Genomic DNA, 84968 nt, shown 5'->3' on the forward strand with positions numbered 1-84968 from the left:
TTTCGCGGGCGCGAAAATCTATGGTTGCTGGTGAGAGCCAGCGCGACAAGTCACCCTGGCTCTCACCAGCTCGTTTGGAAGCACACTGTTGAGTGTCCAAACGAGCTGCAAGCACTGTTATTTGCTCAGCGCGCAGATGAGGTTCCGAACCGTCCATGATTTTCGCGCGCGAGAAAATGAAGAGGCCTCGATGAAGTAGAAACAGCCCGGAGTTCTGTCACAGCTATCAATTTTTAGCTCCCGTCAGCGGGTTGTAGCCTTGGGCCGCGCATCTGGCTCTCGCCATGATGCTGGCCGTGCATTCCCTTTGCTTCGCTTCTGCCGCAGCTTCCGATTGGCGTTTCGCCGCCGCTAGTCGGCGCTCGGAGTCCTGCTCTGCTCGGCGTGTAGCCTCGACGGCTGCGCTGGCCTGGCGATCAGTGTCACGTTGGCGCTGAATAGAAAGGCGCTGCGCTTTCTGTTGCTCGCGTTCTGCCTGCTGCTCCGCCTGTCGGGCGTCCCGCTCTACCTGACGTGCTTGATTCTGGGCTTCTAACTTTGCCCGTTGCTCCTGGCGTTCTGCGTCTCTCTCCGCTTTACGGATCGCGCTGCTGAGCGTGTCAATGGATGCTGTAGGTGTCGGTTGCTGCGGCTCTGACTGCTGTTCTCGATCGTAATAACCGGAAGTTTGCTCTGTTGCCGCTGCTGGCCCGAGCGCCCCTGCCTTATCGCCGTTCAGTTGCACATCTAGTCGATGAACCAGGGTCTCAGTCTGAGCCTGTAGCTTGAACCCTTCTTGCAACACCGGTAGGGCATTGAGTACGCCATCTGACAAGCGCTGATAGTCGAACCGAGAGGGCTGCTTGACCTCAAGCGCGCTTAGAAATAATTTTCCCTCAACGCTCAGCGGCACCTGTTGCTTCGTAAGATTTTTGAACGGTGATGTCTCGATGAGCTGCTGTGCCTGATCGTATTTTTCCTGTTGTGCCGCTGCTTTCTGAAGGACCTGTTCCGGGCTTGGCGCTTTGATACGCGACAGCTGCGCCTGAAGGTTAGACGTCTGTTCGGTTGCAACTTCTCGCAGCCACTCAGGCTGGTCCGCTATCAAAACTTGCAGGCGAGAAAGTGCTGCCTCAGTGTGTTGCACCGATTGGGCGCTTAGCGCATTGATTGCTTCAAGGCGTTGAACGGCCTCGCCAGCTTTCATTGCGGGATATCGGTAGGCATACACGACTGCAACTAAAAGCAGAGCCAGTGCAAGGAGGGTGGCTGGAGAAGTGGACCCTGGCCAATACCAGCGACCCTCTGTTTCACGCATCACGGGCATACGAATTTCAGTAGTCATCATGCAGTACCCCCCTGTGTTTTCGGATACAACCGGATTACGTCCCGACGTTGAATACGTCCACGATTGATGATTGCTATCGCAGTACCAGGGATGGCGAGCAACGTATCAATCTCATCAGGCTGGATAAGGGGCGATAGCTCTAGCTGTAGCGATGGACGCTGTGGTGCCTGAGTTGAATCATCCGGCACTACCATTCCATTCAGCCAGTTCATGGCCTTGGGAGTCCACTGACGGTGCCAAAGACCGATAGCGTAAGACAGACGTGGCGCGCCAAAGCGACTCTGTCGATTCAGCGTCGTCGATTGCATTGCTTGATCCGTACCGGAGTTAGCGTATAGGCCAAGGTCGCTTGCCGCGTCTGGTAGTCCTTGGAAGCTTTGTGTTGAGGCCTTCCACACATGGCCACCACGCTTGGAAACGTAATTGTTTGAATCGTCTGTACGGGGAGCTAAAGCAATGATGCTGGCCAGGTTACCGAGCATCTGAACCGCACCATCACGCTCCAGGCGTTTGTATAACCCGTCGACGTTTTGCGTTGCAAACATTAGGTACAGGCCCAGGCTGCGTGCTACAGGAACAGTCTCTAAGTCTGCTTTGGTCAATAGGTTCTGAACTTCGTCGGCTGCAAGTAACACGGGCCGGTGGCCTTCCAGATGTTGCCAATTGTCGCCGCGTTTTTTCACCGCGTCGTAGACTCGTCGCATGCATAGGGCCGAGATCGCAACCCCGCCAATACCATATTCCGATTCCGGTAATAGGAGTCCGATTTTCTGGCCGGTCATTACTCCCTCAACCCTGAAGTGGGTATCAGTTGTATTGACCCAAGGCCCCAGCTTTTCTTGAAGCAGGATGTTCCCCAACCAAGTCCTCAGCATGTTGCTGATGCAACCTGCAGTCTTCTCTGGGAAATCGGGATACTCCAACAACCAGTAGTGAGCAGCTGCGAGCAGGCGGCCGCTGTGGTCAATCTCGTTTGATATGGGGTCTAGCCAGTCCGCTCGCTCTTGATGGCTTGCCAGGCAAAACTGCTGGATTTGTGTCAGCGTATAGGGAAGATCGGGATGTGCTTCCACTAGGATTGCCGCCATACGCAGCATCAGGCGGGCAGAGTCCCGCCAGAAGGTATCTCCTTTCCCGTCGTCGCAAACGTCGGGCAAAACATCAGCCAGAGCATCTGGCGTCATCTCGTAGATAGGATTGAATGGGCCGTGGTCCGGGCTGATGAGCGTGTAGCCGTCGATACCATGGAACTCAAGCGGCAGTGCACCCTTACCATCGAGCACCAGAAGACCTCCTAGATCGCCATCGATCCACTGTTTGGTGAGCGGACGAATGACCCCTGAAGTTTTGCCCGTGCCGCTAGCTCCTAGCACACCGACATGAGTAGCCAGATCTGTAACCGACAGGCCAAACGGTATACCCGCTTCTGTAGGTGCTAGCGGGTCACGTCGTTGCGCTAACAAGCCAGTACTGGTTCCGAGTTGAATGAAAGGAGAGCTGTCCGTTTTGGCGTTTTTGATCTGCTCATTCCGTGCTTCCTCCAAGTGCTGGAAATACGCGCGCCCGGCCTTGTCGATTAACAGCTCGGTACCGCTTTCACGCACGGCTTGATCAAGCAGCATTGCGCGAACCGTAAGAGGAGATTTGGCCGTGAAGGTAAGATAGATTGCGAAACCCCACATACCTAAAACGTATAGCCAATTAATCAGCTGAGCATCCAGTCGAACGAATGTGTCCAGATGTTCACGATAGGATGCCGAGAGTCCCACAAAAATCAGGGCTGGAATAATGACTATTTTAAGGACAAGGAGAAATACAGACGGGTCCGTTTCCTTCTGCGCCGGTTGTGCTTTTTCCTGATCACGCGGAATCCAGAAGGCAACACGTTTCCAAACCAAAAGGGCGAAATAATCCAAGACCGCAAGCATGGGCGATGAGATTGCGAGAGCCGGAGTTAGCATTACTAAACCAACCATGAACAGCACCGCCTTCGTGGTCATCCATTCAGAGCGAACAGCGGAAAACTCTAGGTCGGTGGCTAGTACTTGTCCCGTGACAGACTGGCCGTTGGAGTCTGTCACCAAAAGCCGGGCGCGGTCTGCCAAATCGGGCGGAGTTCCTGGCTCCAAATCACGAATAACGCACCGGGAAATAATGCTTTTCACTGAGTCGATTTCATCCTGACGTACAGGTGTTCTTGGCAGGAGTATTTGAGCGATCAGAGGGCCAAATAGTGTTGCAGAACAACACAGCAAAACGCTAAGCCATACAGTGATCGTAAACGCCAGAGGGATGAGAGTGTCATTTGTTGTCGTTCCGGCTTTGTTCACTAAAACATAAGTTAAAAATAATCCGATGAGCATCAGCGCCGGAACAGCCAACCAAGTTCGTTTTGCCCAAATACGTTGCGCGAGGAAAACACCAATTTGAGACAGCGAGAGCCTCTGAGCCATTCTTTCGATATGATCATTTGATAGCCCGTCATGCTCAGTATCCGTTCCACTGATCCAGTAAACTTGTGGATCTAGCACACCCTCATACTTGCGCCTGATGACAGTGCGCATTCGTTCCTGTTCGTGATGTAGAAGCCAGTACTTTGTCTTTGACACAGGGTCATCAAAAAAACTATTTTTTGAAGTGCTCATTATTATCGCCTATACAAGAAGTGATTAAGGTGCGGCTGGTAGCCGCTAATTTTTTCTTGGCCGCTCACGACTCGCGAGGAGTGCGTCTCCCGTTCGCTTCCACTCAGTCCTCACCGCATCGGTGACGGACGTTTCCTCAACCCCAATCAGAGCGCCTAGTAACTCGCCGCGATCAATCAACGGGCTTCCTGTCTTCGTATCGACTAGGCCCGCCAATATGAGTAGTCCCGCTGCTTGATAGAGCTCGCGGTCCCGGGCTTTACGTGCAGACTCTTTCTCTGCATTAACAATACGAGCTACATCGCTTCTGGCCTTCTGTGCCTTGGCTTCTGCCCACTCTGCCTTGATGAGAAAACTGAGCTTTCGCTCTTCGTCATTTGTTCGAGGGATTTTCTCTGAAAGCATCAGGAGTAATCGCTGTTGATCACTTGGTGATTTCAGATTTTTTATATGGAGAATTCTTTCGCTAAGCCATTTATCTTTCATTTCGCTTAATTACGCTAAGTTTGTTTTTAGGGTTTTAATTATAACTATTATATGTTTAATGTGCGCGCGGACTGCTTTATCCTTCCAGTATTGGAAGGCGCGCTTAGTTGTTTCTTCGTTCCTCAGAAACAGCGCGCCCTGCCGGGGGCAGAATCAAAAGCAAAATTTTCGCGGGCGCGAAAAACCAAGCGCACAGCGGAGGCGTATTTTCGCGCCCGCGAAAATTCAGGAGCGCAGAGGCAAAGCAGAAATGGCCATTGGGCGTTTGAGTATGAAGGTGGGAAAAGCCGGTAAGGCGGGCCCGCACGCGGCCTATATCGCCCGAGAAGGTAAGTACGCGGCCAGGCTTGATCAGAACGAAAAGTTGGAGGCTACCGAGTCGGGGAATATGCCGGTTTGGGCGCAGCACTGCCCGCAAGAGTTCTGGAATGCTGCTGACCGCAATGAGCGTAAAAACGGCACAACTTACCGTGAAATGGAAATAGCCCTGCCGCGTGAGTTGTCACCCCAGCAGCGAGCTAACCTAGTGCGTGATTTCGTGCGCAAGGAGGTTGGTGATCGCCATGCTTATCAGTGGGCCATCCACACGCCAAAGGCTGCAGATGGTGGCGAGCAGCCGCACGTGCATTTGATGTTCAGCGAGCGCCAGCGGGATCGTATCGAGCGTGACCCGGAGCAGTATTTCAAACGCTATAACGCAAAGAACCCAGCAGCTGGTGGAGCCCGCAAGGGCTATGGCCCAAGTGCTGGGCTTACCTTAAGTGCGGCAGAGCGCAAAGCTGAATTGCGTCAGCTGCGCGACCGTTGGGAGAAGACCTGCAATTCGCATTTGGAGCAGGCTGGAGCGGTTGAACGGATCGACATGCGTAGCCATGCAGAGCGGAATACTGGGCTAGTGCCAGAGCGTAAACATCTGCCCAGCGAGTGGAGAGATCCAGGGCAGCGCGCCAAGGTGATCGACTTCCGCCAGGCCCGTGCCGAGCTTTCTCAATCCCGTGAAGCTTTGCGGCGTGAAGTGCCGAGTGCAGGAGCTGAAATCATCAGCCTTGAGGCTGAACGTGAGCGGCGCATTGCAGAGCGAGTCAAGACAGGCGGAAGCTCATTTGATACCAGCATAAAAGCCGTCCAAGACAGGAGCCAAAACGACATGGTACAGAACTCAAAACAAGGTAAGGAGAAGGCCGAGCAGGCCAGTAGAGAGGAAGCTGGACGGATCGCCACAGCGCTTTCCCAGCAGAACGAACGTCGAGAAAACCAGATATCCCAGGGCAAGGGCCCGGAGGCAGAGAAAGAAGCACAAGCCTTGCAGGATAAAAAGGAGCGTCTGGAGCAGGAGAAAGCGGCTCAAGTGCAAAGCCGCCGAATGGAGCAAGCGAAACGCGACGAGAGTGATCGGTTGATTAATCAACTTCAACGGCAGAGCGAGCAAGAGTCAACCAAAAAGCCGAGCGCAATGGAGCAGATGAAGGCCAAGGCTGCTCAGCAAGGCCATGTTAAAGACCAAGGGCATGCTCGGGGTCAGAATGTTGTCAGCATCGATCAGATGAGGGCGCGGGCGGCTGAGAAGGGGCATGTGAATGACCAGACGCAGAGGCCTGATAATGAGCGGGCTAATACTCCTTTAACGCTGGAGCAGATGCAGATCGAGTCTGAGTCACGTCGCGTCACGAAAGAGCAGGAGCGTGACGAGCCAGGTCTGGAGCGGTAATCAGTATGAAAGAGGCTACAGCTTTAGCTCTTGCCGTAGTCTGGTGATCAGCCATTCCAGCTCGGGTGGCTGGATCTCCTCAAGAGCTTCTAGCATGGCTATCAGCTTGCGCTGGTGGCGCAGGGTGGCGTCCTCGATGGACTCGCCTGGCAGGGTTATGAATTCGCTTAGTTCTGTGTCGTCGAAAATCCCCCGCCAGACGGCCAGTCCTAGCGGATTTTTGGTCAGGTTGGCGAAGTAGTCCCGCCAGTAGCTGGGGTGTTCGACAGTTACGATGGTCATATCTTCCTGCATTGCTGAACCTCCTTATGCATGCGTTCCAGTTCGCCTGTTGAGCGTCCCTGGAATTGACCGGCCATTAGCTTGCTCAGTTCATCCAGAGGCACACCCATCAGCCTGGCTGCATGATCGAGAGTTATTCCCTTTGCCTCGATGGCCTGGGTCATTGCGGTCACTAACTGGGCTTTAGCCAGCATTGCCTTGGCTGTTGGATGACGAAGGTCGGCGTAGACATTGCCGCTGCTTGTTTCGATCATGCTCATCGAGATCACCGAGCCAGATTAAAATGATTAGAAAGGATTAAGGCATCACACACTTGTTGCGGAGCCCAGTAGCTCCGTGGGATGCAGCGGATTTAGCCTGTGGATAATTTAGCCAACGGTACGGTATTTTCTAGCCAACGGTACGGTAATTCCTAGTCGACAGTACGGTACTGCCTAGCCAACGGTACGGTATCTATTTTCCGTTTGGATCTACTGCCCTTTCTCCCCAGATGCCGGGATTGGCTGCTGCTTGGTGTTCGTTTGATGTGTACGAGGCCACCGCAGATCTCATAGCTGAACGGCTGCCCATGCAGGTCGCTGGCGAGCTGTAATGCGTCCAGTGCTCTGCGGAGGTTTTGCTCCCGACTGGATGGTGAGGCGTCAAGGCTGCCAGCCATCAGCATAATTGTGTCCACCGACATGGGTATGGGCTCGGCGTGGCTGGATAAAAAGCCGTGCAGCCATTGTGCGAGTGGCTTGGAGTTCAGACTCCGGCGAATAGACCAGTCAATGTGGGTGAATTCGTTTGGCCCAAACAGCTTGCTTAACTCGGGGTTAAGGGAGATGACCAGCTCATGCGTGATTTCGTCCCTGTAGATCGAGTCTACCAGACCACCGGTGTAGGAATGTCGTGTTGCGCTTATCTCAAGCGTGGCTGCTGCGAGTCGGAAAAGGCGCTTGTAGAGTGTTTTCCTGTTGTTGCCGGCGTCGGTCTTTCCTTGTTGCTTCAGAAGCTCGTACGCACTGGTCTTGAAGGATTTCCCCATCGTTTTCCGTCGTGCGATGTGCAACAGCGTGATCCAGACATCCAGGTCGCCTTGGTCTAGTCGCGGTCCGGTATATCTCATCCGCGTAGGCCGTTGAGTGTAAATTTCGGCTCGCTGCAGGTACGTCTGGCTACTGGATCGACTTGAGCCAAAGAGCGCTGAGCGCAGAGTGATATTGGGGACGCCCCTCACCTCATCTGGCCAGCTAGTCAGCTGGATCTCAAGCTGGCGGGCATCATGCTGTGCTACTGGTCGAGTGGACGGCCGATTGGAACGTGACTCTTTCAGTCGTGTAAGTGCAGCCAGGGTCGACACGGGCAGTTCTTAAGCTTCGTCAATAAAGCGAGCGACGCCGGCGACGCGGAAGTAAACGCGGCGGCCAATCTTGATCCTGCATGGCTTTAGGTTTCGGGCGATTTCATTGTCGCCGGACAGGGTGATGCGCAGTCCCTCAGGGCTGCGGTGAAGGATCTCTGCTACCTGCGATAGTGAGAGGAGGGGAGAGCCGCCATTGCTGGTCAGGATTAGTTCTTCTGTTGTCATGTTCCTGCACCTACTTGAGTAATGTAGGTGGAACACTACGAGTAATTACGCCTAGAATGAGATGAGTGTTTTTGACTTTTAGGCTGACATGGCTCGCGCTGATTACCTTGATCACCTGCTGACTAGCTTCACCAGCGACCCCCGTTGCTCGTCTGATTTCGGTTCGGGCTTTAAAGCAGTTCTTTCGGGGATTTCGGCGTCGTCCAGTCTTACCTCCAGGCGCTATCCAATCTGGCCCTTGGTTCGGAAGTACCTTGATGGGGCCTTTGAGGACTGCATCGAAAGCTACAACGGCGAGTGGGCAAGGGTGTTGCTGGCTGGAGTTCCTCTATCGGAGATGTCGCAGCGGCCGCCACATTTCTGGGCCGCTCCCTACATGAGTCCAGCCGAAAATAGAGATACCGCGCTGGCTGTTGAGATTGTGGCGAGTGATTTTGTGGGCGCAAAACCAGAAAGCATGCCCGAGATCGACTGGCAGCTCCTGAACCTGCAACGCTGGGATTCAAACTTGAGATTTGCAATACGCAGCTTGCTTGGGCCTTCAGGTGCGCCGCTTCCTGAGACTGCTGTTATATGTGGTGCTCTTGAGTCAGTGCGTGAGTTGTTTCGATTGTTCAGGCACTTCAGGCCAAAGCTCACCAAAGCTCTTAGGGATTGTGATGCGCTGATAGATGACCGCACCCGGCCCCAAGGCACGGCCTACTGTGAGCTCTGTTGGCGAGAAAGCATCAGGTCTAAAAAGCTGCAGGAGATTGACGCCGAAGAGCGGCAAGAGGTTAGAGCAGTGCTGCGTTCGCGCATTCTTGCTGAGGATGAACAGGGCGTCAGATGGGCGCAGGCGCTGATGCTGAAAACAAGCCGGCACCTTCCTCCCACAGCAGCGGTGATATCGAAATCAGAAGCTGCAGAAATCAGTCGTATATTTGAACGATTCAACGCCGAGCGAGTGTGGGCTGGGAATCTAAGTCAGCGTTATTGCTCAATCCACAAACCTGGGTCACCCAAATATCATGCGGATCTGCGTTACAAACCTGCATTTCAGCGCCAACTCGCGGTGCTGATGGGCTCGGCAAGGTCAGAGTTTGCGATCAATTTTCGTCCTCCTGATGCTGCTGACATGCAGGAAGTACGGAAGACAGCCTATGACCAGGTGCATTCAGGCCTGCATGCCATAGCTTCAGTCAGCGGTACGTCGATGGGGTTGCGTGAAAAAATCTGGCTCATGCATGGTGAGGGGCTCAGTCAGTCGGAAATGGCAAGGCGCGTGGGTGTTAAGCGTCAGACCATATTCAAAGCCAAAAAGAGTTTGGAGGAGCTGCTGAATACTCATCTTGCGGGTAGTTACCTTAATCCGATAACCGGCGAGGCTCAGGTGTCTGAGCGCATTCGGGACGATATTCGAGATGGGTTGAGGCGTGGGCTGCCAATCGCAGCCATCGCAAAAGAAGTGGGGCTTAGCAAGGGCACGGTAGATGGACTAGCTCGCCTGATTGGCGGCAGTTAGCCCTGGAATCTTTTCTAGTGGTAGCCGCTTTTGTCCCGGCGGATTCTCAGCCGGGAGAAACGTGGCTGGAGCTGTTAAGGACTGGTGATGACGTCAGGATTGCCTGGTGTCCAGTTTGTCCAATTTACTGACTAGGTCCTCAGCCCGCAGGTGCGTGTAGCGCTTGAGCATCTGCATCGACTTGTGCCCGCTGATGGCGGACACCTCTTGGTCGGATAGGCCGCCCTCGACCAATCGGCTTACAGCCTCATGGCGCAGATCGTGGAAGCGAAGATCAGGCATACCCAGCTTGGTTTTCAGCAAACCCCAGGTCTTGGTGAAGGCGTAGGGGCTGCGTTTGCCGTTTTTGCCTGGTTCGCCAAAGAACACCAGGTCACAGTCAATCGGACATATTGGGTTGTTCAGCGCTGCCTGGAAGGTCTCAGTGGCCCATTTGCTGAGTGGGACGGTGCGTGCGCTGTCGTTCTTGGTGTCGGAGAGACGCACCACGCGCTTTTTCATGTCGACCTGATGTCTGCGCAGGGATGTGATCTCAGAAGAGCGCATGCCGGTTTCCAGGGCGATACGGACGATCCAGCCAAGCATGGGGTTACTGTGATTGTTCACTGCTGTCAGCAGGCGGCGTTCCTCTTCTGCGGATAAGCGTCGGTCGCGGCCTTCGCCGGGGCTCGGTTTACGGATGTTCAGCACCGGGTTGAAGCTGAGCCCCAGGCCCCATTCCTGAATCGCCACGGTGAACAGGTGGCTCAGCAATGCCAGCTCCAGGCGCACGGTGTTGTTGCTGGTGGGTTTGCCGCGATTGGTGATCGAGGCTAGGCGGGTGTCGCGGTAGCCGGCGATGATTTCAGCAGAGAGGGCGGCCATGGAGTATTTACCCAGGTGGCTAATCAGCTGTTGGGCTTTGGTGGCTTCGGCGCGCTGCGTGGTCGGCTTCTTGGTGGGGCTGATTTCGCTGAGGTAGCGTTTCAGCGCCATTTCCAAAGTCATGCGCTCGGAGCCGCTGCGCTGGATATAAACGCCTCTGACCATTTCGTCTTCGGTGCGGCGCGCCCAGTCTTCTGCATCGCGCTTGGTGCGGAAGGTTTTGGTGTTGGTCGGCCAGCCAGTTTTGCGTACCAAGGCCTTCCAGGTGCCGGCTGCCGTTTTGACGATGGTGGCCATCTTTTCCTGCTCCCAAAGCGTACCGCTGTACCGGCACTGTACTGAATTTGTACCTTTGGACTATAGGACTGGTCTAGCTGTTTTTACTGCAGACATGAAAAAGCCGCGCAATGCGCGGCTTTGAGTATGGTGGGCCCACACGGACTCGAACCGTGGACCAAAGGATTATGAGTCCTCTGCTCTAACCAACTGAGCTATGGGCCCTCAGTAGGTCGCGGATTATAACGGCGGTTTCGCGGCTGTGCTATCCGAAAAGTCCGAAACATTCATAAGAAGAAATTTCGTGCTGAATTCGTCGGGGTTGAGGGGCAGGCTGATGATGTAGCCCTGGATCTGTTCGCAGCCTTCGTCGGTGAGGAATTTCTGCTGTTCGCTGTTTTCGACGCCCTCGGCGATTACGGTCAGTTGCATGCTGCGGCCGAGTGCGATGATGGCGCGGACGATGGCGGCGTCGTGGGTGTCTTCCGGGAGGCCGCGTATGAAGGACTGGTCGATCTTGAGGATGTCTAGCGGCAGCCGCTTGAGGTAGCTCAGTGAGGAGTAGCCGGTTCCGAAGTCGTCGATGGCCAGCTGGACGCCAAGGTTTTTCAGTTTGTGCAGCACGGCCAGTGCTTCCTGGGTCTGGCTCATGATGAAGTTTTCGGTGATTTCCAGTTGCAGGCAGTTAGGAACCAAGCCGTTGTCGGCAAGCAGTCGCTCGATGCGTTCGACCAGGTTTGGCTGGCGCAGTTGGGCGCCGGCCAGGTTGACCGATACCGGCCCGAACAGTTTGAAGGTCTTGCGCCATTTGCCCATTTTCAGGCACGCCTGCTCCAGCACCCAATCGCCAATCTGCAGGATCATGCCGTTTTCTTCCGCAAGCGGAATGAAATGTTCGGGCGGGACTTCGCCGAGGGTAGGGTGGCTCCAGCGGATCAGTGCCTCTGCGCCTACCAGTGTGCCGTCGAGGAGGCTGATCTTGGGCTGGAAGGCCAGGCTCAGCTGATTGCGGTCCAGTGCTCTTCTCAATTCCTGCTCGAGCGCTATGCGCTCGCTGGCCTGTTCGGTGAGGTCGCGGGTGTAGCACTCGACCCGGTTGCGGCCCTGTGCCTTGGAGCGGTACATGGCGGCGTCGGCATTTTTGACCAGGGTAGCTACATCGGTGCCATCGGTGGGGAACACGCAGCTGCCGATGCTCGAGCTGATATACAGCTCGTGCTCACCTAACTCGAACGGCGTGCTGAAACAGGCCAGCAGTTTGGTGGCGATGGCTTTGGCGTCGCTGGCGTGCAGCAGGCCAGGCAGCAGGACGATGAACTCGTCGCCGCCGAGGCGCGCCACGGTATCGATGTCGCGCAGGGTTTCCTTGAGCCGATGGGCGATGCCCTTGAGCAATAGATCGCCCACCGGGTGGCCCAGGCTGTCATTGATGTGTTTGAAGCGATCCAGGTCAAGGAACAGAACGGCGCCAAGGCTGCCGGACTCTTCGCTGTGCAGTAACGCTGACTGAAGGCGACTCTCGAACAGGGTGCGGTTGGGCAGGCCGGTGAGCGGGTCGTGGTGGGCCTGGTAGTCCAGGCGCGCCTGGGCCTGCTTGAGGCTGGAAATGTCTGCAAACACTGCGACGAAGTGGGTGAGCAGGTTTTCTTTGTTATGTACGGCGCTGATCGTCAGCCAGCTTGGGTACAGCTCGCCGTTCTTGCGCCGGTTGCTGATCTCGCCTTGCCAATGGCCTTCCGCTGTCAATTGATGCCACATGGAGGCGTAGAAAGCGCTGTCATGCTGGCCTGAAGCAAGCAGACGAGGTGTTTGGCCGATGGCGTCGCTTTCGCTGTACCCGGTTATTTCAGTAAAGGCGCGGTTGACGGCACTGATACGCTGGAAGGTGTCGGTGATCAGTACGCCTTCGGCCGTGCTCTCGAAAACCGTTGCGGCCAGCAGCAGCTTTTCCTGCATTTGCTGACTTTGGGTAATGTCCCGCGAAATGGTCAGCAGGCACTCTTCGCCAGCAATGATAAGCGGTTGCGAGGACAGCTCGCACAGCTTGATAGCACCGCTGGCAGTGCGCAGCCGGGCGCGGAAGTCCCGGGCCGAGCCATTACGCTTCATTTGTTCGATGAGTTGATAACGCTCGTTCAGATCAGCCCAGATGCCCAGATCGAACGTCGAGTGCTCAAGGCAGTATTGTTCGTCATACCCGGTGATCTGGCAGAAACCTTCATTGACCTCCAGCATCATTCCGTCCAGTTGGCGGGTGATGCCTAGCCCGTCGGGCGAAGCATGGAACGCCTTGGCGAACTTCTCTTCGGACATTTGCAATTGCTGTTGCGCCAGTTTGAGCTGGGTGATGTCTCGAACGACCACTAGCACCGCTTTCGTGGAACCCTGATCAAGCGGTTGCGCTGACATGAGCCCTGAAAAGGTTTCGCCGTTATGGCGACGGAAGGGGATCTCAAGATTGTGGATATCGCCGGTTTGCAGTTGCTGAAGAATCTTCGGCCCCATCCCGGGCACCGCCCATAGGTCCAGCTCGGTGGGGGTTTTGCCGATCACGTCATCTATGGCAAGCCCCGTCTGTTCGACGAACGCCTCGTTGGCATCCATGATGTGCCCATCAATGAGGCTGGCTATGATCATTGCGTCCGGGCATTGGGCGAAGACCGTCGCAAACCTGCCTTCTGACAGACGCAGGGCTTCCCGGTCGCTAATGTCGATCATTGGTCCACGCATAAGTGGTTCACTTCCGTGTCTGATCATTACTGAGATGTTGTGGCGCGGCCTTGGGCCAGGTGTCGAACCAGTGCCTGCCCCGAAAGCGCTGTATCCGGGTAGATACATAGTTGTAGGTCAATTCGCCGAGGCCTGCAATTAGACCGATGGCTGACAGCGCGTAATGTCGACCAGGTTGCATATCGGTCAGTCTGGAGGGGATTCTAGTTCGCCAGAAGCGCAAAACCCCCGGCAGGCCGGGGGTTTTGGTGACGCGCTAGTGCGATTACTCGTCGAGGAACGAGCGCAGATGCTCGCTTCGGGTCGGGTGACGCAGTTTGCGCAGTGCCTTGGCTTCGATCTGACGAATCCGCTCGCGGGTCACGTCAAACTGCTTACCGACCTCTTCAAGCGTGTGGTCGGTATTCATATCGATGCCGAAACGCATACGCAGAACCTTGGCTTCACGGGCGGTGAGGCCCGACAGCACTTCGCGTGTCGCTTCTTTCAGGCTTTCAACAGTGGCGACATCGATTGGCGACTGCATGGTCGAGTCTTCGATGAAGTCACCCAGGTGCGAATCTTCGTCGTCACCGATCGGGGTTTCCATGGAGATCGGCTCTTTGGCGATCTTCAGTACCTTGCGGATTTTGTCCTCAGGCATTTCCATGCGTTCGCCCAGCTCTTCCGGAGTCGGTTCACGACCCATTTCCTGCAGCATCTGGCGGGAAATACGGTTGAGCTTGTTGATCGTCTCGATCATGTGCACCGGAATACGAATGGTGCGTGCCTGGTCGGCAATCGAGCGAGTGATCGCCTGACGGATCCACCATGTGGCATACGTCGAGAACTTGTAACCACGACGGTATTCGAACTTGTCCACAGCCTTCATCAAGCCGATGTTGCCTTCCTGGATCAGATCGAGGAATTGCAGGCCACGGTTGGTGTACTTCTTGGCGATGGAGATCACCAGACGCAAGTTCGCTTCAACCATCTCTTTCTTCGCGCGGCGGGCCTTGGCCTCACCGATCGACATGCGACGATTGATGTCCTTGATCTCGGCGATTTTCAGGCCGGTCTCTTCTTCCAGTGCAGACAGCTTCTGCTGGCAACGCTGGATATCAGGTTGCAGACGAGCAATGGCTTCGGCGTACTTGCTCTTGCCTTTGGCCAGTGCGTCAGTCCAGCTTTCGTCAACTTCGTTGCCTGGGAACTGGCGCAGGAAGTCGGCGCGCGGCATACGTGCATCACGTACACACAGCTGCATGATGGCGCGTTCCTGGGCACGAAGGCGCTCTAGGGCACCACGCACACGCTCTACCAGACCTTCAAACTGTTTTGGAACCAGTTTGATCGGCATGAACAGTTCGGCAAGTGCAACCATTTCGGCAATGGCGTGCTTGTCGTCGCGGCCAAGCTTCTTCAGTGCCTTGCGGGTGATTTCCATCTGATCGGAAACCGCACCGAAGCGCTGCTGGGCGATGACCGGATCAGGGCCGCTCTCGACCTCGTCTTCTTCATCGCTGGCGTCTGCCGACTCTTCCTCTTCGTCGTCACCTTCTGCCTTGGCGGCTTTGGGGTCGACGGGCGGAGGCACTTCGGCAGGCGGCGCAATGCCGTCGTCCGGGTCGATATAACCGCTCAATACATCGGAGAGGCGACCGCCTTCGCTGGTGACACGTGTGTACTCGGAAAGAATATGGTCAACCGTGCCAGGGAAGTGCGCGATTGCGCCCATCACTTCACGGATGCCTTCTTCGATACGTTTGGCGATTTCGATTTCGCCTTCACGGGTCAGAAGCTCAACGGTGCCCATTTCACGCATGTACATACGAACGGGATCGGTGGTGCGCCCGATGTCGGTCTCGACCGCTGCCAATGCTGCGGCCGCTTCTTCAGCGGCTGCCTCATCGGTATCGGCGTCGGCCAGCATCAAGGCGTCCGCATCCGGAGCACTCTCGTGTACCGGGATCCCCATGTCGTTGATCATGCGGATGATGTCTTCCACCTGCTCGGGATCTGAAATATCCTCGGGCAAGTGGTCGTTGACCTCTGCGTAAGTCAGATACTTCTGCTCACGACCCAGGGTGATCAACTCTTTGATACGAGATTGCTGTTGCGCTTTTCCGGACATAACACCCTATCCACTGAAGGTCTTGGCGGGCAAAAAACAAGCCGAGGATTATACCCGAGCTATGACCTCACGCGCCAGTTGAGGTCGGGTTTTGTGCAGAATCATTACGACTGAGCAGCTTTACAAGCTGCGCTTTCTCTTCGGCCGTCAGGCCGGTGTCACGATCTTTTCTGATCAATTGATCAATATTTCGCGAACGTTGGTCCGCCGATAGCTTAGTTATAGTGTCGAAAAACTGTTGTTCAAGGTTGTCGGCCTCAATCAGCCACTCCTTTTCGGCCAGGGCACGCAACAAGCGGCCCTGCTCGGTCCCATGCCATCGTGCTATCAACTGTAACGACCGCAGGTTGGGATTCTTTTGCCTCGCTTCGATGAGCGCGACAAGTAATTGTGCGATTGACTGGTCTTCTGCCGCGAAATGGCTGGCATTTTCGACCTTTTCGGCGAGTTCCGGGTGGTGCAGCAGTGTCCGCAAGGCGGCCTGCATCGGCGGCTCGACCGCTGTCGGGAGGCGTGGCGTGCGCGGTTCGAAGTCCTGACGCTTGCCTTTTTTGCCCCAGGGCTTGTTGTCCCATTTTTTTTGATTCGGGCCGCCGGTTTTCTTCGCCGTCCATTCCTGCGGCTGTTCGTAGCCGCCCTGTGGCTGATAGTCGGCGAAGTCAGGCATCGCATCGTAATCGACATACGGGTTGTAGCTTGGCGGCGCATCAGCGGGTGCGCTTTGCACCAGCTGGCTGACGGCCTCGCCAGTGAGCCCGGTTATTTCGGTCAGGCGCTGACGCATCAGAATACGCAGGTTGGCGCCTGGCACTTTATCGATCAATGGTGCTGCGAGCGTGGCCATGTGCGCTTTGCCTTCAAGCGAGCGCGGGTCGGATTCTTTGGTCAGTTGCTCGAAAAAATAGTCGGCCAGCGGCTGGGCATGTTGATTGATGCGCGCCTTGAACGCGTCGGTGCCTTCGGAGCGCACCAGTGTGTCCGGGTCTTCGCCTTCAGGCAGGAACAGAAAGCGCGCCCGCCGACCGTCCTGAAGGTTCGACAGGGTAGCCTCAAGCGCTCGCCATGCTGCGTTGCGCCCGGCCTGATCGCCGTCGAAACAGAACAAGACGTTCGGCACGACCCTGAACAGGCGTTTCAGATGCTCTTCGCTGGTGGCGGTGCCCAGCGTGGCCACGGCATTGCGCAAGCCTTGCTGGGCCAGGGCGATCACGTCCATGTAGCCTTCAACGACAATGATTTCATCGAGGTTGCGATTGAATTTGCGCGCTTCGAACAGCCCGTAGAGCTCCTGGCCCTTGTGGAAAACAGGTGTTTCCGGGGAGTTCAGGTACTTGGGTTTGTCATCACCCAGCACGCGCCCGCCAAAGGCGATGACCCGGCCTCGGGAGTCGCGGATCGGAAACATGACCCGGTCGCGGAAGCGGTCATAACGTTTGCCGGTTTCGGCGTTCTCGATCAGCAGGCCTGCGTCGATCATGACCTTTTGCTGTAACGAATCGCTGCTCAGGTGCTTGTAAAGGTTGTCCCAGCCAGGCGGCGCGAAGCCCAGGCCGAAATCCCTGGCTATTTCACCGGAAAGACCACGGCCCTTGAGGTAATCCACCGCTGCCTTGCGCGATGGATGGCTTTTCAGGGCTTGACGATAGAACTCTGCGGCAGCGGTCAGCAGCGGGTAAAGCGGAGAATCGGTCGGCTGACGAGGCTTCTGACCCTTGACCCCCTGTTCGCGGGGCACTTCCATGCCGGCGGCTTTGGCGAGGTCTTCGACAGCCTGGGGGAAATCCAGGTTGTCGTGGTCCATGATGAAGCCGAGTGCGTTGCCGCCTGCGCCGCAGCCAAAGCAGTAGTAAAACTGTTTGTCCGGACTGACGCTGAAAGAGGGTGTCTTCTCTTTGTGAAAAGGGCAGCACGCGCTGTAGTTCTTGCCGGATTTCTTGAGCTGCACGCGCGAACTGACAACATCGACAATGTCGGTGCGGTTCAGAAGGTCGTCGATAAAGCTCTGGGGGATCAGCCCGGCCATGGCGTTCTCGTCATTCAAGCGTGTTGCAGAAGTATCGGGAGACTCTACGAGCGTTCCGTCAGCCTGTCAGCCGTCTTTTTGCATTGAAAAGGCAACAAGCGGGCACGTCTTTGCATCCGAAGGTCGGTGCTGTGTTCTTGAATAAAAGGGGACAAGTGATTGTGCAGACAGGTCATCGAGCCAAAGGCTTGAATGCGCATTCCAGTTGCCTGAAACGACGCTGCCTTGGCTGAGCTTCTTGCGAAGTCATCAAGGCATACTCGTCTTGTCATTGGTCGATCTGCTGCCCGAGTGGGCGTGACCAATGCTGCCTGTGAACAGGCTGGACGTGCTTGACTGGATGTATGGGTCGCATCGGCGGCCTGGACAGTTCAATCAATCTAGCTAACGCAAAACAGCAAAGCTTTAACTGCCGACAGCCCGGCTGTGTGGCCGGGCAAGGCAGAAGCTTGCGACGAAAGTCTGTAAATTAATACAGACGAACGGCGCGGCGCTGTTCGCGCTGGACTTTCTTGGCGTGGCGTTTGACAGCAGCTGCTGCCTTGCGCTTACGCTCCGAAGTCGGCTTCTCGTAAAATTCGCGGCTACGAACTTCAGCCAGAACACCGGCTTTTTCGCAGGAGCGCTTGAAACGACGCAGAGCTACGTCGAAGGGTTCGTTCTCTTTAACTTTGACGGCTGGCATCCAGAGCTACCTTCATTCATTACCGGGGTCAACGCTTAGTGCAAACACTGCACAAAAGTACGTCGGTTTTTAAGGGTTGCGGATGTTAACCCCTCATTGAGAGGAATGCAAAGCCTCTGATCGAAAACCGCTGGTCGGCACCTCGGGTGGCGACTATTATGCGCGCCTTCAAACCTGCCCCCAACAAGGCGCAACCCATGCTAGTACTGGGATTAGAAACCTCCTGCGACGAAACCGGCGTCGCGTTATATGACAGCGAACGCGGTTTGCTGGCAGACGCATTATTCAGTCAAATCGACCTGCACCGCGCTTACGGCGGGGTAGTGCCGGAGCTTGCCTCGCGTGATCACGTCAAGCGCATGCTGCCCCTGATCCGCCAGACACTGGCCGAAGCCGACTGTGTTGCCACGGATATCGATGCTATTGCATACACCGCCGGTCCTGGCCTGGTGGGTGCGTTGCTGGTCGGTGCGTCGTGCGCTCAGGCGCTGGCATTTGCGTGGGATATTCCCGCGCTGGGTGTTCACCACATGGAGGGCCATTTGCTGGCCCCGATGCTGGAAGAGAACCCGCCGCAGTTTCCGTTCGTCGCTCTGCTGGTGTCAGGTGGTCATACCCAGCTGGTGCGTGTCGACGGCATCGGCCAGTACGAGCTGCTGGGCGAGACGCTGGATGATGCCGCAGGCGAAGCGTTCGACAAGACCGCGAAGATGATGGGCATGCAGTATCCCGGTGGCCCGGAGATCTCGAAGGCGGCCATGAAGGGTGTGCCGGGGCGTTTTGTCTTCCCCAGGCCGATGACTGATCGCCCGGGGCTGGCATTCAGTTTCAGCGGGTTGAAAACCTCTGCGCTCAATACCTGGCAGCAGCGCCAGAGTGCTGGAGACGACAGTGAGCAAACCCGCTGCGACATCGCGCTGGCCTTCCAGCAGGCGGTGGTGGAGACTTTGACCATCAAGTGCAAGCGCGCGCTCAAGCAGACCGGGCTCAAGAGCCTGGTCATCGCTGGCGGCGTCAGTGCCAACAAGGCGCTGCGGGTTTCGCTGGAGAGCATGCTAGGCGACCTGCGTGGGCATGTTTATTACGCCCGGCCGGAATTCTGCACTGACAACGGCGCGATGATCGCCTTTGCCGGCTGCCAGCGTCTGCAGGCAGGGCAGAAGGAAGATTTGAGCATCAGTGTGCAGGCGCGCTGGCCTATGGAGCAGTTGTCGGGAATCTGAACGTGCGTGAGGGTGGCGTTTTTGCACTTTCGCTCAGAAATGCCGTTCGCGCCCGGCGAGCAGGTCGCGTAGATTGCCGCGATGGCGCCAGACGATGAGCAGGGTCAGCACGCTCATTGGCAGCAAGGCGTGAGGTTCCTGCCAGGCCAGTAACGGCAGCGTCAGGGGCGTGGCGATCAGCGCCGCAAGCGAGCTGGTTCGGGTCAGGTAGAAGGTCAGCAGCCAGGCGACTATCGCCAGTGCTGCTGCAGGTGGATATAGCCCGAGCAATACGCCGGCAGCAGTTGCCACGCCTTTGCCGCCGCGAAACCTGAAGTACAGCGGGAACAGGTGGCCGAGCACGGCGCAGACGCCGAGCCAGCCTTGTTGCGATGGATCAAGGCCCCAGGCGCCGGCGAGAAGTACCGGAACCATGCCCTTGCAGAGGTCGCCGAGCAGAGTAAGGATGGCCAGTTTCTTTCCGGCCAGACGCAACATGTTGGTGGCGCCGGCATTGCCGGAACCGCTGGCGCGCGGGTCCGGGCTGCCACTGAGACGGCTGAGCAGGATGGCAAAGGACAGTGAGCCGAGCAGGTAGGCGAAAGTCGCCAGTAACCAAAACATGCTAACCATTCCGGGCGAGGATGCCCTGATTCTAACGGCGCATCGCGCCCTTGTCGTGCAGTGGAGAGTAGTGCTTGGACAGAGTTTTCATTGAGGGCCTTGAGGTCGATACCGTCATCGGCGCGTATGACTGGGAGCGCGGCATTCGTCAGTGCCTACGTCTGGACCTCGTTTTTGCCTGGGACAATCGCCCTGCCGCTGCGGGTGACGACCTGAGCAAGGCGCTCGACTACGCCAGTGTTTCAGCACGCATTCAGGCGTTTGCCGAGCAGGCGCAGTTTCAACTGGTCGAGACCTTCGCCGAACGTCTGGCTGAAGTGCTGATGAGCGAATTCAATATCCCCTGGCTGCGTCTGAAAGTGACCAAGCCGGGCGCCGTTGCTGCCGCCTCCGGCGTCGGCGTGGAGATCGAGCGCGGATGTCGCTGACCCGGATTTTCCTCGGTCTGGGGAGCAACATCGAGCGTGAGCGGCACCTGCAGGCGGGGCTTGAGGCGCTGGATGGTTTTTTGACCGACATGACTTGCTCGCCGGTGTTCGAGAGCCATGCAGTGGGCATCAAGAGCGGGCCATTCTTCAATCTGGTGGTTTCGGCGCTGACCGAGCTGCCGCTGACCGAGCTCGACCGCCGCCTGAAATTCATCGAGGCGGACAACGGTCGATATGCGCCTGATCGTGTGGGTCTGCCGCTGGATATCGACGTGCTGCTGTACGGCGAACAGGTTGGCAATTTCGACGGGCTGATACTGCCGAGGGCTGAGATCCTCAAGAACGCCTTCGTTTTGCGCCCACTTGCATTGATCGCCCCCGAACGTGAGCATCCGGGAGTGGGTGTCTCGTTTGGCAAATTATGGGCTGATGCGCAGATAGATCAGCAGCTCTGGCCTGTTGCGTTTGAGTGGCGTGGTGTGGGGCTGACGCCTGAAGGTTTGCTGCGTAGCTGAGGTTGCTTGGGGTTCAGGGAAGACGCTTCTCGTGCGATGCAGGTAGTGAGGCTTCGTCGTCCGTCAGGGGCTGAAGATCGGGCGCGGAGCGTCCAGGGCTGCGCTACCACGCTGGAGCGTGGAAGCGATAGACAGACGTTCAGCGCTGGGAGCGATAAGGTGAGCGAGTCAGTCAGGCGGCATGCTCGGCCTTGTAGATTTTCAGTGCCTTCAAGCGCTCGTTCTTCAGTGCATCACCCAGTTCCTTGCCTTTGAGGCCCTGTTCCAGCAGTGGCTGTACTGAAACCGTGCGTGCAGCCTCGGCTGCGCCGCGCAGGTAGTCGGCCTGTGGATAACTGCGTTGCTCGAAACCCTGACGGCCTCGTGCGTCCATTTCGCAGGCGGCAATGAATTCCTCGAATCGCTGCGGGCGGCGATAGACGTCGAAGCTGTGCAGCAGGTCCAGCAAGGTCGAGGGTTTCAGTTCCAGCGCGCGGTGCCCATGAGTGTGGTACTGGCCAACCAGCAGCGCCAGTTCCTGACAGTCCTTGGGTACCCGAAAACGTTCGCTGACTGCTTTTATCGGACGCAGGCCGGTGTGCTCGTGGGCAATATGGCGGGGCCACTCGGATTCGGGCGTCAAGCCTTTGCCCAGGTCGTGCAGCAGGCAGGCCCAGCGTACGGTCAGCGGATGCTGATGACGGGCAGACTGCTCAAGCACGCTCAGTACATGCACGCCGGTGTCTATTTCCGGATGGTGCGCAGCCGGCTGCGGAACGCCGAACAACGCTTCGACCTCCGGCATCAATTCTCCGAGCGCACCGCAGTCGTGCAGTACCTGGATGAATACCTGAGGCTGTTCTTCCATAAGCGCGCGCGAGATTTCTTTCCAGCTTCGCTCGGCGGTCAGGGCCTTGAGTTCGCCTGACTCACTAAGCTGCCGCATGAGGTTCATCGTTTCGGGGGCGATGCTGAAACCGTAGCCGGCATAACGCGCGGCGAATCGGGCAACGCGCAGAACCCTGAGCGGATCTTCGGCGAAAGCGGGCGAAACGTGACGCAAGATGCGCGCTTCCAGGTCTCGCTGGCCATTGTAGGGGTCGGTCAGATTGCCGTCCTTGTCCTCGGCCATCGCATTGATGGTCAGGTCGCGACGGATCAGGTCTTGCTCGAGCGTGATCTCGGGGCTTGCGTGAAAAACAAAGCCGCCATAACCCACGCCGCTTTTGCGCTCGGTGCGCGCCAGCGCATATTCCTCGTTGGTCAGCGGGTGCAGGAACACCGGGAAGTCTGTGCCGACCGGGCGATAGCCCTTGACCAGCATTTCCTCGGTACTCGCGCCCACCACTACCCAATCGATGTCCGTGACGGGTTGCCCCAGCAGGCGGTCGCGTACTGCACCGCCAACTTTATAAATCTGCATAAAAAGCCTCCGTAAGCGCGACAGGATAAACCCTGTGTCGCGCTCGCGGAGGCCAAACCGATGGCATGGCTGATAATTAATCGTTACCGCTTGCCAGCCTAGAGGTGTACGACCGCCAAATCACGCCGGGGAAACTCACTGTCGGCGTTTTCGCTTCTTGGCGGTACATGGTGTGTCTTGACGACTTCGTCGTCTTGAACCGTCTCCAGATGGATGTCGAAACCCCATAACCGATGCAAGTGCTTCAGCACTTCGTCCGTCGAGTCGCCCAGCGGTTTGCGGTTGTGCTGCTGGTGGCGCAGGGTCAGCGAGCGATCGCCGCGTCGATCAATGCTGTAGATCTGTATGTTGGGCTCACGGTTGCCGAGGTTGTACTGGGCGGCGAGGATTTCGCGGATTGTCCGATAGCCGTTTTCATCGTGAATGGCAGGCACGACCAAGTCTTCTTTCTGATCGTCGTCCATGATGCTGAACAGCTTGAGGTCACGAATGACCTTCGGCGACAGGTATTGGAGGATGAAACTCTCATCCTTGAAGCTGCTCATTGCGAACTTGATCGCCGTCAGCCAGTCGGTTCCGGCGATTTCCGGAAACCACTGGCGGTCCTCATCCGTGGGGTGCTCGCACATCCGTCGGATGTCCTGATACATCGCGAAACCCAGAGTGTATGGGTTGATGCCGCTGTAGTAAGGGCTGTCGAAGCCAGGCTGGTAGATCACACTGGTGTGTGACTGCAGGAACTCCATCATGAAGCCGTCAGTGACAAGGCCTTCGTCGTACAGGTCGTTCATCAACGTGTAGTGCCAGAAGGTCGCCCAGCCTTCGTTCATCACTTGGGTCTGGCGTTGCGGATAGAAGTATTGAGCAATCTTGCGCACGATCCGCACCACTTCACGCTGCCAGGGCTCCAGCAACGGCGCGTGCTTCTCGATGAAGTAAAGAATGTTTTCCTGCGGTTCGGCAGGGAAGCGGGCATTGTCTTCCTTGCTGCTTTTGTCGGCGTTCTTCGGAATGGTGCGCCAAAGATCGTTGATCTGCCGTTGCAGATGTTCTTCACGATCTTTCTGTCGACGCCGCTCTTCTTCGGCAGAAATCGGGTACGGACGCTTGTAGCGGTCCACCCCGTAGTTCATCAGTGCATGGCAGGAGTCGAGCAGGTCCTCCACGGCATCGATCCCGTGGCGTTCTTCGCACTGCATGATGTACTGCTTGGCGAACACCAGATAATCAATGATCGAACTGGCGTCGGTCCAGGTACGGAACAGGTAATTGCCTTTGAAAAAGCTGTTGTGCCCATAGCAGGCGTGAGCGACGACCAGCGCCTGCATGCAGATGGTGTTCTCTTCCATCAGATAGGCGATGCAAGGGTCCGAGTTGATCACGATCTCGTAGGCCAGCCCCATCTGGCCCCGCGAGTAGGATTTTTCGGTGCTGAGGAAGTGTTTGCCATAGGACCAATGGTGATAGCCAAGTGGCATACCCACCGAGGCATAAGCGTCCATCATTTGCTCGGCGGTAATCACCTCGATCTGATTGGGATAGGTATCCAGGGCGTACCGCTCGGCAATTCTGCCGATTTCCCGGTCGTAGGCCCGGATCAGTTCGAACGTCCACTCTGACCCGATGGAGAGGGGTTGGCGTTTCTGCTCTCTGGCGCTCATGACACTAACCTTCGCTGGAAGAGTTCGCGGAATACCGGATAGATATCGCCGGCAGAGACCAGCTGCTGCTGGGCGAACGTATCGGCGAACTCGTCACTGATACGCTCGTATTCGTACCACAAGGCCTGATGTTCACGCGGCGTGATTTCCACGTACGTGTAGTACTGCACGAAGGGCATGATCTGCTTGGTCAGGATCTCGCGGCAGATGGGAGAGTCGTCGTTCCAGTTGTCGCCGTCCGAAGCCTGGGCTGCGTAAATGTTCCAGTCACTGGCCGGGTAGCGCGCAGCCATGATTTCCTGCATCAGTTTCAGAGCGCTTGAAACGATGGTGCCGCCTGTTTCCCGGGAGTAAAAAAACTCTTCTTCGTCCACTTCGCGGGCACTGGTGTGGTGACGAATGAACACGACGTCGATTTTGTCGTAATTACGCTTGAGGAACAGGTACAGCAGGATGAAGAACCGTTTGGCGATGTCTTTGGTGGCTTGGGTCATGGAGCCGGAAACGTCCATCAGGCAGAACATGACGGCCTTGGAACTTGGGTTGGGCTGTTTGACCAGCAGGTTGTATTTGAGGTCGAACGTGTCCAGGTAAGGCACGCGACGAATGCGCGCCTTGAGTTTTTCGATATCGGTTTCCAGCAACTGAATGTCGCCGAAATTGTCGGGCTCCTCGCGTTTCAAGCGCTCAAGTTCGCTGGTCGCTTCGCGGAGTTTTGCCCGGCTGCTGCCTGACAGTGCGATGCGTCGCGCGTGGGCCGAGCGCAGCGTGCGGATGATGTTGATGCGCGACGGGTTGCCTTCGTTACTGATCCCGGCCCGTACCGTCTTGAACGTGTCTGTGCCGGTCAGGTTGCGTTTGACCAGATTGGGCAGTTCGAGGTCTTCGAACATGAACTCGAGAAACTCTTCCTGAGTGATCTGAAACGAAAACTCGTCCATGCCTTCGCCGGAGTTACCTGCCTTGCCTGGCCCTTTGCCTCCGCCGCCACCTTGCGGGCGGGCGATATGTTCGCCGGTGGTGAATTCCTTGTTGCCAGGGTGAACGACCGTCTGCTTGCCGCCACGACCGTGGTGCAGAACCGGCTCGTCGATGTCGCGCCCGGGAATACTGATCTGCTCGCCGTGTTCCATGTCCGTGATGGAGCGCCGGCTGACCGCTTCCTCGACCGCCTTCTTGATATGGTCACGGTAACGACGGAGAAACCTCTGCCGGTTTACCGTGCTTTTGTTCTTGCCGTTGAGACGTCGGTCGATTACATAGCTCATAGGCCCCTCCGGGGAGCTTCAAGTTTTAAGCTTCAAGCTGCAGGCGAATGCTTTGTCAGCCTGGAGTCCGGGCCTGACTGCTGCTCGCGTGCAGCCAATAGCTTGAAGCTTGCACCTGCCTTATTGCGACTTGCGCACGCGCAGATACCATTCGGAAAGCAGGCGAACCTGTTTGTCCGTATAGCCCCTCTCGACCATTCGAGTGACGAAGTCGTTGTGCTTCTGCTGATCCTCTTTGCTGGCTTTGGCGTTGAAGCTGATGACCGGCAGGAGGTCCTCGGTGTTGGAGAACATTTTCTTCTCGATCACCACCCGCAGCTTTTCGTAGCTGAGCCAGGTCGGGTTCTTGCCGTTGTTGTTGGCACGGGCGCGCAGCACGAAATTGACGATCTCGTTACGGAAATCTTTCGGGTTGCTGATACCCGCCGGTTTTTCGATCTTTTCCAGTTCTTCGTTCAGGGCCACGCGGTTGAGAATTTCGCCGGTTTCGGGGTCACGGTATTCCTGATCCTGAATCCAGAAGTCCGCGTACAGCACATAGCGATCGAAGATGTTCTGCCCGTATTCGCTGTAGGACTCCAGGTACGCAGTCTGGATTTCCTTGCCGATGAACTCGATGTAACGCGGTGCCAGGTACTCCTTGATGAACCGCAGGTAGCGCTCGCGGGTTTCAGCGGGGAATTGTTCCTGTTCGATCTGCTGTTCCAGCACATAAAGCAGGTGAACCGGGTTAGCGGCGATTTCGTGTGGGTCGAAGTTGAAGACCTTGGACAGAATCTTGAACGCAAAGCGGGTAGACAGGCCGTTCATGCCTTCGTCGACGCCTGCGCTGTCGCGGTACTCCTGTATCGACTTGGCCTTGGGGTCGGTGTCTTTCAGGTTCTCACCGTCATACACGCGCATCTTGGAGTAGATATTGGAATTATCCGGCTCCTTGAGACGAGAGAGGGTGGTGAACTGGGCAAGCATCTTCAGTGTGTCGGGTGCGCAGTGCGCTTTGGCCAGCGAGCTGTTGAACAGCAACTTGTCGTAGATCTTGATCTCGTCGCTGACACGCAGGCAATAAGGCACCTTCACGATGTAGATACGGTCGATGAAGGCTTCATTGTTCTTGTTGTTGCGGAAGCTGTGCCATTCCGATTCGTTGGAGTGCGCCAGCAGGATACCGGTGAACGGGATCGCCCCCAGGCCTTCGGTACTGTTGTAGTTGCCTTCCTGAGTCGCCGTCAGTAAAGGGTGCAGGACCTTGATGGGCGCCTTGAACATCTCGACGAATTCCATCATCCCCTGGTTGGCGCGGCACAGTGCGCCGGAGTAACTGTAAGCGTCGGCGTCGTTCTGTGGGTACTCTTCCAGTTTGCGGATATCGACCTTGCCGACCAGCGCGGAAATATCCTGGTTGTTCTCGTCGCCCGGCTCGGTTTTCGCCACAGCGATCTGATTGAGGATAGAAGGGTAGAGCTTGACCACCTTGAACTGGCTGATGTCGCCCCCGAACTCGGCCAGACGCTTGGTCGCCCACGGCGACATGATGGTGCTCAGGTAGCGACGCGGAATTCCGAAATCTTCTTCCAGAATCGCGCCGTCCTCAGTGGCGTTGAAAAGACCCAGCGGCGATTCGAAGACTGGCGAGCCCTTGATCGCATAGAACGGGACCTTCTCGATCAGTTGCTTGAGCTTTTCAGCCAGGGACGACTTGCCACCGCCCACCGGGCCGAGCAGATAGAGGATTTGTTTCTTCTCTTCCAGGCCTTGGGCGGCATGGCGGAAATACGAGACGATCTGGTCGATGCATTCTTCCATCCCGTGGAAGTCGGCAAAGGCCGGATAGCGGCGTATGACCTTGTTAGAGAATATTCGCGATAACCGGGAGTTGGCGGATGTGTCCACCAGTTCGGGTTCGCCTATGGCCAGCAGCAGACGTTCTGCGGCTGAGGCGTAGGCGCTGCGATCCTGTTTGCAGAGCTCTAGATACTCCTGTAGCGAGAGCTCTTCCTGTCGTGTGCTTTCAAAGCGGTCTTTGAAGTGGCTGAATATGCTCATGACGTCACCTCGCTCGATACGTAGAGCCGGCGGCGGATCTCAGTCGATGCTGGCAGTAGCCGGTTTACCCGGTCACTGTTTACCCCCCAGAACACCTTAAAAGTAACTACCGATGACCCACGCGCCGGTGTACCGGCTCTCCCCTGAATACGGATGGCCTGGGCTAAGGATAGTTCGGATTCGGAAAGATAAAGAAGGGATGCGCGAGAAGAGGGGGTGACCGTTCGTCAGATGAAGCGCGAGCCCACGTAGAACGCGGGATCAGCTGTCATAAAAATATTTTGTATCAGCCTTGTGCGGTTTCTGACGGATAAGTGGCGCGCCAGAGCTCGAAACCACCGTCCACGCTGTACACGTCCGAGAAACCCTGGCCCACCAGATAGGCTGCGGCGCTCTGGCTGGAATTGCCGTGATAGCAGACTACTACCAGCGGTTTGTCCAGGTCGGCCTCGCGGATGAAGTCGGCTATGGACTGGTTATCCAGATGCAGGGAATCAGGAATGTGATTGCTCTGAAAGGCCTGAGCATCACGAACATCGACCAGCACGGCGCCTTGTTCGCGCAGTGCCTGAGCCTGTTCAGGCGGGATACGTTTGAATTCGGTCATTGCTGGGGCTCCTGAGCCTGGGGTTGCTGGGTTTGCGCGGTGCCGGGCTGCGTGCGGACAATCGGTCCGGTGGCAGCGTTGCCGACAGCATCGCAATTGCACAGATGGCGTTCAAGTGTATCGACGTTGAGCAGAGTCATGGCCCCGCCCCAGACACAGCCACTGTCGAGCGCAAAGACACCGGGTTCGTCGCAATGGCCTTCCAGTGCTGCCCAGTGGCCGAAGATGATTTTCACCTCGCGAGTCTTTCGGCTCTTGTGGTCGAACCAAGGAGCGTAGCCAGGCATGGCGGTTCCGACGCCTTCCTTGCTCTTCAGGTCGAGCTTGCCATCGCTGGTGCAGAAGCGCATGCGCGTGAAGTAGTTGGTGATCACTCGCAAACGTGCCACGCCTTTCAGGCTGCTGTGCCATTTTGCCGGTTCGTTACCGTACATGCCGTCGAGGAAGACGCCACAGGACTGATCGTCTTGCAGCGTCTGCTCCACTTCGGCGGCGCACTTCAGGGCCTTATTGAGCGACCACTGCGGGGCTATGCCGGCATGCACCAGAGCAACGTTACGTTTTTCATCGTAATGCATGAGTTTCTGCCGGCGCAGCCAGCCCAGCAATTCGTCGCGATCCGGGGCTTCAAGGATCTCACGCAGCGTGTCGCCTTTTTTCAGGCGCTCAGCGTTGCGCGCAGCGGCAAGCAGGTGCAGGTCATGGTTACCCAGTACGCAGACCAGCGATTCGCGGATGCTATAGAGGTAACGCAGGGTTTCCAGCGACTGGGGACCGCGGTTGACCAGATCGCCGACCAGCCAGAGCTGATCCTGATCCGGATCGAACTGAACATGCTCCAGCAGGCATTTCAGGGGTTCGAGGCAACCTTGCAGGTCGCCTGCCGCGTAAATCGCCATCAGTGCAGCGAGCCCGGAACGGCCAGGCGGAATGGCGCGATCACCGCATCGAAGCGTTTGCCGTCTTCGGCCAGCATCTGATAAGTACCCTGCATTATACCCACCTTGGTGGTCATGACTGTGCCGCTGCTGTAGGTATGGCTTTGCCCGACCTTGATCAGCGGCTGTTGTCCCACAACACCTTCGCCACGAACTTCCTCGACATGGCCGTCACCATCAGTAATGACCCAATGGCGTGACAGCAGCTTGGCGGGCAGTTCGCCGTTGTTCTGCACCGTGATGGTGTAGGCGAAGGCGAAGCGGTTCTGCTCGGGTTGCGATTGTTCTGCGAGAAAGCGCGTGATGACGCTGACGTCGACCTGATAACGAGAATCTGACATGCAGTAGGCCTTGAAATCCATTGCGAAAAAACGCGCGTGTGCGGCAGATAGAAGAGCTTAGGACAAGTAGCCGGAAAGGGACGACGGTATAGTCGTCTACCTGTCCCGAAAGGTTACTCCGTCACAACCTTTTCACTGAGTGTGTCAGCCAGTCGAACAAACGCGGCCAGGTCCAGTTGCTCGGGACGCAGGCTGCCGTCCACCCCGGAAGCCGTGATCTCGTCGCTGCTGAGCAACAGTTTGAGCGTGTTGCGCAAGGTCTTGCGGCGCTGGTTGAACGCTTCGCGCACGACCCGCTCCAGTACGCGGTGATCCTTGGCCTGGTGTGGCAGTGTTTCATGTGGGACCAGGCGGACGATGGCCGAGTCCACTTTCGGCGGCGGATTGAAAGCCCCCGGTCCGACATTGAACAAGTGTTCTACGCGGCAATGGTACTGAACCATGATCGACAGGCGGCCCCAGTCACCACCGCCAGGCCCGGCAGCCATGCGTTCGACCACCTCTTTCTGCAACATGAAGTGCATGTCGCGAATAAGGCTGGCGTTTTGCAGCAGGTGAAAGATCAGCGGTGTAGAGATGTTGTAAGGCAGGTTGCCGACCACGCGCAAGCTGCGAGGCTCTGCACCCAGACTGTTGAAATCGAATTTCAGGGCATCGCCTTGATGCAGGCTGAAGTTCGGCTTGCCGGCGAACTGGCTGTTGAGGATCGGGATCAGGTCCTTGTCGAGCTCGACCACGTCCAGCTGGGCACCGCTGTTGAGCAGCCCCTCGGTCAGCGCGCCCTGGCCCGGGCCGATTTCCAGCAGGCGTTCTTCGGATTTGGCGCGAATGGCACGCAGGATCTTGTCGATAACGCCTGCATCGTGCAGGAAGTTCTGTCCGAAACGCTTGCGCGCCCGGTGTTGGTATTGCTCGGTCATGAATAGGTCTCGGCCATCTGGTAGGCGGTTTGCAGCGCAACGTGCAGGCTGCCGGTGTCGATGTTCGCACTGCCGGCCAGATCCAGCGCCGTGCCGTGGTCGACAGAGGTGCGGATGATCGGCAGGCCAAGCGTCACATTGACGGCTGCGCCGAAACCTTTGTATTTCAGCACGGGCAAGCCTTGGTCGTGGTACATCGCCAGCACTGCATCGCAGTGCTCCAGATATTTTGGGGTAAACAGAGTGTCGGCAGGCAGCGGGCCGCGTAGGTCCAGCCCTTCGCTGCGCAGGCGCTCCAGAGTCGGTTCGATAATGTCGATTTCCTCACGGCCCAGATGCCCGCTTTCGCCAGCATGGGGGTTGAGGCCGCAGACCAGAATGCGCGGTTTCGCGATGCCGAACTTGTTGACCAGATCGGCGTGCAGGATGCGCGTAACGCGTTCCAGCCGGTCGGGTGTGATAGCGTCGGCCACCTCGCGCAGGGGCAGGTGAGTGGTCACCAGCGCGACACGTAGATCGCCGGTTGCCAGCATCATCACCACCTGTTCGGTGTGGGTCAGTTCGGCGAGGAATTCGGTGTGCCCGGAAAAAGCGATGCCACCGTCGTTGATGACACCCTTGTGCACGGGCGCGGTGATCATGCCACTGAAAAGCCCGTCGAGGCAGCCTTGCCCGGCACGGGTCAGGGTCTGCAGCACGAACGCGGCGTTGGCCTTGTTCAGTACGCCTGTTTGTACAGGTTCCGCCAATGGCGTGTCCCAGACATACAAGCTCCCTGCTGGAGCAGGCAGATCGGGGAGGGTGTCAGGCGTGACGTCGAGCAGACTGACCGCCACACCCAGCTGCGCGGCCCGCTCAAGAAGCAGGTCACGGCTGGTAATGGCAATCAGGGGATAGGGCTGAGGCTGAGTGGCGAGCAGCAGGCAGAGGTCAGGACCTATGCCGGCCGGCTCACCGGGTGTCAGAGCGAAACGCTTTGGTTTCACTGTTCAGCCTGAGTCGCGCCAGGGAGTTTGATCTCGACGTAGGCTTCGTCACGAATCTGACGCAGCCAGGTTTGCAGCTCTTCGTCGTACTTGCGATTGCGCAGCACGCTCAACGCTTGCTGCTCACGCGCCTGACCGGTTGCATCTGTGGCACGACGGCCAAGCACTTCCAGTACATGCCAGCCGTAAGCGGTCTTGAACGGTTTGGACAACGTGCCCTGCGGCGTGCTGTTCATGACTTCGCGGAACTCCGGAACCAGAGAGTTCGGGTCAACCCAGTTCAGATCGCCGCCGTTAAGCGCCGAGCCCGGGTCTTCCGAGAAGCTTTTGGCCAGCGCCGCGAAGTCTTCGCCATTCTCGATGCGTTCGTAGATTTTTTGTGCAAGCAGCTTGGTCGCTTCTTCGCTGCGGATTTCACTTGGCTTGATCAGGATATGACGCACATGCACTTCATCGCGCATCTGTGCCTGGCCTTGGCCGCCACGTTTTTCCAGCAGTTTGAGAATAATGAAGCCACCCGGCGTACGTGCTGGAGGCGTCACATCACCAATAGGCATCGAACTGAGCATGTCTCCGAACGGCGGCGGCAGTTGAGCGGCTTTACGCCAGCCCATGTCGCCACCTTCCAGTGCGTTTTCGCTGGAGGAAGTGGTGGCGGCGAGCTTGGCAAAGTCAGCACCTTTCTTCGCCTGATCATAGATGCTCTTGGCCTTGAGGGCTGCGGCCTGAATGACATCCGAAGATGCGCTGTCAGGCGTGGCGATCAGGATGTTGGCAAGGTGAAACTCTTCAGACAATTGAGCCTTGCCCTGGTCGGAGGCGAGGAAGTTTTTGACTTCCTGCTCGGAGACCTGAATACGCTCTGCCACCCGGCGCTGACGCACCCGGCTGATGATCATTTCCCGACGAACCTGCTCGCGAGCATCGTCGTAGGACACGCCATCATGGATCAGCGCGGCGCGGAACTGCTCCACGCTCATGTTGTTGCGCTGGGCAATGGAGGCGATTGCCTGGTTCAGTTCGTCATCGCTGACACGAATGCCGGACCGCTCGCCCATCTGCAATTGCAGGTTTTCCAGAATCAGACGATCCAGAACCTGCTTTTGCAGTGCTTCGGCCGGCGGAACGCCAGAGCCGCGCTTGGCGATGGTTTGCTGAACCTCATGAACCCGCTGGTCCACCTGGCTTTTCATGATCACGTCGTTATCGACGATGGCCGCAACACTGTCCAGAGGCTGAACCGCTGCATGCACAGCACCGCTCAGGAGTAACGCGCCCAGCATCAGCGGGCGCAGACAATCAGAAAGCTTGGTCTTCACGTTCACGATAACCTTGAATGCCTTTGTCGAGGAAGCTGTCTACTTTGGCGCCAGTTACACCGCCGAGCCCCTTCAACACGATTTGTAGGAATATGCCGCGGTCGCCTTTCTCGTTCTGAGGTGCAGCCTGGCTGAACTCGTCATAGTCGATCCAGTAGCGGTTGACCAGACGCATCTTCCAGCAGCAGTTGTCGTACTCGAACCCGCCGAATGCTTCGATGGTGCGCGCACGGTTGTAGTCATACTGCCAGCGGCTGATCACGCTCCACTGCGGCACGATAGGCCAGATGACCGAGAAATCGTGCTGTTGAATCTTGTAGTAGTCCTTCACGTAGTTCGGTGAGCCAGGCGTGCCGTAGTCGCCACCCCCTACGATCCAGCGACCAGTGCTTTCGTCGTAACGAATCTGGTCGTTGCGATAGCGATAGCCCAGGTTGACGATCTTGTTGGGTTCGGCTTCAGGCTGGTAATGGAACATCGCGCTGCCCGAACGGGTGCTCTTGCTGTCCGGATCCCAGTTGAAATCGGAGTTGAAGCGCCAGTCGCGGTTGAAGCGGTATTCGTATTCCAGAGCGTAAGGCGAAACGTTGGCACGCGCGTCATCACGATCTGCAAACTGAACGCCAGGCAGTTGCACCTTGCGGTCTTCGAAATAGACGGCCTGACCAATGCTGAAGCGTTGACGTTCGAAACCGTTGTCTTCGATCCAGCGGTTGGTGATGCCCAGCGACAGCTTGTTCTCGTCGCCGATGCGATCGGAACCGGTAAAGCGGTTATCGCGGAACAGAGATGCGTAGCTGAAGGTGCTCTCGCCTGTGTCGAATACCGGAATGTCAGTCTGGTCTTTCTCTGGAACATAGAGATAGAACAGGCGAGGTTCCAGTGTCTGGCGATAATCCTTGCCGAACCAGTTGGTATTGCGGTCGAAGTACAGGCCGCTATCGACGCTGAAGATCGGCACGCTGCGGCTTTGGCTGCTGCTGTATTGTTCATCAGCCAGCAGCGAGGCTTTGCCCTGGCTGTCCAGATCCAGATCGTACTGGGTATAGACATACTTGAGCTTCGGCGTCAGGAAACCGTAGGACCAGTTCATCGGCAGACTAACGGATGGCGCCAGGTTCAGGCGATCGCCGTTGGCGCGAGCAAGGCCCGTGATGTTGTTGTCGAGACGTGTTTCCGGGTTACCGTCTTCATCGATGAACGATCCGCTGCGCAGATCACGCTCAAAACGTACAGCCTCAGTCTGATAATCGAACTTCAGGCCGCCCGGGTTATAAGGCAACGTACCGTTCAGTGTCAGCTGTGGCAAACGGTTGTAAGGGGTAACGTTCGCAACCGTCGCCAGCTTGTAGGCCTGAGCGTTGAGCACTGCCGAGTAGCTGTCGCCACGGTAGGTCAGGGAGCCCTGCTGGTTGATGTAGTCAGTGCGTTTAACGCCGATCTGATCGGTTTCCAGGTCCTGGAAGTAATACGGGTCGCTGATGTCGGTGTAATCAACCTGGGTCAGCCAGCGTGTATCAAGCCCGCCCTTGTGCTGCCAGTTGATCATCCAGCGAGTCTTGTCGTAGTCCGACTGCTGTTTGCGTTCGTCATTTTCGTCGTTCAGGTATGCGCCGCCGAACTGGCCTTCGCTGCCTTTGGTCAGGTAGCGGAACTCGCCTTCCATCAGCAAGCCGCGGTCAGCCATGTAGCGCGGGTACAACGTGGCGTCGTAGTTCGGCGCCAGGTTGAAGTAGTAAGGCGTGACGAGCGTGAAGCCGTTGTCGCCGCCTGCCGCAATAGTCGGCGGCAGGAAGCCGGACTGGCGACGGTCGTCGATCGGGAAGTAGATATAGGGCGTGTAAAGGACCGGAATGTCCTTGACCCGCAGGGTAACGTTGGTCGCCGTACCGAAGCCGGTGGCCGGGTTCAGCGTAATGTTGTTGCCCTTTAGCGTCCAGGCGTTGCTGTTCGGTTCGCACGTGGTGTACGTACCGTCCTTGAGCCGGATGATCGCGTTCTCGGCACGCTTGGCGTACAGAGCGTTACCGCGAATGTTGGACTTGTGCAGGACGTATTCGGCGTTGTCGACACGGGCTTCGCCGGTATCGAGCTGCAGCTCGGCCTTGTCGCCGACGATCAGTGCACCGTTGTCGCGCAGACGGACATCGCCGTTCAGCTCGCCACGGTTTTCTGCCTGATGCAGGGCGGCCTCCTGGGCCTGGACCTGCATGCTGCCCTGACGCATGACGACATCACCGGCGAGGGTCGCGACCTGTGCTTCCTGCTCGTAACGCGAAGCCTTGGCTCCCACGAACATCGGCGCGTCTTTCATCGGCGTCTTGTCGTCCATGCCAGGACGGATCGGCTCGACATAGGCACCCGAGCAATACGGGCCGGTCTCGGCCAGTTGCGCTGCGGTGAGCTTTTCGCGAGGAACCCAATCGAGGTGGCTGTAGTCAGCACTACGCGACTTCAGACCTTTGCCCTTGGCTTCTGTGACCAGCTGCGTACCCGCAGACTGACCGCTCGAAGAGGTACTCTCCGAGGAAACCGTGCCGTTGGAACTGACCGACGCCGTGTCATGCACGGGGCGCGGAGGCAGATCTACAGCTGCAGTGTTGGATTTCGGCGCACAGTTCCAGGCACCCGAAGCAGAGACTGAGCAGTCATACTGTTCCGCGGCGACCACGAACTGAGTGGCCAGAGGTTGCATCGCCAGCAGACTGCCGGTTACGAGCAACGGAAATTTTTTACGAAACGCGGGGGATTTCAATGCCATCTTATTAGTCCGGGCTTCCTGCGCGCCATCTGCCCGCGGGGGGGCCGCACGCCTCTCGATGGGCTGAAAAAGATTCCGGATAATAAAGCATGACCCGCTTGACGGCTAGCGCCGTCGGAGACCCTTGTAATGTCAGATCAAGATATACGCCTGCAATCCCTGAAAGTTTGGCTCGATGAGCAGTTGCCAGCGCTCTTTGCAGCGCACAATTGGGGCGCCGTTCCCCCGGCCACGTTGACTGCCGCCAGCAGTGACGCAAGTTTTCGCCGTTATTTTCGCTGGGAGGGTGCCGATCGAACTTTTATTGTCATGGATGCGCCTCCACCCCAGGAAAACTGCAAACCGTTTGTAGAAATCGCTCATTTATTGGCCAGGTCGGGCATTAATGTTCCAAAAATATATGCCGAAGACCTGACGCAAGGCTTTTTGCTGCTCAACGATCTGGGTCGTGATACTTATCTTGATGTGATCAATGATGCCAATGCCGATGCATTCTTCGCCAAAGCCATTGAGGCACTGTTGGCGTTCCAGCAACTGCCGATGGACACGCCGCTGCCGAGTTATGACGAAGCCTTGCTCCGACGCGAGCTGGAGCTGTTTCCGGAGTGGTACGTGAAGCGCCATCTGGGGATCGAGATGGATGAGGAGCAACAGGCTGAGTGGCAGCAGATCAGCGCGCTCCTGATCAACAGTGCGCTGGCGCAGCCCAAGGTACTGGTGCATCGTGATTACATGCCCCGCAACCTGATGGTCAGCGAACCCGGTCCCGGTGTACTGGACTTCCAGGATGCTGTGTATGGCCCGGTGACCTATGACGTGACCTGCCTGTTCAAGGATGCCTTCCTGAGCTGGCCGCAGGAACGTGTCAGCCAATGGCTGAACACGTACTGGGACAAGGCGCGTGCGCTCGGCATTCCGGTGCAGGAAGATTTTGCGTCATTCGAGCGCGCCAGTGATCTGATGGGCGTGCAGCGTCATTTGAAGGTCATCGGGATCTTCGCGCGAATCTGCCATCGCGACGGCAAGCCTCGTTATCTGGACGATGTCCCGCGCTTCTTCGCCTATATCGAAGCGGTTCTTTCGAAAAGGCCCGAACTGGCGCAATTGGGACAGTTGCTTACCAGCCTGCAACACCCTGTAACTACTTCAGTCTGATCGAACAGATGAACGCCAACTTGAAACAACAGACATTGATTGATTTGAAGAGGACTGCATGAAAGCGATGATTCTCGCTGCCGGAAAGGGCGAGCGTATGCGACCGTTGACCCTGCACACGCCTAAACCGCTGGTGCGTGCCGGGGGAGTGCCTCTGATCGAATACCATTTGAATGCCTTGCGCGAGGCAGGCTTTCACCAGTTGGTCATCAACCATGCCTGGCTGGGCCAGCAGATAGAGGATTATCTGGGGGACGGTCAGCGTTTTGACCTGAGCATCCGTTACTCCCCCGAAGGCATGCCGCTGGAAACAGGCGGGGGCATTCATCGTGCGCTGCCGTTGCTGGGCAGCGAGCCTTTTGTCGTGGTCAATGGTGATGTCTGGACCGACTACGATTTCAACGCTTTGCGCACGCCGATATCTGGCCTGGCCCATCTGGTGCTGATCGACAACCCGGCGCATCACCCGACCGGCGACTTTTCACTGGTCGACGGTCAGGTGCGTGATGACGACTCGGCCGGGCAGAGGCTGACGTACAGCGGCATCGCCATTCTGCATCCGCGTCTTTTTGCCGAGTGCGAGCCCGGTGCGTTCAAGCTGGCACCGTTGCTGCGCGAAGCCATGCACCAGGGGCTGGTTACGGGTGAGCACTTCAGGGGCCGTTGGGTGGATGTCGGCACTCATGAGCGTCTGGCCGAAGTCGAGCAGTTGCTTGCGGAGACTCGCTGAATGCTCTGGCCCGGCACACTGGTCGGCGCTGGAGCCGGTTATGCAATTGCCAGCATTCCGGGCGCCATGCTCGGCGCGTTGTTGGGGCAGGCGCTGGACCGGCGGCTGAAGATTCAGAGCTGGGCGCACCTGCGCGAACGTCTGGGCGGGCGTGCGGCGATACCTGGCGACGATCTGTTGTTCGTGCTGCTGGGCCGGCTGGCCAAGAGTGAAGGGCGCGTGGTCGCCAGTCACATCCACCAGGCGCGTACCGAGATGCGCCGTCTGAACCTGAACGAGGCCGAGCAATTACGCGCCATCAACGCCTTCAAGCGCGGCAGGGATGGTGCCGATGGTTTGCGCAGCTATTTGCGCGGTTTGCAGGGTCAGGCTGAGCTGACGGAAGCCTTGTTGCGTGCGTGCTGGCGTATGGCCTGGGCGGACGGCAAGGCTTCCCGGGTCGAGCGCGAACTGATCGGCATGTGGGGCATGTGGCTGGGTTGGTCGCAACAGCAGGTCGAGTCTCTGGCTGGCGAGCATGATCCCATGCGGCGTGCGCCGATCAGTACAGGTGATGACTACAAGGGGGCGATGGCCCTGCTCGGTATAAAGTCTGACACCGACCCTTTGAGCATCAAGCGCGCTTATCGGCGCTTGCTCAGTCGGCACCACCCGGACAAGATCGCCGGCTCGGGTGCCGATGCCCGACAGGTGCGTGTGGCCACCGAGAAAACCAGCGCATTGCACAACGCCTATCGGGTCGTGAAAAACCGGCGCGGCTTCACCTGAAGCTGCGCCTGTAACGCGCTGCGTTCGTGGCGTTTACTTTTCCTCTTTGGCCTCTATCCAGCCGCGAACGCGCCTGAACAGCTGATCTTGCTCGGTGCTTTCATTGCCGATGATGTTGATCAGGGCAATTTGGGTAAACCCCGGCCCCTTGGCGCGTTTACTGGCCTGCAAGCGCGCCTTGGCGGCCAGGTCCACAGGGTTCTTGTAAACGAAGTCAGCGGTCTTGATTTTAAGCGAGGGCACCATTTCCAGTAGCGTAGGTGCGGGATTGACGGGCTCGCGAGCAGCGATCATCACCAGTTTCTGCACGACAGGCGAGGTCCGCTCATTGAGGAACCTGGCCGCCCAGTACGCCCCACTGCTATGGCCGACCAGCACTATGCTGTGTGCCTTGTTCTGCTGCGCGAAGCTGATCGCGCTTTCTATGCGGGCAAAAATACGCTCGGCCTGAGCCTTGTTGCGTTCTTCATCGGCTGCGGCCTTGGCGGTTGCAGCGGCGGCCTGAGCTTCAGCCTCAGCCGCCGGGTCTGGCGTTTTCTCCGCTGTATCCTTGGGCGTTTCCTTCGGTTTTTCGGCGTTGGCATCTGCAGCCGCGGTGTCGGGCTCACGCGCTGTCAAGGTCGTGTCCTGAGCGTCCGGCAGGGTGATGCTCAGGCTCGACCAGCCGACATCCGGGAACTTGCGTCGCAACGGCCCGACGGCGTCCGGCCAGTCGGGAGACTCGTCGTCGCCCGGGACGATGATGACGGCGCCCTGAGGTGCTTCGCTGTTTGCGGGCTTCCAGAGTGCTAGAAAGCTTTCGTCCCCGGCCTTCAGTTGCTGTTGGTCCTCGCGAGGCAACTGACGCTCCAGCGCCAGTTCGTCTTCCTGAGCGCGACTGAGCAGTGGTGCCCGCTCGACAGGTGCTTCGGCAGCGTCCTTCGCTGGCGTCGGGTCGGCCGCTGTCGCAGGCAGGGCGCAAGGAAGCATCAATGAGAGAAACACTGCGGGAAGCATTGCGCGAAAGGGGTAGGACATCGGATATTCCAAGCCGGTAACTGTCCCGGCAGCCTAATGGGTTGATCGGCTTTTGTCAGGCATGAGCCTGCGCGGCACATGACCGCCATGCGAACACACGAGAGCGACACATTGATCATTCGTCTTCTGCGCACCGGCTTTATCGGCTGCCTGGCTTTGCTCTTGATGGTTGAGATGGCGAGTACCCAGGCTGAAGAGCCTGAAACACCTGCCGCTGCTCAGTTGAGTCCTGCACAGCGTAGCTGGCTTGATCAGCATGGTCCTTTGCGGGTCGGTCTGGTGTTGCGTGCGCCCTATGCTCAGTTCGACCAGCGTTTACAGCAGTTGTCTGGTGCCAATGTCGACCTGATGAATGCACTGGCGGCCACCCTGCCGGCCGAGTTGCTGTGGCGAAACTTTGCCGATCAGGCGTCACTGGAAAAAGCCCTGAGCAATGGTGAAATCGACGTCGCCCCCGGTTTGATGCAAACCCCTGCGGGGCTGCGTCTGTGGGTGTTTTCCGATCCGTATCTGCGGGTGTCGCAGCTGTTGATCGGCGAACGTGATGGCGGTACCGCCGTGGAACTGGAAAAACTCGACAGTCTTTCCAGGGTGGCGGTGCGTATGCCGAGCGCTACTGCCGATTACCTGCGTAGCAATTTTCCGCATTTGAACCTGCAAGGCGTGCCATTGGAGCGTCAGGTGCTGCAATTGCTGCTCAGTCAGCAGGCACGTTACGCTGTGGTGGACGAGGCGCAACTGAGTCGCCTGCTGCGTGAGCCGGAGTTCGCCGGGCTGGCGGTAGTGGGAGATATCGGCCTCCCGCAACTGCTGCGTGTGGCTTCACGGCGCGACGCGCCTGAGCTGGCAGCTATCGTCAGCGAAGCCTTGCGGGCGATTCCTGCCAGGCAGCTGGAACAACTGCATGCTCGCTGGATGCCACTCACCCCGTCGCACCTCAGTGAATCGACAAAACTCTGGAAAAACCTGTGCATCCTGCTGCTGGTGATGCTGCTGGCCTGTTTTGCCATCGTGATCTGGCAACGTCGCCAGCAGCAGGCGCTGGAGCGGGAGGTGCTCGGCGGGCGTGAAGACCTTGCCCGCCACGTCGCCAGTGAAGAGGCGCTGCGTCTAGCGCAATTTTCCATTGATCAGAGCACCGTCGGTATTCTCTGGGTCAACTGGGACAGCCGCGTGCGCTATGCCAACCGGGCGGCGGAGTCCATGCTGGGCTATGCGCCGGGGCATGTGGTTGAGCGTCCTCTGATCGATTTCGATCCCGGTCTGCACATGGATCGCTGGCTTCATCTGTGGAAGAGCGCACGTTCCAGTGAGGGCAGTCCGCAGGTGTTTGAGACCCATTGCCTGCGCGCCGATGGCAGTTTTCTGCCGGTTGACGTCTCGCTGAGCTTCCTGCGTTTTTGTGAAGCCGAATACCTGGTGGTGTTCCTCAGTGATGTCAGCGAACGCCGCCGCGCTCACGATCAGCTACGCGAATTGTCCGCGCACCTGGAAAGCGTGCGCGAGGAGGAAAAAGGCCGTATTGCCAGGGAAGTTCATGACGAGTTGGGCCAGATGTTGACGGTCTTGAAGCTGGAGACGTCGATGTGCGAGCTGGCGTATGCCAGTCTCGACCCTGGCTTGAGTGAGCGGCTGGACAGCATGAAGCGCCTCATTGCCCAGTTGTTTCAGCTGGTGCGTGATGTCGCCACTGCGCTACGGCCGCCGATTCTCGACGCCGGCATTGCCTCGGCGATCGAATGGCAGGCACGCCGTTTCGAGGCGCGTACGCAGATTCCCTGTCTGGTGCAAGTGCCTGACAATCTTCCGTTGCTCAGTGATACCAAGGCTACCGGCATGTTCCGGATTCTTCAGGAGGCGTTGACCAACGTCATGCGTCATGCCGAGGCGCATACGGTGGACATCAGCCTGACGCTGCAAGACCAGATGCTATGCATGACCATCGCCGATGACGGAAAGGGCTTTGTCATCGAGTCGGGCAGGGCGGTTTCATTCGGTCTGGTCGGGATGCGCGAGCGTGTGCTGATGCTCGGCGGCAGACTGGAGCTGGACAGCGAGCCAGGAGAGGGCACAACCTTGCGCGCGTTCATCCCGCTGGACCCCACCGCTCAGGAGCGACAACCGTGATTCGTGTTTTGGTAGCTGAAGATCACACTATCGTGCGTGAAGGGATCAAGCAGCTGATTGGCCTGGCCAGGGATCTGCAAGTGGTGGGCGAGGCCAGCAATGGCGAGCAGTTGCTTGAGACCCTGCGCCATGTGGCCTGTGAAGTGGTATTGCTGGATATTTCCATGCCAGGCGTTAACGGCCTGGAGGCGATTCCGCGGATTCGTGCACTGGTCAATCCGCCAGCGATCCTGGTGTTGTCAATGCACAACGAGGCGCAAATGGCAGCGCGCGCCTTGAAAGTCGGCGCCGCAGGTTATGCAACCAAGGACAGCGACCCTGCACTGCTGCTGACGGCTATTCGCCGGGTCGCGGCAGGCGGGCGTTATATCGACCCCGATCTTGCCGACCGCATGGTCTTCGAAGTAGGCCTTACCGATAACCGGCCTTTGCATTCGCTACTGTCGGAGCGCGAGTTTTCGGTGTTCGAGCGTCTGGCTCAGGGCGCCAATGTCAACGACATCGCCCAGCAACTGGCCCTGAGCAGCAAGACCATCAGCACCCACAAGGCGCGGTTGATGCAGAAAATGAAGCTCAACTCGCTGGCCGACCTCGTCAAATACGCGATGGAGCACAAACTGCTCTGAGTCTGAAAACGACACCTCAGCAGAGTGTCGGGCCGATGCTTTGCTCATCGCTATGCGTGCGCCCTGAAGAGCCTGGAATCTGAGCTTCTGCCCAAAGGGCGTGGGAGCTTCAGGAGGTTACGACGGCTGCGATGGGCTGCGAAGCGGCCCCAAAACCGGCCATCTTGATTAATCTGACCTAGTGAGGTCGCCGGTCTTGCTTCCGGTCCCCGGCAGTTCGCGGACAAGTCCGCTACCACACTGCCCCCTTAGTGGATAACGATGGTCTCAACTAGCTCAATCGCGCCATCTCTGTAGGGCAATTCCTACGCCTAGCCTTCCAGCTTGCCTGGGTGATTCTCTCTCGGCCCCCGATTTGCGGGGGATGCAGGCTGCTCTAGTCTTGGGCCTACGCAGACAAAACAAAGGTGTGGGTGATGAGCGACGTCGATACAAGCGCTGGGGCAAATGATGTTCTGGTCAGCTTTCGTGGTGTGCAAAAGAGCTACGACGGCGAAGCACTGATCGTCAAAGACCTTAACCTAGACATTCGCAAAGGCGAATTCCTGACCCTGCTTGGCCCGTCCGGCTCTGGCAAGACCACCAGCCTGATGATGCTGGCCGGCTTCGAAACGCCAACGGCGGGCGAAATCCTCCTGGGTGGTCGTGCCATTAATAACGTGCCACCGCACAAGCGCGATATCGGCATGGTGTTTCAGAACTACGCTCTGTTCCCGCACATGACGGTTGCCGAGAACCTCGCGTTCCCGCTGACGGTGCGCGGCATGAGCAAAACGGATGTCGGCGAGAAGGTCAAAAAAGCATTGGGCATGGTCCAGCTGGACACGTTCGCGCATCGCTACCCTGCGCAGTTGTCCGGCGGTCAGCAGCAGCGTGTGGCTTTGGCGCGTGCGCTGGTGTTCGAACCGCAACTGGTGCTGATGGACGAACCGCTCGGCGCGCTCGACAAGCAACTGCGTGAGCACATGCAGATGGAGATCAAACACCTGCATCAGCGCCTAGGCGTGACCGTGGTCTATGTGACCCACGACCAGGGTGAAGCCCTGACCATGTCAGACCGGGTTGCGGTGTTCCATCAGGGCGAGATCCAGCAGATCGCGCCGCCGCGCAGCCTGTACGAGGAACCGAAAAATACCTTTGTGGCCAACTTCATCGGCGAGAACAACCGGCTCAACGGGCGGCTGGTCAGCCAGGACGGCGACCGCTGCGTGGTCGAGCTGGAGCGCGGTGAGAAAATACACGCGCTGGCAATCAACGTCGGCCAGCCGGGTGGCCCGGTGACGCTGTCCATCAGGCCCGAGCGCATCCATCTCAACGGCCGGAGCGAAAGCTGTGCCAACCGTTTTTCCGGTCGTGTGGCCGAGTTCATTTACCTCGGTGATCACGTTCGTGTGCGTCTTGAAGTAGCAGGCAAGACCGACTTCTTCGTTAAACAGCCTATCGCCGAACTGGACTCGACACTGAACGTGGGCGACGTGGTGCCCATCGGCTGGCAAGTCGAGCATGTGCGTGCGCTCGATCCCTTGCAGCAAGTGCATTGATCTACCGACAAAAGCAATAACAGAGGCGACCTGATCGCTCATCCCAATCGCTTACCAACACTGCTCGTGGAGAAAAGAATCTATGTTGAAGTCTTTGAAGTTCACCGCCATCACGTTGGGCATGATGTGCGCTGCGCAAGCCATGGCCGCGACCGACCTGACCGTCATTTCCTTTGGCGGCGCCAACAAGGCCGCGCAGGAAAAAGCGTTCTACGCGCCTTGGGAGAAGGCCGGTAACGGCAAGATCATCGCCGGTGAGTACAACGGCGAAATGGCCAAGGTCAAAACCATGGTCGACACCAAAAGCGTTTCCTGGGACCTGGTAGAAGTCGAATCGCCAGAACTGGCTCGCGGCTGCGACGAAGACATGTTCGAGGAACTCGACCCGAAACTGCTCGGCAATGCCGCTGATTTCGTTCCCGGCGCCATCACCACCTGTGGCGCAGGCTTCTTCGTCTGGTCCACCGTGCTGGCCTACAACGCCGACAAGGTTGCCAGTGCTCCGAGCGGCTGGGTCGATTTCTGGGACACCAAGAAATTCCCCGGCAAGCGCGGCCTGCGCAAAGGCGCCAAGTACACACTGGAATTCGCACTGATGGCTGATGGCGTTGCACCAAAGGACGTCTACAAAGTACTGGCCAGCAAAGACGGTCAGGACCGCGCGTTCAAGAAACTCGATGAACTCAAGCCGAACATCCAGTGGTGGGAAGCGGGCGCGCAGCCACCGCAGTACCTTGCTTCCGGTGACGTGGTGATGAGTTCGGCCTACAACGGCCGTATCGCTGCCGTGCAAAAAGAGAGCAACCTGAAAGTGGTCTGGACCGGTGGGGTGTATGACTTCGACGCCTGGGCGATTCCAAAGGGCTCGAAAAACGCCGATGCAGCGAAGAAGTTCATCGCCTTCATGCTGAGCCCCGAGCAACAGAAGGTCTACTCGCAGAACATCGCCTACGGCCCGGCAAACACCCAGGCGGTCAAGCTGCTGGACAAAAAGACCCTGCAAGACATGCCGACCACACCTGAGAACATCAAGGATCAGGTGCAGATGGATGTGGCGTTCTGGACCGACAACGGCGAGTCCCTTGAGCAGCGTTTCACTGCCTGGGCTGCCAAGTAACCCGGCTGTGTGAGTCAGATCCGGGCGCTCCTGTTGCCGGGGGCGCCCCCTTGTTGAAAGATTCCGGAGTTCGCTATGGCCATCGCCGTGCCCTTGACTGAAGGCGCCAGCCCCACTTTGAAGCAACGCCTCGCTCGCGCCGAGCGGGTCAACCGCTGGAAGGCTCAGGCATTGATCGCGCCGTTGGTGATTTTCCTGCTGTTGGTGTTTCTGGTGCCCATCGCCGCGCTGCTCTACAAGAGTGTCGGCAACCCTGAGGTCGTGACTGCATTGCCGACCACCGTGGTAGAAGTGCAGAAATGGGACGGCAAAGGGCTGCCGCCCGAGTCGGTCTACAAGGCGCTGAGCCTGGACTTGGCTGAAACGCGCAAGAATTCCACGCTGGGTGACCTGTCCAAGCGTCTGAACATGGAGCTGGCCGGTTATCGCAGCCTGCTCAGCAAGACCGCCCGCGCGCTACCGTTCAAGACCGAACCGGCTTCCTATAAAGAAGCGCTGGAGGCACTGGATGAACGTTGGGGCGACCCCGCCTACTGGCAGGCGGTGCGCCGCAACACCAAAAGCGTCACGCCGTATTACCTGTTGGCGGCGTTGGACCATCGCATCGATGATCTGGGCGAAGTGGCCCCCGCGACCCCGGACCAGGCGATCTATCTGGATATATTCGCCCGCACCTTTTGGATGGGCCTGGTGATCACCGCGATCTGTCTGGTGCTGGCCTATCCGCTGGCGTACCTGCTGGCCAACCTGCCGGCACGGCAAAGCAACCTGCTGATGATCCTGGTGCTGCTGCCGTTCTGGACCTCGATTCTGGTGCGTGTGGCGGCCTGGATTGTGCTGCTGCAATCGAGCGGGCTGATCAACAGCGCGCTGCTGGCGATGGGCATTATCGACAAGCCGCTGGAACTGGTCTTCAACCGGGTCGGCGTGTACATCTCGATGGTGCACATCATGCTGCCGTTCATGATCCTGCCGATCTACAGCGTGATGAAAAACATCTCCCCGACCTACATGCGTGCTGCCATTTCGCTGGGCTGCCACCCGTTTGCCAGCTTCTGGCGCGTGTACTTCCCGCAGACCTACGCGGGGATAGGTGCCGGCTGCCTGCTGGTGTTCATTCTGTCGATCGGCTACTACATCACCCCGGCCTTGCTGGGCAGCCCGAATGACCAGATGGTCAGTTATTTCGTGGCTTTCTACACCAACACCAGCATCAATTGGGGCATGGCAACCGCGCTTGGCGGGTTGCTGTTGTTGGCAACCATCGTGCTTTACCTGATTTATAGCTGGCTGGTCGGCGCCAGCCGCCTGCGATTGAGCTGAGGAGCGCCACCATGTTGAATCCATACACATCGCCGATCGAGCGCATCTGGTATTACGCCTTGCGCATCCTCTGCGCGCTGATCCTGCTCTTTCTCGTGCTGCCGGTGCTGGTCATCGTGCCACTGTCATTCAACTCAGGCAGCTTTCTGGTCTACCCGCTGCAAGGCTTCTCGTTGCAGTGGTATCAGGATTTCTTCCATTCTGCGGAATGGATGCGCGCCTTGAAAAACAGCATGATCGTCGCCCCGGCGGCGACATTGCTGGCGATGGGCTTCGGCACGCTGGCGGCGATTGGCCTGACACGCGGCAACTTTCCCGGCAAGGCGCTGGTCATGGCCCTGGTGATTTCGCCGATGGTGGTGCCGGTGGTGATCGTCGGTGTCGCCAGTTACCTGTTCTTCGCGCCTCTGGGCCTGGGCAACAGTTACACCTCGCTGATTCTGGTCCATGCCGTATTGGGCGTGCCGTTCGTCATCATTACCGTTTCAGCGACATTGCAGGGCTTCAATCACAACCTGGTGCGCGCCGCTGCGAGCCTTGGCGCATCGCCGCTGACAGCCTTCCGCCGCGTGACCCTGCCATTGATCGCGCCGGGGGTGATCTCCGGTGCGCTGTTTGCCTTCGCCACCTCGTTCGACGAAGTGGTCGTCACGCTGTTTCTGGCCGGGCCGGAGCAGGCAACCTTGCCCCGGCAGATGTTCAGCGGCATCCGCGAAAACCTCAGCCCGACCATCGCTGCCGCAGCGACTCTGCTGATCGGCTTTTCGGTGTTACTGCTGCTGGTGCTGGAGTGGTTGAGGGGGCGTAGCGAAAAGCTGAGAACGGCTCAGTAATCGGGAGGCCGCCAGGCGCGGCAGGTTTCGGGTTGCACGCTGAAGCAAATCCATAGGCATGCAGCTTGAGGCTTACCGCTCCAGGCCCCGGTTGGCATACAATGCGCACCACCGTGATTCTGCTCAAACAGGTGCGTCATGCAGCCCTTCGTTATTGCCCCATCGATCCTTTCCGCTGACTTCGCCCGTCTGGGTGAGGAAGTCGACAACGTGCTGTCCTGCGGCGCTGATTTCGTTCACTTCGATGTCATGGACAATCATTACGTCCCGAACCTCACTATCGGCCCGATGGTGTGCAGCGCGCTGCGCAAATATGGCGTCACTGCACCGATTGACGTGCACCTGATGGTCAGCCCGGTGGATCGCATCATCGGCGATTTCATCGAAGCCGGTGCCACCTACATCACCTTTCACCCGGAAGCGACCCAGCATATCGACCGTTCGCTGCAGTTGATCCACGAAGGCGGCTGCAAGGCCGGTCTGGTGTTTAACCCTGCAACGCCGTTGAACCTGCTGGAGTACGTGATGGACAAGGTCGACATGATCCTGCTCATGAGCGTCAACCCGGGTTTCGGCGGACAGAAGTTCATTCCCGGTACGCTCAACAAGCTGCGCGAAGCACGAGCGCTGATCGATGCGTCGGGCCGCGATATCCGTCTGGAAATCGACGGTGGCGTCAATGTCAATAACATCCGCGAAATCGCGGCGGCAGGTGCCGATACCTTCGTCGCAGGCTCGGCGATTTTCAACGCCCCGGACTATCGCGAAGTGATCGACAAGATGCGCGCAGAACTGGCGTCTGCCCGCGCATGAGCGGCTTTGAAAAGCTGTTTGCAGGCCAACTGCCCAAGCTGATCATGTTCGACCTGGACGGCACTCTGGTGGACTCGGTTCCCGACCTCGCTGTTGCAGTCGACAAAATGCTGGCTGAGCTGGGCCGGCCACCTGCAGGTCTGGAGTCGGTTCGTGGCTGGGTCGGCAACGGTGCGCCAGTGCTGGTGCGCCGTGCGCTTGCCAATAACCTCGAGCACAGCAGTGTCGACGATGCGCTGGCCGAGCGGGGGCTGGATATCTTCATGCGCGCCTATGCCGAAAAGCACGAGTTCACTGTGGTGTATCCGGGCGTGCGCGAAACCTTGAAGTGGTTGCAGAAGATGGGCGTCGAGATGGCCCTGATCACCAACAAGCCGGAGCGCTTCGTTGCGCCACTGCTGGATGAAATGAAGCTAGGGCGCTTTTTTCGCTGGATCATCGGCGGCGATACCATGCCGCAGAAAAAACCCGACCCTGCCGCGTTGTTTTTCGTGATGAAGATGGCCGGTGTTCCTGCCTCGCAGTCACTGTTTGTCGGCGATTCGCGCAGTGATGTGCTGGCTGCGAAGGGTGCCGGTGTAGCCTGCGTTGCATTGAGCTATGGCTACAACCACGGCAGGCCGATTGCCGAGGAAAACCCGGCGATGGTCATTGATGATCTGCGCAGATTGATTCCCGGTTGCCTGGATCTGGACGCTGAGATACTGTTGCCCGACGTCAAACGTCCCTCCTCAAGAGAATCCATCGTGGTGGTCACTCGCAAACTCTGGATGAAAGTCATCAAGGCCCTGGCCCGCTGGCGTTGGCGCGCCTGACTTGATTCTGGCCGGCCCGCCGGCACGTTTGCCTACCTGACCGTTTTGTCCTCAAACCACGAGGTTGCTCATGAACCGTGAAGAATTCCTGCGTTTGGCTGCACAAGGCTATAACCGCATCCCGCTTGCCCGCGAAACCCTGGCTGACTTCGACACACCTTTGTCGATCTATCTGAAGCTGGCCGATCAGCCCAACTCCTACTTGCTGGAGTCGGTGCAGGGCGGCGAGAAATGGGGCCGTTATTCGATCATCGGCCTGCCATGCCGTACCGTGATGCGTGTTCATGGCCATCACGTCAGCGTGACTCAGGACGGTGTCGAGGTCGAAAGCCTCGATGTCGAAGACCCGCTGGACTTCGTCGAGACCTTTAAAGCGCGCTACAACGTGCCCACCATTGCAGGGCTGCCGCGTTTCAATGGCGGGCTGGTTGGCTACTTTGGTTATGACTGCGTACGTTACGTCGAAAAGCGCCTGGCCAATTGTCCAAACCCGGACCCGTTAGGCGTGCCGGATATCCTGTTGATGGTGTCCGATGCTGTAGTGGTGTTCGACAACCTCGCAGGCAAGATGCACGCCATCGTGCTGGCTGATCCTGCGCACAAGGACGCTTATGCCAGTGGCGTTGCGCAGCTTGACGAGCTGATGAACAAATTGCGTCAACCGATCACGCCGCGTCGTGGTCTGGATCTCGACAGGCCGCCAGCGGCCGATCCTGTGTTCCGCTCCAGCTTTACCCAGGATAACTACGAGACCTCGGTCGACACGATCAAGCAGTACATCCTCGCAGGCGACGTCATGCAGGTTGTGCCATCACAACGTATGTCCATCGACTTCACCGCGGCGCCTATCGATCTGTACCGGGCGCTGCGTTGCTTCAACCCGACGCCTTACATGTACTTCTTCAACTTCGGCGACTTCCATGTGGTTGGCAGTTCGCCGGAAGTGCTGGTGCGGGTCGAGGATAATCTGATCACAGTGCGTCCCATCGCCGGAACCCGCCCTCGCGGCGCGACCGAAGAGGAGGATATTGCGCTGGAAGAAGACCTGCTCTCCGACCATAAGGAAATCGCCGAGCACCTGATGCTCATCGATCTGGGGCGCAATGACGTCGGTCGGGTGTCCGAGACAGGCACGGTGAAACTGACCGAGAAGATGGTGATCGAGCGTTACTCCAACGTGATGCACATTGTGTCCAACGTCACCGGCCAGCTGAAAAGTGGACTGACGGCGATGGATGCGTTGCGGGCGATTCTGCCGGCCGGGACGTTGTCCGGCGCGCCGAAAATCCGCGCCATGGAAATCATCGACGAGCTGGAGCCGGTGAAACGTGGCGTCTACGGCGGCGCTGTAGGTTATATGGCGTGGAACGGCAACATGGACACCGCTATCGCGATCCGTACTGCAGTGATCAAGGACGGTGAACTGCATGTGCAAGCCGGCGGCGGCATCGTTGCCGACTCGGTGCCAGCATTGGAATGGGAAGAAACCCTGAACAAACGTCGAGCCATGTTCCGCGCTGTCGCCTTGGCCTCGCAGACCGCCAAGGACTGAGCCGGCTGGATGCGCACGCTGGAGCATGGGCACGATAGTTCAAGGATTATCGTTCCTCACGCTCCAGCGTCTTTTTTAGAAACTCAGACTCAACGCGACATTCACCCCTTGCTGCGTCACGTCGTCGTTCTTGCGCCAGTTGTAGTTGCCGCGCAGTGTCAGGTCCTGGGTGAGTTTCTGGCTCACGCCCAGCGTCGCCCGGTTCAGGTCACGTTGCGGTGTGTAGCCCTCCAGGGTGAAGTCGACTGACTGTACGCTGTTGAGTGACATGGTCACGTTCTGCTGATCGGTCTCGAACTCCCGCTCACGCGCTACTTCTCCCCACACTTGCGTCGTCGGGGTGACCTGGAACTTGCCTTGCAGGCCCACGCCTGCGCGTTTGGATTTTCGGGTCTGATCGCTGAAGGTCAGTGCTGTAGAGCGGTCGCCTTTTTCGGAATACCCATCAACATCGATATGCGCGTAATCGGCGCTGACGAACGGCGACAGGTGCCAACGACTGGCAGCACCCGCTATGTCGAAACCGACTCGTCCGCTGACGGCCCACATTTCGCCATCGGTATCGCCTTTTTCCTGGCCTTCGCTGACGCCCAAGGCAAACTTGCGCTCGGCACTCTCGTAGTCAAGCTTGCCGCCCGAGGCTGCCAGATCGCCCCACCAGTGGTTGGCCTGATACTGCAGAAACGCAGTGGCAATGTAGCTGTTGAGCTTGTAATCGGAGTCCTTTGGACCGGCTTCCAGACTCTGTCGATACGCCCCTACAACAACCCCCGTGCGCCAGTTTTCGGCAAAACGGTAGCTGCCGCCAATGGTCAGGTTGTAGCCTCGACCGTCAGCGTCGGCCGAGCTGTCCTGTGCATCAAAGTCCATCTTCTGGCCGCCTGCCGAAAGCATGCTCTGCCACTGCCCGACACCTTGCCAGTTACCCCAGTCGCTGAGCCATTGCGCACGAATTTCGTCCTGATGCATGCGTAGCGCCCCATTGGCCATTTCCGGCAGCAAGGTGATTTCCCAAGGGGCCGAGAGCAGCGAATAGGCGTAGTCGGCCAGCAACCGCTGACCGGCTTCGGTAGGGTGGACGCGGTCATTGAAAAACACCCGGTTTGGGTTCGGCGTCGCGCTGGACCTGCCGTTGGTCGCACTTTCTCTGCAACTGTCGCCGTTGAAGCATGTGGCAATCAGATTCTCATTAGGATCGAAACCAAATCTCGACGGTTCAGCCAGCGTCTCGGAGATCAGCAGCGGCACGTTGAGCGGGATGATCTGCGCATTGATCTGTGCCAGACGGCTGACCAGTTGTTGATTGAAGGCAGCGCTGAGAGCCGACGTGGCGGACGCCAATGGCGTGCTGCTAAGGGCGGGCGTTTTGCCGATGTCCGGCAGCAACCAGACCATGATGTAGCGCGCTCCGGCTTGTTGCAGCGCTTGCGCACTGTCGGCGAGGCGGTTGGCGGCTTGCCCTGCGCTGTTGGCACTCAGCACTCGACCTTGCAGAAAATCGTTTCCGCCGCCGGTCAGGTAATACAGGGCATTGGGGTCAGCGCGAAAGTTGTTGGCCGGCAGGTAGCCAGTCCGGTTGCGTAGCAGCGTGCCAGAGTTGGGGTCGACGACCGTGGACTGCGAGTTTATCGAATCAAGGATCTGGTCCGTTCGATAGCCACCGACCGCCCAGTTATTGCCGTCCGGCTGACCCACTGCGGCATTGACCGGCGATGTCGACGCTGCCAGATCGGCCGCCGAGACGTTGAGCATTCTGCCGATCAGTGTCGATGAGTTCAGATTGAACACTTCACCGCTGCCGTCCTGATACGTCGGGCCCACGCGATTGGTAAAGCGCAGCGTGGATCCTGCCGGGCCAGCAGTGTCCGGGAATTGACCGGCGTCTGCCAGGCTGTCGCCGAAGACCACCATGGTCGAATAGGGCGCCGCAGTGGCGGCGCCACAAGCCAGCGATAACAGGCACGCCGCGAAGGGCCAGCGCCTTGACGTCTTGGTCATGAGAGGATCCCGGTTGTTGTTATTTTGTAGCGCGAACGTACCAAGATTTTTCAAGACTGCAAAGGTCGGCAAGGGCGCTTTCATCTTTTGCGGCGTTTTTTGAATTCACGCGGCCCTGTTGGTCACGATGTCGCTCAAGTAATCAGCCAGATCGTGCAAATACACGAACGGATGGCCCTGACGCGTGCCTCCGGTGCGGCTGACTTTTAGGGCAATACGGCCTGCGTTGATCTTGCGCAGCAGATTGCGATCATTCGACAGGTGCGAAAAATAACGCTCTCTGACGGCGCTCAACGAAGGGCATGGTGTGGCGAATTCTTTGCGAAGTTGATCCAGTATCTCGTTCATTCCATGACTCCCTGTGGTTTGCATGGTTGAGTACTCCCGAAATGGGGTGCAAACAAACAATACGATATGTAGTGAACGATGACAATACAGTTTGTATTTTAAATACGATCTGTAGTATTTTTTTACAGCGAGTCGATGTACCACCAGACGTGTGCTGTGCCGGTATCCGGGTTGCGAGTCACGGAAACCCCTTCTGCCTCGCCGATCTGTTCCAGAATCCGTTCCCAGTGTTCATGCGCTTCCCCAGGCTCTCTGACCAGCAGCACCTGATGCTCGATCTGAGCCTTGTCGCTGGCAATAGCGTCTTGAATACGTTGCGCCAGGGCCAGGTAAGCGTCGTGTTGTGGTGTGTCGAGGGTCTGTTTCAACATGCGTGAACTCCTTTTTACTGTATGTGCATACAGTAATTGAGGGGTGTTTCCCACGCAAGCTACAAATTTTTCCTACATGAGTGTCGGCCAGAACTGGAAGATCGCGCATAAAAAAGCCCCAATGATCGGGGCCTGGATGCTCGGCAAAACGTTAAAGGCGCATCGTCATTTGCCTGATAACCCCGATCAGCTTGCACTCTTCGGTCACCGGAAGGGTCGGGTAGGCGGGGTTCAGTGGTTTGAGGAAATAGCGACCGGCGTCTTCGACCAGCTTTTTGAACGTGGCTTCATTGCTCTCCGGAAGCTTGGCGATGACCAGCTTGCCGGCAGTGGGCTCGATTCCGGTATCCACCAGAATCAGCATGCCTTCGGGAATACTCTGGCCGGCGGGAGCTGTCATCGAGTCGCCACGGACGACCAGCCAGAAGGCGCGGCCCTTGGCTTTATAGTCACTGATCTCGAAGGTGTCGGTGTATCCGGCAGGGTAAGGCTCGACCGCCTCGCTCCAGCCACCGGCCTCGACCCAGCTGATCACTGGGTATCGATAGAAACGCGAAGGCTGCACCGTTTGCGCCACGTTGTTCATGCCAGGTTCGTCGGATGGAAGGGAGGTCGCGAGGATCGGCAAGCCCAGCTCGGCCAGAAATCGATTGATGACCTCGATCTTCGGTTCGCGCTTGCCATTGAGCCAATGCCCCACGGCGCCGGGCGTTACGCCCATCCGCTCAGCCATTTCTTCCTGGCTGATGTCCTGGGTTTCCATGACGTGTCTTGCGACTTCATACCATTTTCTGTTCATGGGTCGAATCATACAGGCTGTAGGGTGATCGGCAATATACATATTGTAAATGCTGGTTGTCTCTAAAAAATACAGATTGTATTGTCTGTCGCTCAAGCTTCGTGACGGGTTCGTTCGCGAGGCAGTTCAGCAAGCTCAGACAGGAAACAGACAATGATCGAGAAAGTGGAAGCGGTGATGCAGCATTGGGGCGAGCAACGCATGCGTGTCGGACTGGGCGGCGGGCTCAGCAGCCCGATGGCCGGAATAATGGAATGGGGTGCCTATATACCCCGCCGTACACCCGGTTCGCGTGCGCTGATCGGTAACGGCAGCGGCATGGACTATATAAGCAGTGAAGTCGAGGCGGCGATTGCGCAACTGGCGCGCAGCCCTGCGAAGGGGCGCGGGCCTGAATTGGCCCAGCTCGCGACGTTGCGTTACGTAGAGGCGTTGCCGGTGCGCGAACAGATGCGCCTGGTCGGTATCAATGAAGGTGCGGACCGCACCTATCGCAACTGGATCAACAAGCTTCATCAGCAAGTGCTGGCCATTCTTGCCGAGCGCAGCGCTTCCAGAAGCAATGGGGCGGCCACAAGCAAGGCAGGATAAAGGCGGATGAAAACGGTATCCGATACCGTTTATCCGGGCCGATTGCACAGCTGTGGTCGAACTCGTGTTGAACTCAGGTCAAACTCGACCAACCCCGAAATTGGCCCTTCCCAGCCTTTCCGGAGGGGGGTAAAAAGGCACCACGATATGCGATTTGCGCCTCAGGGCTGCAGCTGGAAACAGGATTTCAGACAGCGAAAACCGGTCAATCGCGACCCACCTCAGACCCCGCCCATGCGGGGTTTTTTATTCCCGGAGTACCCATGGACCCAACCGACCTAGGCCCAGGCACAGCTACCTGGCTGGGCGGCACGGGCACGATTTTGCTTGGCGGCTTTTTGTGGCTGCGCAAGTTTCTTTCAAGAGATGCAACAGACCGGGCGATGGACAACGCTGATATCGGCACGGTTCGCCGCCTCAATGAGCTGCTCGACTCTGAGCGACAGGCTCGTAAAGACGCCGAAGCGCGGGCTGATCAGTTCGCCAGGGAGCGCAACGAACTCGCGGCGGCGGTTGGCCGGATGGAGGGCAAGATCGAAGCCCTCACCAGCCACATCGTTCAGCTCACCGACAAGGTCACCACGCAGAGTGCCGAAATTGCCCGGCTGCGATCCCAGCTTGGAGGTGTCAACGATGCACAGATGCGCAATTGATTTTATCGCTCGCCACTGGTGGCGGCGGCTGGAGATCTGGTTGATCGCCGTGCTGCTGCTCGCCGGGTGCCTGATGCTTGGCTTTCAGGCCGGGCAGTGGTCGGCCAGTGCCGAGCACACCCGGCAACTGGCCGAGGTTCGGATTGCTTACGACGCAGCACTGGGCAAGCGCGATCGCCGTCTGGTCAGGCTTGCCGAAACGACGATTCAGGTGGCAGACAAGGTCGAAACCGCTGCATCTATCGCCAGCCAGGCTGCGCATGCGGCCACTCGCGCTGCGGACAAGGCGGATGAAGCGCTGGACAAGGCAAGCCAATAGGCCTTCGTCATACCTGACCAACCTTCAACACACGCGGAACCCTTATGAAAATCACCCCGATAGTTGCCCATTTGCAGGCGACCTGCCCGAGCTTTGCCGCTCGGGTCAGCGCTGGCATCGACTGGGCTGCGGTTGCTCTTGGCGACCAGCTTGCGCATCCCTCGGCTTATGTCATCGCCAGCGGCGATTCGGCCACGGCCAATGATCTGCAAAACGTCATCCGGCAGAGCATCACCGACCAGATCGACATCGTTGTGGTGCTTGAAGGCGATGACAAGCGCGGGCAGCAAGCCAACGATCAGTTGCATGCAATTCGCGCCGAATTGTGGCGCTCGCTGGTGGGCTGGAACGCTGATCGCGATTACGACGCGATGCAATACACAGGCGGTGCGCTGGTGCAGATAAGCGGTGCGCGCGTGACCTATCGCTTCGGGTTTGCCGCGCAGTTTCAGCTTGGCCGCAGCGCTGCAGATCAGCCCGCCGAAACCTGGCATGAAGCCTGGCTGGACGGTTTGCCCGGTTTCACTGGCGCCACTATCGAGATGGACTGCATCGACCCTGCAGATCCGAATCTGAAATCCCCCGGCCCTGATGGCCGTATCGAAGCGAAGTTTACAGGAGAGGTAACACCATGACTCAACGCATCACTGTAATACCGGCCGAGGGCCGCGCTGTGCCGGATCCGGAAGCGGGCGATCTGCTGCCCGTGGAAGGTCGGCAGGTCACCTTCAACGCCTGGTGGCAGCGTCGTCAGAACGACGGAGATATCACCGTTCAAACCGAGCAATCCCCCATCACTCATCAAGCCTTCACGGCCTAACCAAGAGGAAGCCAAACAATGGCTATCAGCTTTAACAACATTCCATCCGATGTCCGCGTGCCGCTGTTTTATGCGGAAATGGACAACTCTGCCGCCAACAGCGCGTCGGCCAGCATGCGCCGTCTGATTGTTGCCCAGGTCAATGACGATGTCTCCGGGCCTGAGCTCGGCTCGCTGGTGCTGGTGCCCAGCGTTGCACTGGCGAAAAACATCGGCGGTCAAGGCTCCATGCTGGCCGCCATGTACGAAACCTGGCGCAAGGCCGACCCCACCGGGGAAGTCTGGTGCCTGCCGCTGCTCAATACCGAAGGCGTCAAAGCTTCTGCAACCGTTACGCTCACGGGCGCAGCGACCGAACCTGGCCTGTTGAATCTGTATGTCGGCGGTGTGCGGGTGCAGGCGACTGTCGTCAATGGCGCGACCGCTGCGCAAGCCGCGACGGCGCTGTCGGTGAAGATCAATGCCACCCCTGACCTGCCGGTAATGGCCGCAGTCGATGCGGGTGTACTGACCCTTTCCTGCAAATGGAGCGGGGCAAGCGGCAACGACATTCATCTGGAACTCAACCGCCTGGGTAAAACCAATGGCGAAGTCATTCCAGCAGGCTTGACTGCCGCAGTGATTGCCATGACCGGTGGCGTGGGTACGCCCGATCAACTCAAGGCGCTGGCTGCGCTGGGCGACGAGCCCTTCGAGTTTTTGTGCATGCCGTGGACCGACACCAGCACGCTGGATGCCTGGAAAGCAGCAATGGACGACAGCACCGGTCGCTGGAGCTGGTCGCGTCAACTGTATGGCCATGTGTACAGCGCCAAGCGCGGTACGGTCGGCACGCTGGTCGCGGCAGGCCAACTGCGCAACGATCAGCACATCACCATTCAAGGCGTGGAAACCGGCGTTCCGCAACCGGTCTGGCTGCAGGCTGCTGCTTTGGCTGCGCGCACCGCAGTGTTCATTTCTGCCGATGCCAGCCGTCCGACTCAGAGCGGCACCATGCCCGGCCTGGACCCGGCGCCCGCCAGTCAGCGCTTCACCCTGACCGAGCGTGAATCGCTGCTGCGTTATGGCATCGCCACGGCTTACTACGAAGGTGGTTACGTACGTATTCAGCGCTCGATCACTACCTATCAGAAGAACGCTTACGGCCAGGCAGATAATTCGTACCTGGACAGCGAAACCATGCACCAGTCGGCGTTCATCATTCGTCGTCTGCAAGGCATCATCACCAGCAAGTACGGTCGCCACAAGCTGGCCAGCGATGGCACGCGCTTCGGCGCCGGTCAGCCGATCATCACGCCGAGCACCATTCGTGGCGAGTTGATTGCGCAGTACGCGCGTCTTGAAGAAGAAGGCCATGTGGAGAACGCCGAAGTGTTCGCCCAGCACCTGATCGTCGAGCGTGACGGCAATGATCCAAGCCGCGTGAACGTGATGTTCCCGCCGGATTACATCAACGGCCTGCGCGTGTTCGCGCTGCTCAACCAGTTCCGCTTGCAGTACGACGAAGCGGCATAAGCCTTACCAACCCTTTTCAAGCCCGCCTCGTGCGGGTTTTTTCATTCTGGAGATAAACAACATGGGTCAGAAAGTTGCGGGTACCTGCTACATCAAAGTGGATGGCACCCAATTGACCATCATTGGCGGCGGCGAAGCCCCTCTGATGAACATCAAGCGCGAAACCGTATTGCCGGGTTACTACAAGGAAGTCGACAAGACTGCCTGGTTGAAATTTCAGGCGCTGCACACCGCAGATCTGCCGCTCAAGCTGCTTACTACCGGTGTGGACATGACCATCACCTGTGAATTCAGCAACGGCAAGACCTACGTTCTGTCCGGCGCCTACCTGGTTGAAGAACCGTCCAGCAAGGCGGATGACGGTGCCATCGATCTTAAATTCGAAGGCAGTCAGGGGAGCTGGCAATGAGTGAAGTCATCGACCTGGTCAGCCCGATCGAAGCACACGGGGAAACCCTTTCGCAGGTGATGTTCCGGCGTCCTACCGCGCAGGAAGCGCGAGCCATCAAGGCCCTGCCGTACAAGATCGACAAGAACGAAGACGTGTCGCTGGACCTGGACGTGGCGGCGAAGTACATCGCCGTCTGCGCCGGTATTCCGCCCTCGTCGGTCAATCAGATGGACCTGTGCGACATCAACACGTTGAGCTGGAAAGTCGCGAGTTTTTTCATGGCAGCGGCATCAGCGACCTCGAAAGACTGATCGCCGTCGTTTACGACCTCGCGTATTTCTGGAAGACCGATCCGGAGCTGATGATGTCCAGGGAGCTGGACGTCATCACTGAATCGATCTTGCAGGCACAGCGCATCAACCAGATCCTGCAGGGGGAGTGATGGCAGACACTATCAGAACGCTGATTACCGGCGTCGACCAGCTGTCTCCAACGCTGGCAACTATCCGCACCAACGTCAAAGGCTTCCAGGAAAGGCTCGGCAACTCGGGTCTTGGGAAAATAAACGTTGGCGAGATGATCAAGGGCAATGCTTTTACCGAGCCCTTGATTGCCGGGGTAAAGGCAGCGATCGGTTTCGAGACCAGCATGGCAGGCGTGAAACGGTCAGTCAGCTTTGATACACCGCAACAGTTTCAGCAGATGGGGTCCGACATTCTGGACCTCAGTGAACGGCTGCCCGAAAGTGCCAACGGTATCGCGGCGATTGTTGCCGCCGGTGCCAAGGCCAATGTACCGCGTCAAGAACTGACCGGGTTTGCCAGCGATGCTGTGAAAATGGGTATCGCATTCGATCAGACGGCCGCTGAATCTGGCGACATGATGGCCTCATGGCGATCTTCGTTCCAGATGACTCAACCGCAAGTCGCGGCGCTGTCCGAGAAGATCAACGTGCTCGGCGGCAACAACCTGGAAAAGAAAATCGCCACCATGGTCACCGCAATGGGCCCGCTCGGGCCCGTTGCGGGGCTTGCCTCCGGGCAACTGGCGGCGATGGGCGCCACCCTGGCCAGTGTCGATGTGCCGGCCGATGTTGCGGCCAGCGGCATGACGCGATTCATGCAGTCGTTGACCGAAGGCGGCGCGGCTAAGGCCGGCGCGTTCGAAGCGCTGCAACTCGACGTCAATCAACTGACCAAAGGCATGCAGAGTGACCCGTCCGGGACTATTGAAAAGGTCCTGACGGCGGTTTCCAGTGTTGATCCCGGCAAACAGTCGGATGTCATCACGCAGCTGTTCGGTGCGCAATCACTGGGCGCGATCACGCCGCTGCTGGCCAACCTCGACGTGCTCAGGTCCAACCTGGCCGAGGTCGGCGAGGGCGTGCAGAGCAGTGGGACCATCGAGAAGGAATTCGCCGACAACTCCCAAACCACGGCCTCGGCCATCAAAGAGATGACCAACCGTGTCGATCATCTGGGCATCAACATTGGCAGCATGTTCCTGCCTGCGATGAACGAAGCAATGGCCGTGATCGGGCCGATGATTTCTCAGGTCGCTGCACTGGCGGCCGAGCACCCTGGCGTGATCAAGGGTGTGGTGGGCGCCGCAGTTGCGTTCGGCATTCTGCAAGTCGCGGTTCTTGCTGCAACGACGGCTGCCCGGTTGCTGAACGCGGTAATGGGCATGTCACCGTTGGGCCTGATCGTACTCGGCCTTGCACTGGCGGCAGGTCTGCTGATCGCTAACTGGTCGACCGTTGCCCCTTATTTTGAAGCGGTCTGGGAAGCGATTCGCGGGCCGGCCATGGCGCTGTGGGACGTACTGAAGGCGGTATTTGCCTGGACGCCGCTCGGCATGATCGCTGACAACTGGCAGCCGTTATCCGAATTCTTTGCCGCGCTGTGGGGCGTGATCACGGCCTTGGCCACGCCGTTTTTCGACTTCCTGCAGACGCTGTTCGCCTTGTCGCCGCTGGGCATGGTCGTGACCAACTGGCAGCCACTCTCGGAGTACTTTGCCGGGTTGTGGGAAACCATCAAGTCCGTGGCGCAGCCCTTTACCGAGGTGTTGGCGACGCTGTTCAGTTTCTCGCCGCTGGGCATGGTCATCGAGAAGTGGCAGCCGATCAAAACCTGGTTTGCGGGTTTATGGGCGGACATCAAGCCCTTCATCGAACCGATCACGAGCTGGTTTGGCGGCGACGGTAATAAATCCTTACTGCAAAGGGCGACGGAAAAGGTCAATCAGTTCGCTGAAGAGCAACGGCTGAGCAACGCTGGACCGGGCGGCGGAACCGGAGCGTTTCTAGCGGCGAATGCGGTCGAGACCAGTCGCCTGAATCAGCAGCAGCTCAATCAGGCCACTGGCGTGCCGCCGACCAGTCAATTGCTCAGTGTGCCGAACGTTCCAGCCCCCGGCAGCCTGTTGCTGCAACAGGGCGCTGCGGGGAGCGGTTCGCGACTTGAAGGCGAGCTCAACATTCGTTTTGAAAACGCGCCGCCGGGCATGCGTCCTGGGCTTGTACAGACCAATCAGCCGGGTTTGACGATTTCGCCAAACGTCGGTTATCGAACCCTCGGCGCAGGAGCCGGATCATGAGTACATGGCGTGACAGCCTGCTGCCAGCGTCTTTCCGTGGCGTCGGTTTTTTCATTGAAAAAGCCGTCGTCCCGGTGGGTCGCAAGGGGCAGTTGCATGAATTTCCACAGCGCGACGAACCGTACTTCGAGTCGTTGGGCAAGCAGTCGCAGATTCACACGCTGACGGCTTTCATTGTCGGTCGCGACTGTTTCGAACAACGCGACAGATTGCTTCAGGCGCTGGAGCAGGAGGAGGCTGGCGAGCTGGTGCATCCGTGGCTGGGGCGCCTACAGGTGCAGGTCGGGGAGTGCAGCGTCACGCACAATCTGAACGAAGGCGGGCTTGTCCGCCTGGATCTGAAGTTCTATCCCGCCAACCCGCTCAAGTTTCCTGTGTCGACGCTCAACACTCGGCGCCAGTTGCTGGGCGCGTCCGAGAGCCTGCTGGACTCGGCACTCAGGCGCTACCGCATGGTGATGGCCACCGTGGATGCCGTGCGCATCAATGTTCAGGCGCTGCGCAGTGCGCTGTCTGGGGTATTCGCAACCATTCAGCGGCAGTTTGCGCCGTTCATGACGATCTATTCGGATGTTACCGCGCTGGTGCATTCACTGGTCAATGCGCCGCTGACCATCAGCACGCTGTTCTCCACGTTCTTCGCCAGTTTCGACGGCGACAGTCGTCGTTCCCGAAGGGCGAACGGCACCAGCAGTATCGGTGGCGCCAGCACCGGCACAGGTTCTGGTAGTTCAATTGGCAGCTCCGTTGGCAGTTCAGCCGGAGGTGCCTCTGGCGGTTCGGCGGGAAGCAGCTCCGGCGGCGGCTCCATGAACGGCAGCAGCGGCACGGCTATCGGTCAGACCGCCAGGTCCGCCATGAATGGCGGGGCATCCTCGGTTGAAACGGTGCAGTACCGGTCGGTGATTTCCGAGGCCACACAACAGGCGGAGGCGGTGTCCGCTATCAATCTGGTCAACCAGGGCAGCGGTCTCGACACTGGGGCGACTGCTCAAGCTACCGCCAACCTGGTTCAGGATGCGCTGTTGGTCAAGGTCGCCAGAATCGTCGCCAGCATGCCGGTTGCGACAGCGGTTGCGCCACTTACGGTGGTGCCTTCGCTGGATCAGCAGGTCACGCAACCGCTGCAACGCGTGGATGTGCCGGTTGCCGATGATGTGATCGAGCTGCGCGACACGCTCAGTTCGGCGATCTGGGACGCGTCGCTGAAGGCCGACCCCGAACATTACCTGGCACTGAACACATTACGTCAGGCACTGGTCAGGCACCTCAATGCGGTGGCGGCGTCTGGCGTGCGTCTGGTGGACATGAAGGTGTCCGAACCGCTGCCTGCGCTGGTGCTGGCCTATCGGCGATTCGGTGATGCCAGCCGGGCGCTGGAGTTAGTGCAGCGCAACCGGCTGGCCCACCCGGGTTTCGTGCCTCCCGGCACGCTGAAGATCGCTCAGGAGTAACCCATGATCGACCCTAACGTTGTCACCCTGACGGTTGACCAGCACGACTACGCCGGTTGGAAATCGGTGGAAATCTCTGCCGGGATCGAGCGTCAGGCACGCAGCTTTGACGTGAGCATTACCTGGCAGTGGCCGGGCACTGAAATATCGCATCCGATCACGCCCGGCGCAGCCTGCGAAGTGCGTATCGGCGGCGAGCTGATTCTGACCGGCTGGGTGTTTGCCGCGCCGATTACCTATGACGGCAAGCAAGTCACGCTAACGATTTCCGGACGCTCGAAAACGGCTGACCTGATTGACTGCTCTGCCATCAACAAGCCCGGCCAGTGGACGGGCGTGGGTGTGCTGACCATTGTTCAGGCGCTGGCTGCGCCTTACGAATTGAAGGTGATCAGCGAAATACCGGAAACCTCGAAGCTGGCCAAACACAACATCGAGCCGGGTGAAAGCGTGTTCAAGTCCATCGACCGGCTGTTGACCCTGTTCCGGATTTTCTCCACCGATGACGAATACGGCAATGTGGTATTGGCCAGGCCGGGGAGTCGGGGGCAGAGCGCAGACGCGCTTGAGCTAGGCAAGAATGTGCTGAGCGCGAAGATCGCGCGGGATTTTTCCGGGATTTTTTCCGAGTACCGGGTTATTGGCCAACAAACGGGTAACGACAAGACGTTCGGCAAAGAGGCTTCAGAGGTTTCGGCCGAAGTCACCGATACGCGGCATGACGATCCCGGCCGCAAAAAGCGTCTTCGCGTGTTGATCGTTCATGAGGACGCGCCGATCACCCCCACGCTCGCCCTGAGCCGCGCCAATTGGGAGCGGGGTCAACGGGCAGGCAAAGCGCTGCTCACCACCTATAAGGTCCAGGGCTGGCGACAGTCAAACGGCGCACTGTGGCGACACAACACCATGGTGCGCGTGGTGGATCCGGTTATCGGCTTTGCGGGCAGAAACATGCTGATTTCAGCCGTGACCTACTCGCTGACTGATCAAGGCACGATCACCACGCTAGTGGTCGGTCCGCCTGAAGGTTTCCAGAGCGAGCCCGGCGACCCCAACAAGCGCAGCAAGGTACAAGTCAATCAGGACGCGTACTCCTGGCTGCTGCCCATCGACGAGGAAACAACTGCATGAGCTTACTCAATCGCATGCTGGTGCGCGGCACGGTCGTGCTCGCCAGGGCCAGCAGCAAGATGCAGGCGCTGCAAATGCGCCTTACCGCCGGAGAGGTCAAGGACGACATGGAACATTTCGAACCCTACGGCTTCACCAGCCACCCGCTGGCCGGCGCTGAAGGTATCGCCGCGTTTATTGGCGGCGATCGTTCTCACGGTCTGCTGCTGGTGGTGGCCGACCGGCGCTATCGCCTCAAGGGCCTGGAGTCCGGCGAAGTGGCGATCTATACCGACGAGGGCGACAAGATCCACCTCAAGCGCGGCAAGGTCATCGACATCGAAACCGGCACCCTGAACATCAAGGCGTCAAAGGCAGTAAACGTCGACACACCGCAGATCAACCAGACCGGAAAGATCGTGTCCCAGGGCGACCAGATTGCCGGCGGCATCAGCCAGATCAGCCATCTGCATGGCAACGTGCAGGCCGGTAACGGTCAGAGCGGGCCGCCTGTTGGAGGTGCCGGATGATCATTGAAGGCTCCCTGCAGGCTTCCTTGCTGCGTTCAGTGGTGATCAGCCTGTTCACCTGGCGGCGCGCTGAAGCGGACGACCCGTATGACGATGCCGAACGCTTCGGTTGGTGGGGCGATACCTACCCGGCGCAGGCCAATGACCGTATCGGCTCCAGGCTGTGGTTGCTACGCCGGGTTCGACTTACCGCGCAGACCCGGCGTGATGCCGAGTTCTATGCGCGCGAAGCGCTTACCTGGCTGATCGACGATGGCCAGGTCAGCAACATCAACATCATTACCGAACAGGTTCAGAGCAATCGCTTGAACCTGGGCGTCGAGCTGGTCGTTTCGGACGGTCAGGTCGTGCGCTTCAACCCTTCTGAACAGTGGCAGGTGATTTATGCCGTTTGAAACGCCTACGTTACCGGCGCTGATCAACCGAACCCAGGTCGACCTCGCCGACGACGCGCTGCGTCAGTCCGATGCTCGGGTGCTGTCGCGCGCACACAGCGGTGCGGCCTATGGGCTGTATGGCTATCAGGACTGGATCGCCGACCAGATTCTGCCGGACACCGCCGATGAGGAAACACTCGAACGGCAAGCCATCCTGCGCTTGCGCCAGCCGCGCAAGGTCGCGCAGTCCGCACGCGGTTCGGTGCGCTTCACCGCGGCGGCCGGTGCGGTGCTGGATGCCGACACCGTGCTGCAATTCAGCGATGGACGCTTTTACCGGGTGACCAAAGGTGTCACCACGGTCGCGGGCAACAACACCACGACAGTCGAGGCCGTGGATGCAGGCAGTCTCGGCAACGCCGATGCCGGGATGGTGATGACCGTCGTGCAACCTGTCGAAGGGATCGACAGTACGTTTACCGTGATCGAGGACGGTCTGTCTGGCGGTATTGCTCAGGAAAGCATCGAGTCGCTGCGGGCCAGGGTCGTGCGCTCTTACCGGATCATTCCGCATGGCGGCAATCAGGATGATTACGTGACCTGGGCGCTTGAAGTGCCGGGCGTGACACGGGCCTGGTGCGTGCGTCGCTATTTGGGGCCGGGCACTGTCGCGGTTTTCTTCATGCGTGACGATGAGCTTGACCCGATTCCCGATGCCGAGCAACTGGCTGAAATGGCGGCGTACATTGAGCCGTTGCGCCCGGTCACTGCCGACGTCTATGTGCTGGCGCCGGTGCAGAAGCCGGTGGTCTACACCATCAGACTGACGCCTGACACTTCTGCGGTTCGCGCAGCAGTGGAGACGCAACTGCTGGACTTGCACAACCGCGAGGGCGGACTGGGTGAAACCCTGTTGCTGACGCATATCGCCGAAGCGATCAGCCGCGCGACCGGCGAAACCGATCATGTGCTGGTTGCACCGGTCGCCAACGTCACGGCAGCCGCCAATCAGTTGCTGACCTTCGGAGGAATATTATGGTCGTCATAAGAACTGCCGAGCACTACGCCGAGCAACTCCAGGCACTGCTGCCGCCCGGCCCCGCCTGGGACCCTGAGCGAGTGCCGGAAGTGCAGCACGTCATTGCCGGGCTGTCCCGCGAATTCGCCCGTATCGATGGCCGCGCTTTCGACCTGCTCAACGAGATGGACCCGGCCAACGTCAGCGAGCTGGTGCCGGACTGGGAGCGGGTCATGAACCTGCCCGACCCGTGCCTCGGGCTCAAGCCCTTGTTCGCAGACCGGCGCCTGTCAGTGCGACAGCGACTTGTTGCGACAGGAGGGCAGAACGCAGGGTTCTACATCGACATTGCCATCAGCCAGGGCTACCCCGACGCCACCGTGACCGAACACCGAACGCCCCGTATGGGGCGTTCGCGTTTTGGTCAGGCGCACTTCGGCACCTGGAGCGCGCAATTCATGTGGACCCTGAACACCGGAGGGCGCCAGCGTCTGGGGCGCCGCTTCGGGGCCAGCTATTGGGGCGAGCGGTTCGGGGTCAACCCCGGCGTCGCCATCGAGTGTCTGATCCGCCGAGCTGCACCGGCGCACAGCGTCGAATTCGTTAATTTCAACTGAGGAACACAACATGGATTATCCCAAGAGTGTGCCAAGCGTAGGCTTGGTCAGCGGCAAGTTTGTAGATGAAAACCCGGCCACCGGAACACCCGGCTCGCTGATCCCGGCGGCGTGGGGGAACTCGGTGACGCAGGAGATTTTGAATGCGATGGCTGCTGGTGGCGAGCTGCCCGACGAAACCAAAACAGATCAACTGGCAACGGCAATTACCCAGATTGGCTCGCAGGTCAGGCAGGCTTATAAAGGTGCCGGGTTTGGTTACACAGCTTCTGAAACTCTTTTATCTGGAGCAGCGGGGCATTGGCACAGAGTCAATGTCGCGGGGATCACGCTGACATTACCTCCCAAGGCGAGTGTAAGTGTGGGTAAATCCATTACCTTTCATAACGCATCGCCAGGAGCGGCAACTATCAAGGCCAACGGTGCTGAGGTTATATCGCTATACGGTGCCGGCAGTAATACGTTGAAGCTCAGTGCTGAAGAGTGGGTAGAGCTGGTTTTTAATACTGATGCGATCTACATCACCAAGCGCGGAAAAATTACCGAGGTCGTGGGGGTCGACTCGCAAAAGGTATTCTCGTTCAGCGCTGATACGGCGTTTACGAAGGACCAGATGGGGTTTCTTCTACTGGATGCCACTGGGGCCAATCGGTCGTTCTCTTTGCCATCTTCAAACGCTGCGCTTGGCGTCAGGGATGTCGTCGTTCGCCGAGTCGACAATAGTGGAAACCGACTGGTGATCAATGCCGCAGCAGGAGAGAAAATAAGGTTTCACACTCATCTAAACGCCGCTGGTTATTCCTTTCTGGTTTTGATGGGGGCCGGCGACTGGTGGCAACTACGTAGCGATGGTGCTGGAAGCTGGTGGCCGATAGGGCGATATGACAACACGCCTTTGGGGAGGCCGGTTTTCGAAACAACGACGCTGTTCAGCCCCGGCGGATATGGCGCGCTCAACGGCGCGCTGCTTAGCCGCGCCGAATGGCCTTGGCTTTGGGATCATGCGCAAAAATCCGGGATGGTCTACACGGAAGCAGCTCGTACCGGCAAGGAAGGTGGATGGACCAGTGGCGACGGTGCTCAGACCTTTCGTGGGCCTGAGGGACGAGGCGAGTTTTTGCGGGTACTGGACGAGTCCCGTGGCGTCGATACATCGCGTGTCGCTGGCTCTTGGCAGGACGGTACTTGGCTGAGGACAGTGGCTCAGGAGTGGAGCGGCTCAGACGTAGAGACTGGCAGCTATCTGCTGGGCAACGGCCATGCGCAGGCAGACGGGCGTCTGAATTCCACAGGTCCCGGGGGGCTGTTGCCGCCAGGCGCATTAGTCCCTGCCGGCGGTTCCGCATACCTCCCAGAGACGACAGACAATGGCGTTATGGCAACTGTTATGAGAGACCAGCAACCGATGAATAACTGGATTCGTTTTCGTAGTCGCAACATGGCCTATCCGGGCCGTATCAAACTGATCTGAGGACACTATGCCTACTTACTTGATAGACGACTCTGGGGCCCTGATGGGGCCCGTTGAATTACCGGTGGTTCCTGGGCTAGGCGAGCAAACTCCCAGCAACGCTGTAAGCATCAACGAAGTACTCAACGAGCCAAATACAGGGTTTGCCTGGACGTTGGTCGATGGTGAGCTGCGGCAGGTTATAGATCTGCGCGGCTCGATGTATCGAATAACCGATGGCTCGGTAGAGGAGTGGAACGGCCTCGGTTTGCCGCCTGAACGGCTTACCGCCAAACAATGGCCTGGCAAATATTACGTTTGGCGAGAGGGTGATTGGTCTCTTGATACAGAAGCGCAGAAGATCGCATTGGCTTCGGCTGCTTTGATCCTTCGTGACCAGCATTTACGGGAAGCTGCCACACGTATCGCTCCGTTGCAGTATGCCAAGGATCTGGGAGATGCCACCGAGGCGGAGAATGCAAGTTTGCTGGAGTGGAAACGCTATAGCGTGGAACTGAACAGGATCGAGCAACACCCGGATTACCCTTTCCAGATCAAGTGGCCTTCACCGCCTTCGGATGCAGCTCCCCTCTAAACACCACCGCGAAAGCGGTTTTTTTATGCCCAGCTTTCGAGGTCTTCACGTGCGGGTTGAGCATGTGCGAATTCCTCAAAGACCCTGCCCACTAAAGGAGGGATACCTTATGAAAGCTTGATTCATAACGCTACACAGCACCCGTCGCATTAAGGATAGCTCAGGATTTTCTGTAGGGAATCTGGGGCGCACCTAAATGGCCATCCAGTAATAACAGCACTCTCTCAATACTCAACACAAAGGAATTAACTATGAACATCGTCCCCATCACTCGTAACCCTCAATGGGCCGATCAGGCTCACACCTCCATGACGCTCTGGGTGATCGTCAGTGAACCCGGCTATATGGATCGGCAGGACGCCATATCGGTCTCTGCCAATCATCCGGATCCGCAATATGTAGCGTTTTACAACCGGGCAATCGCTGGAGAGTTTGGTGAGATTCTTGAGCCAAGCGAACAGACGATTCTTATGAACATCAATGCGCAGCGTGGCGTCTACCTGGACAACGCTACCAAGCGAATCAACGAGCTGGATTTTCAACTGACCATTGTGCAAAACGCCATTGCATCGGGTTCGGCCACTGTCGCGCAAATCGAGTCCCGGCCTGCGCTGCAAGCCGAGCTTGATGCGTATTCGCTTTACCGGGCACAGCTCTCCAATCTGAGTTCGCTGCCAGGGTTCCCCCTGTCTTTTGTCTGGCCTGTTCCACCTGCAACTCCCTTCGTTTACGTAAAGCCGTCGGATGTGCCTACGCCTTCTACAGGCGTGAGCGAAGATGAACTGCCTTGGATCATGAGCAGCATTCGTAACCCTCGCTGGGTCGATCAGGCTCATACCGCTATCGTGCTTCTGGTCGTTTTTGAGAAAACCAAATATACGAAAGGCGAGGAGGCCGTCACTGTTTCTGCCAACGCACTCAAGCCGCAAGCCAGAGAACTCTTCAATCGTGCCTTTAACGGCGAGTTTGGCGTGATTCTCGAGCCGATCACGGAAGCGGGAACGGGCGATGTCATGACTCAGCGCGACGGATACTCGGCCCTGGCCACTGCGAAAGTCGATTCGTTGATCAGCAGGTTGAGCACCGTGCAAAGTGCCATTGAAGCCCAGTTGAAAACCCTGCCTGCACTACAAGCCGAGCTCAATGCTTACTGGCTATACAGGGTGCAGCTCGCCCAACTCGATGCGCAGCCGGGCTTTCCAGGGTCGTTTGTATGGCCCGTAGCGCCCGCATCGCCATTCGTGTACGTAAAGCCGGTTGAACAGCCAGCACCTTTTATAGGCGTAAGTGCAGACGAGCTACCCAAGTAATCACGCCCCGCACTGACGGGGCGTTGTTTTATCCGCAGTGCGCGTCGTTCTGGAAAAAGTAGTACTTCATCGACGCGTGATGCCAGCAAGCTATTTAGGAGGAATCCATGCTTATCAACCAGCAACAACTACTGCAAATCCTCCCCGACGCCGGCCCTAAAGCCGGCGTTTTTGTGTCTGCTCTCAACGTCGCCATGACTCGTTACAACATCAATACCCGGCTGCGCATTGCTGGATTCATTGCCCAGATCGGGCATGAATCCGGGCAGTTTCGCTATGTGCGGGAGCTGGGCAGCGACAGCTACCTGGCGAAGTACGACACCGGGCAGTTGGCACTGCGTCTGGGCAACACGCCAGAGGCGGACGGCGATGGCCAGCTTTATCGCGGTCGGGGGCTGATTCAGGTGACAGGGCGGGCGAATTACGAAGCGTGCGGGGAAGCGCTGGGGCTGGACCTGTTGAGTCAGCCGCAGTTGCTCGAACAACCAGAGCACGCCGCGATGTCGGCGGCGTGGTTCTGGGACCGGGCAAACCTCAACGCACTGGCAGACAAGGGTGATTTTCTGATGATCACCCGCCGCATCAACGGCGGCACCAATGGCCTGGCGGATCGACAGGCGCTTTACCAGCGGGCCTTGGAGGTACTGCCGTGAAAATGCTGGATGTGCGATTCCTGATCCTCGCATTCGTGCTGGGGTCGGGGCTGGGTACATGGGTCGCCTGGAAGTGGCAGGCGGCCCGCTATGGTCTGCAACTGTCGGCGCAACAACTGGCCTGGCAGCACGAACGCGAGCAGGCGGCATCCGCTGTCATCGAGTGGCAGGCTGCCGAACAGTCACGACGGCGGGCATTGGAAGTCCGTCTGCAAAACAACGATACAAACCTTCACAAGGAGTTGAGCGATGCACAGACCTCTCAAGCTCGTTTGCGCGACCGTCTGGCCACTGCTGATCTGCGGCTGTCAGTCCTCCTCGCCAGCCCTGCCGCTGGTGACGGAATGTCAGCCACCACCGATGCCGGCAGCCTGGTTCATGGAGGCCCGCGAGGCGAACTTGACCCAGCGGCTGCTGGACGAATTGTCGCCATTACCGACGACGGCGATCAGGGATTGATCGCCTTGAAGGCCTGCCAAGCCTACGTGCGTGAGATTGCGCACTGATGTTCCTTTCGGCTCCCCACCCTCGGCCATCGTGCCCCTGCCTGAATCCCGCCTCCGTCAGGAGGCGCGGCCTTTTTTCCCTCCTTAATAGTCCGTTCAGTCTGCCTTGCCTAGTACATTCATATTGCACCGGCCCATTCGGTACGCTAATGTCCCGAAACGTACCGATGAGACCCCTTCCGTGACGACAGTCAGCAAGCTTTTGATGCGCGTAATCAAGGCTCACGCCCGTTGGCGTTGGCGCGCCTGACTATTTCCTTGCCGGCCCTGCCGGACCCGTACCTGCATGCCTTCGATTTGTAATGCTTTCTGCCCCGGTTCCCCCACGCTTTGCGGCTGAGAGGGGAGGCTTGAGCGAAGTAGAATCCGGAAGGCTCGAATCAAGTCAGTAAATCAAAAGGTTGATAGCAAAATGTTGCTGATGATCGATAACTACGACTCCTTTACCTACAACGTTGTGCAGTACCTCGGTGAGCTGGGGGCAGACGTCAAAGTCATTCGCAATGACGAACTGACCATTGCCCAGATCGAAGCCCTGAACCCCGAGCGCATCGTGGTATCGCCCGGCCCGTGTACGCCCAACGAAGCAGGCGTATCGCTTGAGGTGATCAACCACTTCGCTGGCAAATTGCCGATTCTGGGTGTCTGCCTTGGGCATCAGTCCATTGGCCAGGCATTCGGGGGCGAGGTGGTGCGTGCGCGTCAGGTAATGCATGGCAAGACTAGCCCGGTGGTACACGAAGACGGTGGCGTGTTCGAAGGCCTTAATCATCCGTTGGTGGTAACCCGCTACCACTCGCTGGTGGTCAAGCGCGATACCTTGCCCGAGTGCCTGGAAGTGACGGCATGGACGTCGCTTGAAGATGGCTCTGTTGACGAGATCATGGGCCTGCGCCACAAGACATTGAACATCGAGGGCGTACAGTTTCACCCCGAGTCGATCCTGACCGAGCAAGGTCACGAGTTGTTCGCCAATTTCCTCAAACAGAGCGGCGGCCATCGTCAGGTCTAAGGACTTCTTATGAGTACCCCCATGAATATCAAAGGTGCGCTAAATCGCGTGGTCAATCAGCTGGACCTGACCACTGAAGAGATGAGCGACGTCATGCGCGAAATCATGACCGGGCAATGCACCGAAGCGCAGATCGGCTCTTTTCTGATGGGCATGCGCATGAAGAGCGAAACCATCGACGAGATTGTCGGTGCGGTTTCGGTCATGCGCGAGCTGGCCGACAAGGTCGAACTGAAAACCCTTGATGGCGTTGTCGACATCGTCGGCACTGGTGGCGACGGCGCGAATATTTTCAACGTGTCCACCGCGTCGGCATTTGTTATTGCCGCCGCTGGCTGCACGGTGGCCAAGCACGGCAACCGTGCCGTTTCCGGCAAAAGTGGCAGTGCCGATTTGCTGGAAGCGGCGGGTGTATACCTCAATCTGACGCCTGTTCAGGCGGCTCGATGCATTGACAGCGTCGGTATCGGCTTCATGTTCGCGCAGTCTCATCACCGCGCCATGAAACACACTGCCGGCCCTCGCCGGGAGTTGGGGCTGCGTACACTGTTCAATATGCTTGGCCCGCTGACGAACCCGGCTGGCGTGCGTCATCAGATCGTCGGCGTGTTCAATCAGGCGCTATGCCGCCCGCTGGCCGAGGTGCTGTTGCGTCTGGGCAGCAAGCACGTACTGGTGGTGCACTCGCAGGATGGGCTGGACGAGTTCAGTCTGGCCGCGCCCACCTTCGTAGCCGAATTGAAAAATGGCGAAGTGACAGAGTACTGGGTTCAGCCTGAAGATCTGGGCATCAAGAGTCAGAGTCTTTATGGCCTTGCAGTGGAAAGCCCCGCCGCTTCCCTGGAACTGATTCGTGATGCGCTGGGCCGTCGCAAGACCGATAACGGGCAGAAAGCTGCGGAGATGATCGTGCTCAATGCCGGTGCCGCGCTTTATGCCGCTGACCACGCCACAAGTCTGAAAGAGGGTGTGGCACTGGCGCACGACGCATTGCACACCGGTCTGGCTCGGGAAAAACTGGAAGAGTTGGGTGCTTTCACGGCTGTATTCAAACAGGAGAACGAAGGATGAGTTTGCCCACTGTACTGGAAAAAATTCTTGATCGAAAAGCTGATGAAATCTCTGCCCGTCGCGCGGTCGTCAGCCTGGCTGACCTCGAGCAAGAGATCGCGAAGGCTGATGCACCCCGTGGTTTTGCCAATGCGCTGATCACTCAGGCCAGGCTGAAGCAGCCCGCCGTCATTGCGGAAATCAAGAAGGCGTCGCCGAGCAAGGGCGTTATCCGGGAAAACTTTCTGCCCGCCGATATTGCCAGAAGCTATCAAGCGGGGGGCGCGACCTGTTTGTCCGTATTGACCGATGTTGATTTCTTTCAGGGCTCCGATGCCTACCTGCAACAGGCGCGCGCAGCCTGCAATTTGCCGGTTATCCGCAAGGATTTCATGATTGACCCGTATCAGGTGTACGAGGCGCGAGCCATTGGTGCGGACTGTATTCTGCTGATCGTATCGGCACTGGACGACGGGCGTATGGCTGAGCTGGCTGCCGTCGCCAAGAGTGTCGGGCTGGACGTGCTGGTTGAAGTGCATGACGGCGCCGAACTGGATCGCGCGCTCAAGGTGCTCGATACGCCGCTGGTGGGGGTCAACAATCGCAACCTCCACACTTTCGAGGTCAGCCTCGAAACCACGCTGGATCTGCTGCACCGTATCCCGCAGGATCGTCTGCTTGTCACTGAAAGCGGCATTCTCAACCGCGCGGATGTCGAGTTGATGGAAATCAACAGTATTTATTCATTCCTGGTGGGCGAAGCCTTCATGCGTGCCGTCCATCCGGGCGATGAACTGCAGCGGCTGTTCTTTCCTGAGCGCAAATCAGTCGTGAGTGGTTCTTCCACCCATTAACCGCATCTACTGCGCGCGCTGAGGGCTGGCATGCAAGACTCGATCATCGACATCTGTGTCGAACAAGGCTTGCAAGCCGAGCAGGAGCTATTGGCTAGCGTGTGTGCAGGCGAGGCAGACCACGGTTTGCTGCTCTGGCGACCCACCGATCAAGCGCTGGTGATACCGCGACGCATGAGCCGCCTCCCAGGTTTTATCGAAGCCAGCGAGACAATGACGGATAACGGCTGGCCTGTTCTGTTGCGCGAAACCGGTGGTGAGCCGGTTCCGCAGTCTTGCGCCACTGTCAATATCGCACTGGTCTATGCCCAGCCTGCGGCGGACTCTGATCGGGATCGCATCGAAACTGCTTATCTGCGCCTGTGCCAGCCGATTCTCGACCTGCTGCTCGCATTGGGCGGTCAGGCTTCGCTGGGTGAAGTGGCCGGGGCCTTCTGCGACGGTCGTTTCAACGTCAATCTAGATGGTCGAAAAATGGTCGGCACGGCTCAGCGCTGGCGCCAGGGTCAGGGCGGAACACGTCCCGTTGTGTTGGCTCACGGTGCGTTGCTGCTGGATGACCAGCGCGCGCAGATGGTGGCAGCAGTCAATCGTTTCAATGAACTATGTGAGCTTGATCAGCGTGTACGTGCCGAGAGTCACATTGCCCTGCACGAAGCGTTTCCCTATGCGCAGGTTCTCGAACATCTGGCACAGCGTTACCGGCGCATGCTGGCCGAGCTCTGATCGCCAGCGCATCAGCGTGTGCCGTAGACCACCATGGTTTTGCCTTTGACGTTGACCAGGCTTTGTTCTTCCAGAGCCTTCAGCACGCGGCCGACCATCTCCCTTGAACAGCCCACGATGCGGCCGATTTCCTGGCGGGTGATCTTGATCTGCATGCCGTCCGGGTGGGTCATGGCGTCTGGCTGTTTGCACAAGTCCAGCAACGTGCGCGCCACGCGTCCGGTCACGTCGAGAAACGCCAGGTCACCCACCTTGCGCGTGGTGTTGCGCAGGCGTTCGGCCATCTGGCTGCCGAGTGCGTAGAGAATTTCCGGATCCTGCCTGACTAGCTCGCGGAAGGTGTCGTAGGAGATTTCGGCGACCTCGCACTCAGTCTTGGCTCGTACCCATGCACTGCGCACGGATTCACGCCCCGGTTGCTCGAACAGACCCAACTCGCCGAAGAAATCGCCGTTGTTCAGATAGGCAACTATCATTTCCCTGCGCTCGTCATCCTCAATCAGCACAGTGACCGAGCCTTTGAGAATCAGAAACAACGACTCGGAATGATCGCCTGCGTTGATGATGTTGCTTTTCGCTGCATAGCGACGACGTTCCGCATGAGCGAGTAGCTTGTCCAGCCTGCTGGCTTGAGGTGTAAAGGTTATTGCGACCATGCGGTACTTCCGAAATAGAGACTATGGCCAAATGGCATACCTATAGGTATCGGCTGCACCTGGGTTCTCAGCAGCTTTTCAAGGCGTAACGGGTGCTATTTGCGAATGTTCCTACACGTTTCCTGCAAAAAGCATTTTTTCTGAGTGTTCGGTCAGGGTTTGGCGCTGTGCTAAGCTTGCGTCCCCTTTTTTACAATGCAGTTTTAGAATGGAGTCCTGGCGATGAAGGCACGCATCCAATGGGCCGGCGAGTCCATGTTTCTCGGAGAGTCCGGCAGCGGTCATGTAGTGGTAATGGACGGTCCGCCTGAAAGCGGTGGGCGCAATCTGGGTGTTCGGCCAATGGAAATGGTGCTGTTGGGCCTGGGCGGCTGCAGCAGCTTTGACGTGGTCAGCATCCTCAAGAAGTCGCGTCAGCCTGTCGAAAGCTGCGAAGCCTTTCTTGAAGCCGAGCGCGCAGACGAAGAGCCGAAAATATTCACAAAAATTCATCTGCACTTCGTTGTGAAGGGCCGCGGGCTCAAGGAGACTCAGGTCAAGCGTGCCATTGAGCTGTCTGCAGAGAAGTATTGCTCGGCCTCGATCATGCTCGTAAACGGGGGTGTAAAGATCACTCACGATTATGAAATTGTCGAACTGGGCTGAACGTCAGACATCCAACGATCATAAAAACGGCGCACACTCTGGCAGACGGCTTCGGACGTCTGCATAATGCGCCACTTTTTCAGGGCGCAGCGTGCATTGGTTTTTCTGCTGGCAGCCCGAACAGATAACCAAAATCGCCAACGCGAAGAGGTGTTAACCGTCCTACGCAGATGAGCCGGGCTCACCTGACGGGCATGCTTGATCACGCGGCTGGCGCCGCACCCATATAGAGAGTTTTTAACGGTGAAAAGCAAACTCAAGCTCCACGGGTTCAATAACCTGACAAAGACCTTGAGCTTCAACATTTATGACATCTGCTATGCGGAAACCCCGCAAGACCAGCAGGCGTATGTCGAGTACATCAACAGTGTGTACGACGCAGAACGCCTCACGCGGATTCTGACTGATGTTGTCGATATCATTGGTGCCAACATCCTGAACATTGCGCGTCAGGATTACGATCCACAAGGTGCCAGTGTGACCATTCTGATCTCCGAGCAGCCGGTGACGCCTACCGAAAGCCAGATCGAAGAGTCGCCAGGTCCATTGCCGGAAACTATCCTGGCGCACCTGGACAAGAGCCACATCACGGTTCACACCTACCCGGAAATTCACCCGGTAGATGGCATTGCCACGTTCCGGGTGGATATCGACGTGTCGACCTGTGGCGTCATTTCACCGCTAAAGGCGCTGAATTATCTGATTCACAAGTTCGAGTCGGACATCGTGACCGTCGATTATCGCGTGCGCGGCTTTACCCGCGACGTGGAAGGCAAGAAGCACTTCATCGATCACGAAATCAACTCGATCCAGAACTACCTGTCCGAAGACACGCGCAACGGTTACCAGATGACCGACGTGAACGTGTATCAGGAAAACCTGTTCCACACCAAGATGCTGCTCAAGCAGTTCGAACTGGATAACTACCTGTTCGGCGACGCTACCAGCAACCTGTCTGTCGAGCAGCGCGAGCAAGTGACAGCGAAGGTCAAGCACGAAATGCTGGAAATCTTCTACGGCCGTAACGTAGCCGTATAAGCCGGATTTCGGACATGAAAAAGGCGCCTCTTGCAGGCGCCTTTTTTCGTGGGGCTTTGGTCAGATGCGATAAGTCGACTTGGTCATGACCTTGGCCAGCACACTCATGCCGAACTTGACCGGGGCCGGGAAGCGGAAGCCGCCTGCCTCCAAGGCAGATTCGGCGTGGTGTTCTTCATCGCTGAGCATCTGTTCAAGAATCGCCCGGGACTTGCCGTCTTCGCTCGGCAGTTGGACCAGGTGCTCGCTCAAGTGCTTGCAAACCTGATCCTCTGTCGCCGCCACAAAGCCCAGGCTGACCCGGTCACTGATAATTCCAGCTACCGCGCCCATGCCGAATGACAGGCTGTAGAACAGCGGGTTCAGCACGCTGGTATGGCTGCCAAGTTGACGAATGCGCTGCTCGCACCAGACCAGGTGATCGATCTCTTCTTCGGCGGCGTGCTCCATCGCCTTGCGTACCTTGGGCAACTTTGCGGTCAGCGCCTGACCCTGATACAGCGCCTGGGCACAGACTTCTCCGGTGTGGTTGATACGCATGAGGCCCGCCACGTGACGCGTATCGACGTCACTCATCTTGTGGTCTGGCTGGACGACTGCGGGAGAAGGGCGTCGGGCGTGAGCGCTGGACGGCAGCAATGTGCGCATTGCGCTATCGGCTTGAAGTAACAGACGGTCGAGTGGGGAGTATTGACGTTCGGTAGCCATGGGCACCTCCGGAAGATCATGCGGGCAGTTTACCCCAATCAGCCGGAGGTGGCAGGGCCTGTCTCGTGTGGCCAGCGATCATCTGCTTCGCTGGTCGCGATCATGCCTGCAAACGCTGGATCAACCCGGAGGCCAATTCATCTGACGCTGACCCAGCACGTGCATATGAATGTGATAAACGGTCTGTCCGCCCAGCTCGTTGCAGTTCATTACCACCCGAAAGCCTTCTTCGCAGCCCAGCTCGATGGCCAGACGCTGCGCAGTGAACAGGATATGCCCTGCCAGGCTTTTGTCCTCTTCGGTCAGATCGCTCAGGGTGCGAATGGGTTTTTTCGGGATCACCAGAAAATGCACAGGTGCCTGAGGGGCAATGTCGTGAAAGGCAAGAACCTGATCATCTTCGTAGATGATCTTTGCCGGAATTTCCCGGTTGATGATCTTGGTAAACAAAGTTTCCACAGCCGTTGCTCCTTGTCGGTTGATGGGCGTCGCAGGGTATTGCCATGCAGCAACGAGCCCGAGTGTACTGAGCGAGGTACGAGTAGCCCAGTCGTTTGTCGTCAGCGCGGGCAGAATTTCTTGTTGATGTAGCCGCTGATCTGCCGCGCCAGCCAGCGCGAAACCAGGCGCGGGCTGAGCGTCCAGAACCTGTTGCTGAAACCTGGAATGATGACTGCGCGGTTTTTTTCCAGCGCACGCACGGTGTACAGCGCAACTTCTTCAGGGCTCATCAGGTTGTCGACGTTCACCTGTAGCTGCGCGGTGCGGAAAAAAGCCGTTCTGGTTGGCCCCGGGCACAATACCGAGACCTTGACCCCGGCCTTCTTCACCTCTTCGCGCAGCCCTTCGGAGAAGTGCAGCACGTAGGCCTTGCTCGCGTAGTAGGTGCTCATCCACGGCCCAGGCTGGAAAGCCGCCACCGAAGCGACATTGAGTATTTGCCCACCGCCCTGAATAGCCATGAGGTTGCCAACGGTATGGCACAGGCGCGTGAGGGCCAGAATATTAAGGTCGATCAGGTCTTGTTCGGCGCCCCAGTCCTGCGCCAGAAAGGGGCCGCAAGTACCAATGCCGGCGGCATTGACCAGCAAGTCGATCTGATGCGCACCGTCTTCCAGCTCCAGCAGAAAACCTGACAGTCTTAGCGGCTCGCCCAGGTCGCATGCGCGAAACAGTACTTCGACGCCAAAGCGTTGGGTCAGCTCCAGAGCAATCGTTTCCAGAAGATCGCGTTGGCGTGCGACCAGGATCAAGCTGCGACCACGGCGTGCCAGCGCCTCGGCCATCGCCAGGCCTATACCGCTGGAAGCACCGGTGATCAGGGCGTAACGGGTCATGCATTTCTCCATTGAGCGTGTTGCGCCCGGCGTTGCGCCGAACCGTGGGCCGTCTGTTACTGGCTGCTGTTGTCTTTGGGCTCTTGGTAGACATCCTCCGGCGCCGTCAAGGCACTGTCCTTGTCCTCTTCATCGTCGTAGGGCAGGGATTGCTCATACTCATCGGTCTGCAGCGCCAGTTCCGCCTGAGCGAGTTTGCCGATGCTGTAATAGATACTGGCCACCGAAATAATCGGGATCATGACAATCCAGATAATGCCCAGCACCTTGACGCCCCGCGTGTTGGGCGGCGGCGGTGGACCAAACTGATTTGGGCCTCGTGTGCCGGGCAGCAGCATCATCAGGAAGGGGAACAACGTGCCTACAAAGGGCACCAGATTCAACAGCAAGAGCCAGCCTGACCAGCCAAGATCGTGCAGCCTCTGTACGCCTATCATCACGCCGATTGTCATGAACACCACCACCAGGACCGCGATCAGCAAGCCTCCGCCGACCAGCGACCAGTTCAGGACCATCAGGGCAAGCGCCATCAACGCTACCAGGGTGACGCACTGAACCATGCTCCATGCCAGAAACCGCAGGCGGCCGATGCGCCCGTGAGTGGTGAAGACCTTGAGCGTCGAATGCCCATACTGCTCATTGACGACCTGCGCCTTGGGTGGCGCATACGGAGAGGCGTCCGCGGGCGCCTGTCTGGCGGGCGACCAGGGCGTGGCCTGAGTGGAGACTTCATCGAGATTGAGGCTGATCGCCTCATCGGGCTCGAGATAGGCTTCAACACCCGCGTTTTTCAGAGCGTCGATGTAACGTTCGGCCTCCGCCCGGACCAAGCCGCGTTTGAGCGCTACAGGTTCACCGTTAAACAGCTTTTGAACAGCCGCCGTTTCGCTCTTGAACAGTCCGGCCAGGTTGGCCTGTGCAGTTTCTGGCTCTACGCCGTCACGCACCTTCCCTGCAAACATGATCTTGAAAAGGGTTTCGGTCATACAGGGCTTCCTTGTCTTGAGTTAGGAGCATTCGAGGATTGCTCTGCCCATGCAGAGCGTCCTTTCATGGTCCGAATACGCACGGTGTGATAACCGATCAGAACGGTCGGACGATAACCAGAATGACCACGGCGATCAGGACCAGTACCGGAATTTCATTGAACCAGCGATAAAACACATGGCTGCGGCCATTCTCGCCACGGGCGAAACGCTTGATCTGCGCGCCGCACACATGGTGGTAACCGATCAACAGCACCACCAGCGCCAGCTTCGCGTGCATCCAGCCCTGGCTGAAGTAGCCGCTGGGGTTGAAGCTGATCAACCAGCCGCCGAAAATCAGCGTGGCAATCATTGCTGGCCCCATGATGCCGCGGTACAGCTTGCGTTCCATTACCTCGAAACGCTCACGGCTGACAGCGTCTTCACTCATCGAGTGATAAACGAACAGCCTTGGCAGGTAGAAGAGGCCTGCAAACCAGCAGACCATTGAAATAATGTGCAGCGCTTTGATCCATAGATAGAGCATTTTTAGTTATTCCCAGGTTCACGGTGGCCGAATAGTAGTGTCTTGTGCATCCATACGTCACGTTGTCGGTTGTCGCAGACGCCATAGGCTCCTATTATCGACCGCTTTCCAGTTGTTTCGTTGAGGGCAGGTTATGGTCAAGGTCGGTATCGTCGGCGGCACGGGTTACACCGGTGTCGAGCTGCTGCGTCTGTTGGCACAGCATCCGCAGGCAGAAGTGGTGGTTATTACCTCTCGCTCGGAGGCCGGTCTTCCAGTCGCCGACATGTACCCGAACCTGCGAGGCCATTACGACGGCCTGGCGTTCAGCGTGCCTGACGTTAAAACCCTGGGCGCTTGTGACGTCGTGTTCTTTGCCACGCCTCATGGCGTAGCCCATGCCCTGGCAGGTGAGCTGCTTGCCGCAGGCACCAGGGTCATTGACCTGTCTGCCGACTTCCGTCTGCAGGACTCGGAGGAGTGGGCCAAGTGGTACGGCCAGCCCCATGGTGCGCCGGAGCTGCTGAAGGACGCGGTTTACGGGCTGCCTGAAGTCAATCGCGAGCAGATAAAAAGCGCGCGCCTGATCGCCGTGCCGGGTTGCTATCCGACTGCTACCCAACTGGGCTTCCTGCCGTTGCTTGAAGCAGGCATTGCCGATAACACTCGCCTGATTGCCGACTGCAAATCAGGTGTGAGTGGCGCTGGTCGCGGGTTGAGCATTGGCTCTCTGTACTCCGAGGCCAACGAGAGCTTCAAGGCTTATGCTGTAAAAGGCCACCGTCACTTGCCTGAAATCACTCAGGGCTTGCGCCGCGCCGCAGGTGGGGATGTCGGCCTGACCTTCGTTCCGCACCTGGTGCCGATGATTCGGGGCATTCACTCCACGCTGTATGCGACGGTCACTGATCGCTCCGTAGACCTGCAGGCGCTTTTCGAAAAGCGCTACGCCGACGAGCCTTTCGTGGATGTCATGCCGGCGGGCAGTCATCCAGAGACTCGTAGCGTACGCGGCGCCAACGTTTGCCGTATCGCCGTGCACCGTCCGCAGGGCGGCGATCTGGTTGTGGTGCTTTCGGTCATCGACAATCTGGTCAAGGGTGCGTCGGGTCAGGCGGTTCAGAACATGAACATCATGTTTGGCCTGGATGAGCGTGCAGGGCTGTCCCATGCGGGAATGATGCCTTGAAGGGGGCGCTGAGGCGTTGCCGCGCAAATAGTTGACCGATTTTCTAGGAGAAGCGGATAATGCCGTCATTACGCATTACGACGGCTGATGCCGGGAGATATCTGACATGAGTGTTGAATCCTTCACGCCTACGGCTTTGGAATTCACCCCAAATGCAGCGCACAAGGTGAAAACCCTGGTCGACGAAGAGGGTAATGACCGCCTTAAACTGCGTGTATTCGTTACAGGTGGCGGTTGCTCAGGCTTTCAGTACGGCTTCACGTTTGATGAAGACGTGGCAGACGACGACACAATCGTCGAGCGAGAAGGCGTCAGCCTGGTGGTCGATCCGATGAGTTTCCAGTATCTGGCTGGCGCGGAAGTCGATTATCAGGAAGGGCTTGAGGGTTCGCGATTCGTTATCAAGAACCCGAATGCATCGACTACCTGTGGTTGCGGCTCTTCGTTCTCGATCTGACGGGGCCAGCTGTAACAAAAACGCCGCTCATACGAGCGGCGTTTTGCGTTTTGCTTTCAGGATTCAGGCCGGATAGATTGCGCCGAGAACCCTGCGGCCCTTGGCGCCGGTGACCGTTGGCCGGTTGGCAGGTACGCCTTCAAGGCAGCAATGAGCGAGCCAGGCAAACGCCATCGCCTCTACCCAGTCAGGGTCGACGCCAAACTTCTGAGTGCTGTTGACCTCGGTATCAGGCAACAGCTCGGCGATACGTTGCATCAAGGCCGCGTTGTGCGCGCCGCCACCGCAGACCAGCAGTTGCGTGGTGGTCGCTTGTGCGGATTGCAGGGATTCAGTAATTGTCAGCGCCGTCAGTTCCAGCAGCGTGGCTTGTACATCTTCCGGTGCCAGCGTCGGTAGCTGGAACAGATGATGATGCACCCAGCCCAGATTGAATACTTCCCGGCCTGTGCTTTTAGGGCCCTTGGTCAGGAAGAATTGATCGCTGAGCAGTTTTTTGAGCAGGTCTGGGTTGACCTTGCCGCTCGCGGCCCACGCGCCGTCCTTGTCATAGCTTTCGTGGCGCTGCGACTGTATCCACGCATCGAGCAACACGTTGCCCGGACCGCTATCGAAACCCTCGACCGGTCGATCAGACTCAATCAGGCTCAGGTTGCTGAAGCCGCCGATATTCAGCACAGCGCGGTGATTTTTGTTGTCATCGAACAGCGCTTCGTGAAAGGCAGGCACCAGCGGTGCGCCCTGACCTCCAGCAGCAATGTCGCGACGACGGAAGTCGCTTACCACTGTTATTTCGGTCAGTTCGGCCAAGAGGGCGGGGTTGCCGATCTGGATGCTGTAGCCGCGAGCAGGCTCGTGCCGAATCGTCTGGCCGTGGCTGCCAATGGCGCGTATCTGACCAGCGACCATGTTCTGCTCTTTAAGCAAAGCCAGAACACCCTCTGCGACCAGGCGGCACCACTTCTGTTCCGCAATGGCTGCGCGAGCGAGCTCATCCGCGCCGCTTGAGCAAAGCGCGAGTAATTCCGCATGCAGGTCTTCCGGCATTGGAATGTAGTGAGTTGCCAGCAGTTTTGATCGGTCATCCTGCTCCAGCAGGGCGATATCAATCCCATCAAGGCTGCTGCCGGACATCACACCTATATAGAAGTAGGCCATGGATTACCTTTTATTCGAGGCCAGCGTGGTGGCCTTTTCCTGATCCATGCGCGCCATCAACGGTTGGCTTTGCTGCATGAACCGCTGTTTTTCGGATTTGGCGATCGGATCCGCCATCGGAAGCTTCTGACCCAATGGGTCTACGTGTACGCCATTGACCTGAAATTCATAGTGCAAGTGCGGGCCAGTCGACAGACCGGTCGTTCCAATATAGCCGATCACTTGGCCTTGCTTGACGGAACTGCCCGTTTGCACGCCTTTGGCGAAGCCCTGCATGTGACCATACAGCGTGCGATAGGTGTCGCCGTGCTGGATAATTACGGTATTGCCGTAGCCGCCGCGACGGCCTGCCAGCAGTACCTTGCCATCGCCTGTGGCCTTGATTGGTGTGCCGCGTGGCGCTGCATAATCGACACCTTTGTGTGCACGGATCTTGTTCAGGATCGGGTGTTTGCGGCCCATCGAGAACATCGAGCTGATGCGGGCGAAATCAACCGGGGTGCGGATGAAAGCCTTGCGCATGCTGTTGCCGTCGGCGGTGTAGTAATTGGTAGTACCTTGCTTGCTGGTGTAGCGAACCGCAGTGTAAGTCTTGCCCCGATTCGTGAAGCGCGCGGCCAGAATGTTGCCGGTGCCGACGCTCTTGCCGTTCACCACTTTCTGCTCGTACACCACGTCAAACTGGTCGCCCTTGCGGATGTCCTGAGCGAAATCGACGTCGTAGCCAAAGATATTGGCCATGTCCATCGTCATGCTATGGGTCAGGCCTGCGCGCTGTGCTGACTGGGACAGGGAGCTGTTGATGACGCCGTGTACATAGACATTGCGCACATTGGGCTTGCTGATTGCACGGTTGAACGCAAACCCTGTGGCCGTTTTCGAGAGGCTGATGGTCTCGAGTTCGCTGAGTTTGGTATGCAGCTGCTTGAGCTGGCCGTCCGGCGTAAGCTCGAACTGCAGAGTCTGACCGTTCTGCAGCTTGCTGAATTGCTTGGCCTGTTTGTCGCTGGCCAGGGCTTCATGGACTGCCGCGGCCGGCAGACCAACCTTCTCAAACAGAGTCGAAAGGGTATCGCCTTTACTGACAGTGACTTCCCGGTGAAGCGGATCCTTGGCAACTGGAGCCTGTTTTTCGGCTTCAGCCTGCGCGGTTTCAGTGTCTGGTGCCTGTTCGGCGGCGTTGTCGATTTGAGCGAATGGCGATTCGGTGGTTTCAGGTGTGGCTTGAGTGGCTTCTGGAGCGTCTTGGTCTTGTACGTCCTGATCCGGCATCTCCAGATCAAGGGCAAGGTTCGTTCGTTTGGCTTCCACTTCGCTTGAAGGGAAAACCAGGAGAGCCAGGCTCAACAATGCGGCGATGCCGCTTGCAGCGAGCAGGTGACTCTTCGGATAAAGCGGGGGCGCTTTAGGCGGTGTGTCTTTCATAGGTAATTTGACTTTGAAAAAGGTGAAATGGAAAAGATGAATGACATGATGAAGATGAAATAACTGTATAAAATATAACCAAAACCTGCTCGAAGCAACCCTTGCCGCGTATCAGTCACCGATATGCAGGTGAAGGCTGGGCAAAACTTGTAATTGGGCTCTGATCTTGTAAGGTTGAGCCCCTTTGAATTGGGGGCTGAAATGAAGTCGGTTGAAGAACAGCTGGCGCTTATAAAGCGCGGTGCAGATGAACTCCTGGTCGAGGCCGAGCTGGTCGAAAAGCTCAAGCGTGGTCAGCCACTGCGTATCAAGGCCGGGTTCGACCCGACAGCACCTGATCTGCACCTGGGGCATACCGTCCTTATTAACAAGCTGCGCCAGTTTCAGGATCTGGGGCACCAGGTCATATTTCTGATCGGTGACTTCACCGGCATGATCGGCGACCCTAGTGGCAAAAGTGCCACGCGCCCGCCGCTCACGCGTGAGCAGGTTCTCGATTACGCAGAGACTTACAAATCTCAGGTTTTCAAGATCCTTGACCCCGCGAAGACCGAGGTGGCCTTCAATTCGACGTGGATGGATAAACTCAGTCCGGCTGATTTTATTCGTCTGTCTTCGCAATACACGGTTGCGCGGATGCTTGAGCGTGACGATTTCGACAAGCGCTATAAGAGCAATCAATCCATTGCCATCCACGAGTTTCTTTACCCGCTGGTGCAGGGGTATGACTCGGTAGCCTTGAAGGCTGACGTCGAGCTGGGCGGCACCGATCAGAAATTCAACCTGTTGATGGGGCGTGAGCTTCAGCGTTCGTACGGGCAAGAGCCGCAGTGCATTCTGACCATGCCTTTGCTGGAAGGGCTGGATGGCGTGAAGAAGATGTCCAAGTCTCTGGGCAACTATGTCGGCATTCAGGAAGCGCCAGGCATTATGTACAGCAAGCTGGTATCGATCCCGGATTCATTGATGTGGCGCTACTTTGAGCTGTTGAGCTTTCGCTCCATGGAAGAGATCAATGGCTTCAAAGCCGATTGCGAGGCGGGCGCCAATCCGCGGGACATCAAAATCAAGCTGGCTGAAGAGCTGGTTGCGCGTTTTCATGGAGAAGAAGCGGCAGCCAGTGCGCATCGTTCTGCCGGTAACCGTATGAAGGAAGGCGAGCTGCCGGAAGACCTGCCGGAGATATCGGTAGCTGCCGCTGAGGATATGCCTATCTCGGCCGTCCTTAATAAGGCGGGGCTGGTTAAGAATGCTGCAGTTGCTCGTGATCTGCTGGCGTCCGGCGGCGTACGTATAGATGGTGAAGTGGTAGACCGCAGCTTTGTATTCAAGCTGGGCGCTACTCATGTATGCCAGGCAGGCAAGAAGGCTTTTGGGCGTGTCACACTCGTTTCGGCATAAAGTTCAAATTAACGGTTGACGCCCTCTGTGATCTGTCTATAATTCGCCCCACTTCCGGCGCAGACGGAAACGAAAAAGCCTTGTAGATCAATAGGTTGCAAGGCTTCGGAGTGAGGAGTCAGCGAGGGAAGAGGTCGAGTCTGCAGTGAT

The 84968-nt window shown here is 57.9% G+C and carries 83 protein-coding genes and 1 tRNA gene; 46 read left to right on the plus strand and 38 right to left on the minus strand.

Annotated features, from left to right (window positions below; genetic code table 11):
* Window positions 1-226: 226 nt before the first annotated feature.
* The 3 genes from ALO43_RS25820 to ALO43_RS25830 are packed head-to-tail and all read right to left on the minus strand — an operon-like array spanning window position 227 to window position 4458.
* Window positions 227-1327: a hypothetical protein gene (locus ALO43_RS25820; protein WP_054998369.1), complete on the minus strand. Its 1101-nt coding sequence runs from the start codon at window positions 1325-1327 to the stop codon at window positions 227-229.
* A complete protein-coding gene (locus ALO43_RS29675; RefSeq protein ID WP_147461970.1) occupies window positions 1324-3972 on the minus strand; it encodes a type IV secretory system conjugative DNA transfer family protein in 2649 nt (882 codons plus the stop codon). The genes ALO43_RS25820 and ALO43_RS29675 overlap by 4 nt, the downstream gene beginning before the upstream one ends.
* Before the next feature lie 45 nt (window positions 3973-4017).
* Entirely contained in the window at window positions 4018-4458 is a 441-nt protein-coding gene (locus ALO43_RS25830) for a conjugal transfer protein TraD (RefSeq protein ID WP_054998370.1), read from the minus strand.
* 250 nt (window positions 4459-4708) lie between these two features.
* Between ALO43_RS25830 and ALO43_RS25835 the strand changes: the two genes are divergently transcribed.
* Window positions 4709-6166, plus strand: a complete 1458-nt coding sequence (locus tag ALO43_RS25835; protein ID WP_217999791.1) for a MobA/MobL family protein — start codon at window positions 4709-4711, stop codon at window positions 6164-6166.
* Between the two features lie 15 nt (window positions 6167-6181).
* On the opposite strand, the gene ALO43_RS25840 is transcribed toward ALO43_RS25835, so the two are convergent.
* From ALO43_RS25840 to ALO43_RS25855, 4 genes are all read right to left on the minus strand, one after another.
* Window positions 6182-6460: a hypothetical protein gene (locus ALO43_RS25840; protein ID WP_054998371.1), complete on the minus strand. Its 279-nt coding sequence runs from the start codon at window positions 6458-6460 to the stop codon at window positions 6182-6184.
* A complete protein-coding gene (locus ALO43_RS25845; RefSeq protein ID WP_235662525.1) occupies window positions 6445-6708 on the minus strand; it encodes an XRE family transcriptional regulator in 264 nt (87 codons plus the stop codon). The genes ALO43_RS25840 and ALO43_RS25845 overlap by 16 nt, the downstream gene beginning before the upstream one ends.
* A gap of 152 nt (window positions 6709-6860) precedes the next feature.
* On the minus strand, window positions 6861-7790 hold the full coding sequence (gene trfA / locus ALO43_RS25850) for a plasmid replication initiator TrfA (RefSeq protein WP_268873851.1): 930 nt from the start codon (window positions 7788-7790) through the stop codon (window positions 6861-6863).
* Window positions 7791-7799: 9 nt separating this feature from the next.
* A complete protein-coding gene (locus ALO43_RS25855; protein ID WP_017699295.1) occupies window positions 7800-8018 on the minus strand; it encodes a hypothetical protein in 219 nt (72 codons plus the stop codon).
* An 88-nt stretch (window positions 8019-8106) separates the two neighbouring features.
* Between ALO43_RS25855 and ALO43_RS29680 the strand changes: the two genes are divergently transcribed.
* Complete coding sequence (locus tag ALO43_RS29680) at window positions 8107-9522, plus strand: MarR family transcriptional regulator (protein WP_235662524.1); 1416 nt, start codon at window positions 8107-8109, stop codon at window positions 9520-9522.
* A gap of 93 nt (window positions 9523-9615) precedes the next feature.
* Here ALO43_RS29680 and ALO43_RS25865 read toward each other — a convergent pair whose 3' ends face one another.
* The 6 genes from ALO43_RS25865 to rpsU all read right to left on the minus strand — a co-directional run bounded on the left by ALO43_RS25865 (window position 9616) and on the right by rpsU (window position 18213).
* Entirely contained in the window at window positions 9616-10683 is a 1068-nt protein-coding gene (locus tag ALO43_RS25865; RefSeq protein ID WP_054998373.1) for a tyrosine-type recombinase/integrase, read from the minus strand.
* Window positions 10684-10810: 127 nt separating this feature from the next.
* Window positions 10811-10887, minus strand: a tRNA-Ile gene (locus tag ALO43_RS25870).
* A gap of 15 nt (window positions 10888-10902) precedes the next feature.
* Window positions 10903-13380: a sensor domain-containing protein gene (locus ALO43_RS25875; RefSeq protein ID WP_054998374.1), complete on the minus strand. Its 2478-nt coding sequence runs from the start codon at window positions 13378-13380 to the stop codon at window positions 10903-10905.
* A 277-nt stretch (window positions 13381-13657) separates the two neighbouring features.
* Complete coding sequence (gene rpoD / locus ALO43_RS25880) at window positions 13658-15505, minus strand: RNA polymerase sigma factor RpoD (protein ID WP_005896584.1); 1848 nt, start codon at window positions 15503-15505, stop codon at window positions 13658-13660.
* A 67-nt stretch (window positions 15506-15572) separates the two neighbouring features.
* On the minus strand, window positions 15573-17528 hold the full coding sequence (gene dnaG / locus ALO43_RS25885; protein ID WP_054998375.1) for a DNA primase: 1956 nt from the start codon (window positions 17526-17528) through the stop codon (window positions 15573-15575).
* 469 nt (window positions 17529-17997) lie between these two features.
* Window positions 17998-18213 (minus strand): 30S ribosomal protein S21, encoded by a 216-nt coding sequence (gene rpsU / locus ALO43_RS25890; RefSeq protein ID WP_002551877.1) that lies wholly within the window; start codon window positions 18211-18213, stop codon window positions 17998-18000.
* 197 nt (window positions 18214-18410) lie between these two features.
* On the opposite strand from rpsU, the gene tsaD reads away from it, so the two are divergent.
* Entirely contained in the window at window positions 18411-19436 is a 1026-nt protein-coding gene (tsaD, locus tag ALO43_RS25895; RefSeq protein ID WP_024669224.1) for a tRNA (adenosine(37)-N6)-threonylcarbamoyltransferase complex transferase subunit TsaD, read from the plus strand.
* A gap of 33 nt (window positions 19437-19469) precedes the next feature.
* On the opposite strand, the gene plsY is transcribed toward tsaD, so the two are convergent.
* The gene (plsY, locus tag ALO43_RS25900) at window positions 19470-20039 is read right to left on the minus strand and encodes a glycerol-3-phosphate 1-O-acyltransferase PlsY (RefSeq protein ID WP_005896597.1); all 570 of its coding nucleotides are present in this window, start codon (window positions 20037-20039) and stop codon (window positions 19470-19472) included.
* Between the two features lie 74 nt (window positions 20040-20113).
* Here plsY and folB point away from each other — a divergent pair, with 74 nt between their 5' ends.
* The gene (gene folB / locus ALO43_RS25905) at window positions 20114-20467 is read left to right on the plus strand and encodes a dihydroneopterin aldolase (RefSeq protein WP_024669225.1); all 354 of its coding nucleotides are present in this window, start codon (window positions 20114-20116) and stop codon (window positions 20465-20467) included.
* Complete coding sequence (folK, locus tag ALO43_RS25910) at window positions 20458-20982, plus strand: 2-amino-4-hydroxy-6-hydroxymethyldihydropteridine diphosphokinase (RefSeq protein ID WP_024669226.1); 525 nt, start codon at window positions 20458-20460, stop codon at window positions 20980-20982. Before folB ends, folK begins: the two co-directional genes overlap by 10 nt.
* Before the next feature lie 172 nt (window positions 20983-21154).
* Here folK and ALO43_RS25915 read toward each other — a convergent pair whose 3' ends face one another.
* From ALO43_RS25915 to ALO43_RS25965, 11 genes are all read right to left on the minus strand, one after another.
* Window positions 21155-22384 carry a multifunctional CCA addition/repair protein gene (locus ALO43_RS25915; protein WP_054998376.1) on the minus strand — a complete coding sequence of 410 codons (1230 nt, stop codon included), beginning with the start codon at window positions 22382-22384 and terminating at the stop codon, window positions 21155-21157.
* A 98-nt stretch (window positions 22385-22482) separates the two neighbouring features.
* The gene (locus ALO43_RS25920) at window positions 22483-24045 is read right to left on the minus strand and encodes a SpoVR family protein (RefSeq protein WP_005896606.1); all 1563 of its coding nucleotides are present in this window, start codon (window positions 24043-24045) and stop codon (window positions 22483-22485) included.
* Window positions 24042-25313 (minus strand): YeaH/YhbH family protein, encoded by a 1272-nt coding sequence (locus ALO43_RS25925; RefSeq protein ID WP_024689686.1) that lies wholly within the window; start codon window positions 25311-25313, stop codon window positions 24042-24044. Before ALO43_RS25925 ends, ALO43_RS25920 begins: the two co-directional genes overlap by 4 nt.
* A 120-nt stretch (window positions 25314-25433) precedes the next feature.
* The gene (locus ALO43_RS25930; protein WP_005896611.1) at window positions 25434-27356 is read right to left on the minus strand and encodes a PrkA family serine protein kinase; all 1923 of its coding nucleotides are present in this window, start codon (window positions 27354-27356) and stop codon (window positions 25434-25436) included.
* A gap of 286 nt (window positions 27357-27642) precedes the next feature.
* Window positions 27643-27963, minus strand: a complete 321-nt coding sequence (glpE, locus tag ALO43_RS25935; RefSeq protein ID WP_005896614.1) for a thiosulfate sulfurtransferase GlpE — start codon at window positions 27961-27963, stop codon at window positions 27643-27645.
* On the minus strand, window positions 27960-28862 hold the full coding sequence (locus tag ALO43_RS25940) for a symmetrical bis(5'-nucleosyl)-tetraphosphatase (RefSeq protein WP_005896616.1): 903 nt from the start codon (window positions 28860-28862) through the stop codon (window positions 27960-27962). The genes glpE and ALO43_RS25940 overlap by 4 nt, the downstream gene beginning before the upstream one ends.
* Window positions 28862-29242: a Co2+/Mg2+ efflux protein ApaG gene (gene apaG / locus ALO43_RS25945; protein ID WP_005896618.1), complete on the minus strand. Its 381-nt coding sequence runs from the start codon at window positions 29240-29242 to the stop codon at window positions 28862-28864. The genes ALO43_RS25940 and apaG overlap by 1 nt, the downstream gene beginning before the upstream one ends.
* A gap of 113 nt (window positions 29243-29355) precedes the next feature.
* A complete protein-coding gene (gene rsmA, locus ALO43_RS25950; RefSeq protein WP_053931841.1) occupies window positions 29356-30162 on the minus strand; it encodes a 16S rRNA (adenine(1518)-N(6)/adenine(1519)-N(6))-dimethyltransferase RsmA in 807 nt (268 codons plus the stop codon).
* A complete protein-coding gene (gene pdxA / locus ALO43_RS25955; RefSeq protein WP_005896622.1) occupies window positions 30159-31148 on the minus strand; it encodes a 4-hydroxythreonine-4-phosphate dehydrogenase PdxA in 990 nt (329 codons plus the stop codon). Before pdxA ends, rsmA begins: the two co-directional genes overlap by 4 nt.
* On the minus strand, window positions 31145-32467 hold the full coding sequence (locus ALO43_RS25960; RefSeq protein ID WP_005896624.1) for a peptidylprolyl isomerase: 1323 nt from the start codon (window positions 32465-32467) through the stop codon (window positions 31145-31147). Before ALO43_RS25960 ends, pdxA begins: the two co-directional genes overlap by 4 nt.
* A complete protein-coding gene (locus ALO43_RS25965) occupies window positions 32448-35228 on the minus strand; it encodes an LPS-assembly protein LptD (protein WP_024669233.1) in 2781 nt (926 codons plus the stop codon). Before ALO43_RS25965 ends, ALO43_RS25960 begins: the two co-directional genes overlap by 20 nt.
* Window positions 35229-35357: 129 nt before the next feature.
* Here ALO43_RS25965 and ALO43_RS25970 point away from each other — a divergent pair, with 129 nt between their 5' ends.
* The 3 genes from ALO43_RS25970 to ALO43_RS25980 are packed head-to-tail and all read left to right on the plus strand — an operon-like array spanning window position 35358 to window position 37881.
* Entirely contained in the window at window positions 35358-36383 is a 1026-nt protein-coding gene (locus tag ALO43_RS25970) for an aminoglycoside phosphotransferase family protein (RefSeq protein WP_054998377.1), read from the plus strand.
* 58 nt (window positions 36384-36441) lie between these two features.
* A complete protein-coding gene (gene murU, locus ALO43_RS25975) occupies window positions 36442-37113 on the plus strand; it encodes an N-acetylmuramate alpha-1-phosphate uridylyltransferase MurU (RefSeq protein WP_024669235.1) in 672 nt (223 codons plus the stop codon).
* Window positions 37114-37881, plus strand: coding sequence for a TerB family tellurite resistance protein (locus ALO43_RS25980; RefSeq protein ID WP_053480342.1), 768 nt, complete (start codon window positions 37114-37116; stop codon window positions 37879-37881).
* A 33-nt stretch (window positions 37882-37914) separates the two neighbouring features.
* Here ALO43_RS25980 and ALO43_RS25985 read toward each other — a convergent pair whose 3' ends face one another.
* On the minus strand, window positions 37915-38898 hold the full coding sequence (locus ALO43_RS25985; protein WP_005896638.1) for an alpha/beta hydrolase family protein: 984 nt from the start codon (window positions 38896-38898) through the stop codon (window positions 37915-37917).
* Window positions 38899-38976: 78 nt separating this feature from the next.
* On the opposite strand from ALO43_RS25985, the gene ALO43_RS25990 reads away from it, so the two are divergent.
* The 9 genes from ALO43_RS25990 (at window position 38977) to trpE (ending at window position 49645) form a co-directional block, all read left to right on the plus strand.
* Complete coding sequence (locus tag ALO43_RS25990) at window positions 38977-41025, plus strand: sensor histidine kinase (protein ID WP_054998378.1); 2049 nt, start codon at window positions 38977-38979, stop codon at window positions 41023-41025.
* Entirely contained in the window at window positions 41022-41651 is a 630-nt protein-coding gene (locus tag ALO43_RS25995; protein ID WP_024669237.1) for a response regulator, read from the plus strand. Before ALO43_RS25990 ends, ALO43_RS25995 begins: the two co-directional genes overlap by 4 nt.
* Before the next feature lie 416 nt (window positions 41652-42067).
* A complete protein-coding gene (locus ALO43_RS26000; protein ID WP_005896646.1) occupies window positions 42068-43192 on the plus strand; it encodes an ABC transporter ATP-binding protein in 1125 nt (374 codons plus the stop codon).
* A gap of 82 nt (window positions 43193-43274) precedes the next feature.
* Window positions 43275-44309 (plus strand): polyamine ABC transporter substrate-binding protein, encoded by a 1035-nt coding sequence (locus tag ALO43_RS26005; RefSeq protein WP_053931845.1) that lies wholly within the window; start codon window positions 43275-43277, stop codon window positions 44307-44309.
* Between the two features lie 75 nt (window positions 44310-44384).
* The gene (locus ALO43_RS26010; protein ID WP_054998379.1) at window positions 44385-45632 is read left to right on the plus strand and encodes an ABC transporter permease; all 1248 of its coding nucleotides are present in this window, start codon (window positions 44385-44387) and stop codon (window positions 45630-45632) included.
* An 11-nt stretch (window positions 45633-45643) separates the two neighbouring features.
* The gene (locus tag ALO43_RS26015; protein ID WP_005896652.1) at window positions 45644-46465 is read left to right on the plus strand and encodes an ABC transporter permease; all 822 of its coding nucleotides are present in this window, start codon (window positions 45644-45646) and stop codon (window positions 46463-46465) included.
* Window positions 46466-46603: 138 nt separating this feature from the next.
* Window positions 46604-47278, plus strand: a complete 675-nt coding sequence (gene rpe / locus ALO43_RS26020) for a ribulose-phosphate 3-epimerase (RefSeq protein WP_024670570.1) — start codon at window positions 46604-46606, stop codon at window positions 47276-47278.
* Window positions 47275-48093 (plus strand): phosphoglycolate phosphatase, encoded by an 819-nt coding sequence (locus tag ALO43_RS26025; protein ID WP_024690880.1) that lies wholly within the window; start codon window positions 47275-47277, stop codon window positions 48091-48093. Before rpe ends, ALO43_RS26025 begins: the two co-directional genes overlap by 4 nt.
* A 70-nt stretch (window positions 48094-48163) precedes the next feature.
* The gene (gene trpE, locus ALO43_RS26030; RefSeq protein ID WP_054998380.1) at window positions 48164-49645 is read left to right on the plus strand and encodes an anthranilate synthase component I; all 1482 of its coding nucleotides are present in this window, start codon (window positions 48164-48166) and stop codon (window positions 49643-49645) included.
* A gap of 75 nt (window positions 49646-49720) precedes the next feature.
* Here trpE and estP read toward each other — a convergent pair whose 3' ends face one another.
* From estP to ALO43_RS26050, 4 genes are all read right to left on the minus strand, one after another.
* On the minus strand, window positions 49721-51643 hold the full coding sequence (estP, locus tag ALO43_RS26035; RefSeq protein WP_042932975.1) for an esterase EstP: 1923 nt from the start codon (window positions 51641-51643) through the stop codon (window positions 49721-49723).
* A gap of 105 nt (window positions 51644-51748) precedes the next feature.
* A complete protein-coding gene (locus ALO43_RS26040) occupies window positions 51749-51991 on the minus strand; it encodes a pyocin activator PrtN family protein (RefSeq protein WP_005896663.1) in 243 nt (80 codons plus the stop codon).
* A gap of 122 nt (window positions 51992-52113) precedes the next feature.
* Window positions 52114-52362 (minus strand): DUF1654 domain-containing protein, encoded by a 249-nt coding sequence (locus tag ALO43_RS26045; protein ID WP_054998381.1) that lies wholly within the window; start codon window positions 52360-52362, stop codon window positions 52114-52116.
* A gap of 151 nt (window positions 52363-52513) precedes the next feature.
* Window positions 52514-53125, minus strand: coding sequence for a LexA family protein (locus ALO43_RS26050; RefSeq protein ID WP_024670566.1), 612 nt, complete (start codon window positions 53123-53125; stop codon window positions 52514-52516).
* Between the two features lie 189 nt (window positions 53126-53314).
* Between ALO43_RS26050 and ALO43_RS26055 the strand changes: the two genes are divergently transcribed.
* The 24 genes from ALO43_RS26055 (at window position 53315) to ALO43_RS26170 (ending at window position 73313) form a co-directional block, all read left to right on the plus strand.
* Complete coding sequence (locus ALO43_RS26055) at window positions 53315-53752, plus strand: hypothetical protein (RefSeq protein ID WP_024670565.1); 438 nt, start codon at window positions 53315-53317, stop codon at window positions 53750-53752.
* A 263-nt stretch (window positions 53753-54015) separates the two neighbouring features.
* Window positions 54016-54405 (plus strand): DUF3450 domain-containing protein, encoded by a 390-nt coding sequence (locus ALO43_RS26060; RefSeq protein ID WP_054991418.1) that lies wholly within the window; start codon window positions 54016-54018, stop codon window positions 54403-54405.
* Window positions 54386-54724, plus strand: a complete 339-nt coding sequence (locus ALO43_RS26065) for a hypothetical protein (RefSeq protein WP_024670563.1) — start codon at window positions 54386-54388, stop codon at window positions 54722-54724. Before ALO43_RS26060 ends, ALO43_RS26065 begins: the two co-directional genes overlap by 20 nt.
* Window positions 54725-54768: 44 nt before the next feature.
* Window positions 54769-55359, plus strand: a complete 591-nt coding sequence (locus tag ALO43_RS26070) for a phage tail terminator protein (RefSeq protein ID WP_024670562.1) — start codon at window positions 54769-54771, stop codon at window positions 55357-55359.
* Entirely contained in the window at window positions 55356-55544 is a 189-nt protein-coding gene (locus tag ALO43_RS26075) for a DUF2635 domain-containing protein (protein WP_005896672.1), read from the plus strand. Before ALO43_RS26070 ends, ALO43_RS26075 begins: the two co-directional genes overlap by 4 nt.
* 18 nt (window positions 55545-55562) lie before the next feature.
* On the plus strand, window positions 55563-57059 hold the full coding sequence (locus ALO43_RS26080; protein ID WP_054998382.1) for a phage tail sheath subtilisin-like domain-containing protein: 1497 nt from the start codon (window positions 55563-55565) through the stop codon (window positions 57057-57059).
* A gap of 61 nt (window positions 57060-57120) precedes the next feature.
* Window positions 57121-57468 carry a phage tail tube protein gene (locus tag ALO43_RS26085; RefSeq protein ID WP_005896677.1) on the plus strand — a complete coding sequence of 116 codons (348 nt, stop codon included), beginning with the start codon at window positions 57121-57123 and terminating at the stop codon, window positions 57466-57468.
* Complete coding sequence (locus ALO43_RS26090; RefSeq protein WP_054998383.1) at window positions 57465-57761, plus strand: phage tail assembly protein; 297 nt, start codon at window positions 57465-57467, stop codon at window positions 57759-57761. The genes ALO43_RS26085 and ALO43_RS26090 overlap by 4 nt, the downstream gene beginning before the upstream one ends.
* A gap of 130 nt (window positions 57762-57891) precedes the next feature.
* Window positions 57892-60051: a phage tail tape measure protein gene (locus ALO43_RS26095; protein WP_005896682.1), complete on the plus strand. Its 2160-nt coding sequence runs from the start codon at window positions 57892-57894 to the stop codon at window positions 60049-60051.
* Complete coding sequence (locus ALO43_RS26100) at window positions 60048-61505, plus strand: DNA circularization protein (protein WP_005896685.1); 1458 nt, start codon at window positions 60048-60050, stop codon at window positions 61503-61505. Before ALO43_RS26095 ends, ALO43_RS26100 begins: the two co-directional genes overlap by 4 nt.
* Window positions 61506-61508: 3 nt before the next feature.
* Complete coding sequence (locus ALO43_RS26105; RefSeq protein WP_054998384.1) at window positions 61509-62636, plus strand: phage baseplate assembly protein; 1128 nt, start codon at window positions 61509-61511, stop codon at window positions 62634-62636.
* Window positions 62633-63145 carry a phage baseplate assembly protein V gene (locus ALO43_RS26110; RefSeq protein ID WP_005896692.1) on the plus strand — a complete coding sequence of 171 codons (513 nt, stop codon included), beginning with the start codon at window positions 62633-62635 and terminating at the stop codon, window positions 63143-63145. The genes ALO43_RS26105 and ALO43_RS26110 overlap by 4 nt, the downstream gene beginning before the upstream one ends.
* Window positions 63142-63540, plus strand: coding sequence for a phage GP46 family protein (locus ALO43_RS26115; RefSeq protein ID WP_005896695.1), 399 nt, complete (start codon window positions 63142-63144; stop codon window positions 63538-63540). Before ALO43_RS26110 ends, ALO43_RS26115 begins: the two co-directional genes overlap by 4 nt.
* Entirely contained in the window at window positions 63530-64570 is a 1041-nt protein-coding gene (locus tag ALO43_RS26120) for a baseplate J/gp47 family protein (RefSeq protein WP_005896699.1), read from the plus strand. The genes ALO43_RS26115 and ALO43_RS26120 overlap by 11 nt, the downstream gene beginning before the upstream one ends.
* The gene (locus ALO43_RS26125) at window positions 64558-65157 is read left to right on the plus strand and encodes a YmfQ family protein (RefSeq protein ID WP_053480328.1); all 600 of its coding nucleotides are present in this window, start codon (window positions 64558-64560) and stop codon (window positions 65155-65157) included. The genes ALO43_RS26120 and ALO43_RS26125 overlap by 13 nt, the downstream gene beginning before the upstream one ends.
* A gap of 10 nt (window positions 65158-65167) precedes the next feature.
* Window positions 65168-66628 (plus strand): phage tail protein, encoded by a 1461-nt coding sequence (locus ALO43_RS26130; protein ID WP_024670555.1) that lies wholly within the window; start codon window positions 65168-65170, stop codon window positions 66626-66628.
* Between the two features lie 7 nt (window positions 66629-66635).
* The gene (locus tag ALO43_RS26135) at window positions 66636-67202 is read left to right on the plus strand and encodes a tail fiber assembly protein (RefSeq protein WP_024670554.1); all 567 of its coding nucleotides are present in this window, start codon (window positions 66636-66638) and stop codon (window positions 67200-67202) included.
* A 251-nt stretch (window positions 67203-67453) separates the two neighbouring features.
* A complete protein-coding gene (locus tag ALO43_RS26140; RefSeq protein ID WP_024670553.1) occupies window positions 67454-68512 on the plus strand; it encodes a tail fiber assembly protein in 1059 nt (352 codons plus the stop codon).
* Window positions 68513-68619: 107 nt separating this feature from the next.
* Window positions 68620-69165: a glycoside hydrolase family 19 protein gene (locus tag ALO43_RS26145; RefSeq protein ID WP_005896716.1), complete on the plus strand. Its 546-nt coding sequence runs from the start codon at window positions 68620-68622 to the stop codon at window positions 69163-69165.
* A complete protein-coding gene (locus tag ALO43_RS26150; RefSeq protein WP_005896718.1) occupies window positions 69162-69671 on the plus strand; it encodes a lysis system i-spanin subunit Rz in 510 nt (169 codons plus the stop codon). The genes ALO43_RS26145 and ALO43_RS26150 overlap by 4 nt, the downstream gene beginning before the upstream one ends.
* 412 nt (window positions 69672-70083) lie before the next feature.
* The gene (locus tag ALO43_RS26155; protein ID WP_005896841.1) at window positions 70084-70683 is read left to right on the plus strand and encodes an aminodeoxychorismate/anthranilate synthase component II; all 600 of its coding nucleotides are present in this window, start codon (window positions 70084-70086) and stop codon (window positions 70681-70683) included.
* 21 nt (window positions 70684-70704) lie between these two features.
* Entirely contained in the window at window positions 70705-71754 is a 1050-nt protein-coding gene (gene trpD, locus ALO43_RS26160) for an anthranilate phosphoribosyltransferase (protein WP_054998385.1), read from the plus strand.
* Window positions 71751-72587, plus strand: coding sequence for an indole-3-glycerol phosphate synthase TrpC (trpC, locus tag ALO43_RS26165; RefSeq protein ID WP_053931857.1), 837 nt, complete (start codon window positions 71751-71753; stop codon window positions 72585-72587). The genes trpD and trpC overlap by 4 nt, the downstream gene beginning before the upstream one ends.
* Before the next feature lie 30 nt (window positions 72588-72617).
* Complete coding sequence (locus tag ALO43_RS26170; protein WP_054998386.1) at window positions 72618-73313, plus strand: lipoate--protein ligase family protein; 696 nt, start codon at window positions 72618-72620, stop codon at window positions 73311-73313.
* Between the two features lie 11 nt (window positions 73314-73324).
* On the opposite strand, the gene crp is transcribed toward ALO43_RS26170, so the two are convergent.
* Window positions 73325-73969, minus strand: a complete 645-nt coding sequence (crp, locus tag ALO43_RS26175) for a cAMP-activated global transcriptional regulator CRP (protein ID WP_024670550.1) — start codon at window positions 73967-73969, stop codon at window positions 73325-73327.
* A gap of 222 nt (window positions 73970-74191) precedes the next feature.
* Between crp and ALO43_RS26180 the strand changes: the two genes are divergently transcribed.
* A complete protein-coding gene (locus ALO43_RS26180; protein WP_005896851.1) occupies window positions 74192-74614 on the plus strand; it encodes an OsmC family protein in 423 nt (140 codons plus the stop codon).
* 243 nt (window positions 74615-74857) lie between these two features.
* Window positions 74858-75652, plus strand: coding sequence for an adenosylmethionine decarboxylase (gene speD, locus ALO43_RS26185; protein WP_005896853.1), 795 nt, complete (start codon window positions 74858-74860; stop codon window positions 75650-75652).
* Window positions 75653-75712: 60 nt separating this feature from the next.
* Here speD and coq7 read toward each other — a convergent pair whose 3' ends face one another.
* From coq7 to hemJ, 5 genes are all read right to left on the minus strand, one after another.
* Window positions 75713-76360 (minus strand): 2-polyprenyl-3-methyl-6-methoxy-1,4-benzoquinone monooxygenase, encoded by a 648-nt coding sequence (coq7, locus tag ALO43_RS26190; RefSeq protein WP_005896855.1) that lies wholly within the window; start codon window positions 76358-76360, stop codon window positions 75713-75715.
* 120 nt (window positions 76361-76480) lie between these two features.
* Window positions 76481-76819 carry a histidine triad nucleotide-binding protein gene (locus ALO43_RS26195; protein ID WP_005896857.1) on the minus strand — a complete coding sequence of 113 codons (339 nt, stop codon included), beginning with the start codon at window positions 76817-76819 and terminating at the stop codon, window positions 76481-76483.
* Window positions 76820-76920: 101 nt separating this feature from the next.
* Window positions 76921-77697, minus strand: a complete 777-nt coding sequence (locus ALO43_RS26200) for an SDR family NAD(P)-dependent oxidoreductase (protein WP_024690864.1) — start codon at window positions 77695-77697, stop codon at window positions 76921-76923.
* Between the two features lie 56 nt (window positions 77698-77753).
* The gene (locus ALO43_RS26205) at window positions 77754-78683 is read right to left on the minus strand and encodes a DUF805 domain-containing protein (protein ID WP_054998387.1); all 930 of its coding nucleotides are present in this window, start codon (window positions 78681-78683) and stop codon (window positions 77754-77756) included.
* Window positions 78684-78780: 97 nt separating this feature from the next.
* Window positions 78781-79209: a protoporphyrinogen oxidase HemJ gene (hemJ, locus tag ALO43_RS26210; protein WP_005896864.1), complete on the minus strand. Its 429-nt coding sequence runs from the start codon at window positions 79207-79209 to the stop codon at window positions 78781-78783.
* Window positions 79210-79342: 133 nt separating this feature from the next.
* Here hemJ and argC point away from each other — a divergent pair, with 133 nt between their 5' ends.
* Both argC and erpA read left to right on the plus strand, forming a co-directional pair.
* Window positions 79343-80377: an N-acetyl-gamma-glutamyl-phosphate reductase gene (gene argC, locus ALO43_RS26215; protein WP_005896868.1), complete on the plus strand. Its 1035-nt coding sequence runs from the start codon at window positions 79343-79345 to the stop codon at window positions 80375-80377.
* Window positions 80378-80483: 106 nt separating this feature from the next.
* Window positions 80484-80834, plus strand: a complete 351-nt coding sequence (gene erpA, locus ALO43_RS26220) for an iron-sulfur cluster insertion protein ErpA (protein WP_002551953.1) — start codon at window positions 80484-80486, stop codon at window positions 80832-80834.
* A 63-nt stretch (window positions 80835-80897) separates the two neighbouring features.
* On the opposite strand, the gene ALO43_RS26225 is transcribed toward erpA, so the two are convergent.
* Window positions 80898-81992 (minus strand): anhydro-N-acetylmuramic acid kinase, encoded by a 1095-nt coding sequence (locus ALO43_RS26225; RefSeq protein WP_005896872.1) that lies wholly within the window; start codon window positions 81990-81992, stop codon window positions 80898-80900.
* A gap of 3 nt (window positions 81993-81995) precedes the next feature.
* Window positions 81996-83417: a peptidoglycan DD-metalloendopeptidase family protein gene (locus ALO43_RS26230; protein ID WP_054998388.1), complete on the minus strand. Its 1422-nt coding sequence runs from the start codon at window positions 83415-83417 to the stop codon at window positions 81996-81998.
* Window positions 83418-83618: 201 nt separating this feature from the next.
* Between ALO43_RS26230 and tyrS the strand changes: the two genes are divergently transcribed.
* On the plus strand, window positions 83619-84818 hold the full coding sequence (gene tyrS / locus ALO43_RS26235; RefSeq protein WP_005896877.1) for a tyrosine--tRNA ligase: 1200 nt from the start codon (window positions 83619-83621) through the stop codon (window positions 84816-84818).
* Window positions 84819-84968: the final 150 nt, after the last annotated feature.

This window comes from Pseudomonas tremae, assembly GCF_001401155.1.
Taxonomy (GTDB): Bacteria; Pseudomonadota; Gammaproteobacteria; order Pseudomonadales; family Pseudomonadaceae; genus Aquipseudomonas; species Aquipseudomonas tremae.

What these genes read in the sequence shown, in the direction of transcription:
- ALO43_RS25820 (WP_054998369.1), bottom strand. Translation starts at nt 1,327, where the DNA reads ATGATGACTACTGAAATTCGTATGCCCGTGATGCGTGAAACAGAGGGT.
- ALO43_RS29675 (WP_147461970.1), bottom strand. Translation starts at nt 3,972, where the DNA reads ATGAGCACTTCAAAAAATAGTTTTTTTGATGACCCTGTGTCAAAGACA.
- ALO43_RS25830 (WP_054998370.1), bottom strand. Translation starts at nt 4,458, where the DNA reads ATGAAAGATAAATGGCTTAGCGAAAGAATTCTCCATATAAAAAATCTG.
- ALO43_RS25835 (WP_217999791.1), top strand. Translation starts at nt 4,709, where the DNA reads ATGGCCATTGGGCGTTTGAGTATGAAGGTGGGAAAAGCCGGTAAGGCG.
- ALO43_RS25840 (WP_054998371.1), bottom strand. Translation starts at nt 6,460, where the DNA reads ATGCAGGAAGATATGACCATCGTAACTGTCGAACACCCCAGCTACTGG.
- ALO43_RS25845 (WP_235662525.1), bottom strand. Translation starts at nt 6,708, where the DNA reads ATGAGCATGATCGAAACAAGCAGCGGCAATGTCTACGCCGACCTTCGT.
- ALO43_RS25855 (WP_017699295.1), bottom strand. Translation starts at nt 8,018, where the DNA reads ATGACAACAGAAGAACTAATCCTGACCAGCAATGGCGGCTCTCCCCTC.
- ALO43_RS29680 (WP_235662524.1), top strand. Translation starts at nt 8,107, where the DNA reads ATGGCTCGCGCTGATTACCTTGATCACCTGCTGACTAGCTTCACCAGC.
- ALO43_RS25865 (WP_054998373.1), bottom strand. Translation starts at nt 10,683, where the DNA reads ATGGCCACCATCGTCAAAACGGCAGCCGGCACCTGGAAGGCCTTGGTA.
- ALO43_RS25875 (WP_054998374.1), bottom strand. Translation starts at nt 13,380, where the DNA reads ATGATCGACATTAGCGACCGGGAAGCCCTGCGTCTGTCAGAAGGCAGG.
- rpoD (WP_005896584.1), bottom strand. Translation starts at nt 15,505, where the DNA reads ATGTCCGGAAAAGCGCAACAGCAATCTCGTATCAAAGAGTTGATCACC.
- dnaG (WP_054998375.1), bottom strand. Translation starts at nt 17,528, where the DNA reads ATGGCCGGGCTGATCCCCCAGAGCTTTATCGACGACCTTCTGAACCGC.
- rpsU (WP_002551877.1), bottom strand. Translation starts at nt 18,213, where the DNA reads ATGCCAGCCGTCAAAGTTAAAGAGAACGAACCCTTCGACGTAGCTCTG.
- tsaD (WP_024669224.1), top strand. Translation starts at nt 18,411, where the DNA reads ATGCTAGTACTGGGATTAGAAACCTCCTGCGACGAAACCGGCGTCGCG.
- plsY (WP_005896597.1), bottom strand. Translation starts at nt 20,039, where the DNA reads ATGTTTTGGTTACTGGCGACTTTCGCCTACCTGCTCGGCTCACTGTCC.
- folK (WP_024669226.1), top strand. Translation starts at nt 20,458, where the DNA reads ATGTCGCTGACCCGGATTTTCCTCGGTCTGGGGAGCAACATCGAGCGT.
- ALO43_RS25915 (WP_054998376.1), bottom strand. Translation starts at nt 22,384, where the DNA reads ATGCAGATTTATAAAGTTGGCGGTGCAGTACGCGACCGCCTGCTGGGG.
- ALO43_RS25920 (WP_005896606.1), bottom strand. Translation starts at nt 24,045, where the DNA reads ATGAGCGCCAGAGAGCAGAAACGCCAACCCCTCTCCATCGGGTCAGAG.
- ALO43_RS25925 (WP_024689686.1), bottom strand. Translation starts at nt 25,313, where the DNA reads ATGAGCTATGTAATCGACCGACGTCTCAACGGCAAGAACAAAAGCACG.
- ALO43_RS25930 (WP_005896611.1), bottom strand. Translation starts at nt 27,356, where the DNA reads ATGAGCATATTCAGCCACTTCAAAGACCGCTTTGAAAGCACACGACAG.
- glpE (WP_005896614.1), bottom strand. Translation starts at nt 27,963, where the DNA reads ATGACCGAATTCAAACGTATCCCGCCTGAACAGGCTCAGGCACTGCGC.
- ALO43_RS25940 (WP_005896616.1), bottom strand. Translation starts at nt 28,862, where the DNA reads ATGGCGATTTACGCGGCAGGCGACCTGCAAGGTTGCCTCGAACCCCTG.
- apaG (WP_005896618.1), bottom strand. Translation starts at nt 29,242, where the DNA reads ATGTCAGATTCTCGTTATCAGGTCGACGTCAGCGTCATCACGCGCTTT.
- rsmA (WP_053931841.1), bottom strand. Translation starts at nt 30,162, where the DNA reads ATGACCGAGCAATACCAACACCGGGCGCGCAAGCGTTTCGGACAGAAC.
- ALO43_RS25965 (WP_024669233.1), bottom strand. Translation starts at nt 35,228, where the DNA reads ATGGCATTGAAATCCCCCGCGTTTCGTAAAAAATTTCCGTTGCTCGTA.
- ALO43_RS25970 (WP_054998377.1), top strand. Translation starts at nt 35,358, where the DNA reads ATGTCAGATCAAGATATACGCCTGCAATCCCTGAAAGTTTGGCTCGAT.
- murU (WP_024669235.1), top strand. Translation starts at nt 36,442, where the DNA reads ATGAAAGCGATGATTCTCGCTGCCGGAAAGGGCGAGCGTATGCGACCG.
- ALO43_RS25980 (WP_053480342.1), top strand. Translation starts at nt 37,114, where the DNA reads ATGCTCTGGCCCGGCACACTGGTCGGCGCTGGAGCCGGTTATGCAATT.
- ALO43_RS25985 (WP_005896638.1), bottom strand. Translation starts at nt 38,898, where the DNA reads ATGTCCTACCCCTTTCGCGCAATGCTTCCCGCAGTGTTTCTCTCATTG.
- ALO43_RS25990 (WP_054998378.1), top strand. Translation starts at nt 38,977, where the DNA reads ATGACCGCCATGCGAACACACGAGAGCGACACATTGATCATTCGTCTT.
- ALO43_RS26000 (WP_005896646.1), top strand. Translation starts at nt 42,068, where the DNA reads ATGAGCGACGTCGATACAAGCGCTGGGGCAAATGATGTTCTGGTCAGC.
- ALO43_RS26005 (WP_053931845.1), top strand. Translation starts at nt 43,275, where the DNA reads ATGTTGAAGTCTTTGAAGTTCACCGCCATCACGTTGGGCATGATGTGC.
- ALO43_RS26010 (WP_054998379.1), top strand. Translation starts at nt 44,385, where the DNA reads ATGGCCATCGCCGTGCCCTTGACTGAAGGCGCCAGCCCCACTTTGAAG.
- ALO43_RS26015 (WP_005896652.1), top strand. Translation starts at nt 45,644, where the DNA reads ATGTTGAATCCATACACATCGCCGATCGAGCGCATCTGGTATTACGCC.
- rpe (WP_024670570.1), top strand. Translation starts at nt 46,604, where the DNA reads ATGCAGCCCTTCGTTATTGCCCCATCGATCCTTTCCGCTGACTTCGCC.
- ALO43_RS26025 (WP_024690880.1), top strand. Translation starts at nt 47,275, where the DNA reads ATGAGCGGCTTTGAAAAGCTGTTTGCAGGCCAACTGCCCAAGCTGATC.
- trpE (WP_054998380.1), top strand. Translation starts at nt 48,164, where the DNA reads ATGAACCGTGAAGAATTCCTGCGTTTGGCTGCACAAGGCTATAACCGC.
- estP (WP_042932975.1), bottom strand. Translation starts at nt 51,643, where the DNA reads ATGACCAAGACGTCAAGGCGCTGGCCCTTCGCGGCGTGCCTGTTATCG.
- ALO43_RS26040 (WP_005896663.1), bottom strand. Translation starts at nt 51,991, where the DNA reads ATGAACGAGATACTGGATCAACTTCGCAAAGAATTCGCCACACCATGC.
- ALO43_RS26045 (WP_054998381.1), bottom strand. Translation starts at nt 52,362, where the DNA reads ATGTTGAAACAGACCCTCGACACACCACAACACGACGCTTACCTGGCC.
- ALO43_RS26050 (WP_024670566.1), bottom strand. Translation starts at nt 53,125, where the DNA reads ATGGAAACCCAGGACATCAGCCAGGAAGAAATGGCTGAGCGGATGGGC.
- ALO43_RS26055 (WP_024670565.1), top strand. Translation starts at nt 53,315, where the DNA reads ATGATCGAGAAAGTGGAAGCGGTGATGCAGCATTGGGGCGAGCAACGC.
- ALO43_RS26060 (WP_054991418.1), top strand. Translation starts at nt 54,016, where the DNA reads ATGGACCCAACCGACCTAGGCCCAGGCACAGCTACCTGGCTGGGCGGC.
- ALO43_RS26065 (WP_024670563.1), top strand. Translation starts at nt 54,386, where the DNA reads ATGCACAGATGCGCAATTGATTTTATCGCTCGCCACTGGTGGCGGCGG.
- ALO43_RS26070 (WP_024670562.1), top strand. Translation starts at nt 54,769, where the DNA reads ATGAAAATCACCCCGATAGTTGCCCATTTGCAGGCGACCTGCCCGAGC.
- ALO43_RS26075 (WP_005896672.1), top strand. Translation starts at nt 55,356, where the DNA reads ATGACTCAACGCATCACTGTAATACCGGCCGAGGGCCGCGCTGTGCCG.
- ALO43_RS26080 (WP_054998382.1), top strand. Translation starts at nt 55,563, where the DNA reads ATGGCTATCAGCTTTAACAACATTCCATCCGATGTCCGCGTGCCGCTG.
- ALO43_RS26085 (WP_005896677.1), top strand. Translation starts at nt 57,121, where the DNA reads ATGGGTCAGAAAGTTGCGGGTACCTGCTACATCAAAGTGGATGGCACC.
- ALO43_RS26090 (WP_054998383.1), top strand. Translation starts at nt 57,465, where the DNA reads ATGAGTGAAGTCATCGACCTGGTCAGCCCGATCGAAGCACACGGGGAA.
- ALO43_RS26095 (WP_005896682.1), top strand. Translation starts at nt 57,892, where the DNA reads ATGGCAGACACTATCAGAACGCTGATTACCGGCGTCGACCAGCTGTCT.
- ALO43_RS26100 (WP_005896685.1), top strand. Translation starts at nt 60,048, where the DNA reads ATGAGTACATGGCGTGACAGCCTGCTGCCAGCGTCTTTCCGTGGCGTC.
- ALO43_RS26105 (WP_054998384.1), top strand. Translation starts at nt 61,509, where the DNA reads ATGATCGACCCTAACGTTGTCACCCTGACGGTTGACCAGCACGACTAC.
- ALO43_RS26110 (WP_005896692.1), top strand. Translation starts at nt 62,633, where the DNA reads ATGAGCTTACTCAATCGCATGCTGGTGCGCGGCACGGTCGTGCTCGCC.
- ALO43_RS26115 (WP_005896695.1), top strand. Translation starts at nt 63,142, where the DNA reads ATGATCATTGAAGGCTCCCTGCAGGCTTCCTTGCTGCGTTCAGTGGTG.
- ALO43_RS26120 (WP_005896699.1), top strand. Translation starts at nt 63,530, where the DNA reads ATGCCGTTTGAAACGCCTACGTTACCGGCGCTGATCAACCGAACCCAG.
- ALO43_RS26125 (WP_053480328.1), top strand. Translation starts at nt 64,558, where the DNA reads ATGGTCGTCATAAGAACTGCCGAGCACTACGCCGAGCAACTCCAGGCA.
- ALO43_RS26130 (WP_024670555.1), top strand. Translation starts at nt 65,168, where the DNA reads ATGGATTATCCCAAGAGTGTGCCAAGCGTAGGCTTGGTCAGCGGCAAG.
- ALO43_RS26135 (WP_024670554.1), top strand. Translation starts at nt 66,636, where the DNA reads ATGCCTACTTACTTGATAGACGACTCTGGGGCCCTGATGGGGCCCGTT.
- ALO43_RS26140 (WP_024670553.1), top strand. Translation starts at nt 67,454, where the DNA reads ATGAACATCGTCCCCATCACTCGTAACCCTCAATGGGCCGATCAGGCT.
- ALO43_RS26145 (WP_005896716.1), top strand. Translation starts at nt 68,620, where the DNA reads ATGCTTATCAACCAGCAACAACTACTGCAAATCCTCCCCGACGCCGGC.
- ALO43_RS26155 (WP_005896841.1), top strand. Translation starts at nt 70,084, where the DNA reads ATGTTGCTGATGATCGATAACTACGACTCCTTTACCTACAACGTTGTG.
- trpD (WP_054998385.1), top strand. Translation starts at nt 70,705, where the DNA reads ATGAATATCAAAGGTGCGCTAAATCGCGTGGTCAATCAGCTGGACCTG.
- trpC (WP_053931857.1), top strand. Translation starts at nt 71,751, where the DNA reads ATGAGTTTGCCCACTGTACTGGAAAAAATTCTTGATCGAAAAGCTGAT.
- ALO43_RS26170 (WP_054998386.1), top strand. Translation starts at nt 72,618, where the DNA reads ATGCAAGACTCGATCATCGACATCTGTGTCGAACAAGGCTTGCAAGCC.
- crp (WP_024670550.1), bottom strand. Translation starts at nt 73,969, where the DNA reads ATGGTCGCAATAACCTTTACACCTCAAGCCAGCAGGCTGGACAAGCTA.
- ALO43_RS26180 (WP_005896851.1), top strand. Translation starts at nt 74,192, where the DNA reads ATGAAGGCACGCATCCAATGGGCCGGCGAGTCCATGTTTCTCGGAGAG.
- coq7 (WP_005896855.1), bottom strand. Translation starts at nt 76,360, where the DNA reads ATGGCTACCGAACGTCAATACTCCCCACTCGACCGTCTGTTACTTCAA.
- ALO43_RS26200 (WP_024690864.1), bottom strand. Translation starts at nt 77,697, where the DNA reads ATGACCCGTTACGCCCTGATCACCGGTGCTTCCAGCGGTATAGGCCTG.
- ALO43_RS26205 (WP_054998387.1), bottom strand. Translation starts at nt 78,683, where the DNA reads ATGACCGAAACCCTTTTCAAGATCATGTTTGCAGGGAAGGTGCGTGAC.
- hemJ (WP_005896864.1), bottom strand. Translation starts at nt 79,209, where the DNA reads ATGCTCTATCTATGGATCAAAGCGCTGCACATTATTTCAATGGTCTGC.
- argC (WP_005896868.1), top strand. Translation starts at nt 79,343, where the DNA reads ATGGTCAAGGTCGGTATCGTCGGCGGCACGGGTTACACCGGTGTCGAG.
- erpA (WP_002551953.1), top strand. Translation starts at nt 80,484, where the DNA reads ATGAGTGTTGAATCCTTCACGCCTACGGCTTTGGAATTCACCCCAAAT.
- ALO43_RS26225 (WP_005896872.1), bottom strand. Translation starts at nt 81,992, where the DNA reads ATGGCCTACTTCTATATAGGTGTGATGTCCGGCAGCAGCCTTGATGGG.
- ALO43_RS26230 (WP_054998388.1), bottom strand. Translation starts at nt 83,417, where the DNA reads ATGAAAGACACACCGCCTAAAGCGCCCCCGCTTTATCCGAAGAGTCAC.
- tyrS (WP_005896877.1), top strand. Translation starts at nt 83,619, where the DNA reads ATGAAGTCGGTTGAAGAACAGCTGGCGCTTATAAAGCGCGGTGCAGAT.